This window comes from Acidobacteriota bacterium, assembly GCA_016715115.1.
GTDB lineage: Bacteria > Acidobacteriota > Blastocatellia > Pyrinomonadales > Pyrinomonadaceae > JAFDVJ01.
Window position 1 is genome coordinate 1 of the sequence record JADKBM010000001.1, and the last position, 115343, is coordinate 115343.

Genomic DNA, 115343 nt, shown 5'->3' on the forward strand with positions numbered 1-115343 from the left:
CCCCGGCCGAACGCGCCGACGACCGGATATGATACTTCGTTTGAAAATTCTTCGTGTTGCTTTTTATGAACAGGATCGACGCGAGCGGATCGTACGCTTTCGGAATAACCGCCGTAATTTTCCGTCGCCGAAGAAAGCAGCCGGGACAAAAGAGCGAATGCCACTTCATCAACACTTTGCCCCCGTCGCGGCCGCTGCAGTAGCAGATCTCGCGATCACGGTTTTCGAGTTGCGTGACTTCCGTTGCGCATCCGCAGACGCCTTTCCAACTGTATTTTGCGCCCGCGCCGGCCCAGAGCGATTTAAGACCGTACGGATGGGTCTGATTCTCCATCGCGATCGCCACCGGGAATCGGACGTTATGTCGCCGTTCGATGATTCCGGGGCAATACATTCCGCGCAAAACCGTCTCAGCCGCGCGCCGCCGTTGACGAGCACGAGCGCGTTGAGCGGACGCTCATATCCACGTCGTTGACCCGATTGATGAACCAGGTCGAACTTGCCGCGGCGTAAAGTGGCTGCGTTCGTATTCACATCCAGAGACTGCCGTCGCATTGCCAACGCATCTGCTGATCCGATGGATTTCCGCCACGTGGCGTCCATTTTGTTCAAATAGTAATTTCGATCATCGCCAGCTAAGATTCAAGATATGTCACAATGCCGCAGCGGATCCGGTGGAAGAAGCCGTCGGCATGGTCGTCCGGCGCGATGTAAACCGTTTCTGGGCAATGATCGGTTGCGTCGCGACGTTGATCGCTACAAAAATGCGGCGAAGAGTTTAAAAAATGCCCTTCTACTGGTACGGAACAAGCGGGGAATAACTGATAAACGCGAAAAGCCCCCGGTTTCCGATTTCAACTGAAATTACGTGTTAGCGACTTTTGCTCGCGAATCTTCGCGAATCCGCGCGAAACAGCGTCTGATCCGATGGTATAAAAACCGTCTTTTAACGATTTGTGGGCCAAATTAAAACGCCGTTCACTCGCGTGGCTTTGGACCGGACTTTATTTGGCGCCGATTGGAGAATATTCGCGGGCAAACTCCCATTGCATAATCCGGGTTCAAGGCGAGGTTTTCCGGGTTGCTGCGAACTGATTGGGATTGCGCGGTCGCATCCGCTTGATCAGTCGACCCGGGCAAATCAATCCGCAGCAAACGACTTCTGGGTTCGGGAGATTATGCGATCAACGAATCCATTTGTCGAGTGAAGCTTCGCGGCGGCCGATGCCGACGTTTCGTTGCGCGCGCCGAGTTAATTCGAGATCTTCACCGAGCGTACCGACCTGAACCGCCAACGCGCGCTGGTTTCCTGACGGTTTTTGCCGCCATAGATCGTCCGGATCGACACAAAGAACTCGGCCGTCAAAGTTCGTTCAAATTCTTCTTCGGTGAAAGCAAGCTCGGCGACCGGCGACCGCCCGCGCGGTCGTCTGGAGCAGCTCGTAGGTGATCTTTCGGGTCCGTGTACGCCGTTTTGACGTACTCGCCGACGATCTTGTGAGCGATGCGAAACGGCAGGTTCTTCGCGTGCCGGACGATCGAGTCGGCGGTTCGGTGACGTTGCGAATTCGCCTCGGCCCGTTCACGAAGAACGTCCAGATTGAACCGCCGATTTGAGCGTCGCGGCAAACAGCGAGACCGAACGCACGCATCGCGGAGAGCGTTGTAGATAAGCGGCTGCAGATCATCCTCGACGTCGTTGATGTCGCCAAAGGGCGTGTTGTGAATGCTCGGTCCAGAAACACCGAGGCCTCTGGCCGAGCGCTTGTTTGCGAGCGCGGATACGCCCGGGCGCGACCGGATTCCGCTTCTGCGGCATTATCGACGAGCCTTGGACAAAACCGTCCGGCAGACGCACGACGTTGAACTCCATCATCGCCATCAGCAGGAACTCCTGCGAGAATTTCCCGATATTGACGAGCAGGGCTTTCATTGCGCCGAGCATCTCTATAGAAATAATCCACCAAGCGATCCGAGGCGTAGCGTTGACGGTCGGCGCGGTGAATCCGAGAAGCTCAGAAACGCGGTGGCGGTCGATCGGAAAACCGGTGGTCGTGATCGCGCACGCGCCGAGCGGGCAAAGTTCGCGATTCTCGTACGCGTTCCCGAGGCGCTTGATGTCGCGTCCAAACCTCGGCCACCGCCAGAAGATAGTGCGCGAGCGTCGACGGCTGAGCCGGTTGAAGGTGCGTGTAGGCCGATCAGTGTCTCGTGGTTCGCCGCCGCGAGGTCGAGAAGATTCGTCCGCAGTTCGTTCGCTTCACGGACGAGTTCAGAAAAGCAATTTCGGACGCAGATAGATCCGGTAGATCGTGACGTCGATGTCGTTCCGGCTGCGGGCCGTGTGCAGCTTGCCGGCCGTATCTTCGTCTCGCAGATTGCGGTCATACTCCCACGAAGATAGTAGAAAAGACCTGAACGTGCCGTCATACGTACACCGACCGGCGGATCGCTTCGAAATCCAGGCGCGAAGCGACGTGAGGATCAAACGCTGTGCTTCGGGCGTGATGATTCCCTGTTCGCCGAGCATCACCGCATGCGCAGAATCAACCTCGACGTAGGCGTCGAGGGAATAATCCTTGGCATCGATGAAGCAGTCTTCAAGTACGTTCTTCTTGTAATTTCGGGCCCGGAAACTTTTCTTGCATTTTTTGTTCTTGATTGGAGCCGAACGCGTCCTGCCTGAAGCGGCGCCACGCGCCATGAAACATTTGAATTCAGAGATCGACCTCACCGCACCCGTTCTTGTGAGCACGCTCCAAGGCAAACGGGACTTTGCGCTCGTTCTATTTCTTGACCGCTTTCGGCAGGCTCAGCAGATTCGCGAAAATGCGATATGCGCCGGGATTGCCGACCGGCAATTGGCGGAACCACGAATACGACGTAAACGTATCTGCCCTTCCCGATCTCAGCGTAGAGCATTCCGCCGAGGCTTTCCTTTTCCGCCCTCGTCGTGGGTTTCGAGCAGCGGCGTGGAATTTGTCGTCCCACGCCGTCAAAGATATAAAGATTCCGCTCCTGGACCCAATTGTCGAAATCGCGGTCGGTGATCTTGTTCGGATAGCTTAGGACCGGATTCATCGGTTGGAGCATCTTCACCGGCGCCGTTTCATCGACCGTACGGATGTTCGATTCCATTTTCGCCGGATACGGCGTCAGATTGAGCCGCGCGAATTCCTGTTGCTGATACTGGACGATCATCGTTCCGCCGTTGCGGACGAATTCGATGAGCCTCCCGTTGTTGGCGACATAGTCGGGCCGACCTGCGATGCGCGGATGCCGATGACGATCGTGTCGAACTGCGACAGATCCCCGGTCGAAAGATAGTCTTCGTCGAGAAGTTTGACGTTGAGTCCAAGCCGTTCGATCGCCTGCGGAACTCCTTGACGCCGCTGCCGTTACGTATCCGACGCGAACCGGCGCAACCTTCAGATCGAGGACGTTGACCTTTCGTCGTCGCGCGCGAATAGAGTCGGTGCGTCTGAATATGCGGATACTCGATCGCCTGCATCGTCGGAGTAGACCGCGCCGCCGACCGAGGCCTGGGCGGCGTAGATCTCGAACGATTCGGCAGCTTTCGCCGACGGCATCTCGACGTCAAAGGTGATCGCCGTTTTCTCGCGCGCGCCTTGAGATCAAAGTGGACGAACTTGCGCGTATTTCAGTTCTTTCGATGCATTCGAATTGAGCGCGACCGAGCCCCTTCAAAGGATTCGGCGAATTGTTCGTTACGCCCAGCACGAGCCGCTTCTTCGGCAGTTTCGGCGCTCATCGGAGCGATCAGGATCTTTTGGTCGAGACTGACCGTCACGGCCGGAACGACACTGACGTCGCGCCGGATCTCGCCGCGGATGTCGTCCGAATATCGGAACTGGACGTCACGCTCGATCGCGACCAGCCGCCCGCCGATCTCGCGAGTTTGACCTCGGCCTTCATCAGCGCCGGTTGAAACGGCAGATTCTTCGACGCCGCGTCCTGCCATTCGAGGAAGTTTTGTTGCGCGGATTCTCAAGCCAATACGGTTCGGTCGGTTTCGCGTCTTTCGCCGAAACAACCGTGAAGAACGCCGCGTGCGAAGCCGTCTCGCGCCGCGGACGGAATCCGCTTTCCTGCTGGACCGGTTCCGGCGACGACTCGGCCGACCATCCGCGCGGCGCCTGGAGCGATACGTCTTTGACCTTCACATCGGCGCTTTGCGCGAAGACGCGAACTCCGACGTTGACCGAATCACCGGGCACGATCGTTTCAGAGTTGCTCAGCGCATCGACGACCACGCCGGCGGCCATTTGCAACGCTTTGGCAAATTCGCGTTCCTTTGCCGGATCAGGAATTTCGAGTCCGGGTTGCGCGTCGAGCCTTCGGCCTCAACGGCCTGGGCGTAGCCTTGGGGAAGGATCGAATCAGCTTTTCAGGCGCGTGATGTCATAACTCTGAGCGCGAGTTCGGCGGTCTCCTGAAGTGCCGCAAGTTTCGGGAACAGCGGATCGTATCTGTCGCCGCTGATCGACGGAATTCCCTTGATCGATGTGTCGAGCCCGTCAAACATACTCGTCTCTTTCTCGACCTTGTCGCCGACCGTTTCAAGAAGGCGCATTCCTGACGTGAACTTTCCGCGGAGTTCGAGCATGCCCATTTCCTGCGATTTATGCTGGCTGCGGCCTTCCATCGCGATCTCGAAATAGGAACGGCTGATCAGAGAATATATTCGCCGGTGTTGACGACGAGCGTCGGCGGATTGCTCGGATTGTTGGTAAACGATTGCGAAACATAGAGTTTTTCGCCCGCTACGGTGTCAGGCCTTCGGCGAAATGCTCCGAAAACTGTTTTGGGTCGGCCGCGGCCTTGAAGGCTATCGGCTTCAGGTAACGGCGAGTTGGTGCTGTCCGTGCCCGTCGGCCGGCGTTCCCGCCAATCCGAAACGATGACCATCGGCCGAAACTTCCTGATCGCGCGGACCATATCGCCGAGCGTCAACCGCTCGCCCCAGATGCGCGCCGCTTCTTCACGCTTCTTCGAGAAACCACAGTCCATAACGCGCGCGTGAAGAGCTGTTCGCCGCCGTCGAGCCGGCGCGCTTGAAAGTTCTTCCGAACGAATGACGCCGAGCGGTTCGAACAGTTCCTCACCGATGACGTTCTGCCCGCCGTCGCCGCGGTTGAGCGAGAGATAAACGGTCCGCGCCTGCTGTTTGCAAACGCGTACGCGATCAATCCGGAATCCTCGTCATCCGGATGCGCCGCCGTATGCATAAAGCTCGCCGTCGTCTGCAACCGTTTCAGAATCTGCCCGAGTCCCGAGGCGGCGTTGTCGGAGATCGGCCGCACCTGGCGGGAAGACAAATGGAAAAAGGAAGAAGGAAAGTAACAGAACGTACGAAATAGTGTTTTTTATGGCCTTATGTTTCATTTGTTTTCTACTTTTGCGACCTCCGATACCGTCAGACTGATACAGTCCGGCGCCGACGGTCACCAGACAACCGACGACGCTGTACCAAAGAAATGCGATCTTGAAATAGCCCTTTTTGGGCGATCAGGATTGCGAACCGATAAGGTCCACGATCTCGGCGAAGTTGTGGATCAACGCGATCGAAAGGATCCCGCACAAGAGCCCATAAAACGCCCGCGGGCCTTGGCGCGCGGGAACACGAACGCAAGCGCGAAAACGCCGAGCAGCGAGCCGTAGAAGAACGATCTGAACTTGTTGACGACCTCGATCAGCGATCCGAGATTCGTCGAATAAATGGCTACGATACAGGCAAACACGCCCCAGCCGAGCGTCGAGATCTTGCCTACGAGCAAATACTGTTTGTCGGTCGCGTCCGGATTGATAAGGCGACGGTAGAAATCGATCGTCGTTGCCGTGGCGAGCGCGTTTAGTTCAGCCGAGATCGACGACATCGCCGCCGCGAAGATCGCCGCGATGATGAGTCCGATGACCCCGATCGGCATATAGCTCAGAACAAACGTCGGAAACACGTAGTTGACGTCGTTGAATTTTTCGTCGCTTTCTTCTTGACGAAATCGACCGCGGTCGCCCGCGCGTCGTTGAACCCCTTTGTTCGCCTCGATATACTTCTGCCGCGCTTCCGGGAGAATCAGACGCCAGATACTCGACCGCCGATGCCTTTCTGTTTTCGAAGGCCGCGCCGTATTTCGTCTCGATCGCCTTGAACTCTTCCGGAAGTCGCCGCCTTGGTCGCCTCGATGTTGTTGAAGATCGCCGGAGCGCTGGAATTGGTAGAAGACGAAGACCATAATGCCGATCATCAGAATGAAGAACTGCATCGGAATCTTCAAAAACGCGGACATCAGGAGCGACGTCCGGCCCTGATCGACCGATTTTGCGGTCAAAAGCGTTGGACCTGGCTTTGATCGCATCCAAAATACGGGAGCGCGAGAAAGGTGCCGCCGATCAGCCCCGACCAGAAGGTGTATTGCTCGGTGAAATCGACTTTGAAATCGACCGTGTTGAGCTTTCCGACCGCACCGGCAAGCTGCGGCCCGTCACCGACGCCGACTCCCGTCGGAAAATTACCGACGATTATGACGAGACAAACGCCGAGCCCGAAGAAGATGACGACCATTTGCTTGACGTCCGTCCACGTCACGGCCTGGACGCCGCCGAACATCGTATAGATGGTCGTTGAAAGCCCCATCGCGAAGATCGTGTAAATGAGATTCCAGCCGAGAACGATCGACAGAATGATCGACGGCGCGGCGATGACGACGCCGGCCGCGAGTCCGCGCGAGATCAGGGAAAGAAGCTCGTGAGCGTCCGGACCCGAACGTCGAAGCGCTTCTCGAGATATTCGTAAGCCGTGTAAACATTCGCGTTATGGAAAAACTTGACGACCGTGATGCAGAGGATGATCATCGCGACCGGGAGTCCGAAATAGAACTGGATGAAGCGCATCCCGTCGGAATAGGCTTGACCGGTCGTTCCGACGAGAGTGATCGCCGATAGTTGGGTCGCCATTACAGACAGCCCCACGGCCCACCACGGCAGGCTTTTGTTGGCGAGAAAATAACCCTGCACGCTCTTGCTGTGCTTGGTCATTCTGATCCCGTCAAAGATCATAAACGCCAGATATGCGACAATTATCGCCCAATCAAGCCAAGACATAACGATTTCGGATTTGCGATTTTCGATTTGCGATTCTTCCGCGGCCGCCGGGGATTTGCATCAGCCCAAGACCAGAAATCACAAACCCTCATTCAAGAGAAGTATTTCGAGAAAGACCAAAGCAGCAAAATGACCACGACAAGGGTGAGTATCACGCCTGCGTAGACGGGATACCACCACGAGTCGGGTCTGTCTTTGATTCGTCTTCCATACTAGAAAAATGAATTTGAATCCAACCTGGAACTGACGGCTGTCAAGCGACGTTACCGGACGGTTCTGAACCGTCGGCAAAGCCTGCGTCAGATTTCCGAGCGCGTCGGTCGTTACCGTCAAACTATTGATCTGGAACTTGCTGTTGATATTGAAGACGTTGAGAAACTCGCCAAACGCTTCGAGTTTCAACCTCTCGTTGAAATTGAAAAACCGCGAGTAGCGCAGATCGGTATTGAACTGGTACGGCGTGACGCCGGAATTCCGGCGGATTCCGACCGGGTTGTCCGATCCGGTGAAACCATCCAGATTGATGTCGTTGACCGCAATGATGTTGAACCGCTCGCCGCTGTTCGCCGTCATTATGATCCCGAGCTGGTGTTGTTGACGAGGTAACGCAACGCCTTGTTCGCGAAGTTGAACTGCGGCCGGCCGACAAAGCTCACAACGAACGTATGACGCTGGTCCGCGAGCGACGGCCCCAGATCGCGGCGGCGGCTCGTCGGATCCTGGGTTACAAGGTTTCCGACCTGGGGTCGCGACGAGATTCTGTTCCGGAGCGTCGTCTTCCGATTTCGACAAAGTGTAATTGACGCTGAACTGGTATCCTTCGAAAACCGCTTCGAAAGCTGCAGCGTCATCGCGTTGTAATTTGAATTTCCGACGGACTCGGCCATCAGGATATTGTTGAAACGGGGATCAAGACGGGTCGCCGCACTCACCGTGTTGCTGAAGATCGGACGGCCGTCGGCAAGCGACGACGTCGGATTGATTCGATTGATGTTGCGGTAAAGCGGAATGTGACGGCCGCCCGAACGAATGTAGCCGACAGTGAACGCGAGATCCTTGGTCAGCGCCTGTTCAAGCTGAAAATTCATATGGATCGCATACATATTCTCAAAGTCAGGCGACATCGTCTCGATGCTCTGCACGGGCAAAACCGCTCCGGCGGGCAATGAACCGAGGGTTGTCGGGAACGCCGGCGATCCGGCGGTTGCCGGCGCAAACGTAAAGTTGAACAGGATCGGGCTGCCGTTATTGAGCAACGCGCGCTGGTAAAAATCGAGATAGACCGTATCGTAATAGAGTCCGGCGCTGGCACGGAACACCGTCGGGCGATCCCCCTCGCGGACCGAATAAACAACTCCGAGACGCGGCGCGAAGTTGTTCTTGTCCACCTTGAACGACTGCGATGCCGCAAACGGCGAGTTCGCAAACGCCTCAGGAATATCGTAAAGGTCGTAGCGGAGTCCGTAATTGATCTTCAAACGGCGGGTCGCCTTCCAGTCGTCCTGAGCGAAAAAGTTGTAGAACGTCGATTGATATACGATATCCGGATTGCCGAACGCTTCGACGTAATTGGTATAGCCGCGCGGCGTCAATCCGCTTCTTGCATCGAGATACGACTGCAGCGTCGGGAACGTGTAGCGCGCGAATTGATTCGAACGACGCGTATCGTCGATGCGGTTCAAACCACCGCCGATCTTGATTCCGTGGTCGCCGCGCGTCCACGTCAGGTTGTCCTGAAACTGGTTCGTCACCTGAAGCGGCGCGATCGTGTCGTCGTTTTCCGGGGCGCCGAAATTGGCGACGCCGGTGATGACGACGCTGATTCCGGTGCCCGAATTGCTGTTCGCGATGTTGCGTGAATCGCGTTTCGCGTACTGATAACGAAACTCGTTGATGACCGTCGGGGAGAAGATCGACGCCAGCTGCAGTCCGATCGAATACGATTTGTCGTCAAAGTCGATGCTTCGCTGCAAAGTGTTCAATCCGCCGGCGATGTTGTTCGGCGAAAGATTAGTGAAATAGTTGAACCTGCCCGTCAGACGGTTCGCATCGTTGAGTTGGGCGTCGGTGCGGAAAATGAAAAAGTTGACTTTCTGGGATGCCGGGATAGCCGTCGGAAAAGCATCTGCCGGAACGCCGGCGGCGATCAGCGCGGCCTTATTGGCGTCGGTGATCGTGATCGTCCGCTGCGGTTCGCCGGCGAGATCGCGTTTGACCCATTCGTATCCGGTGTAGAACTGCCAGCGATCCTTGATGATCGGCCCGCCGAGAGCGCCGGTGAAGTTGTCGACCTTGGTTTCAGGCTTGATCGCCGTCGGCGAGATGTTGAACGGCCGCGACGACATCGACGTCCGGCGGAATCGGTAGCTGGCCGAACCGTGGAAACCATTTGTTCCCGAGGGCGTGACGGCGTTCATGATCAGTCCGGGCGTGTTGCCGAATTCAGCCGAAAATCCGTTCGTCACGAGCTGAACTTCGGCGACGAACGTATCCGAGATCGGCATCAGGCGAATCCCGCCGCGGTCGGCCTGGGTGTTGTTGTTGCCGTCGAGCTGATAGTTCGTGCGGCGCGTATAACCATTGGCGTTGATTCGCGGAACTCCGAATTCGACGTTCGGGCGTCCCGTGACGTTGCTCTGCAAGAGCGCGAAGTTGTACGGGTTGCGCGAGACGTTCGGAAGATTCTGAACCTCGCGGGTATTCATCACGCGGCCGAGGTCGATCTTTCCCGGATCGGCGATCGGCGCATCGGACGTGATCGTGATCGTTTCATTAACTCCGCCAGGCGTCAGGGGAGACATTGATCGTCGCGGTTGAACCCGTCGTCAGAGTCACTCCTTCCTGCACGAACTTCTTGAAGTTCGGCGCTTCGACGGTAACGCGGTACTTGCCGAGCGGAAGCAACGGAAGCCGATAACTGCCTTCCGAATCGGTCGTTACGCTGCGTTCGGCGCCGGTATCGAGATTGCGAACCGAAACGGTCGCGCCGGCGACGGCAGCCGAATTGGCGTCCGTCACCGTTCCTTCGATCTGGCCGTTGAGCGCCTGTGATTGAGCCGTCGCCCCGGCGACGGCCAGAACCAGCGTCAGCAGGGTTAATAAGAACAACGTGAATGGTTTACGCGAATAGTTATCCATCGACATCCGGGAAATCTCCTTGTTTGTTTTGAAAAATATGCGGAATAATTCGTTACACGAATATAACATTATTGGTACGAAAGCGTAACCGTGAAGGTTACACTTTGTGCGACAGATCGTTGATCTGTTTCCGAATCTTGCGAGCGGAATCGGGATCAGGATCGATGAAAGCCGCGTTCGATGTCCTTCATCGTGAGACGAAGAATTACCGGCCGGCCGTGCGGGCAGGTCGTCGGCGAAGATGTCAGGAGAAGGCGGTCGATAAGCCATTGCATCTTCTCCATCGTCAACGGCATATTGATCTTGACGGCGGCTTTGCAGGCCAGGCTCGCGGCGATCTCGTCACGCAAGGTCGCGCGCGCACCGCCGCGTTTCTCGGCATCGACCGTGTCAAGCAATTCCGCCAGCAAGTTGCGTGCGTCCTTCGGTGCGACATCCGTCGGAACGGCCTTGATCGCGACCGTCCGTCCGGAAAGCCGCATTACATCAAAACCGCATTCCTCAAGTTCCTTGCTGACGATCTCGAACGCGGCCGCCTGCGCCGGTGTCAGATCGAACGTTTCGGGAATCAGAAGGTTCTGCGACCCAGCCGGCCGATCGGCTTCCTTGCGCCGGAACTTGTCGAAAAGGATCCGCTCATGCGCGACATGTTGATCGACGAGCAGAAGACCTTCATCGTCGACGGCGATGATAAAACTCTCGTGAAGCTGACCGACCGGTCGGATCTTCGAGGCCGAAACCTGTTCGACGTCAACGGCCTTGACGGCCTTGAGCGCGGGATCGGCGAATAGTTTCGGATCCGGGCCGGGCATCTCGGATCCTTCGAGCCGGAAACTTTGATTTCCGGTTTTGAAAACCGCGAGGTCGGAATCCGGCTCTCGGACCTCAGACGGTTTGGTGAAACCACGGAGATCCGGATGATCCGCCGTTGCCGGTCCCGACTCGGGCCCCGGTGGTTCGGATTCGACGGCGACGTCGATCTCAACGGCCGAGATCATCGCTTCGACTTCTGCGCGTTCGGCAGCTTCAGGAATATGAAACTCGATTCTCGACTGCTCCGGACGCGGCCGTTCGTCGCGGATCGGGACGACAGACGGCTCACGCGGTTGCGGAGCGACTCCGACCGATGCAAGCGAACTACGGACGGCTTCGGCGATGACTTCTTTGACCGCTTCCGAACGCCTGAAACGAACTTCGGTCTTCGCCGGATGGACGTTGACGTCGACCTCTTCGAGCGGAATCTCGACAAACAGGAAGGCGACCGGGTAAACGCCGTGCGGCAAAATCGAGCGAAACCCTTCGAGCAATCCGCCGGCGATCACGCGGTCGCGGACAAAACGCCCGTTGATGAAGAAATACTGCGCGTCGCGGGTCGTCCGCCGCTCGCGCGGCGCGGAGACGAATCCCGAAATGGCGGCGACGAACTCGCGCCCGCCCGCGACCGGCAAGAGGCTCTCGACCATCTCGGCGCCAAAGATTTGATAGGCGCGCTCGCGCAGGTCGCGCGCGGGCGCCAGGTTCAGACTTTCCACGACCGTTGCTGACGAGCGCGAAGGCGATCTCGGGATGCGCAAGCGCGTAATGGGTGACGATCGACGTCAGGTGAAAATTCTCGGTCGCCTCGGACCGCATAAACTTGCGCCGCGCCGGCGTGTTGAAAAATAGATCGCGGACGCTGATCGTCGTCCCGGTCGTCCGTGCCGCGTCGCGGACATCGACGAGCCTTCCGCCCTCGATGTCGACGCGGACCGCTGTTTCGGCATCGTCCGTCTTGGTGACGAGTTCGACGCGCGCGACCGAGGCGATCGACGCCAACGCCTCGCCGCGAAATCCGAGCGTCGCAATACGTCCGAGATCCTCGAGCGACGCTATCTTCGAAGTCGCGTGTCGTTCGAACGCGAGCAGCGCGTCATCACGATTCATCCCGACGCCGTCGTCCGTGATCCGCATCAGTCGCCGTCCGCCGAGTTCGATCTCGACCCGTATCCGCGTCGCGCCGGCATCGATGGAGTTTTCGATCAGCTCCTTGACGACAGACGCCGGCCGCTCGACGACTTCGCCGGCCGCAATCTGATTGGCAAGATTGTCGGGGAGGATTCGGATGGTATTCATCGTGGTTCGATGTTAACAAATTCGGGCGGAATCAGCATCAAGTACAGTGCAGAGTGCATAGTGCAGAGTGCATAGTTCCGCGAAGAACATCCCGCGCTATGCACTTTGCACTGTGCACTACTCTGCACTCTGCACTATGCACTAATAACCCGATGGCCCTTGTCGTCGAGATCGGTCGCCTGGTAGATCCAGTCGATGAAGTACGGTCCGTAATGATTCAGAAGCGAGAGGACGTTGAGTGTTCGTTCCTGCAGGTGATCGTGCGGCATCAACGCCGCGTACGCAGTTTCGATTTGGCGCCGGATCGATTCGTCTTTTTGGTATTGCGCGCGATAGAACTTCCGTCGCAGATTTCCGATGTGGTAAATGATCTTTTTGCGGCGCTTCGCAAGTCCATCCGCGAGCGTCGGCTCGACGGTCGCGAGATTCCGGTCGAGCCGGTTAAGTTCGATGTTTATCTTGTCTTCAACCTCGGCGAAAAGCTCCGAAGTGTCCGCGTTCAGAAACCGCTTGACCAACTCGGGAATCAGCGCTTCGCGCCCCTGAAACAGATCTTTCAGCGCGAGTTCGTAGCGGGACAGGGTTTTGCCGTGTTTCGATTCGACGAAAGTGAAACTCTGTCGATGGAGTATCGTCGTGATGGGGCGGTCAAGTATCCTGTAAACTTCCGCGCTTTGAGCAAAATATGCGATCTCGGCCGCGCCGCCGTAATAGCAGACGGTTGGCAGAATATAGTCCTGGACGACCGACCGCAGAACGACGCTCGGACTGAACCGGTGCGGCTCGGCCCTGGCGATCGCCGCGAGTTCCTCACGTGTAAACTCCCGCTCGAGATCCTTCGCCTTGTAGGTTCCTTCAGCAGTTTTCTTGAGCGCGTGGCGCGTCCGGTTCTTGGCTTGCCAGAAAAGCGGAAAATAGTCTTCCTCGATCAGAACCTGCGCGTGATAACCGTTTTGAACGAGCAACGCGCTGCGTTCACGGAGCCGTGCGACGATCTCTTCGGCGTGTTCTATCGCGCCGCTGTAAATGGGCTCGGCGATGCGCTTCAAACGCTCGTCGAGCGGGCACAGCAGGATCAGGCCGTATTTGCCCATTAGGCGTGTCATCAAACGGGCAAAGGCGTCGCCGTAATCGACACCGGAAGCCCAGGTTTCTTCGATCTGCGCGCGAAGTTCGTCGGTGAATTCCGTGTGCGGCAAAAGACGAAACAACTCGTCGATCGTCTGTTTGATCGAACCGTCGAGTTTGACGTAACCGACAGGCAGATTCTCGTAACAACGCTTGGGCTCGTTGCGAACTTCGGCGAGGTCGCCCGATTTATCGATCACAAAGGTGTTCGAGACTTCGAGAAAGTCGTGGTCCTCGGTCGCGATCCAAAAAACCGGAACCGCCTTAAAACCGCGGCCGCGAAGACATTCGGCGTGTTTGACCGCGGAGAGCGCCTTGTAGATAGTATAGAGCGGGCCGGAAAAGAGCCCCGCCTGCTGACCCGAAACGACGGCAACACAGTCGCCATCGCGCAGGAGCGTGATGTTCCGAATCGTTTCATCGCCAGCGCCAGCCGCCCGGTTCGCCTGTTCGAGAACATCGCACACGGCGCTGCGGTCAGCCTTGTAATTGGCGAGCACATCGCCGATACGGGAGGAAATGTCAGTATGGCCAACGATCGCATTCGGGTAAAACTCGCGCAACGCCGCCGGATCCTTTTGATACTCGATAAACAGCTTTGACTGGTGCGGGATCTCTGAGAACGGAACGCTTTCGGTTCCGAGAACAACGTTTCCGGTCGGACAGGGACAGACGATTTCTTGTTTCACCTAACTTAAGCTCCTGTGAAACTTGATTATAGATTTCCGCGTCCGAAGTGCAAAATTCGATTGGGGATTTTCGATTTGCGATTTGCGATTTGCGATTTGCGATTTGCGATTGAACCCAAATTACGTAATAGAAAATTTCTTTCCCGCGAACCACGCCAAAAAAGCGAAAAATGCCATTTTTGATGTTGTTTTTCGCGTTTTCGCGTATTTCGCGGGAAATTGCTTTTAATGAGTAATCTGGGTTGAATGCGGCTTGCCGCCCGGATTTGCGGAATGGCCGCCTTTCCGGCAATGGCCTTCTTGGTAACGCGGCTGCGCCGCGGTCCACCGATTGGCGGCATAGCCGCAGAAAACGTAGAATCAAGCACACGGAAAGGCCGCCTTCCGGCAATTGCATGCTCTCAAAAAGAAACGCGGCCTTCGAAGGCCGCGTCAATCGAAAATCCACAATCCGCAATCCGTGTTCAGTTTCCGGGGACCGAGATTCGCGGTCGCGTGGGTTCGGTCGTCGCCGCAGCCGACGGTGCGCGCTCTATTCGGTACACGCCCGACGAATGAGTTGCAGCGAAGATCCGGTCGGAATTGGTCGGGTCGAAGATCATCGCCCATACCCGGCGGCTCGGAAGTTTCATTTCCTTGGAGTCAACCCGTTTCCAGTCATTTCCTGCATTGGCCGAATAATAGATTCCTCCGTCTATTTCGAGCGAACTCGAAACGAAGATCTCATCGGTGTTCGACGGATTGATCAGAATGCTGGTGTAATTTCCGAGCGGAAGGTTGCCGCCGCGACGCTTCCAGGTGATACCGCCATCGCGGCTGACATAAAACGTCTGCGAAGTTCCGACATAAACGACATCGCCGTTCTTCGGATCCGTCGTGATCGAACTGATCGGCACGTCCGGCGGAATCGTCGCTGTCTTCGTCCAGGTCTTTCCGCTATCCCGGCTGACCAAAACACCCGAACGGTCAGTCCCGACGAAGATCGTTCCCGGCTGCAACGGATTCGCGTGAATCGCAAAAACGTTGATACTCCCCAACTCGCCGAAGCTCAGTTTCTCCCAACCTTTGGTGATATCGTACGTACGAAACAACCCCGAATCGGTGCCGGCAAAGATACCGTTCTTGCCGTCATCGGTATAGGCCAGAACCTTAACTTTCTCTTGAATCACCGGCACGATAACCGGACCGGTCGGCGTCGTTGGTTTTGCCACGACCGTCTTCTTCGCGGGAGCCTTCTTTACCGGCGCTTTGACGGCAGGCTTCTTCACGCCGACCAAACGGGTCCAGTTTCCGCCACGGTCAACCGACTTGAAAACACCCAGATTGGTTCCCATATAGAGAAGATTCGGATTAACCTTATCCTGCAGCATCGCATACGGCGACGTCCGGATGACGTCGTAGTTCTTCGGCTGTTTCCACGAAAGCCCGGCATCGTCGCTAATAAAGACGAACCCGCCGCCCGTCGCGGTGTTGCGCGTCGTCGCGTAGATCCGATTGGGACGTTCGACATCAGCCGTGATCGTGTAGGTGAAGCGACTCGTAAAATTATCGTTGGTCTGCGCGAAATTGCGCCCGCCGTCGGTGGAAACCATCACGCCGTAGTTGTTGGTGCCGATAAAGACCCGGTTGGGATCGTCCGGGTGAACGGCGATGGAATTGATCTCGAGGTCCTTCTGGGTCGTGATCGCCCACGATTTGCCGCCATTGCTGGACATCCAGAATCCTTCGGTAGTCGCGGCGTAAACCACGCCGGGCAGCGTCGGATGCTGAAGGATGTCGCGCGTTCGCCGCGACTGCGACGGGATCCCCTGGATCTTAGCCCATTTCTCGCCCTTGTTGAACGATTCGTAAATGCCGCTGCACGCGGACGCGATGATGTGATTCGGGTCGCGCGGATCGATGTTAATTGCAAAGACATCCGAGTCATCGATCATCCCGTTTTTGATCAGACGCCAATTCTTGCCGCCGTCGGTGGTTTTGTATGCTCGCCACCAGGTCCCCGCGTAGATGATGTTGGTATCGGTCGGGTCGATCGCGAGCGAGTCGATGTTGATCGGATTCGTTTTCGAATCGAGTTTCTTCCAGTCGTCGCCCGAGTTTTCCGATTTCCAGACGCCGTCAACGGTTCCAACAAGAATCAGATTCGGGTCTTTTGACGATTGGACCATCGCGTGAATCGATTCGTTTCGGAGTTCCTTCGATTCCTTCCAACTCTTGCCGCCGTCCGACGACTTAAAAAACCCGCCCGGCATCTTATGCCTGTGGCCCGACGTATAAATTACATTCGAGTCGCGCGAATCGGTCAGGAGTTGGTCGAGCACCAGCAGTGGCTTGTTCAAATTGACCAGCATTTCCCATGATTTGCCGCCGTCCAATGAAAAATGAAGCTGACCGTCGAGGGTGCTGACATAGATCTTTTGTTTGTCCTTCGGGTCGAACGCGACGACGCGAACATCACCGCCGCTTGGTCCGACGATCTGCCACCCACTCAGTTTAATTGGATCGCTCGGCGGCGTAATCGCCGCAATACTAATAATTGATCCAAATACAATCGCCGCAACCGCGGCCATTTTCGAAATCGACATAATGTTTTTCATACGTTCAATCTCCGCCACCTGGAACTCGCCGCGCTCCGCGCTGCGACCAACAGTCAGATGACGGATTTCCGCTCGTTTGTTGCACAAGAAAGCGCCCTTTCTCGGATCTAACACAGATATGAGCAAAGTGCCGGCGCCCGTTATCGAGGCCAACTTCTTACCATTCTAAACAAATCGGTCTTGAAATCACAAAGTGAATTCTCTGGAAAGCTCACAGACTGTCCGGCGGCGGTCACCAAACACGGGAAAAGCGGGCGGAGTTCGTAAGAACTTCGCCCGCTTCTGAAGTTTGCGTTTCGTGCGAAACGCAAGTCTAAGGTTTACGGATTCGGATTGTCAGCACCCGGCGGTACGATCCAGAACTTGGTCCAGACACCCGCACCGTTCGGATTTGCTCCGCCTCTGACGATCGTCACACGGCTGGAATCATACTTACGGAAGGTGATCGCTTTCTGAATTTGTTTTTCACGAGCAGCGACTTCCTTGTCGGTTCCGTAGTTGATGATGTAGCCCTGTGCATTCGGGTTGTTGCCGAGCGCGATATAAAGCGCGTCAACACGAGCCTTGACTTCGTCGTCCGGAAGCTTGCCGAATTCGTCAATAATGAACGGCTTGATAATACCGGCAACGCTACCGTTGTTGGACGCCGTCTTCTGGCACGAAGCACAGAGATTGCTGCCGCTGATCTCAACGGTTGCCGTGATATTCTGACCTTCCATTTCACGCGTCGTCGCAACTCGGATTGCCGGGGTTCCCTGTCCGCCAACGATCGTACCATTCGAAACGGTCCAATTGTAGCTCAGGTCTCCGCTGCCGCCGCCCGCAGTAGCCACGAAGTTCATTTCGTCCCCAGGTCTCACGACGCCGCCGTCGCTCACACTGATCGTCGCGCAGCTGCATTCCGGAACGCAGTCGCACTCAACGACTTCGATCGTTTCCGTAACGGTTTTGCCGCAATAGCCGCAACCGTTGTCGACCGCCGAAGTGATGGTGTAGGTTCCCGGGCGAACGCCGCTAAGGTCCCACGTAACATTCGCGCCCTGACCGACAATGCGTCCCGCCGAAACGGTGTGCTGGTAAGTCAGAACTTCATTACCCGGGTTCTCAACGCTCGTGCCGACCGAAATGTTCGTTCCATCGGGGCAGCTCGTACCTTCGCGCGGTTTGTAGCCCGGTTTACACGGAATGACGATCTTCTTGTTGTTCAGGCTGACTCCCGTAACGTTCGCCACCGGGCGCGGAATATCGCCCTGAAGCTTGTTTCGCCGACCGGCCGTGAACTGGAAGATGAAGCCGTGCGGATCGCTCGACGGAGTGAATCCGGCCGGAACGCCGCGGAAGCTCGTCGAGATCACCGACGGAACACGGCCGACGACATTTACGTTGCCGGTAAAGTCGGTATCAAAGCTGTCTCGATCCTGCTGATTGAAGTGGTGGCGATAGGCCATACCAAGACTCATCCAGCGATACGGGAACCAACGGGCTCCGACAAGTCCTTCGACCGGGCTGTTTTCGAACGCGTTCGGCGTGCGGCCGCCAACGTATTGGAGCGTGCGGAATTCAGCGATCGGCTGGAAATACTTGTTGACCGGGAAGTCAACCGCGAATGACGCCATCAGTTCGTCACCGCGATCAAGCATCGTAAACGAGCCGCCCGGGAAATCTCCCTTGACCTTGCTCGTATATTTGTAGCCAATGTTGGCCGAAACGTTCATCCACTTGCGGACACGTGCGTCCGTAAAGAACACGACGCCGATGTCGCCATTGTTGCCGCCCGGACTTGCTCCGCGCTGCATCTGGTTGAAACCGGTAATGTCGTTGCCCTTATCCGCATACCATTGATAATACGCGATGATTCCGGCACCGATCGGATTGGTCGGTCCCGTCCAACGCCATTTGGCACCCGCTGAAAAAGTGCTGAACGCCGACTCACCGTAACCACGGTTGATGAACGGAGCGTCCGGCAAGTAGGTCGGCGCAATGGTGAACACGGTCGGAGCCGTTCCTGCGGCCGCGCCGGCCTGGTTCGTCAGAGTAACCGTCTGAAGAACGATTCCCGGCAGGATGCTTCCGTAAACCGATCCGATTCCCGGGAAGTTATCGGCACCGTTTCCACCCGCACGCGGCGGGCCGAGCAGAGCGTTCCCCGTTGTCGGGCTCGGAAATCCGAAGATCGGGCCCGAGTAGAACGGCGGCAGAAGGTTGTACGTACCGGCGTTGCCGCCGACGTACGGGAACGGTGTAAATGTCTGATTGCCCTGCGGACGGAAGACCGCCCAACCGGGATATTGGCTGGTTCCTGAGCCTTGCGGCGCCATTACGATCGCCGGCGCGGTCTGCAGCGCGCTTCCGAATCGGAACTGCGAATTCGGAAGGTAGAAACCCGAGAGGTGCCGGGGTGAATTGACTTTCACTCCACGATACATGTCGGTGTTGAAGAACAATTCGAGATAGTCACTCAGACCAATCTGAAAACTCACCGGAACCTCGACAAAATCAGCGTTGCCGGGATCGCGGTCAAAGTTGCTGTAAGCAAGACTTAACGTCCATTCGCCCTTGCGCAGGGTCTGTCCGTCATAGACCGTAAAGAGACCGGTAGGACCGCCAACGGGACCGCCCGTGCCGACAGTCGGGGCGATATTTCTGGGGTCTTTCTCGGATCTCAAAGTTTGGGCCGGCACTGAGATCATCATTGCCAGCATTGTAAGCGTAACTAAGAACGCCCATTTAGCGAGTTTCATCACTTTCCTCCGCCGAAAAAATAAAATTTCAATCTTCAAACGTAACCCGACCGAATAATTGTCCCATGAACAAAGCCGTTCAGGTTACTCAAATTATTGCGTCAGGCAAAAAATCAATGTGCTCAATTTCTTGACCAAAACCAATACAAGTCAAACTATTGTAATAATTTATAAGGGAGAAGCGGCGAAAAGTCAATAAATAAAAACTTAAACGTCCAGCGCTCCCGTTAAGAACGATACTTCAGATTGCTTGGAAAATCAAGTATTTTCAGGTTTTAGCGACAATTTATTTCATTTGCCAGGAGTAAATTCCGCACATTCGCGGATCGCAGGCGAAGCGGTCGGTCGCCCGCGTATATCCCGCAGTTCGTGTATCCACGTTGTATTTTTCCGCGACCTGGTACGCCTCATTGAAAGCCACCGCCATTTTTTCTTCGAGCCTTTGATTGACGTCGTCATCGCACCAGAATTACCAGATTCGGGCCCTGGTCCACTCTAAAGTACGACAAAGTCACGCCCCCCCGGCGTTCGCCGCAATCCGGAATCACGAAGATGCTCTTGTCGAGCAATATCTTATCCGCTTTCGGTGTCGTGGCACAGTTCGCTCCTTCCGCGAGGATCTTGCAGCACGATCAGCACTCTCTGAAGGAATCTGACTCTCGGTCGCGCAAGGTGTTGCATTCGAGCGTTTTGTGTTCGTTCAAATAGCGGAGCAGGTCCGGACCGAACCGAGCAACTTCGCCGTGCGGTCGGACCTTTCGCACAAAAACTCGTACGGACTCTTCTCGACGGTCCCGGCAAAACGCCGCATTCCGCCGGCCATCGGTTCAGCTTTCGCAACGTATATATAATGTAGACTCCCATAAAAACGCCGGAGCAAAAAAGAAGGCCCGCAGATTTCGGGCCTTATTAACTCGTGCCGTTGGCAATCTAACTAATCGATCTATTTTTCAAGCACTTCATTCATCGCGCCGCTCCGGAATCCTCTCAGGTCCAAAGTCACGAATCGGAATCCAAGCTTCGTGAATGCATCCGAAACGGTCGCCGCAAACTCCGGATCAAGCGCCTTCGCAAGTTCAGACGGCGCGATCTCGATACGTGCAAGCTCCGCGTGCACCCGGACGCGGAACTCGCGAAAGCCCAACTCACGCAACATCGCCTCGCCGCGTTCGATCTTCGACAAACGTTCGATTGTCACCGGAACGCCGTACGCGATCCGCGACGACAGGCACGGACTCGCCGGCTTGTCCCATCCGGGCAGTCCGGCCGTTTTGCTCAGTTCGCGAATCTCATCTTTCGTCATTCCAACTTCCCTCAAGGGGCTGACGACTCCCTTTTCAGCCGCCGCCGACATCCCCGGCCGGTAATCGCCCGCGTCATCGGCATTTGAACCGTCGACTACGAAAGCGATCGATTCAGCCTTCGCGATCGCTCCAAGTTTTGAGTAGAGTTCTGATTTGCAGTGAAAGCATCGATCGCTTGGGTTGGCCGTATAGTTCACATCTTCGAGCTCGTCCGTTGCGACAAACCGATGATTGAAACCGAATTTGACGGCGACGGCGTTGGCTTCGTCGCGCTGAACCTGCGGAACGCTCGGCGAGATGCCGGTGATGCAAACTGCGTCCGGTCCGAGTTCGTCGTTGGCGACGTACGCCAGATAGGCGCTGTCGACGCCGCCGGAATAGGCGACCAACACACGTCCATATCCGCGCATCAAACTGCGAAGTTGGAGTTCTTTGCTTTCGTTCGCGGAGATCGCTGAAGCTGTTTGCGGTTCGGCCATTGGTTTGAAAATAGGAATTGTCGAGCGCGGGCCCGAATGAAAAATGTTAGCTCAGCGTTTTGAGGTTGGCAACCGGTTGCGGAAGAAAAGTCCGGAGCCACCGCGAGCGAAAAAAATAGACGCTTCGGCGGACAAATGTTAGAATCCGTATACCCTCGGATATCCTGGCGAAGAGATGTTGAAGTTTGCAAAAATTTTCGGCGCGTTGTTCTTGATTCTGGTTGCGGGAATCGTCTTCGGCGCGCGGGCTCAGGATGATCCGGCCGCCGCGGCGATCGAGTTCTTCAATGCCGGACAGGACGCGCACGAGAGAGGCGACATCAGGAAAGCGATCGAACTATACGGCGCCGCGCTCAAACAACTGCCTGAGTTCCCTGAGGCAGAGTACCAACTCGGAACCGCGTTTCTCGCCCTCGAGCAAAGATCCGAAGCCGAAGATGCCTTTCGTCGGGCGATCAAACTTCGTGAAGACTGGACCCTGCCGATGGCCGCGCTCGGTTCGCTGCTCGTGCAGCGAGCCGAATTCGCCGAAGCTGAGACATTATTGTTGAAAGCGGTCGAGCTCGACCCGCAAAACTCACCGGCATTCACGGCGCTCGCCGATTTGCGATTGCGGACCAGGGCCCGGCCGGAGGTTCTCTCGGATCTGCTGACGAAAATCAGGATTCTGACCGGCAAGGCAAAACCGACCTCGGGGATCTTGATCGCCCAAGCGTCGATCGAGCGCGCCCTGAATGACATCGCCGGCGCAAAGTTGAGCGTCGAACGCGCGCTCTCGATCGAGCCGAACAGTCGGACAGCGCTTGCCGAACGCGCCGAGATCGCGCTCGTGGCGAATGACGCGAAGAGCGCCGTGGTTGACGCACAATCGCTGGTGAGGTCGTCCCCATCGGCGGCGAACAAATTTCTGCTGGCCCGCGCACTCGCGGCGGGCGGCAGTGTTGAAGAGGCGTTGAAACTCATCGACTCGATTCCCGAGAGGACAAAGGAAGTCGAGGCGTTTCGGCAGATACTCGTCGATGCGGCGTCGGTCGACCCGGCCAGCCTCGAGAAGCAACTCGCCGCGGACCCGAAGAATGTTGTCGTCCTCGGACGGCTTTGTTCGCTGTTGCGGACATCTGACCCGCAAAAGGCGCTCGACTACTGTCGCCGGGCGTACGACGAAGATCCGAAGAACATTGATTATGTGATCGGTTTCGGCGCAGCGTTGGTTCAGGCCAAGCAGTACGAAAACGCGATCACTGTCCTGGACAAGGTCTTGAGGGTCGCGCCGGACAACTTCACGGCGCGCGCAAATCTGGCGGTCGCCCTGTTTCAGCTCAAGCGATTCGCCGAGGCGAAGACCGCTTACCGGTGGCTGGCCGACAGACGGCCGGACCTCGCGATCGCGCATTATTTTCTCGGGATCATACACGACCAGCTGCAGGAATATATGGACGCGATGGCGAACTATCAGAGATTTCTTAAACTTGCGGATCCGGAAGCGCAAAGGCTCGAGATCGATAAGGTGAACTTGCGCCTTCCGATCTTGCAGAAACAGATCAAGAAAAAGGTGTGATTCGGGAGGGTTGTCGAGCAATGGCCTGCAATTTGGAGCTTTCGAAGACTCGATCAGACCCGGGCCGATTCGGCCCGACGGTCTTTGCGATTTTATTGGCGGTCTGCGCGGTCGCCGTAGTGCCGCAGATCGCGTTCGCTCAGGATGATGATTTTCCGGAGTTTCGGCCGACCCCAAAGATCGAACTATCCAAGGACGAGAAGACGACACTTGACGGACAGCCGGATGTTAAGAAGTATCTGAGGGCGGCATTGGATCTGATGGACGCGCGCATCAAAGCCGCGGAGGCACAAAACGAGGCCGGCGATTTCGATCAGATGCTGGAGAATCTCGGAGGATTTCACGCGCTGATAGATGCGACGCTGGAGCATTTGAACAAGATCGAAGCGCGCCGCGGAAAAGTGCTCGACACATTCAAGAAGTACGAGATAGCACTTCGCGGATTTACGCCGCGGATCGAGAACATCCGCCGCGAAGCGCCGGACCGATACGGGGCATATGTCTTGAAGCTTCTGAAACGCGTTCGCGATAACCGTTCAAGGGCGATCGAGCCGTTCTTCGGCGATTCTGTGATCACTGAGAGAAAACCGATATGACCATTCGAAGAACTGCCATTTTGACCTTCGCTTTTTTGATCGTTGCGGCGACCGTCGTGAACGTCCAGGCTCAGCGGCGCGACTATATGACGGAGGCCGAGATCGAGCTGATTCGCGACGCGCAGGAGATCGATCTGCGCATTATGGTGTTGACGACCGCCGTTGAACGCCGATTCGTGGTCCTCAATAATCAAACACCCCCCAAGGAGAACGAAAAGTGGGGACCTCTGCCGAAAGGATCGCGGCGCGACCTTATTATGGACATTCAAAAGATCATCCAGAAGGCCGTTGACGATATTGACGACGTTGCGGCGCGCAATATGGAATCGAAGATCTTTCCGAAAGCGATCTGGAAACTCGCCGATTCCTGCACGGCCTACGGACCGAAGTTCAAGACGCTCCTTGACAGCGTCACTGAAGACAAAGAGCGGGGTTCGATTCTCACTTCCCTCGACCTTTGCTCGCAGGTCGCCGAAGCTGCGACGAAGGTTCCCCGGGAGCCCGTGAAAGAAGACAAAAAGAAGAAGAAATCGGACAATTGAAGACTCGGCAGGCATCAGAATGCGTGCCGAAATCAACAGCGATTTCACAGACTGATTTTTTTGACGCTCGCAAATTGTGAGTGTCATTTTTTTGCTTTACACTTCTATTGAATGCTTCTCTTAAATTATTGAATACTTCTATCGAATTATGTCCACAGAATATTTGAAGAAAACTCCGCTAAATGAAGTTCACCGCCGGTCGGGCGGAAAAATGGTCGATTTCGGCGGCTGGGACATGCCGGTGCAATACGAGGCCGGCGTCATCGCCGAACATATGGCAACACGTGAGCGAGCCGGGCTTTTCGACGTCTCGCATATGGGCGAAATATGGGTCGACGGGCCCGACGCGATCCGCTTCGTCAACCATTTGACGACCAACGATGTCGCCAGGCTCGTTGACGGCCAGGCCCATTATTCGGCGCTGACGAATGAGTCCGGCGGCGTTGTCGATGATCTGCTTGTTTACCGCTTTGCCGAAGACCGTTTGTTTCTGGTCGTCAACGCCGGCACTCAGGACAAGGACTGGGCTTGGATCGCGCCGAAAGCCGCCGACTTCGACGTCAAATTGCGGCACGCTTCGGTCGAGTATTGCCAGATCGCGATCCAGGGCCCGAAAGCGCTCGGAATTCTCCAGACCCTGACACCGACGGATCTCTCGTCAATCAAGTATTACCATTTCACGACCGGAACCGTAGACGGCGTCGATTCGATCATCTCGCGCACCGGATATACCGGTGAAGACGGGTTTGAAGTTTACGCCGAAGCGTCGAAAGCGGAACAGCTTTGGAACAAGGTGATGGAGGCGGGCGCCGGTGTTGGAATTCTTCCCTGCGGACTCGCCGCCCGAAATACGCTGCGGCTTGAATCGGCGATGTCGCTTTACGGACACGAACTGAGCGACACGATCTCGCCGCTCGAGGCGAACCTCGGCTGGATCTGCAAACTCGACAAAGGCGACTTCATTGGCCGCGAACCGATGCAAAAACTCAAGGAAGAAGGCCTTAAGCGCAAACTGGTCGGGTTCGAAATGACCGACCGCGGCATTGCCCGCGACGGGTTTGAGGTTTTTATCGGCGACGAGAAGGTTGGCAATGTCACTTCGGCCAGTCCGGCGCCGTTTCTGAAGAAGAATATCGGGCTCGCGTTTCTTCCGACCGAATTTGCAAAAACCGGTCAAGAAATTACAATTGATGTGAGAGGAAAAAAGCTGGCGGCAGTTGTCGTTCCGACGCCGTTTTACAAGAGAGAAAAGTAATTGATCGGAAACGGTTAATGGTTAACTTAAAAGAACCGTTAACGTAGGAATCAATTAACGAATAACAATTGACACTAAAATTATGGCAAACATCCCTGAAAATTTACGTTATTCAAAAGACCACGAATGGGTTTTGGTTGACGGCGACATTGCAACGATCGGCATTACCGATTACGCGCAGCATTCGCTCGGCGACGTCGTTTACGTCGATCTGCCGCGCGCCGGTGACGCTTTTGCGACGCACGAGGCCTTTGGTTCGGTCGAATCGGTGAAGGCCGTTTCCGAGATCTTCACGCCGGTCGCCGGCGAAGTCACCGAAGTCAACGATGGATTGAACGACGCCCCTGAGGGCGTCAACACCGATCCATACGGAGCGGGTTGGATGCTGAAGGTCAAGATGACCAATCCGCACGAAGCCGACGGTATGATGTCGGCCGTCGAATACGAAGAGTACCTTAGCGCGAACGCTTGATTTTGGATTCTTGATTTTGGATTTTGGGTCGCATTGTTCGATTCGAGTTCAGAACCATCTATCCGGGCCGTTCGCCACGATAATCATCGGCGGTTTCTGATTTTGGACCCACGAATCCAAAATCAGAAATCCATAATCCAAAATCGAAATGCGTTATATTCCAAATTCACCTGAAGAACGCGCCGAAATGCTCGAGGTGATCGGCCTCGGATCGGCCGACGATTTGTTTCGGACGATCCCGTCCGACGTCCAGCTGAACCGTTCCTTGAACGTCACGGAACCGCTCGCCGAACCTGAGGTCATCGCGGCAATGGAAGCGATGGCCGCGAGAAATTCGGGCGCCGGCAAACCATCATTTCTGGGCGCGGGCGTTTACTCGCATTACAGCCCGACGGTCGTCGATTATCTGATCCAGCGGAGCGAGTTTTTCACGAGCTACACGCCGTACCAACCCGAAGTTTCGCAGGGCACGCTCCAGTATATCTTCGAATTCCAGACGCTGATCTGCCAACTGACGGGTATGGACGTCGCGAACGCGTCGATGTACGACGGCTCGACGTCGACCGCCGAAGCCGTCCTGATGGCCCAGCGCGTGACGCGCCGCGACAAGGTTCTCGTCGCCGAGACGGTTCATTTCGAATACGAAGAGGTCACGAAAACCTATACCCAGCACGGGGATTCGACGTTCGAAACGGTGGCCTTCGATACCGTGACCGGTCGCGTTTCCGAAGAAGACCTGAGCAAACTCGATGACAAAACGGCGTGTCTCGTCGTTCAGTCTCCGAATTTTTTCGGATGCATCGAGGACCTTGAGCATCTTGCCGAACGGGTTCACGCCGTCGGCGCGCTGCTGATCGTCGTCGTCACCGAGGCGATCTCGTTGGGAATGCTGAAAACACCGGGCCAATGCGGTGCTGACATCGTGGTCGGCGAAGGCCAGTCGTTCGGGATACCGATGAGTTTCGGCGGCCCGCACGTCGGGCTTTTCGCGTGCAAGGAAAAATACGTCAGAAATATGCCGGGACGCCTCGTCGGCATCGCCTACGACAAGAACGGCAACCGCGGTTTCGTGCTGACGCTCGCGACGCGCGAACAGCACATCCGGCGCGAGAAGGCGACCTCGAACATTTGTACGAATCAGGGACTGATCGCGCTCGCCGCAACGATCTATATGGAATCGATGGGACGGAAAGGGTTGCAGGAGGTCGCGATGCAGAACGCCCAGAAGGCGGCTTACGCCCGGAAGCGGATCGCGTCGCTGAGCGGGTATTCGATTCCCTTTTCGACGCCGACTTTCAATGAATTCGTCGTCCGCGGCCCCAAGCCGGCGGACGAAACGCTTGAAGCCGTTCGGGTTAAACACGGGATCGTCGGCGGCCTCGCGTTGTCAAAATACTATCGCAACAATCCGAACGACATTCTGATTTGCGTCACCGAAACGAATTCCAAGGCGCAGATCGACGCGCTCGTCGCGGCGTTGGCCGATGCTTGCGCGTGACCTTGAAGGTTTGATGCTGAGACTCTCCTTTTTCCTGATCTTTGCATTGTCGCTCGCGGCCGTCGACGTTTCCGGCCAAAAACTGCGCGTCGTCTTTTTCGGCGATTCGATAACCGAACTCGGAGTCAAAGAGGGCGGTTATGTTACGAGAATCACGGAAATCGCCAAGAACGAAGGAAAAGGGGAGACCTTCGAGTTTTTCGGTTCCGGAATCGGCGGAAACAAGATCTACGACCTTTTTCTCCGGGCCGAAGAGGACATCGTCAAGAATTCGCCCGATATAGTCGTTATCTACGTCGGCGTGAACGATGTCTGGCACAAGCGTTTGCTCGGAACGGGAACCGATTTTGACAAATTCGGAAAGTTCTACGAGGCGCTCGTCAAGAAACTCGAGGACGGGAAGATCAAGGTGGTCGTCTGTACGCCGGCGGTGATCGGCGAACGGACCGATTTTTCGAACGATTCGGACGGCGATCTGAATCTCTACGCCAAGTGGATCCGCGATTTTGCGGCGCGAAGGAAACTGCCGTTGGTCGATCTGCGAAAGGCGTTTCTCGAGCATAATTTGAAAAGCAACCCGGAGAACAAACCGTCGGGGATTTTGACGACGGATCGGGTCCACCTCAACGCTGCAGGCAACGAACTGGTCGCGCGCGAGATGTGGAAAGTTTTGAAGGCACAGTGATGCGTTTTTTTTGAGTCGGAGGCGAATCGATGAATTTTGAGATGGACGTCAACCGCCGAAAGTTTCTCGGCGCCGTCGGAAAGGGAGTCGGAATGATGGCGATGTCGTCGGGCGTCGTCGCCTCGCTCCTTGAAACGGTCCGCGCCAAGTCGCGCGCGGTTGAACATCTTTCTCCGGAAACGGTCGCCGCTGACGAAGACTTCTGGGCCGTGATCCAGCAATCGTTCTCGGTCACCCGCGGGATCGTCAATCTCAACAACGGCGGCGTCAGTCCGAGTCCGCGCATCGTCACCGAAGCTTTCGTGCGTTACACCTGGCAGCAGGAAGACGCGACTGCCTACACGATGTGGCAGATCCTCGAACCGCAGTCGGAAACGATCCGCGCCGGACTTGCCGAGATATTTGGCTGCGACACGGAGGAGATCGCGATCACGCGCAACGCGAGCGAGTCGCTCGAAACGCTTCTGCTCGGCCTGGATTTCAAGCCCGGTGACGAGATCCTGACAACGACTCAGGACTACGGCCGGATGCTGAATACGCTCAAGCAGCGCGAACTTCGCGAGGGACTGAAGCTGAATCTGATCAAGATCCCGATCGCGCCGACGGACATCAACGATCTCGCGACGCCGTTTGAACGAGCGATCACGCCGAAGACGAAATTGATTATGGTCGCGCATCAGATCAACCTGACAGGTCAGATAATGCCTGTACGGAAAGTCTGCGAGATGGCCCGCGCTCGCGGGATCGAGACGATCGTCGACGGCGCGCACGCGTTCGCGCAGTTCGATTTCAAACGCGACGATCTGCAGTGCGATTATTACGGAACGTCCCTTCATAAATGGCTTTACGCGCCGAAGGGGACCGGGCTTCTGTACGTCAAGAAGGACAAGATCCCGAAGGTTTGGCCGCTGATGGCTTCGGACGAAAAGCAAAAAAGCGACATTCGCAAGTTTGAGGAGATCGGAACGCATTCGGCCGCGATGCGGCTCGCGATCGGCGAGTCGATCGCGTATCACAACGCCATCGGCGGAAAACGCAAAGAAGCCCGGCTGCGGTATCTATCGCGCTACTGGATGAACAAACTCAAGGACGTTCCGAAGATCGGCTTCAACACGTCGTTCGATGAGAATCAGTCCTGCGCGATCGCCAACGTCAAAGTGGACGGCATTGATCCGGTCAAGATCGGAAGCTATCTGATGGCGAAGCACAAGATCTACACGACGCCGATCGTTCACGAGGAATTTACTGGAATCCGGATCACGCCGAATGTCTATACGACGCTCTGGGAACTCGACCGGTTCTGCGCTCTGATGACGCAGATCGCGACGAAGGGACTTCCGGCGTAGACCGATTTCGGATTTTCGATTTGGGAATTCGGATTTTGGATCTTAGATTTGCGATTGAAGAAGGCAATCCGCGATTAGGGACGCGGGAAGTGAGAATTGAGATTGGGTTTTCTGATTGTGGTTTGTGGTTTTTGAATTCTCGTGACCGCGGTCTACCGTCTACCGTCTACCGACTACTTTTAATATGACTATCAAGAAAGTTACACAGCATCCGACACAGAACGAGGCATTGATCTTCGATCGCTCGCAGACCGGTCGCATCGGCTACTCCCTGCCGAAACTCGATGTCGAAGAAACGAACATTGACGATCTGATCCCGGCGGCGCTGCGCCGCTCCGACGATCTCGAAGGGGTTCCGGAGGTTTCAGAAGTTGACGTCATCCGCCATTTTACACGGATGTCAACGTGGAACTTTTCGATCGATCTCGGAATGTATCCGTTAGGCAGCTGCACGATGAAGTACAACTCGCGCCTCAACGAGAAGGTCGCGAGGATCGGCGGATTTGCCGGTCTTCATCCGCTCGCCCCGGAAGAAGAATCGCAGGGCGCGCTCGAACTGATCTGGCGTCTTCAGGAAGACCTGATCGAGATCACCGGTCTTCCCGGCGTTTCGCTGCAGCCGGCGGCCGGCGCTCAGGGCGAGATGACCGGGGTTCTTCTGATTCGCGCCTTTCTCGACAAACGCGACGGCGACGAGGCGCATAACCGGCGTGTGATGCTTATTCCCGACTCGGCCCACGGCACGAATCCGGCGTCGGCGGCGCTCGCGGGATTTTCTGTAAAGACGATTCGATCGACGGAGGAAGGATTGACTGATCTTGGCCATCTGCGCGAACTCTGCGCCGAGGGCGGCGTCGCGGGATTAATGCTGACGAACCCGAACACCGTCGGTATTTTTGAGAAGAACATCAAGGAGATTTGCGACATCATTCACGGGGCCGGCGGCCTGGTCTATATGGACGGCGCGAATATGAACGCGCTCGTCGGCGTCGCGCGTCCGGGCGATATGGGCGTCGATGTCATCCACCTTAACCTGCACAAGACGTTTTCGACGCCTCACGGCGGCGGCGGTCCGGGCTGCGGTCCGTGTTGCTGTTCAGCTGAACTGAAGCCGTTCCTGCCGGTTCCGAGCGTCGAAAAGAACGGCGGTCGTTTTCACTTGAACTACGATCACCCGGAATCGATCGGACGCGTCAAGGCGTTTTTCGGAAATTTCGGAATGATGATCCGCGCGCTCGCCTACGTTTACACGCACGGCGCGAGCGGCTTGCGCGAAGCAACGGAAACGGCGGTTTTGAACGCGCGGTATCTTGCGCATCACCTTGCCGACGATTTCGACAAGCCGTTCGATAGCGACTGTATGCACGAAGTCATCTTTTCGCACAAGAACCAGTCGCGGAAAGGCGTGCACACGCTCGACATCGCCAAGCGCCTGATCGACTACGGATTCCATCCGATGACCATCTACTTCCCGTTAATTGTTGAAGGGGCGATGCTTATCGAACCGACCGAATCAGTCGGCCGGGCCGATCTCGACGCTTTCATCGAAGCGATGAAGGATATCAATGAGGAAGCTCAGACCGATCCGCAACTTGTCATCGACGCACCGCATTCGACCCGCATCGGCCGGCTCGACGAAGCCACTGCGGCCCGTAAACCGGTCCTCAAATGGCAGAAGGATATGGAGTCGATGGGAACGAGCGCTTAGCGAATCAGGCCGGCGCACGAGATTCCGACTGGAGCGCAAGCGTCCCGCTTGCCTTGAGCGCAAAGCGCGAAGAAACCGCTGGTTAGGGTAACGAGAATGCAGTTCCCGAAAATCCGAGTGCCGACTGGCACCCAAACGAATATGTTGAGACAAACGCTTAGCGAACTGTTCACGCGGGACCTGAACGCTCTTAAAGACGAGATCGGCAAATATGAAAACGAGGCCGATATGTGGAAAATAGCCGGCGGGGTAACCAATTCCGCCGGCAACCTGTGCCTTCACTTGATCGGAAACATCAACCACTTTTTTGGAGCGTTGATAGCAAAGAACGGTTTCGTGCGCGATCGCGACGCGGAATTCACGTCGAAAAATGTCCCCCGTGAGCAAATGTCGGAGAGCATTGACCGTGCGATCGAGGTTCTGCGCGAAGCAATCGACGGATTGAGCGACGCTGATCTTGAAACGAACTTCGCAGTCCAACATCGTGACCGCAATGTTTCGACGCTTCAGATGCTTCTTCATCTATCGACGCATCTTAATTACCATCTCGGCCAGATAAATTACCACCGCCGCCTGCTCGGATAGTCAGAAAGGCGGCGGGAATCCGAATCGATTCCACGCCGCCCTTTTTCATTTGTTGAACTAGCAAAGCAAATAAGAGCTATCAACCCATCCAACTGAGACCCAACGCCGCCCGCGCTTGACGCTCACTCGTGCCCAATCGCCCGAGTATTCGTTCACCCAGACAGTCGTCCCGTGCGCGAGTTTTCCGATAACGCGTCCTTCCCAGGTTCTGACGTTCAGGTGGCTTCGCGGATTTGCCAGCGAAACCGTGCAGTATTCGAAAAACGATGCGCCCGATAGAAAAACCGTCTCGGCGGAGCTGTTGTTCACGCTGACCGCCGTGCTGTTGACCCGTTCGCCGGCAAAGATCGTCAAACTGACGAACAACAGGACGTTGATCAGGAGAATCGAAATTACGTGTCGTTTCATATTTGTTCACCTCCTAAGTAAACAAGAATCGCCAACAAGAGCTACCTTCCCTTTTCTCGTAATTCGACTTCAGTCTAGCAGATTTTCCTCAATAATCCGAATTTTAGGCGATCGGCAGGGTTTGCCCTCGTATCACGCGAAAAAACGCTGAAGCCACTACTTTCAGGCACGTTTTCCTGTCGGAAACGGCATTGCCCAGTGCTTCGGGATCGTCCAGTAACTTACGCGGGACCAACTCCCTTATCATTCGCAGAACCGGTAACCCAGCCCGTGTACGGTTTGGATATACTTCGGGTGCTTAGGATTCTCTTCGAGCTTCTGACGAAGCCACGCGATATGAACGTCAACCGTCCGCGTTGACGGCATCGCGTCATACCCCCAAACCGCGTCGAGCAGGTGATCGCGCGAATGGACCGTTCCCGGATTCTCGATGAGGAACTGCAGAAGCTTGAACTCCATCGCCGACAGATCGACAGGCTCGCCACGGCGCGAAATCTCGGCGCGGCGAAAATCGACAGTGACATCCCCGAAAGCAACGCGACCGGCGCTTTTGGCCGTCGACTGCGGCACCCGTCTGAGAAGGGCTTCGATGCGGGCCAGAAGTTCGATTACCTCGAACGGCTTCGTCAGATAATCGTCGGCTCCGAGTTTAAGCCCGAGAACCTTGTCGATGGTCTCGCCCTTCGCGGTCAGCATCAGAATCGGGGTTGAGACGTTCTTTTGCCGGAGGTCCCGGCACACGTCGTAGCCGTTCTTTTTCGGAAGCATTACGTCAAGAATGATCAGGTCAAAGCTCTCGCCGAGCGCCAACGCGAGGCCGGCTTCACCGTCGGTCGCGCTCTTGACGCTGAAACCCTCGCTCACCAATCGGTCGGTCAGCGTCAAAATGAGACCTTGTTCGTCCTCGACAAGAAGTACGTTCATACGATTTCGGAATTGCGATTTCGGATTTTCAGGATTTCCGCGATCACTAATCGCAAAACCCAATTCCTAAACTGTCGGCAGCTGGATCACGAACCGACTTCCCTTGCCGACCTCGCTCTCGACTTCGATCGACCCGCGGTGCGCTTCGACGGTCTCTTTGACCAGGCTCAAACCGAGTCCGTTGCCGTGTATCTGCTCGTCGACAACTGACCTCGCCCGGAAGAACGGTTCAAATATCTGCTTCAGATCGACCGGCGCGATGCCGATTCCCTCGTCCTCAAACTCGATCGACACTTTTCCGTCGTGTCGGACGCATCCGATACGCATCCACTTCGAACCATTCGAGTATTTGACCGAATTCGAGATCAGGTTCTGAAACGCTCCCGTCAGCGCCGCCCTGTCAGCCGACACGATCGCGCTTCCGCAACGCTCGCGCTCGATCGTGAATTTCTCACGGTCGATCAGGGGACGGCTCTCGTCGATCGCATCGTCGATCAGATCATCCAGGTTCAGCTCTTCAAAGTCATATCTGCGCTTCCCGGAACGCGCGCCGGCAAACTCGAGGATCTGTTCGACCATCGCCGATAATTTTCGCCCCTCGTTCTTGATCAGTTCGCCGTATCGCGTGATCTGCCCGGGTTCGCGCGCAACGCCGTCGGCGAGGTTCTCACTTGCCGAATAGATGACCGCGAGCGGCGTCCGAAACTCGTGCGATACGCTCGAAACGAAATCAACCTGCCGCTGCGCCAATGTTCGGGCCCGCTGCGCCGAAAGAAAAATGATCAAAATGCTCGCGCCTATCAGCGACAGAATGCCGAAACTGACACCGAGATTCCGGCGCCGCGTGCTCGTAATGAAATTCTCGATCGAACCCGAACTGTGCTGAACGTTGAGAACCCACGCTGCTTCGCCGCCGTCCCGGGGTTTCGATTCACGGATATCGATTCGCGGCTTGATATCGTCGGTCAGAATATGAAGGTCAATGTTCGAATTGCTGTTCGTTTTGGCCGACTTCGTCTCGATCTTTTGCGTCGTCGCGCTGAAGACCACGCTGCGCGTTACCCCCGTTCGGGGCAGCGTGTCGCGGTTCTGGTAAAAAACGAAATTGTCCATCTGAAGATCCAGCAATTTCGCGGTAGAATCGGACCCGGCGAGCACCGGCGTGTCAAAAACCGGACGGTTTTGCGCGTCGACGATCGCCAGATCGTAGTTCGCTCCGTCGCTTTCGGAAAAGTACTTTTTCGTCAGATCCGCGACAATTCCGTCTTTTACGACGGACTTATCCAATTCAATGACAAGAAAGCCTTTACGGTCCGGCATCTGAGGCTTGATCGGCTCCGGCGGCGAATCCGACGAACGTACGATGATCTTCTTGATCGATTCGTGAACATCATATACCGGCATCAACAATGCCGGGACCTCGCTTGCGACCGCCGGAACTTCACCGCTTTGTTTCAACATTGTCCGTACGCCCGCGACGTTTTCCGGCAACGTCCCCGGCACGAACGACTTTGACGCGGAATCGTAAACCAGGATCGAATCCCGCTTGAGATCGACGAACGAGAAACTCCTGATCAAGTTCGGATACGCCGAACGCCCGCGCCAGAAATCGTAGCGGTCATTGAACTCGGACCAGTCGTTGCTTTCCCAGATGTTGATCGGAAGCTGAAAATTGAAGTACGCGCTCTGCATCTCGCGGTTGAAGTCGTCGGCAAATCGGCGGGTGTCCGATTCCAGCCGCGCTTTGAGCCGTTCGCGTTCGCCGTCGCTGACCTGCCCGAGCCAAACATACTGCAACACGGCCAGAACCGCGAGAAGAGCGATCATCACAACGACAAAAACCAACGAATGCGAAACACGTTTCATATGAGCCAAACGCATTATGCGGTCTGCGAACTTCGATAATCAATGGCTTTACAAAACATTTTACATTCTTAACATTCTCTTTGCGTTCTCTTAACCACTTGCGCCTGATGTTCAGGCAGAATCCAAACTGTCACAGTTCATTGTGTCCGTGACGGCGTACAAAATCAGTGCAATAATCAACCAGCAAGGAGAAAGAAAATGAAAAGATTCATCGGTTCAGTTTTATTCGCAACGCTATTATTCATAGGGGTCGGCGGCCTTATCGAACAGGCCGGAGCGAAATTCAAATCGGACGAACGCGCGCTCGCGTTGCTTCAAAAGGCTCGCCAGGCGATTGGCGGAGAGTCCGAGATCAGTCGCGTCAAGAGTATGACGATCGTCGGAAAGACAACGAAGACGTTTGAAGCCGAAGGTTTCTCGCGCACGGAAGGCGGCGATGTCGAGATCAATTTCGAACTGCCGAACCGGATGAGCAAAATGCTCAAGTTCGGAGCCGGTGAAGGCGGCGACGCGATGGTCGAAAAGAAAGTCGATGTCATCGTGTTGAAAAAAGGCGACGGCGACAACGTGCAGTGGAGAACCCAAAGCAATGAAGATGTCAAAACCGACGGCGTGAAGCGCGTGGTCGTTAAGAAAAAGGACGGAACGGAAGAAGTCGTAACCGAAGACATCAAGCCGATCATCATCCGCAAGGTTGACGGCAACGGCGGCGCGGTCACGACCGATGACAACAAGACGATCGTCATCCGTAAGGGCGACGGCGGTCCGGAGGCGGGCGGACATCACGACACCGAACTCTTCCGCACGACGCTATCGTTGCTTCTTTCGGCGCCCGAAGGCCTCGACGTGAGCTACACATACGCCGGCGAAGGAAACGTTGACGGTGCGGCGGTCGAGATCGTCGACGCGACGATCGGCCAGAGCGGCGTCAAACTCTACTTGGACAAGTCCACGAGCCTTCCGCGGATGATCAGTTTCCGGAACCACAAGCCGATGATGATCTTTATGGCGAGAACGAAAGATCCCAACGCCGATCCGGCAAAAGAAATCAAAGTCTTCGAACGACGTTTGGAAGAACCGCAAATGGCTGAATTCCAGGTCAAGTATTCCGACTTTCGAAGTGTCGGCGGGCTCTTGCTGCCGTTCAAATGGACGCAGACCGTTGACGGCAAGACCGACGAAACAACCGACATCGTGAGCTACGAAGTGAATCCGTCGAACATCGCGGACAAGTTCAAGGAAGCGCCGACGAAGGTCATCGTCAAGGTGAACAAGGACAAGTAACCGGTTTTCCAACCAGGAAAAAGGCTGTCGTTCATCGGCAGCCTTTTTCTTCGTTCGAAAACAACCGGGGCCTCAGGGCAATTTGCCATTGGACAGCGCGACGATCACCGCCCGGATCTCGCCGTAGTTGTAATCGCCGCCGAGTTTCTCAAGGATCGGCGAGAGGCTTTCGTCATCGCCGGCTTCTGCAAGCGCGCGGCGAATCGGCTCGATCTTGTCTTTTTCAACGAGATCCCCGATCTCAACTTCACCCGTCGGCAGATACCGCATCAAGTGGTTTTGGATAGTGCTCAACGTGAACCCTCGTTCGCGGGCGACCTCCGACGGCGTCATTCCGGATTCGAACATCTCGAGCGAGATCTGGTGCGTGTTCTGACCTTTGGCATTTCTTATCGTCCGCGGCTTTCGTGTCCGGCGAACGGACTTCAACATCATCCGCGATGTCAATCCGTTGTCCTCGCAGAATCCACTGACGCAGGCGACAAAATCGGCCCCGTATCGCTCGAGTTTGATCTCGCCGACTCCCGAAATACGTCCAAGATCCTCGAGACTCGTCGGCAGATAGGTCGCCATTTCGACGAGCGCGGCGTCGGAAAACACAATGTATGGCGGTACATTCTCAGCCTGCGCGAGTTTCGACCGAAGGGCGCGAAGTTCCCTGAAAAGTCCGTCGTTGTAGTCGGGAACGCCGGACGCGGCAGCCTTGGACTCTTCGATTTTCGTGATCTTTATCAGTTCAACGGGCGTTGACCCGTCAAGCACGCCGCGGCTCCGTGCGGTCAGTTTCAGCGTCGGAAACTGATCGTCTGTTTTGACCAGATAACCCTGCCCGATCAGTTCGCGGATGTACTCGAACCAGTCGTCCTTTGAAACGTCGGCGCCGACGCCGTAGGTTTTGAGTTCCTTGTGCCGGTCCCAGATCTTTTGCGATTTCGAACCGCGCAAAAAGTCTACGATATAGTTGACGCCCATTCTCTCGCCCGTCCGGGCGACCGCGCTCAGCGCTTTTTGGGCGATCACGGTGCCGTCGAAGCGATCGTAGGCCTTGAGGCAATTGTCGCAGTTTCCGCAGTTCTCGTTTAATTCCTCGCCAAAGTAATTGAGCAGAAAGCGTCGGCGACAGGTCCGCAATTCCCCGAATTCCCCCATCGTCTGCAGCTTGCGAAGCATAATCTCCGACTGCTGCGGATTTCCTTCGACCTCCGCGAAACCGCGAAGTTTGGTGACGTCGCCCCAACCGAAAAACAGAAGCGCATCGCTCGGCAGACCGTCGCGCCCGGCACGCCCTGTTTCCTGGTAATAGCTTTCGATGTTCTTCGGGAGATCGCAATGAACGACGAACCGGACATTCGACTTGTCGATCCCCATCCCGAACGCGATCGTCGCGACGATTATCTTCGTGTCGTCGTTCAGGAAACTCTCCTGGTGCCTGTCGCGCGTCGCCTTATCGTGTCCGGCGTGATAGGCGAGTGCGGAAAAGCCCTCGTCACGCAAGTCGGCGGCCAGCGAATCAACCGCAACTCGGCTCAGGCAGTAAATGATGCCGCTCTCCTCGCGGCGCGATTCCAGATATTCGAGCAACTGATCGAACGAGTTTCGCTTCGGCTCGACGCGATAAAAGATGTTCGGACGGTTGAAACTCGAGATGAACAGTTCGGCCTTCGGAATGTTCAAACGCTCAAAGATGTCCTTGCGAACGAGCTTGTCGGCGGTCGCCGTCAGCGCGATCACCGGAACATTCGGGAAATATGTCTTGAGCTTCCCGAGTTGGATGTACTCGGGCCGAAAGTCGTGCCCCCAACTCGAGATACAATGCGCCTCGTCGATCGCGAAGAGCGAGACTTTGATCTGTTTCAGAAAATCGATGAACAGGTCGCCCGATTGCAGCAAACGCTCCGGAGCAACGTAAAGGATCTTTGTCGTGCCGGCGCGCACCCGCCCGAAAACCTCGGTCTGTTCGCGGCTCGTCTGCGACGAATTAAGGAACTCGGCTTCGACCCCGTTGAGCCGGAGCGAATCGACCTGATCCTTCATCAGCGCGATGAGCGGTGAAACGACGAGCGTCAGGCCGTCGAGCATCAGCGCCGGAATCTGGTAACACAGCGATTTGCCGCCGCCGGTCGGCATCAAGACAACGGAATCGCGCCCGTCGAGAACCGCTTCGATCGCGGCCCTCTGATTCATCCGGAACTCGTCGTATCCGAACTTTGCTTTGAGGATTTCAGAGGCTCTTTCTATATTCATTTCTTCGTTTTGGCGGCGCTCTGCAAAACCTGCATCGCCGGGCTTCCGACTATCGGTGTCGAATCCGCGCTATCCGCTTTCATCTGCGGCCAAACCGATCAATCTGTCTTGAGGCTTTTCGCGATCAACGGGACGATCTTGCGCGGCATCTGGATCGCGCCGGCAATGTGGCGCGCTTCGGTGAAGTGCCCGACGACGTAAACGCCGGAAACGTTGGTCTCAAAAGTCTCCTCGTCATAATCCGGCACATCGCCGTATTTTCCGGCGTGCGTCGTGACGCCGAGATCGGTGAGCAGGCCAAGTTCGGCGTCGGCGCCGATAAGGATAAAGACGACATCATTCGGAAAAGTCTCGACGCGTCCGTCTTCGCTTTCGAGCTCGATCTCATTTTCGCGAATCTCGAGGACGCGTTTGAGGAAATAGACGTTGAGGCAATCCTTCGACAGTTCCTCTTCGAGCGGCTGCTTCACCCAGTATTTGATACATCCTTGCTTTGGATCGTTGTTTTCCCAGTCATCGCGAAAGATCGCAAGGATCGCGTGAGCGCCTTCCTGAGCGAGGAAAAGCGCTGCTTCACCGGCCGAATTCCCGCCGCCGATGACCATCGCGTTTTTTCGCACATAAGGATATGTTTCGCGGAACAGATGGTGAACCTTGGGCAGATCTTCGCCCGGGACATTCAACTTGCGGGTGTATTCCATTGCGCCGATCGCAAAGAGGACCGCGCGCGACTCGTAGACGCCTTTCGAGGTCGAAGTCCGAAAATTCGATTCGGCGAGTTTCTCGACCTTCAAGACCTTTTCCTCGGTTTGAACGTTCAGCCCGTTCTCGAGAACGAATCGCGTGTAGTAGGAAAGAAGTTCCTCGCGCGTCGGCTTTTCGCGCGCCGGTTTGAGCGTTCCTTCGACCATCTCGAGTTCGGGAACCGTCGAAAAGACGGTCAATCCGACCGGATACTGATAGATCGTGCTGCCGATCAGGCTTTTTTCGATGACGAGATAATCGAGCCCGAGTTTTTGCGCCTCGAACGCCGCCGAGATACCGGCCGGACCGGCACCGATGATTAGTAGGTCAAGCATTTAGGTAATTCTAGATTGTTGCCTGAGAATTGTTAATCCGGAATAGTTGGAAATTGACGGTTCACAGTCGATAGTCGGGACTCCGAAACCATCAACTGCCAACTATCAGCTATTCCGGAAATGCCCCGGAATCATCCGGAAGCGCGGTTTTCCTGAATCTCACCGGAATAGTTGAGAACTGATAGTTCATAGTTGATAGTCGGCTACCGAAACCGTCAAATGCCATCTGTCAACTATCCGCTATTCCGAAAATGCCCCGAAATCACCCGGAAGCGCGGTTTTCCAACGCCAACAGTTCTTCTGTGAATTTCTCGATCTGGACCTTTGTATTTTCAAGCGAGCGTTTCGCCTCGAGATACTTTTCCCACTCGTTCGTGTTCGTCAGTGCCTTCGCCACGTCTTCGTCGAGCGCGTGCGCCATCACGGCGAGAAGATCGCTCAGCGCTTCGTGGTTGTCGAGCAGCGACTGAATGATCGTGTACGCGAGTTTTGCATTCGGCAGATCGATGTCGAATGCCTCAGTGTTGATTTGAGATACGTTCATATCGAGTTGATTTTACCAAATCTCCGCCAGATCAAGCACAAAGCCGACCAAAACATCCTCGCCCGAGATCGTCGCCGGTTTTTCGAGGGTCTCGACCGAACCATCGGCCCGGTAAACCTGGACACGCTCGGTTTCGGGGTCGATCAGCCAACCGAGCCGTACGCCGTTGGCGATATACTCGGCCATCTTCCGCTCGAGAATCGGCAACCGATCTGAAACCGAACGAAGTTCGATAACGAAATCCGGTACGATCCGCGCGAATCTTTTCGAACGTTCAGTCTTCGATAGGGCGTAATAGCGATCTTTAAGAATCCACGAGACATCAGGCATTCGTTTTGCGCCATTGGGAAGGGTGAACTTCGCTGACGATTCAAAACACAGCCCGGTTTTGTCTTTTTTCGACCAAGCCATGAGTTGATAGTCAAGTTCTATGTTCTTGCGACTGGTTTCAGGAAATGGTGGAGGCATGAATTCGAGGTCCCCATTTGAGTTTAGTTCGATTCGAAAATCGTCGTTTTCGCGATCGATCCCTTCAAGTTCTTCATCGGTGAAAGAATGGCCCGGAAAACTGACCACGAAAAACAGAGGTTGCGGTAATTTCAACGAAGGCTCCGTGAGTTCCATCGACTTGAGTTTCGCTGAAATCTCTTCTACTGCTTGCATAATCCCAAATTCTAATTCAATTCTTGGATGAAAGGAAGAGTTTTCACGATCATTCGATTCTCGTCGGCAAACAGTTCCGTTCCGTCTGCGAGAAAGTCGTATCGGACATACGCGAGAGCGATCGTTTTCCCGATCTTCGGAGAAAATGTCACTGAAGTTACGCGGCCCGCGTTCTTGCCGTCGCCGGTCCTGACCTCTGATCCCGCTATGATCCCGCCATCGCAAATCAATCCGGTCAGGCGCTTTGCGACATGACCGCGAAAGTGGATCCGCGCGATGATCTCCTGGCCGATGTAGCAGCCTTTGTTGTAGCTGATCAGACCCTCAAGCCCCAGTTCCGGGACGATCGTCGTCTCGTCGCAATCGATTCCGTAAAGCGGGATTCCGCATTCGATGCGAAGCGTTTCCCAGAGTTCGCCGGAGATTCGAACCGCCTGTTGCGACGCGATCGCGGCTTCAAACTCGCTTGCGGCCGACTTCGCGGCGAAGAAATCCCTTCCGGCCAACGACGAAAACGAATGAGCGTTTGAAAATTGGAAATTGAAAGTTGAAAAAAAATCGAGGGATTCAGACAGGTCCTCGACGAAAAAGTCGCCGGCGAACGTGAATCGGTAAAGATTCTGAAACACCTTGTCGCGCGTCGCGGCTTCGGTTTCAAATAAAAACCGATCGCCGTCGCGGCGGACGCGGACGATCGCGAGCAGTCTTCCCTGAGCGTTGGGAAACGCCGCGAGCATCTCGCCGCCGTCTTCAAGGCTGGCGACATCATTGGTGATGAGTCCGTTCAGAAACTGCGTCGATTCCCTGCCCCAAACCGCGATCAGTCCGCGCTCCTGTGGATAAAACGCCGCGGCTCCGTTGCTGATCTTGTTGTATTCGTCAATTTCCATCTAAACGTATTCTGCAAGTTCGATCGCCGATTTCAAAGCGGAGAAATCTTCCAGTTGCTGCGCGATGCTCCTGACGGTGATGACGACCTGCGGACTCGGATGGTAGAGCGGAACGAGTTTCCGGCCGTTCCAGTCGACCGGCTTCGCGGCATCGGTCTTAAGCGCAAGTTGATGCGGCTCAACGATCTTCAGCGCGTCGAGCGCGACCGTTCCGAGCGTTGCGATGACCTTCGGCGCGATCAGTTCGATCTGGCGTTTCAAAAACGCCGAACAGTTACTGATCTCGCGGCGCGAAGGTTTCCGGTTCGCTCCCGTTTCGGAACGCGGGCTGCACATCACGCTGTTGGTGATAAAGATATCCTCACGCGCGAGACCGATCGAATCGAGCAGCACCTGAAAATTGTCGCCCGATCTGTCACCCCAGAATGGTCGCCTCGTCCGGTCGGCACCCTGGCGTCCCGGCGCTTCGGCCAAAAACAGGACCTTTGGGAAGATCGACCCGTTAAGTTCGCTGAGCACTGCGGTTTTGTCCTGCATTTTTTCGCATATACGGCAGCATTTCGCCTCTTCGGCGAGTTCCTGAAATAGTTTCAGTTTCCGGTCTTTGTTCATCGTGCGTCAATTTTAGTAAAATCAATTTTCAATAAATCAGCAAACAAGTTATGAGTAATATTTCCGAAAAGTCAGTATTGGACGCTCTCAGCAACATCACGGATCCGGACCTTCGAAAGGATATTGTGAGTCTCGGATTCGTTAAAGATCTTGTCATCAATGGCGGCGAGGTTTCGTTTCGGCTCGTCTTGACGACGCCGGCCTGCCCGGTCAAGGAGGCTTTCGAGGCCGAGGCCAGATCGCTGGTCGGCGCGATAGAAGGCGTGACCGAGGTCAAAGTGACGATGGATGCCGTCGTTCCGCAAGGTCGCGGAATCGCCGGAAACCAGGCGTTGCCGAACGTCAAGAACATCATCGCCGTGTCATCCGGCAAGGGCGGCGTCGGCAAATCGACGGTCGCCGTCAACCTCGCGGTTTCGCTGGCTCTCGACGGCGCCAAAGTCGGACTGATGGACGCCGACGTTTATGGTCCGAACGTGCCTCTGATGCTCGGCGTCGAGCAGAAACAGCCGGTCGTCGAGAACGGAAAGATCCTGCCGATCCGAGCGCACGGGGTGAAAATGATCTCGATGGCGGTCCTCGCGCCGCCCGACAAACCGATGATCCTCCGCGGGCCGATGCTTCACGGAATCGTGCGCCAGTTTCTGACGGATGTGAATTGGGGAGAACTTGATTATCTGATCGTCGATATGCCTCCCGGAACGGGCGATGTGCAATTGTCGCTCGCGCAGCTTGTACCGGTGCAGGGCGCGGTTTTGGTGACGACGCCGCAGATCGTTTCGCTGGCGGACGTCCGGCGTGCGCTAAAGATGTTCGAAACGGTCGCCGTTCCGGTCATCGGAGTTATCGAGAATATGTCGTATTTCGTGCCGCCGGATATGCCCGAGAAGCGCTACGACATCTTCGGGCGCGGCGGCGGCAGTTCATTCGCGGATGAAATGGGCGTTCCGTTCCTCGGCGAGGTCCCGCTCGGGATCGAGGTTCGCGAAGCCGGCGACAAAGGCACGCCGGTGGTCGTCAGCAACCCGGATTCGCCGCAGGCCAAGGCCTTCCGCAAGACGGCGGAGGAAGTCGCGCGCCAGGTTTCGATCGAAGCGATGAAGCCGGAATTGGTGATCCTTTCGAAAGCGAAGTAATTCGGTCGCCAAGAAAAGTCGTTATTTTTGAAGATCGTTGAAGCGATCGCGGATGCACTTTCTTGCGCGACCGGCGGGATCGCAAACAGCTTGTTCTCCTTTGTTTGAGGACATTTATCTCAGGTTTGAATCTTGAGACTTGTAAAATTTAATTGAGATACGTAAAATTGACATTAAAGTAAAGATTCGTTTGAATCTTGCGAATTCATAAAGAGGAGAAATCATTAGATATTATGTCAGCAGTTGCAGCACCTACGGTTGAAATGAACGTCACGGCGTCGGCGATCGAAGAGATCAAGAAATTCCTTGCGAGCGAAGACGACCTGCCGGAAACGGCCGGACTTCGCGTGCGCGTCGTTCCGGGCGGATGTTCGGGATTTCAATACAGCTTGAATATCGAAGAAGAATCGCGCCAGGGGGATTTCGTGCTCGACAAAGGCGGCGTGAAGATGTTCGTCGATATGTTCTCGGCGCAATACCTGAACGGCATCACGGTCGACTACCAGTCGAATATGATGGGTTCTGGTTTCACCTTCGAGAATCCGAATGCGACCGGCGGCTGCGGCTGCGGCACATCTTTTTCGGCTTAGTTTCGAGCTGATAAATGAAGTTTACAAAGCAAAGATCCGAATGCGTTCGGATCTTTGTTTTTTTGTGGAACGCAATGCCGATTGAGTCTGTCTAATGGCATACGGACAACTTAATAGGACAGCGAAGGCGGAGAAGCGGGGGCGGACGGGGGTCTTCGGTATCGGCGGGAGATCCGCCGATTTTCGGACCGAAGGAACTTTAGCGGCAACCTCACAACGGCGCTTCGGCAACAAATGATCGGTTGCGGCAATGGCCGTTTACCGACATAGATGCTTTTTCCGTTTGCCTTTTTAATTTCAATAAGCGACAATTCGTTTAGCAAACCAAGCACCAAAGCAAAATAACTTTAATAATTTGTTTTCCTGAGAAGCTCTAACGGGCAAAAATCCGCTTACCGCCTTTTCAATTGTTTGGCTCGCGGGCTGAATCAAAACTACGATTCGCCACCTTTCCCACGAAAAAGAATATGGAGTAATTTTTTTGATGAATTTTTTCAAACAACCTGTCGTCGTGGTCTGCTTTCTGTTGCTCGCATTCTCTGCGGTGACGGAGACGATGGCACAGGAACAACGGCCGCGGGTCGTCAAGACGGTTGACAGCCGCCCGACTTCGAATCCATCGGTCAATCGTACGGTCGTCACAACACCGAATTCGAGCCGTCCGACGCTGTCTAACGAAGTCGTCGTGGTCGGTGGCCAGAATAGTCAGCCGCTGGTGAAAAAGACCGGTTCGACGCGTCCGCTGATGGAAGTTCCTTCGAACAAAGCGCCTTACACCGGCAGCATCGTTTCGAATATGCTTCAGTCGATCCGTTCGAAATACGGGATTCCGTATCGTCTCGGAACGACGGGTCCGAACCGTTACGACTGTTCAGGATTTGTCTGGGCCGTTTTCAACGAATCCGGGATCTATTTCGAGCGTTCGAGCGCGCGAAGTTATTGGGCTCAGTTCGAACCTGTTTCGGGCGATGACCGCTACAAATTCGGCACGCTCGTGTTCCTGAACAAACTCGGACACGTCGGCATCGTCGCGGACGAGAAAGGTTTTTATCACGCATCTTCAAGCAAAGGAATCACATATTCGCCTTTTGCCGGTTACTGGGAAAAGCGAATCGTCGGATTCCGTCGTGTTCCTGTCAACTAAAAAGCCAGGTTCGTTCGGCTAATTGCCGCCTGAATCACTTTGTTGACGAAAAAGCCCGAGGCTCTCAAAAAGCTTCGGGCTTTTTCGTGTCTTCGAAGACGGTTCGCGGCTAAACGACGAAGCCGGGCCGCGATGAATTCTCTTTCGCTTCGGTGATCATTGCGATCTTGTCGATTACGACATAGGCGACGCGCTCGTCATCGTCACGCAAAAACAGAACGCCGCGCTTGACGTCGACCACGTCCCCGCGAAAAGCGGCACCCGAGCCACAGGAAACGTCGATGCGCTTCCCCATCAATTGTTTCAAGAATTCTTCCATCACCCTGTATTCCCCTCCAACGGTTACTTCCAACCGATTTTACACAATTACCCGTCAACTCAAAATCCGCTAACAAGATCGGCAGGTGTTTTAGAAAAACCTATTGTATTTCGCACAAACTTGTTGTACATTCTTGAGAGGCGCCTTTTTGGCCGAAATCCTACCTTTGACAGTTCGTCCCCCGAATTATGTACCCGGAGTAAAAAATGAAAAAACTATTGTTATCGATGCTGTTGATTGCATTCGGCGTGTTGTCTCTCGCGACCTCTTTTTCCGCCGTCTCAGCAACGGATTCCAAGTTCGTCAAATCCGCACGTTCCGTACCGCAACGATTCATCGTCGCGCTTGTCAGTGAACCCGGCAGTTTCGCCTTGGAATCAGATATTGAAGTGGAAGCAGAGTCCCTGACATCGTCGTACGGCGGAAAGGTCGACCGCATTTATTCGCGAGCGTTGAAGGGCTTCGCTGTCGAAATGGATATCGAAAGCGCGATCAGCCTCAGCACCGATCCACGGGTCTTCCTTGTCGAACAGGATTCCGAAGTTTCGATTGACGCCACTCAAACTAACGCGACCTGGGGACTCGACCGCGTCGATCAGATGGCACTCCCCTTGAACAACTCCTACAGCTACGACACCGCAGGCAGCGGAGTTCACGTCTATATAATCGACACCGGCATCCGCGTTACCCATTCCGAGTTTGCGGGTCGCGCCGTTTCGAGCTTTGACGCCCTGCTCGACGGTCAAAACGGAAATGATTGCAACGGTCACGGCACACACGTCGCGGGTACCATCGGCGGCGCGACGTATGGCGTCGCAAAGAACGTCAGTTTGCACGGCGTTCGAGTCCTTGGTTGCAACGGCAGCGGACTGGTCTCCGATGTGCTTGCGGGCATCGACTGGGTAACCGCAAACCACTCGATGCCGGCAGTCGCGAATATGAGCATCGGCGGCGGCGCTTCCCCGCTCCTCGACTGGGCGGTTGAAAACTCGATATCTTCCGGAATCACGTATGTCGTGGCGGCCGGAAACGCTTCCTATGATGCCTGCGAGATGTCGCCGGCCCGGACGCCGGGCGCCCTGACGGTCGGCGCGACCGACAACCTGGACAAGCGCGCCGACTTCTCGAACTTCGGCGCCTGCCTCGATCTCTTTGCTCCGGGCGTCAACGTCACATCGGCTTGGATCTTCGGCGATTCAGGCGTCAACACAATCAGCGGAACGTCAATGGCAACGCCCCACGTCTCCGGCGTCGCGGCTCTTTACCTCGGTTCGAATCCGACCGCGTCCGCAAGCCAGGTGGCGACGGAGATCAAATCGAAGGCGACCGCCAACGTCGTGACTAACATCGATTCAACGACTGCGAACCTTCTGCTATACGCCCGGCTGACCCCTCCGCCGTCCGTTTGCGATAGCGGTCGTGTATTCACCGGTACGCTTTTGGCAAATCAATCGGTCTACCAGGCGAACGCACTTGGGTTCTCCGCCAATGCGGGGACCTTCTCCGCGCTCCTCAGATCAACAAGCAAATCCGCGCCGACTTTGAAGTTGGAAAAGAAGGATCGTTCGACCTGGAGGTCGGTCGCCAGCGTGAGGACGTCGAACGGAAATCTGAATTACAATGGGACCGCCGGCACATATCGTTGGAAGGTTCAATCCGCATCGACCGGCGGATCTTACACGCTTTGTTCCGGGACCCCGTAAACAAGACATAACTCTTTTCTTGCCAGGGCCTGTTCGCTGAATGCGGACAGGCCCTTTTTTTGGTATTCGTGACTCATTGGGACTTTTCTCCGATATCGAATAAGTATTCAGCGCCTTGGCGCATAGATTTCGTGGGGAAAATCCCCCGAATGGTCGAACGGTCTGCGTGAATTCACCCGGCCGAAAAGACTGCAGGATGTCACCGTTGGAGCGAAATTTTTTGCGGACGAAGAAAATAAGTTGTTTACATTGAGAAGTTACTATGTTAAACATATACGCAAGTAAACAATTTTCGTTTTGTTAGTGCCCGTTCCGCACCTGATTGCGCGGAAACGACTAATGGCATTATTGAACCCGGCATTCGGGCATGCCGGTGCTTATATTTGAGGAGTTAAGATTATGAAATCCCCCTTGTCGATTAATTTTCCAAGGTTTTTTGGAGAGCTTTTATTGGCATTTTGCACGACCGCGATATTAGCGACGGTGACGTTCGCGCAAGATCTGCCGCCGACCGTGGCCAATCTGCAGTCAATCCCCGCGGGTTCGTATGTGATCCCGATGGACAACACCAACCAGGCGGTTGTTTCACCTTTCAACCTGAAGGCTTATGGATTAGCCAACAGATTGCTGCAAAACGGCATTCCGCTTTTATGGGCAATCAAATCCGGCAAGTCGAAAGACGCGACGGATTTTACGGTCGCTGCAAAACGCATTCAACCGAGCGCGGTTGCTTCGGCGTCGAAGACTTTTTCGGCTGGTCCATTCATCGTCCCGATCGCATATTCGGCCCAGGCACTGCCGATCATAAATGCGTTCGGCAACAATGTCGCGGTCTTTGAAACGACGGCGGCGGCTACGGTCGATATTCGTTATACGTTAACGCACAAGCCACTCATCGCCGTTGGCATCGCAAACTCGGGCAATGCCACTATCCATAAGAACCTTTATGACTTTGCGATGATTCCCAATTACGTCGACGTCGATGATTCGACGGTCAACGCCAACACCTGCGTGACGGTCGTGACGCAGCCGCACGTTGAGGCGACGAACTTTATCAACAACTACAAGACGTTCGTGCAGAGCGGCGGAAACTTGCTTCTGCAATGTCATGCCGTGGAAACGTATGAAAATGCGTCCGCCGGACGATTTCAAACCACGCTCGGCTGGGATCGTGACGACATCAACACGACGTTCACCTATCCAAACGCGGATATGCCGTTCTCGCAATTCATCGGCGCGGTCGATCCGGCACCGAGCGGCTATATGGAAGACTGGCAACTGAGCTCCGGAGCACTCCAGAACGGCACCTTTATCAGCCTTCAAAACAGCGGCGGCGGCAACACGGGGCATTACGCGGCAACCGTCTCGAAGCTCTATAACGGCGGCGCCGGCGGTATGGTCTTTGAATTGGGCGGCCATAATTACGGTGCCGGCGGCTCGACGCTTGCCAGTATCAATGGACAGAGGATGATCCTGAATGCTGTTTTTCAGCCGCCGACCCGCCCGCAGGCCTGCGGAATCCAGCTTGGATTCCCTCTCGTCTACGGATACAAATCGGTGCGGATGACGAACGACGTCAACGGCAACAACCAGATCAACCCGGGCGACCAGATCACGTGGACGGTCAATTATGTTAACATCGGCTCGGTTGGCGTCAGCAACTTCCAGATTGCGGACGTCCTGCCGGCGGGTGTTACATTTGCCGGCCCGCTTTCGGTGTCGTTTGCGGGCGGCGTGACGTCCGCGACGGCCAACGGCTCATACAATGGAGTCGCTCCGAATCAGAACTTGCTTGGCGCCGGAGCGTATCTCGCCCCCAACGGACGGATCACCGTGCAAATTCCGGTTACGATCAACCCGAATCTCGTGGCACCCGCTACGTTGAGCAATCAAACGAACGCTTCGGGAACGGAACTCAATGCGGCGATCATCAATTCGGATAACATCGACAGCACGACTATCGGAACCCAAGGGACGATCATTCCTCCCCCGGCCGGCAGTGTATCGCAGACCCAGGGAGCCGGTATCGATCCGACAACTGTTCCGATCATTGCAGCTCCGACGGCCGCGAACGCAAGCGTGACAGGCTCCGTGCTGTCACCGGGCGGGAACGGCATCAGCCGTGCAACGGTAACGATTTACAACGCTAACACTCTTGAGTCCAGAAGTACGATGACCAACCAGTTCGGTTACTTTACGTTCCCGGATCTGGAAGTTGGAAACTTCTACTACCTGAGCGTTTGGCACAAACGTTATCAGTTCCCGAGCGGAATCGGCTTTAGCCTCGATGAGGATGTCACCGGACTCCAGATCGTAGCGGAACCGGCTCAGTCGATCTGGTCTCCGAGGTCGTCGTCCAAAATTGACGAGCTTCTAATCAAGCCGTGATGACGGACACGAACCAAAACGCCAAAAGGGCGGCCGAATCGGCCGCCCTTTTCTTTCGATCGAAGCTTCGTTGACGGTTCACATTCTCGCCGATAGATTTGAGATCCGACCGGCCAAGGCCCATTTCGAGATCCCGTTGCCTCCGTGATCCGCTTCGACGGCGGCAGCCGGCTTTTTCGTTTGCGCCAAAGCCGCGGCAATCAGCGCCATATCGCGTTCGGTCGTTTCAATCTCGCGCTTCGAATGTCGTTCCTTGAAACGCGGGATAAAACCCGTGTCAAGCGTTCCTGAAATAAACTCCTCGTCCTCGACGACATCCCGGAAAAACGGAAGCGTCGTCTTGATACCCCCGACCTCGTATTCGGCGAGCGCGCGCCGCATTCGATCGATCGCTTCCTCGCGGTTGCGCCCGTGGGTCGCGAATTTCGAAATCATCGGATCGTAATAGATCGATATCTCCTGACCTTCGTAGATCCCGCCGTCGTCGCGAACGCCGCCGCCGTGCGGAAGTTTGAGACGCGTGATCGTTCCAGGCGAGGGCAAAAAGTTGTTATCCGGGTCTTCGGCGTAGACGCGGCATTCGATCGCGTGTCCGTTCATCACGATATCTTCCTGTGAAAACGACAGCTTCTCGCCCCAAGCGACGGTTATCTGTTCCCGTACGAGGTCGATGCCCGTGACCAGTTCGGTGACCGGATGCTCGACCTGGAGACGAGTGTTCATCTCGAGGAAATAGAATGACCGGTCGAGATCGGAAACCAGAAACTCGACCGTTCCGGCGCCGACGTAGTTCACCGCCTTCGAGACCATCACGGCGCACTCGCCCATTTGTTTGCGAAGCTCGGCGGAGTTGATCGGCGACGGGCACTCTTCGATTACCTTTTGGTGGCGGCGCTGGATCGAACACTCGCGCTCGCCGAGGTAAACGTGATTCCCGTGCTTGTCGCTGAAAACCTGAATCTCAATGTGACGCGGGCGAACGACTCCCTTTTCGACGTATACCGAATCATCGCCGAAACTGGCCATTGCTTCGCTTTGGGCCGCGGCGAGCGCGTTCTTGAGGTCCTCTTCGCGATGAACGAGTCGCATTCCCTTGCCTCCGCCGCCCGCCGAGGCTTTGAGCATCACCGGAAATCCGATCTCCCGCGAGACCGCGAGCGCTTCGTCTGCCGAGTTCAGCGGTTCGGTTGTGCCGGGAACGATCGGAACGCCGGCGTCGGTCGCGATCTTACGTGCCGACATCTTTCCGCCCATCGCTTCCATCGCTTCCGGCGAAGGCCCGATGAAAACCAAACCTGAGTCGGTCACCGTCCGTACAAATCCGGCGTTCTCGGACAAGAATCCGTAGCCCGGATGAATCGCTTCGGCACCCGACTTCTTGGCGACTTCGAGAATCTTGTCTCCGCGAAGATAGCTCTCCGACGACGGCGGCGGACCTATGTGGTACGCCTCATCGGCCATTCGAACGTGGAGCGCGTTGCGGTCGGCGTCCGAGTAAACGGCGACGGTCCCGATCTTCATTTCACGACACGCCCTGATAACCCGGCAGGCGATCTCTCCGCGATTTGCAATCAAAATCTTCTTAAACATAATGAATTCCCGACCTTTATTCTAATCTGCGTTTCACTCCTAAACGACGATCGCATTCCCGTGATTCCTGGTGTCGAACCTGATGCTTACCTTCGCGCCCGGCGCATAGCTTACACGATCCAATCGCTGTATCTCGGTCAGCCGATCAGAGGACTCAAAGTCGACACCGTTGATCGTGTAGATAAAGTAGATAACTTCGTCACCGTCACCGTTTATCTCCGAATCGATGATGGTCCCGTCGGTCATCCTGCCGTTCTTGAGCAACGCGCTGCGACGCTCGTCCGCTGTCAAATTCTTGGCACGTCTTTTGAAAATCCCCAGTATTCCCATTTCAATCCATTATCAGCGGCGGCTTGTCATACTTCGCGCGCAGAGCGTTTACCGCGGAGAGAATCGCCGGGCGGCTGATGATTCGCGCCTCGAGCGGACGTTTCCCCGGAATATCGAGCATTATCAAGCCGAGCAGGATCGTCAGAACACCTTGCCCGGGAACTCCCGGAAGCGACAGCACGATCCCCAAAAGAATTAGAAAGACGCCGAGGATGTTTTTCACGATCACCGCGCCCCAGCGCACGAGCCAGCTGCTGTTCGGCAGAAAATCCCTTTGATAGTGAGTGCTGAAATAGTTCTCCGGGATCTTGATCATCACGATGGCGATCGCCCCGAAACTGAGTCCGAGCGAGAGAAGGAAAAGTCCGACACCCAATAGAACCTTGTTCAGCGTGAGGGACGCCCAGATCTCCAAAAACCACTCCATAATTCCCTACCCTTTTTCGTCGAGTTTCCGAAATTCGTTCCAAACAAAGTACATCCGGTGAACGAAAGTCCAAAGCGATCCGATCGCAAGCACCCACAAGACCTGCGGCATGCGGTTGAAAAGGAAAAACTCGGAGTTCCAATCCCAGGTCGAGAGCGCGCCGATGATGAAAAGAACGATTCGCTCCGGCCGCGCCAGAAATCCGACGTTGGCCTTCACGCCAAAAGCTTCCGCACGAGCGGTGGTATAGCTGACCATCACCGAACCGATCCAGCCGACGCCGGCAAGAAAAACGTTCAAGATCGAATGCTGGGGCGTGTTCCCGGCATAGAAGACCATAATGCCGAGGAAGCAAACCATATCCGAAACGCGATCGAGCGATGAATCCAGAAAGCCGCCGAACCGGGTCACATTTCCGGTCAGTCGGGCGACGTTTCCGTCGAGCATATCGAAGAGATTGGCGACGAGCAGCACGATTCCGGCCCAGAAAAACTCGCCAATGCCGAACAGCACTCCGCATCCGGCATTGATCAGAACGCCGATCGCGGTCAGGATGTTCGGATGGACGCCGGCGGACGCAAGGGATCGGACCATCCAGTTGATGATTTTCATCGCCCCTCTTCCAATGCTTGCTCCGAACATAATTCGATTTTGGATTTTGGATTTCGGATTTTAGATTTCGCGTTCGGGATCATAAAGCCGGAACGCTTCGGTGTTTCCAGGTCGGAAACAATCCAAAATCTAAAATCGAAAATCCAAAATCAATTCAGCCGTCGTGGATCGTCGTCAGGCGGACGATCTCGAAATTTCGAAACCCGTTTGGCGTTTTGACCTTAACTTCGTCGCCTTCCCGCTTGCCCATCAAACCTTGTCCGATCGGCGAAACCGTTGAGATCAAACCGTTTTCGGGATCGCTTTCCTCTGACGTCACGAGCTTGTAAGTCACTTTTTCGTCTCGGTCAAGATCGTAAAGAACAACCTTCGAGCCGTACGCGACGCGGTCCGTCGGTATCTTCGTTAGATCGATCGACTCGACCTCGCTCAAACGCTGACGCAGTTGAACGATACGGCTCGAAACAACCGACTGCCGCTCAAGCGCCGCTTTGTATTCCGCATTTTCGCGCAAATCTCCGAACTCCCGAGCCTTCTGGATCTCCTTCGGCAGCTTGAAATGAAGCTCGTCTTCGAGTTCATTGAGTTCGGCCTGTAATTTTTGTCTGACTAATTCCATAAAATACTCTGGCGGTGAGCCGGGAGCGGTGAGCGGTAAGCAGTGAGCGGTAAGCAGTGAGCCGTAAGCGGTCAACGCTTGCGATCTGTCAATCTCCTTTCTTTGCTGCCGTCTGAAAATTGCTCACTGCTTCCTACTTCCTGCTCACCGCTCACCGCTCACCGCTCACCGCTCACCGCTCACTGACAACTGCTTCCTGCTCACCGCTCACCGCTCACTGCTCACCGCTCACTGCTCACCGCTCACTGCTTCCTGCTCACCGCTCACCGCTCACCGCTCACCGCTCACCGCTCACCGCTCACCGCTCACTGACAACTGCTTCCTGCTCACCGCTCACTGCTCACCGCTCACTGCTCACCGCTCACTGCTTCCTGCTCACCGCTCACCGCTCACTGCTCTCCGCTCTCCACTCACCGTTCTAAAGCTTCGACTCATTCGGCGCCGCGAACGATATTCCGATATCCCGCGCCGTTCTCACAAGTTGGCCGTCGATACTGACCCGCTTGATGTTCGCGATCGCTTCGGCGAGCGGGACCGTCGATACCGTTCCGGCCTGGAGCGCGACCATCTTGCCGGTCTGCCCGTTCAGCAGAGCGCGAACCGCGCATGCACCGAAGTTCGTTCCGAGCATCCGATCGAAAGCGTTCGGACTTCCGCCGCGCTGCAAATGTCCAAGAACGACACAGCGCGATTCCTTGCCGGTTTCAGCCTCGATCCGACGCCGAAGATGACTGCCTACTCCGCCTAAACGCAACGCTTCTTTGTCGAGATAGATCGGCGGCGTTCCAACCTCGACCGCGCCTTCGGCGACGACCACAACCGTAAAACGCGAACCGCTCTTTTCCCGGGCTTTGATCTTGGCGACGATCGACTCGAACGCAAAAGGAATCTCCGGGATCAGAATCACGTCCGCACTTCCGGCAAGTCCGGCGTGAAGCGCGATCCAACCCGTGTTCCGCCCCATCACTTCGAGAATCATTACGCGATCGTGCGACGCAGCGGTTGTGTGCAATCGATCAAGCGCTTCCGTTGCGATGTCGATCGCGGTCATAAATCCGAAAGTGAGTTCGGTTGCCGAAAGATCGTTGTCGATGGTTTTCGGAACGCCGATCACCGGAAACCCGTGTTCGTGAAACTGTTCGGCGATGGCGAGTGTGCCTTCGCCGCCGATCACGATCAGCGCCTCGATCTCAAGTTTGTGAAGATTGGCTATTGCTTCGTTGATCGGCATCTCGGGAATAACGACCTTTCCGTCGATGACTTTCATAAAGCTCCCCTTGTTTCGGGTCCCGAGGATCGTTCCGCCCCGGGGCAAGATACCGCTGACCGCCTTCATTCCGAGCCGGATCACCTGCGGTTCGCCGAGAATCCCTTCGAAGCTGTCCTCGATCCCAATACATTTGATCCCAAACTCGCCGTGCGCGGTACGCACAACGGCTCGAATGACGGCGTTTAGCCCGGGCGCATCGCCGCCACCGGTTAAGACTCCAATTTGCTTGTACATAAAGAAACGTGATTCTAATTCACAAAGCAAGTATTTTACATTATGAAGCGGGAAACACTAAAACCGCGAAACGCTTCGGTGTGTTACATCCGCGAAAACTTTCTTGACAAATCAATCCGCCGACCCGATAACTGAACCAACGTGAAAGACACAGTCAAGTTCAGCGATGCACTGAGGTTTTGGCTCCGGCTCGGCCTGATCTCTTTCGGCGGACCGGCCGGGCAGATCGCGATAATGCAGAAGGAACTGGTCGAAACCAGAAAATGGATCGCCCACGACGAGTTTCTTCACGCTTTGAATTTCTGTATGCTGCTGCCCGGTCCGGAAGCACAGCAACTTGCGACCTACATCGGTTGGAAGCTGCATGGTTACCGCGGCGGACTTGCGGCCGGGGCATTGTTCGTGATTCCGTCGATCATCCTTTTACTCGGATTATCATTCGTTTACGCCGCGTTCGGACACATCGCCGAAGTCGGCGCCGTACTGAACGGCTTCAAGGCGGTAGTAGTCGCGATCGTGGTCGAAGCCGTATTCAAGATCGCCGGGCGTTCGCTCAGTTCGGCGCGTCACATTCTGGTTGCGATCACTGCGTTTGCCGCGATCTTCGTCTTCGGAATCCCTTTTCCGCTGATCGTGATCGGTGCCGCGGCGTTCGGGATTTTCGTTCTGCGGACATCGAATCCGATGGTGTCCGAAACGCCGACGGCTCAACCCCGCCGAACATCGCTAATGAAGTTGTTCGTCTTGTTTGCATTCCTTTGGTTTCTCCCGTTTTCAATTTTCATTGCCGTTTTCGGATTCGAGAACCGCGCGACCGAAAGCTATCTGTTCTTCTCGAAAGCCGCGTTCGTCACCTTCGGCGGCGCTTACGCCGTGCTCGCATATGTCAATCAAGCCGTGGTCGCGGCCGGTTGGATAACTTCGACCCAGGCCGTGGACGGTCTGGCTCTGGCCGAAACAACGCCCGGGCCGTTGATTATGGTCCTTCAGTTCATCGGGTTTATGTCCGGTTGGAACGCGGCGGATGAAGAGAACCGGATCGTTTTTGCGATCATCTGCGCGCTGGTGGCGACCTACGCCACATTTCTCCCGTCCTTTTTCTTTATCTTCGCGGGTGCGCCGCACGTTGAGCGATTGCGGACCAACCGACTGATCACATCGGCCCTTTCCGGTGTCTCCGCAGCCATCGTTGGCGTCATCGTCAACCTAGCGCTCGTTTTCGGCGTCGCGGTCTTCTTTCACTCCGGAACGATCGATGCCTTTGCGGTGGCCCTCGCCGCTGCGGCATTCGTGGCACTCAGGATCTTCAAGCTCAATGTCCTATTCATCGTCATTGCCGGCGGCTTGTGCGGTTTTGCGAAACAGCTCCTGGTCGGTTAGATTCATCTCTATGAAAAGAGCGGTTGTCACGAAAAACGGTGCGCGGCGAGTTCGCGGGGGACATCTTTGGATTTACAGAAGCGACGTCAAAAAGGTAACTGCCGATGGCGGCGATCAGGTGACGGTCTTCGATGAATCCGGGAACTTTGTCGGCCAAGCATTCTACAGTGACTCCTCGGAGATCACGTTAAGAATCTTCACAACGTCCGACGAAACGATTGGCGACGATTTCTGGCGCGGACGCATTCGGGCCGCACACGCCCGACGAAACCTGTTGGCGACGAACGCGTTTCGGGTCGTCAACTCCGAAGCCGATCTCGTCCCGTCGCTGATTATCGATAACTACAATGGGGTCTTCGTCATCCAGACACTCACCCAAGGCACTGAAAAACTGAAGGACGTGTTCACGCGCATCATCGTCGAGGAGTTCGCTCCCATTGCCGTCGTTGAAAGAAATGACGCCAAGGTCCGAATGCGGGAGAACCTTCCGCTCGTGAGCGGCGTTCTTTTTGGTGAGGTCCCGGGCGAACTCTTCATCGAACAGGACGGGATCGCCTTTCGAATCGCGCCGCTCGACGGACAGAAGACCGGCTCGTTCCTCGATCAGCGCGAAAATCATCTTGCCGTACGCCGTTTCGCCAAGGGCCGGGCGCTCGATTGTTTCACTTTCAACGGCGGATTCGCGATGAATTTCGCGCGGGTCTGTGACGATGTCCTGGCGATCGACATTTCGGAGGATGCGATCCAACTGGCGAAGGCGAATGCCGCGGCGAACGGGCTATCGAACATCAGGTTCGAGGCGGCGAACGTCTTTGATGCACTTCGCGAACTTGAAAAATCGGGCGAGAAGTTCGACACGATCGTGCTCGACCCGCCGGCGTTCGTCAAAACCAAAGCGGCTTTGAGATCTGCCGTGCGCGGCTACAAGGAAATCAATCTCCGGGCGCTCAAGCTCTTGAATGACGACGGAATTCTGGTCACGTGCAGCTGCTCCTTTCACTTTTCCGAGGCGATCTTTCTCGAAACGCTCGAGTCCGCCGCGCGCGACGCTAAACGCCGGATCCATCTCCTCGAGAAACGGACACAATCTTCCGACCACCCGATCCTGCTCGGCGTTCCCGAGACCTACTATCTGAAGTGTTTGGTTTTGCGTGTATTGCAGCAGTGAGCAGCGAGCGGAGAGCAGTGAGCAGTAGACGGTAGACGGTAGGCGGAAAACCGTAGACGGTAGACGGTAGACGGTAGACGAGTAGACGGTAGACGGTAGGCGGTAGACGGTAGACGGTAGGCGGTAGACGGTAGACGTTAGACGGTAGACGGTAGGCTGTAGACGGTAGACCGTTGACGATACAAACAATGGACAACACTCTGCCCACTACCTCACTGCTTACCGCTCACTGCTAACCGCTCACCGCTCACTGCTAACCGCTCACCGCTCACTGCTCACTGCTCACTGCTCACCGCTCACCGCTTACCGCTCACTGCTCACCGTCTACCGTCTACCGTCTACCGTTTACCCTCTACCACAAGCTTCTTCGCTTCGGCCATCGCTTCGATCGCCTTCAGGACCTGCGGATCGACCTCAAGAAAGACCTGCGTTCCCGCCTCTGACGAATAACTCGCGGTTGCGAGTTCCTGACGCAGACGCGACTTCGCGTATTCGGCTTGACTGTTGATATTCTCGACCGTCAATCCATTCTTCTTGTCCGCCGCGGCGAACGTGCGAAACGCTTCGAAAAGACGCTCGTTAACGGCGAGATCATTCGGAGCGATAACGAGCGCGAAGGTCTGTTTCGGGCGCCGATAATCCTCAAATCCATTCACCTCTCCGGCAACCAACTGCCGCGCAAAATAGAATGCCGCCTCGTTGAGCCGTCCGCGAAGCGCGTTGAAAGCGAGCGGCGTCGCTTTAACGTCGGGTTCGATCCCGCGGCCGCCGTAAAGCGTCCGTCCGTCTGCCGTCGTGACAGGACTCCCGACCGGTTTCGGTTTGCTCTCGTCGCCTGCCTCTCCCTCGCCGTTGTGCGTGTAATAGTCGTAGATCGAACCGTTCGAATAATCGCGCTGGAGAGAACGTCCGAGCGGGGTGTAATACCTCGCCGTCGTCAGTGTCAATCCGGTACCGAACGGAAGCTGAAAGATGCGCTGAACAAGTCCCTTGCCGAAACTGTCGCTGCCGACGATCACGCCGCGGTTATAATCCTGAACCGCGCCGGCGACGATCTCCGAGGCCGAGGCCGAACCGCCGTTGATCATAACCACCAGCGGAAAGTCGTGAATATTGCCGCCTTCCGACAGCAGTTCCTGCGATTTCGCATAGCGCGAGCGGCCCTTTACGGAGACGACCGTTTTGTCTTCGGGCACGAATCGGCTGACGACCTTGATCGCCTGCGGGAGAAGCCCGCCCGGGTTGTTGCGCAGGTCGAGAATGAGGCTCTTCATCCCCTGTTTCGAAAGGTTCCCGATGGCCTCGTCGAGTTCGTCCGCCGTCGTTTCCTGAAATCCGCCGCTCAGCCCGACATAACCGATGCCGTCGCGGAGCATAAAGTAGTTTCTGATCGACGGCAGCGGAACGCCGCCTCGGACGATCTGAAAATCGAGCGGTTTCGAGTTTCCGATGCGTTCGACCTTGACATTGACGCTTGTTCCTTGGATTCCGCGAACGTTCTTGGAAACTTCCTGGCTCGTCCAATCCTTGGCGTCTTTGCCGTCGACTTCCAGAAACCGGTCGCCATACCGAAGCCCTGCCTTGTCGGCGGGGGTGTTCGGAATGATCGACTGGATGTAAACGCCGTCGCGATGCTGCAGAATCGAAACGCCGATTCCGAAAAACTGCGACTGCTGGTCCTCAAACAGTTTCCGAAACTCTTCGGTCGTGAAATACGACGAGTGCGGATCGAGCGACCAGAGCATACTCTGGATAGACTTCTCGGACACCTCTTCGTGGCTGACTTCGCTGACGTAATTGGCGTCGATAACGTCGAGCGCTTCGCGATAGTCGGCCGCGATCGACGCCGCCGAGACCGAATCACCGGCCGTCGAACTGCGTATTTTGCCGAACAGCCCGCCGGCCACGGCGCTCACCGCGATCAGTATCAAGACTCCGAAAACTGCCTTTTTGCTCATCTCAAAAACTCCGAATCAGTAAAAAACTATAGCACATTTGCAGACCGCCAAAACAGGGGACGTCTTTTCCATCCTGCTGAACAGACTGTTAAACGATTGGGCGATGCAAGTCGTTTCAAAATCAACGGTTTTTTGAGTTTCGCCGGCACACGAGATTTACTTTTCGAACGCCAGAACTTAACATCTATTTCTTTGCTGATGAAACCTGAACTCTCCATCGTGATTCCGGCATTCGAAGAGCAGGGCCGGCTCGGCGATTCGGCGCGGACGATTCTCAAATTCATCGCCGACAATCAGCTCGCGGCCGAGCTAATCATCGTCGACGACGGGTCAAACGATTCTACCGCCGAGGTCGCTCGCGCGGTCTGCGGCGAGTTTCCCGAAATCAAATCGCAAGTCATACGCTACGAGCAAAATCGGGGCAAGGGCTACGCGGTCAAAACCGGACTGCTGGCTGCGGAAGGCGACATCGCGCTGTTCAGCGACGCCGATCTCTCGACGCCGATCGGGGAACTCTCCAAACTGGTCGATCCGATCCGCGACGACCGCTTCGATCTGACTTTCGGCTCGCGCGCGCTCGACCGCAGCCTGATCGGAACGCACCAGCCCTGGCGCCGCGAACAGGGCGGAAAGGTCTTCAATCTGATCGTCCGCACCTTGACCGGATTGCCGTTCTGGGACACGCAGTGCGGCTTCAAGGCGTTCAATATGAAGAAGTTCCGGCCGCTTCTCGAAAAGATGACGATCGAGCGATTCGGCTTCGACGTCGAGTTTCTGTTTGTCGCGCAGCTCAAAGGACTGCGCCTCGCCGAAATTCCGGTCCGCTGGGATCACGATGAACGCACAAAGGTCGACGTCTTTCGGGACAGCCGGCGGATGTTCAACGAAGTCCGCGAGATCAGGCGGAATGCGAAACGCGGAGTGTACTGATTTGCGATTCTCGATTTGCGATTTGCGATTAGACCAATTGCGAAATCTGAATCGAAATCCTGATTCACGGGCCACGGGCCGAAAATCGAAAATCGCAAATCGAAAATCGAAAATGAAAAGACTTAACGTAAACATCGACCACGTCGCGACGATCCGCGAGGCGCGCAAGACCATCGAACCGAGCATCATCACCGCGGCGGTGATCTGCGAACAAGCGGGAGCGAACGGCATCACGGTGCATCTGCGCGGAGATCGCCGGCACATTCAGGACCGCGATATAGAACTCCTTCGCGACGTCGTCACGACTTACCTCAACGTCGAGATGGCGGCGACCGATGAGATGGTCGGGATCGCCCTGCGCACCAAGCCCGACGCCGTTTCGCTCGTCCCCGAAAGTCCGAACGAAGTGACCACGGAGGGCGGACTCGATGTCGTTTCGAATTTTGACGTCATAAGATCGGCGATCGAGAAGCTTCGCGATGCGGGGATTTTCGTGAGTATTTTCATCGATCCCGACCGCGATCAGATCGACGCCGCACGGCGCGCAGGCGCGCAACAGGTTGAACTCTGCACCGCCGAATTCGCCGAACTGACGCTTAGTTCCCGAGCCGCGCACGGCGAGGGCCAAGCACGCGCCTCGGCCGAGGTCGAGCGCATCAAACGCGCTTCGGAGTTCGCCGCGGAACTCGGAATGATCGTCGCCGCGGGCCACGGCCTGACTTATCGAAACATCGGATCGCTGGCGAATGTCTCGGAGATCGTCGAGTTCAACATCGGCCACAATATCATTTCAAGAGCGGTTTTCGTCGGATTGAACCAGGCGGTTCGGGAGATGATCGAGGCGATCAGGGCGAGAGCCTAAAGGAATCTCATCTGCGTCAGGCAGGTTTTCGAGATCGTTCAAGTCCTTTGGACGCCCGCTGGCAATTTTATTGGTTCTGAGGTCGGCAAGGCCGATCAGATTCGCTTCGATGCCGTCCAGCGCCGCACAAACACGTCGAATGTAGCAGGAATCGAAGTCAACTCCGTCGACGAAAGTAATGATCTCAAGTTTGAAAGGCGGAACCCCCATTCGCAGAATACTCCGCTTTCCAATAAACAGATCTGCGGTCACTTCCGGTGTTGAAATCCCAAAATCAGAAAGTGCCTTAACAATTCGGCGCGCGTTTTGCGGCGAGTTTGCGATCCAGATATCCATATCGCCGGTCGGCCGCGGATAACCGTAATATCCGACAGCGTATCCGCCAACAATGAGATACTGAACATCATTCGACGATAATGATTTCAAAAACTCTTTGAAGTCGTCGGGAAGTTGAATACTCATAACCGTAAGCGCTTTGCCGCATCAATTCGAGAGCTAGAAGACGTTCATCGGGGCTACGCTCTTGCCAGTAATGCCGATCAGCGTCGTCGGCATCCCTGAACGTCGAGAAAACAGTAACTGCGGTTCGATCAATTTTCACATCCTTTAGCTTCATAGACGCGTTTCAATATTATCATAAGCCCGTTTATCCGAAACCCGGCAACGGGGCAGAAACCCGAAAGCGGCGACTGACCCAAATTCCAAAACTTCAACGGGCCGACTCCGAGACTCCGCGCCTTTGCCCAGATACCAACGCTAACCAACCTGCCACATCGGATCGAAGTTGCAAAAACGGAATTGATCCGATTCACGCGAACGTCCAATCCAAAACTCCGCGGTCTTGGCGAGCTTTGCACGAAACACCGGCGCCTATCATCGCCGATTAGTTGTCTCGGGCGCGGAGATCGCAGGGAGCGCAACGTCTTCGCGTTTCTTTCCCTGGACGCTCAACGCCGTCAGTATTTGCGCTCACAAAACACGCAATTCTTTGACACCAAATCCAAGGCGTAATATCCTCAAGCTTACGTTTCGCGATCAATCCGATTTTCACAATCCAGGGGATTTTCGAATGAACTTTGGTTTCATCATCGACAACCGAAAATGCATCGGTTGCCACGCCTGCACGGTCGCGTGCAAGTCCGAACATCAGGTTCCGGTCGGAGTCAATCGGACTTGGGTAAAATACATAGAAAAAGGCGAGTTTCCCGACACGCGCAGGCTTTTTTCCGTGATGCGCTGCAATCATTGCGCCGACGCGCCGTGCGTCGAGATCTGTCCGGTGACGGCGCTTTACACCCGAGAGGACGGCATCGTCGACTTCGACAATCGCCGATGCATCGGCTGCAAGGCCTGCACGCAGGCGTGTCCGTACGACGCTTTGTTTATGGAACCGTCGAATCACACGGCGTCGAAGTGCAATTACTGCGCGCACCGCGTCGATATCGGTTTGGAACCGGCGTGCGTCGTCGTTTGCCCGGAACACGCCATCATTTCGGGTGATATGGACAATCCCGAAACCGAGATTTCGCGCCTTCTCGCGCGTGAGACGGTTTCGGTCCGAAAACCCGAGAAAGGCACCGACCCGAAGCTCTTTTACATCGACGGCGACCGCGTTTCGCTCAACCCGACTGCGGCGAACACCGAAACGGATTATATGTGGTCGAGCCAGGCGGCGGGCGTCGGCCACTTTGCGAAGTATGCTGAAGAACGCATTGCGAACTCGCCGGTCGTCGAAGCCGAACTCCGCAAATCGGGATTCGTCCAGATCGAAGGCCGGCAGAAGAAAGCGCGGCGGGTTTACGATGCGCCGAACAAAGGCGTGCTCTGGGGCTGGGAAGTCTCGGCGTATGTTTTGACGAAGGCGATCGCGACCGGAGCATTCGTTGTTCCGATAATCGCCTCGTATCTTATGTTCGTCCCGCCCGAGATCAGGCGGATCAGCGCCGCCATCGCATTCTTTTTCCTGTGCGTGACGGGTGTTTTGCTGATCCTTGACCTCGGCCGGCCCGACAGGTTCCTCAACGTTCTTTTTCGCCCGCAATGGCGCTCGTGGTTGTCGCGGGGAGCCTATTTCATAACGATCTACGGCGGTTTGCTGACGGGTTGGCTGGTTGCCGACTGGTTCGAAATGGAACGTTTATTGAAGGTCATCGAACCGCTCGGGATCGTTTTCGCGTTGCTGACCGCGGTTTACACGGCTTTTCTCTTCGCGCAGGCGAAGGGGCGCGATTTTTGGCAGTCGCCGATGCTCGGACTGCATATGATCCTGCACGCGCTGATGGCCGGATTCGCGGTCCTGCTGCTGATCACGTATCTGATGCCGGCGACGGTCGGAATGATGATGATGGTCGGATTTTTCACGATCGCGCTGCTCGCGTTTCATCTGATCACGCTCGCGATCGAATTGACGACGACACATTCGACCGAAGACGCGCACGCGACTGTCAGATCGATCGTCAAGGGTGAATTTGCAAAACAGTTCTGGTTCGGAATGATCGCCGTCGGCAACATTTTGCCTATCGTCGCGATCTTGACCGGACAACCCGTTTTCTACGCGTTCGCCGGCGCGTTCATTCTGATCGGACTTTGGTTCGCCGAAGACATATGGGTCAAAGCCCCGCAACGAATCCCGTTGAGTTAGTGCTTGTTTTTGCCCGCGAATTTACGCGAATATTCGCCAATTAAAGATCTGACTGGCGGACAACCAAGGGCGAAGTACAAATTAACGATTGCTTGTTCATTGAAAAGAAACCGCGGAGCTGATTCTTGGCAAATCTTCAAAATTTGTTTTATTTTGGATTAATCAAAATGATACCCACTATCACAAACGAAAACAGGGGGACAATCTCATGTCAGAAATCATCCTCAAGGAGGAGAGTTATCGAATAATCGGGGCATGTTTCGAGGTCTACAATCAGAAAGGCTTTGGATTCACCGAACCGATTTATCAGGAATGCCTGGCGATCGAACTTGAACTCAAGTCCATCCCATTCGTCGCTCAGCCGAAGCTGGAAATCGATTACAAAGGAAGGATATTAACGAATTTTTTCAAGCCGGACTTTATTTGTTTTGACGAGATCGTCATTGAGATCAAAGCAGCATCGACGATCGCAAAGGAGCACGTGTCGCAAACCCTGAATTACTTGGCAGCAACTCGCTTCAAACTGGCGTGGCTGATCAATGTTGGCAACCCGAACGGGCTCGAGCGCAAGCGCATCGTCAATGAAAGGCCCAAGTCGGGCCGGAAACTTTTGGACTGAAGTTATCGTTGCAGCGGGGCAGCCGCATAACGATAGAGCAACCATCATCGCAGAGTCACATGATCTGTTCACTTCAGGCGAACCGTAATGCATGCGAGAACCAATTAGCGAAAATTAGCGAATATTCGCGGGCAAACAAAAATGCACAAACCTTCATTGATCGAAGCAATTGCCGAGAAACTCGGCCTGATCGAAAACCTTCATTCGTTCGAGGCGGAAGAACTTCCCCGTTTGAACGAGCCTGGCGAATTGACGAATTACCCGCCGCCGGAACAATGGGACGATTGGACCGAGTATGAGGCGACGAGCGGGCACAGGCGTGAACGGCGCAATTATATGATCGTGCCGACGACCTGTTTCAATTGCGAGGCGGGCTGCGGTCTGTTGAGCTACATCGAAAAGGATTCGATGAAGATCCGCAAGTTCGAGGGGAATCCGTATCATCCCGGCTCGCGCGGACGCAACTGCGCGAAGGGCCCGGCGACGATCAACCAGATCAACGACGTCGAACGCATCTTGCATCCGATGAAACGAACGGGAACGCGCGGCGACGGCGCCTGGGAACGCGTTACTTGGGACGAGGCGCTCGACGACATCGCGGGCCGCATCCGCAAGGCTTTGCAGGAAGATGCGCGCAACGAGGTCGTCTATCACGTCGGACGCCCCGGACACGAAGGATTTATGGACCGCATCCTGCAATCCTGGGGAGTCGACGGCCATAATTCGCACACGAACATCTGCTCAGCCGGCGCGCGGCTCGGCTACGCGCTGTGGCAGAATTACGACCGTCCGTCGCCGGACCACGCGAACGCGCAGTTCATCTTGCTGATCTCGTCGCATCTCGAAGCGGGCCATTATTTCAATCCGCACGCGCAGCGGATCATCGAAGGCCTGATGAACGGCGCGAAGATGGCGGTAATGGACCCGCGCCTTTCGAACACGGCGTCGATGGCCGATTACTGGATGCCGACGCATCCCGGCAGCGAGGCCGCCGTTCTGCTCGCGATGGCGAAGATCATCCTCGACGAAGGCCTCTACAACCGCGAATATATCGAAAACTGGGTCAACTGGCGGGAATCGCTGGCGGAACTCCGCGCGGCCAATGACAATTCCAAGGATTCCAAGGATTCCATCGATTCCAAGGATTCCAAGGATTCCAAGGATTCCAGTTCGAGCGTTGACCTGGAATCGTTGGAATCTCTGGAATCGGCCCGGAGGGCCATGGAATCCGTGGAATTGACGTTCGACGACTTCATAAGCGAATTGAAATCGTTGTACAACGACTACACGCCCGAGTTCGCCGAACAGGAGTCAGGCGTCAAGGCGGAAGTCATTAAAGAAGTCGCGCTCAAGGTCGGACAGGCCGGTTCAAAGCTCGCGACGCACAACTGGCGCGCGGCCGGCGCCGGCAATCTCGGCGGCTGGGCCGTCGCGCGGTGCCTGCATTTTCTGAACGTCCTGACCGGATCGGTCGGAACCGTCGGCGGCACGTCGCCGTCAGCGTGGGGCAAATTCAAACCGGCCGGATTCTCGAAGCCACCGGCACAGAAGTTCTGGAACGAACTCCATTTCCCGAAGGAATATCCGCTCTCGCATTACGAAATGAGTTTCCTGCTTCCGCATTTCCTCAAAGAAGGCCGCGGCAAATTGCAGGTTTATTTCACACGCGTTTTCAATCCGGTTTGGACCTATCCCGACGGATTCACCTGGATCGAAGCCTTGTCGGACGAATCGAAGATCGGCCTCCACGTCGCGCTCACGCCGACCTGGAACGAAACGGCGTATTTCGCCGATTACGTCCTGCCGATGGGCCATTCGGGAGAGCGCCACGACCTGACGAGCTACGAAACGCATTCGGGGATGTGGATTTCGTTCCGTCAACCCGTCCTGCGCGAGGCGATGCGGCGGATGGGCAAACCCGTCGAATACACCTATGAGGCGAATGTCGGCGAGGTCTGGGAAGAAGACGAATTCTGGATCGAACTGTCGTGGCGCGTCGATCCCGACGGCAGCCTCGGCATCCGCGAGCATTTCCACTCGCCGTATCGCCCCGGCGAGAAGATCACGATCGACGAATACTATCAGTACATCTTCGAACACACCAAAGGATTGCCCGAAAAGGCGGCCGAAGAGGGCTTGACGGCGCTCGACTATATGCGCAAATACGGCGCGTTCGAAGTTGAGCAAGCCGTTTACAATCAGCATCTTAACGAGATTCCGGCGAGCGATCTCGAAGGCGCCGCGATCGACGAGACGACGGGAGAGGTCCGCAAGGGTGAAAAAGTGATCGGGATCGTCGACGGCGGAAAGGCCCGCGTCGGATTCCCGACCCCGTCGCGCCGGCAGGAGTTTTTCTCGACCACAATGAAGGATTGGGGCTGGCCCGAATATGCCGCGCCGGTTTACATCAAGAGCCATATCCATCCCGAAACGATGGACGCGTCAAAGAACGAACTCGTGCTCGTCCCGACGTTCCGGCTGCCGACGCTCATCCATACGCGGAGCGGCAACGCCAAATGGCTCGCCGAGATCTCGCACCGGAATCCGCTCTGGATGTCGGTCGAAGACGCCAAGCGCTGGGAGATCAAAACCGGCGATCTCGTCCGGATCAACACCGACATCGGCTATTTCGTCAACCGCGCGTGGGTCACCGAAGGGATGAAACCCGGCGTCGTCGCCTGCTCTCACCACATCGGCCGCTGGCGCCGCAAGGAAGACCCTTCGGCGAATCGCTGGTCGACGAATCAGGTAAAGATATTCGAAACCGAAAAAGGCAAATGGAAGATGACGGTCGAAGACGGAATCCGTCCGTACAAATCCGACGACCCCGACACGTCCCGCGTCTTCTGGTCCGACGGCGGCGTCCATCAGAACATCACCTTCCCGGTCCATCCCGACCCGCTTTCGGGAATGCACTGCTGGCACCAAAAGGTCTCGATCGAAAAGGCCCACGATTCAGACCGCTACGGCGACGTCTTCGTCGATACGGAAAAATCATTCGCGATCTACAAAGAATGGCTCAAAATGACCAAACCCGCCCCGGGCCCCGGCGGTTTGCGAAGACCGTTATGGATGGGAAGACCGCTTAGGCCGAGTGAGGAGATGTTTTACGTTTCTGGGTAAGTTAAACAGATTCAGGGCGTTAGGAATTTGTTTGCCGTGGCGACTCCAAAAGCCGATGAGTTAATGAACTAAAACACTGAGCAGCTAATCCCAAAAATCCCAAATTGATCTCTTGATCTTCAGATCATATTTCTCAGCAAGCGAATGTAGTCGGCCTCGATACGTCGGATCTGAACGAAAATCGTCAACAAGCGCCTTGAATCGTTGCGTCAATTCGCCCTTTCGTTGATGGGGATGACGTTTCGAATAATAGAAGTCAAAAACGTCAATTGCCAATTTCTTTTGAGCGATTGATCCATTCATTAAGTTGAAGAATAGATCATTTATTTTGTTGTTTTTGTCGTAATCCTTATCTCGCAAGACAATCAGCACTGTTAAAAGGTTTCTACTAATATCGATATTTGATTCGCTCCGAAGCTCATTGACCGTTGTCATTACGATTTGATCCTTGATATCAGTTGGTAGATCAGTTATTCCACCTGAAACGACTTGAGCAAATAAAGTTCGTTCATCCTCTGTTCCGGAGAAACCAACCGCTAGTTCGTGCAAGAATGATTGAGATCCGCCCTGAGCAGTCGTTATCAGTTCATCAACGATTCGAGGAGCAATTGTAATTCGTACTCGTTTGAGAACCTCCTGATCGTCACTGACAAGCAATTTGCAAACAAGGGCAATCTTCGAATCTGACGTAAGTTCTCCCCATTGCGAAACTAAGACCTTGGATGCTAAATCAAGGTTGGAGCCAGCGTGTTCCGTGAGAAGTCCAACTAGTTCGTTAAGCTGATCTTCGGTGAGCGCCGATCTGGCCGAAAACAGGATATCGATCAATTCTAGTCTACGCGCATCTGAGGCTGCGATTGGAATCATGCCGTAAAGCAGACTCGCTAAATTACTAAGCGGATTATTCGAATGGAACTTACTCCGTATAGACGAAATTGACTCAACGACGTAATCAGTATTCGCCGCGTTCGGATTAGTAGTGAACGGAGAGAGAAGATTTATGTATGACGTTTGCTCTGATTCCGTCAATCGCTCGAAATTATCTCGAAGGAATCCGCTGAATTTGATGCGATCCGAATTTTGGGCCATCGGATGACTTGATGACAACACATTCTGTGGAGTATCCCCTCCAACCATCGCCCCCCAACCAGCATCGGCCAAAGCGACGGAGCATTCGTCGACAAGATGCTTCCAAAACTCAAGTATTTGATCATTTCGCAAAAAATCGAGATCCGAAATTCCACTCGTCAGTTTCTTGATTAATCGCTTCTTGTTTTCGTCATTGAGCAGCATCTGCTCATGAACAATCAGTTTCCGAAGACTAATAGCTTTTTCGAGTTCAGAGTTTGGGTTTAAATTAACGACACAATCTGAAACGAACTTCGACCTCAGGTCAATCGGCAAATGTTCCGCGATCATGGGATATAACACGTTGAAAGAACCAATGGGTTCAGCCGACGTGTGCCCAAATGACGCATCGAAAAGTTCGCTCAATTCGCTCGTGCAGGATTCCACATTCTTCGGGTAAGTTTCAAATCCGTTCACTAACATCCGATTGATTCTCGCTAATAGGTCGACATTACCAATACTGATGATTTCGGTAATCAAACTCCTTGAAATCGTGAGTACTTGGTCTTTTGTTAGTTCAGCGGAAACCTCTTCGATATCGTCAATTACCTGTTCAAAGTACTCATCAGTGGTTGTCAACTTGGAAAGAACGTTCGAATATCGATTTAGATCTGAATCACGTAAACACCCCTTCAAAGCGTCAAAACACTGCTTGCAAGTTCCAAATTTCGCGGGTTCCTCATCAGCAAGTTTATCCGCTTCCAAAAGAGTCTCAACCATAATATCGACATAATTACCCATAAAAAACGCTTCGAGGATTCGCATGTTCAGCTTGTTTTTCACAACCTCATTGCTACAGTAATCCAAGAAAGTCGTTTCCGCGCCTTTTTCAGTTTCGCGTGATTCACTGGAAAGCTTGTCAATAAGTTTACTAATTTCGGACTGTAAGCCTATTCTAAAAATTAGTTCGAAACGTTCAATGGAATTGCTAATGAACTCTCGCACAAAAGGATCATCCGTATCGAGCTTGTCGACACAACTGTTCAGAATGAGCTTGGCATCTGATTCGTCCAAAGCGGAGGCAATCGAGAACACACCGCCAATCGAAAATCCGCTGAGTTCGGAATAACCGACCGCAGATTGGCGGAAATGTCTGAAGAAGCACCTTGAGATCGCGCCCTTGGCCGAATTCGGGCACAAGTCCCAATGTTTCGAAATCATCTGCAGAGCCTTTCTTTTCTCAACTCCCGTCAACCGGGAATCAATCGAGTTCGCCAAATGTTCAAAAAGTGATTCCTTTGTGTCACTATTAGCTTCTCGAAGAATTTTTTCTGTTTTCGATTCTATGCCATTCCTAATCGCATCGTTGAATTCCTGTAGAAATTGATCACCAACCAAATAGCTTGTTGAGTCAAGTCCAAGGTAAAGAAAGGGCGTTAAATCGGTCGCCATGTAAAAGTACTCTTTTGTCGATTCGAGGAATTCTCGAAGTTGTCGCTGATAGACTACGTCCTTTCGACTCAAACCGGGAACAGGAATATGGTTACTACAAATTGACCGCTGCCGTTCTGAAAGTTCCCCTGTCCTGTCTTCGATCACCGCGATGAGCCAATGCAGCAATTCGTTATTTACCAATAGATCCGCAAAAAGCGATGGATATTGAATTCGAGTCGTCGAAACTAATGCCAACAGTGGCAAGTTCTGAGTGACAATTCTATCCGGAAGTTGCGAACGTTTGTCTGATTCTCGTTTTCTTGCAAGAAAGTACAATGCTGCGAATTCGTTGAGAGCTGAGATTGCGTTTCGAGGACTCTTTACGTTCGGATTGATAAGTATGAACAAGATATCGTCAAATCGATCCAACTCAACAAGCTCGTTTTTGTTTCTCTCCAACGAGGTTCGGACAAAACGTCTCATGTCCGGAATCATGAAAGGCGGAATTCGTATTGTGTACTGAAAGAACTTCTCGAGGTATTCGGTTCCTTCGCTTGCGGCGGGCCCATAGAGTTCAAGACTTCTGTTCACTGCTTGTTTAATAATTTCGTCGTCGCAAGCGATGATAAAGATGCAAGTCTCAACATCCAGAAACGTCTTGATCGTCTCAAGTGTCGATAGTACTTTTTCCTTTGAACATCGATCAAGGTCATCGATGAAAATCAACTTTGGCGTCGAATCCCGTTTGACAAGTTCGCAGAAGCGCGTCTCGAACTGTTCCTCGGAATCCAATTTGGGACGCTTGATTTTCGCTTTAGCGCCCTTTATTAGGCTAAATACCCAATTGACGGCAGCCAGATAGAGTGGAACGGCCACCAGCTTCTCGAAGCGCCAGCCCCAAACCGAAAAATCTGATTCGTTTGCAGTTACGAGGAGAACTAGATTGAAAATGACTACGACGGCGAACGAAATGATCAAGAACCAAAGTGCTACGCTCCTGATGTCAAAAATCGTACTAACGATTCCGTGAATGTCAACCAAAGCCGTTTCCGTTTCACGATCAGAATACATTTCGTCAGCAATTGCTGAGAGTTGATTCGTGAATCCCAGTTCGTTCGCTATGCTAATGATGAATTTGCGTCGGAGCGAATTCTCGTCAAACTTCCAAACCTTAATTTCGATGAACTTCACTTTGCTGCCCAAACGCTGCCTTAACAAGTTCACAATCGTAGACTTTCCGACACCCCATTTACCGTAGATCCCGATATTGAATGGGGTTGGTTGGTTCAGCACCAATTGCTCAAGAACACGCGCATAGTCCAAATGCCCAAACGCGTCGAATTCTTCGGACTCTAGGGCTCGATCATCAATAAAAAGAGTCTTCGTTTCGTCTAGTTTTTTCGTCGCTTTCGCCATCGTCCGAACCCGCTTCAATCCCTGATGAATTTGGAGAACATTCAAGACTTGCTGGTAGCCATACAACGCTGGTATGCCGAGAACACCAAGGTCTAATTTAGATCTACACTTTCGCCTTCCTTACGGGCACGTTTTCTTGGCGTTCGCTTCGGTCTAACCGCTTCAGCACCCGGAAAAACAACGGTCGGGAGCATTACCGGCCCAATTCCTGACCGACTACTAACCATCAACAATAACTCGCGCGTCGCAGTAAAAAGAATCGACGGCGCGGTAATTTGGAGCAGCTTTTCTCGAAGTTCCTCCGGACAATCTTCTTTGAGACCAAAGAAACCGAGGAGGGTTATCTTGAACTCGAACGGCAAGGACTTCGATTTCCCGTCAAGTCCGATCGTCAATCGGCACAGTTTCTTCAGAGGATCAGACTTGTTTTGGCCGATCGTTACTTCTGCGTTGAGATCACTTCCCAGCAATTCAACACCGGTTTTGATTCCCTTATTTATCGGCTTGACCCGAAAAGTCAACTCCTCAACGAAATAGTTCTCAAGCTGCAAATTCGCCTGGTTCATAGCATTTCTCCGTCATTATCAAACCGGACATCAGCGAACGATTGAGATTGCCCCAAATAACATCGAAGTCGCGTTGGATGCTAATTTGAAAACGATCCAGATGAACCGTTTCAGTGAGCATATCGTCGTAAACATACTCGGCGTCCAAAACATCGCTCTCATGCGCATCGGTTGAAGCGAATGCGAACGTAAACTCACGATCAAGCGCGAATCCGATTCTGACAAGCGATTCGATCGTCAAATTCGCCGTTCCTTTCAGGATCTTGTTCACGTAGGCGCGGCTCACATCCAATCGCCGGGCGAGTTCGGCTTCGGTGACGCCGGATTCTTCCATCGCATTGTAGATCTGCTCGGAAAGCTCGAGTTTTGCTGCATCGATCTTGAAATCGATCCGGGATTCGGCGGACGCGAGCATTTCTTTGAATTCCTGCGCTGCACTTGGTTTCTTCTTCTCAGCCATTGTCTTGTTTCCTTTCCTTGAAATAGTCATCACGTATTTTGGATGCTTTTTTGAGTTGATTTGCAACGTCCCTTTTCTCGCTTCCGCGTTTCCCTGTGAATCCGTGCGAACAGATAATCAATTTCCCTTCGTCGTAAAAGAACAATATGCGGGACGTTTTTGTTCCCTTCAGTTCGAATATCCCGTCTCCAAGCGGGCGTATGTGATTGATATTCTTAGTTGGACCGTTGTCGCCCGTCCTCTGTATGAGATTCATTAATCGCGAATGGTCCGAATTTTCATCGCGTCGCAACTCGTTCAGAAAATCCATCACAAGACACCGCCCCTCAACGACCCAAGCGCGGATCTCGAATTTGCGGCCTTCGTAAATCGTTTCAACGGGCATATTGTTAACCTATAGGTTGACACACTTAGACAATAGCAATTACCGTGAACCGCGTCAAGAGTGTTTGTTTGGTCCAAGTTCTGCAAGAAGTATCAACCCCAATATGATTGACAATTTGCGGCGAAATCTTACATATTATTTTCCCGCGGGTTGAGTCCACAAATTTCAGATCCGTAACAATCGAAATCTTCGTAGGGCTTACTTGAAGTAGACGGTTGCATAGAGCCGCAGCCTTGTCGGCTAGTGGCTGCGTTGAAAGACCGCCGCGTTCTGCCCTGACGACCCGACAGACAAATTCGGACGCCATGATTTTCGCCAATGTGCCGTCGCTCTGCGACTCGGGTTCAATAATACCGTTTGACCGTGGGCTCACGCCCACGTCTAATGTCTGCCGCCGCTCCGCGGCTCGTTGAAATGCGGACTCGCCGTCGCCAATCGATTTTGAGCCCTCGTAGAGGGCGGCAGCGTGTAGCCACGGGCGCGAGCCCGTGGTGAGTCGCCCGTTCGCTTTTGAGCCCTCGTAGAGGGCGACAGAAGACGGAGTCCCGCAAATTGCGACTCCGGCCCCGGGCTCGCGCGTCCCGAGGCCGCGGAACGGGTGCGACGCCAGCTTTTCTGTGCGACGCCAGCTTTTCTTGACAAAACCCGCCAAAAAACATAAATAAAAAGGCATGAACGACCTGATCGAAGATTGGAAACAAAACGCCGAACGGAAAAGCGACGAAAATTTCGGTTTTCTACATTGGCTCAAGTTCCACAAAGACCCGGATCACGTGGACCGGATCGCCGGAGAGTCGCACGGGGAAGTATTTTCCGAGATCGACTGCACGGACTGCGGCAATTGCTGCAGGGTCATCCGCCCGACGTTCGACAAATCGGACATCGAACGGATTTCATCGCATCTGCAGATTTCCGAAGAAGAATTCGTCGAAACCCACCTGCAGGTCGGCGAAGACAACGAGTATGAAACAAAGACCCTGCCGTGCCCGTTCTTAAAAGAAAAGAAGTGCGGCATCTACGAAATTCGCCCGACAAATTGCCGCGAATACCCGCACACCGACAAGGAAGGGTTCTCTTCCCGGAAGTATCTGCACAGCAGCAACGCCGAAGTTTGCCCCGCGGTTTATCACATTCTGGAAACGATGAAATACCGGTTCAATTGGCGCAGAAGACGTTAGAATTCTGTTGTGAAGCTGTGGGCCCAAACCCTGTTCACGTAGTTTCTTGGTCGCCCTGGCCTTTACCAACGTCGATCACAGACATCTCTGGATCCGGACGTTCCTTCCCTGTTCGAAAACGTACTCTCCGATCGTTTCACCGGATTCGATGAGCGTCATTTTCAGGTTCATCGTTTTCCCCGTGACCGTGCCGGCGAATTTGGCCGCCAGCCGCTGCGGTTCTTCGCCGTCGCGCTGAAATCCCGGACGGCGCCGGATGAATACTCCCGCCGCGCTGAATCTTCCGGCCGAATCGGTCAGAAGCCGCTCGTTGATCTCGCCGCTGCTGCAACCGAATTCGAGCGTCGAAGAATCGCCGCCAACCGTCAGCCGGGCGCCGTCGGCGCCCCAAGTTCCGACCGCTACCGCCGTACGCGTTTCGGGCGTCGGCGTCGGTTCTTCTTTCTTCACGATCATCGGCGATGCATCCTTTGGCTTTTGCTTACGTTTCTTCTTCGGCGTCGGACTCGCGAAACCCGCGCGGCCGCTCCGATTTTCGTCGGCGCTTACAAAGGCCTCGAAGATCGTGCCGAAGGCAAGAACGATCAGGGCCAGCGCCGCGGCGCGACGTCCGCCGCCGACGGATTTCAAGGTCTTCATTCGATTCACCAACTCGTCCAAACCTGCTTACCCTAGCAGACAGTTTCCAATCATACAATCGCGCCCGCCGCGCTTCTGGCTTTGATGGAAATCCGCATCCGTCGGGATGCAGATGAAACTCGTATTCCCGAGACATTTCCCCCTCGAAAACAAACTCGAAAATCGGGCCCCGACGGTGTTGACTTCAATTCAAAGATAACCTAACATCCCTGCGGCATATTCGTTGTCCGGCAGCCGTTGTCGCTTTGCGGAATTAGCTAGTCTTCTCTACTTCGCGCCCCCCTTTCGATGCCCGAGCGGTTCATTATCGCTCCAACGATCAACCCGGAAAAGCAGTTGTACTCCGTTAGCCGCATATGTTGTGTTGCCCGAACCGCGGACATTTTGCCGGATTCGTCAGCCAACCAATTTAGGATTGCACTTCATTAATTAGGAAACTTATATGAAATTGAAAACACGTTGGATATTAATCGTCCTCGCGGCGACGCTGGCGGCAGGAGCTTATCTTTTCCTTCGCGCGCCGTTGCAGCTTCATTCAATCGCCAAGTCGCCCGATGAAGGCGTCGTGCTTCCCGGCACCAATGGCAAAGCCCGTTCCTATCCCAACGGCGTGATCAAGGTCGAGCCGGAGAATTTCGCGGTGACGACCGCGCTTCGCGATCTGCCCGACGCGAAGGACAGCAAGGAACCTTACGTTTCGGTCGAGGAACGCATCGAGGAACAGCGCATCGAGCGCATCCAGAAGGAGCGAATCGCGAAGGGCCTGCCGCGCCTTTCGGAAGAGGATCTCGAGAAGCTTGAGATCAACGAGCAAAACCGGGAACGCGTCAAAAAGGTCCTTCCGGGAGCTGGCGCCGGCGACGGCGAGTTTTCCGATCCGCTTTTACGGAAAGATGCCGACCTCAACGCTCCTTCGGCAATGCCGACACCGAGCCTCACCTTTGACGGCGCGGGAATGGCCGACAATGCGGCCGCCGGAGGCGGAACGGGTTTTACGCCGCCGGATGTTAACGGCGACGTCGGTCCGAATCATTATGTCAGTTCCATCAACGTCGTCCTCAAGGTCTTCAACAAGAACGGAACTCTCGCGGCAGCCGCAAAAAAGACCAGCGATCTTTTCGCTTCGCTGCCGGCCGCAGATCCGTGCCGGACACGGAATGACGGTGATCCGGTCGTTGTTTACGATTCGCTCGCCGATCGTTGGGTGATCACTCAATTCTCGATTCCGGGTCTGAGTTCCGGATCGGGAAACAACTACGAATGCGTCGCCGTTTCCACCACGAGTGATCCGACCGGCACATACTACGTCTGGAGCTACCTTTATCCGGGCGGTATCGGAAACGACTATCCCAAGATCGGCGTCTGGACGGACGCTTATCATATGACTTTCAACCAGTTCAACAACGCCGGCACAACGTTTCTCGGGATGGGATTCCTGAGTCAGGATCGGACCAAAGCGCTTGTCGGCGACCCGACAACTTCGGTCATCTACAAGAACATCGCGCCGATCGACCCGAACGCGGGCGGCGGCTTGCCGGCCGATATCGACGGTCTTGTTCCGCCTCCGGCCGGACTTTCCGAAGTGATCGCTGAATTCCGCTCGGACGAATTCGGCGATCCGCTCGATGCGATCCGCTACTACAAATGGGTTCCCGATTTTACGACCCCGGGAAATACGACGCTGACCGTTCTTCCTGACGTCGCTCTCGCGCCGTTCGACGCGCGTTCGCCGACATCGACGTCGTCGGTGATGGAAGTGTCCGGCGGAGCAACTCTCGACGGTCTGAACGATCGCCTGATGCACCGTTTCGCCTATCGCAACCTCGGCAGTTTCGCAAGCCCGACGAATTCATATACGGGCAATTTCACGGTCAACATCAGCGGTGTCAACCCGACGACCGCCGGAACGTATCAAGGCGGAATTCGTTGGTTTGAGATGCGCCGGAACGCCGACGCTTTCGCGGTCAACGATCAAGGTACGCATTCGACCGGCGCAGTCAGCGGCTCGACCGGTTTGAACAACTGGATGGGCAGCGTCGCGCAGGACAATCAGGGCAACATCGCGCTCGGCTTCAGCCAATCAAGCACGACCCAACGAGCCGACATCAAGATCGCCGGACGCACCGGCGCTCCGAGCGGAACGCTAAACGAGGGGGAAGCTCTGATGTTCGCCTCGCCCGCGGTCCAAACCTCGTCCAACCGTTGGGGCGATTACAGTTCGATGACGGTCGATCCGACGGACGACTGCACGTTCTGGTACACGCAGGAGTATTACGCCGCGAACAGTTCGTCGAACTTCTCGACCCGCGTCGGCAGTTTCAAGTTCCCGGGCTGCGCGCCGGCTCAAAAGGGCACGATAAACGGAACGATCACCTCATGCTCGACCGGCCTTCCGATCAGCGCCGCGTCGGTCGCGGCGACCGGCGGATACAACCGTCTGACAATCGCCAACGGCACCTATTCGATGACCGTTGCGCCGGGCAGTTATACGGTTTCGGCCAGCAAGACCGGAGGCTTTTCAGGCAACTCACAGAATACGTCGGTCACAAACGGGGGGACATCGACCGTCAACGTCTGTCTTAATGCCGTGCCGCAGATCGCCGGCGGAAGCCCGTCGATCGTCGCCGAAGCCTGCGGCCTTCCGAACAACGCTCCGGATCCGGGCGAATTGCTGACCGTCAGGCTGCCGCTCTCGAACACCGGCGCGGCCGATACCGCGAATCTCGTCGCGACGCTTCAGTCGACCGGCGGCGTGGTTGCCGGTTCGGCGCAGAATTACGGCGTTGTGACCGCCGGCGGCGCCGCCGTTTCGCGCGACTTTGCGTTCACCGTGAATCCGGGGGCGCCGTGCGGCAGCAGCATCACGCTGACTTGGGTGATCACGGACGGAGCCGCGAACTTCGGCACCGTCACCAAATCGTACGGCACGGGAGCATCGGTAGTTAATCTCGACCAGAAATTTGACGGCGTGACAGCCCCGGCCCTGCCCGCGGGTTGGACACAGAATCAAACGTCGGGAACCGCGATCAACTGGGTCACGAGCACAACCTCGCCAAACTCGGCGCCGAATACCGCATTTGCGAACGACCCGGCGACGGTTAATGCGACGGCGCTTGAATCGCCCGTATTCGCGGTGTCGGTCGCGAACGCCGGATTGACGTTCCAAAAGGCATTCACGACGGAAAACACGTTCGACGGCGTCGTTCTTGAGATCAAAGTCGGTGCCGGCGCCTGGCAGGATATCGTGACTGCCGGCGGCGTTTTCGTCAGCGGCGGATACAACGGAACGATCAGCACCGGTTTCAGCAGTCCGATCGGCGGCAGACAGGCGTGGACCGGAACCTCGGCGACGTACTCGCAGACGCAGGTCACGCTGCCGGCGTCCGCAAACGGACAGAACGTTCAGCTTCGCTGGCTGATGGCGTCAGACTCGTCGGTCGCTTCGACCGGCTTCCGTCTCGACGACGTTCAGGTGACGGGCGGCGTCCTGTGCAATACCTGCGCCGCATCGGTCAAATCCCGGGGCGACTTCGACGGCGACGGCAAGACTGATCTTTCGGTCTTCCGCGCTTCGGAATCGAACTGGTACCTGAACCGTTCAACTGCCGGATTCACGGTCGTCAACTTCGGTGTTTCGTCCGATACACTGACGCCGGCCGACTGGGACGGTGACGGCAAGGCCGACGTTGCCGTTTTCCGTCCGACACCGACTTCGGGCACGCCCGACTTCTGGATCCTGCGTTCGAGCGATAGCACGCTCGCCGGAGCCGAATGGGGCACGACCGGCGACACGGCGCAAGTGGGCGACTATGACGGCGACGGCAAGGCCGATCCCGCCGTATTCCGGGCAGCGACAAACACCTGGTTCATCGTCAATTCGGGAGGCGGTTCGACGGCCGTTCCGTTCGGATCCGCCGGCGACATTCCGGTCAGGGCCGACTACAACGGCGACGGTAAGACCGATATCGCGATCTTCCGTCCGGCGTCGAATCAATGGTGGATCTCAAACTCCGGCGGCGGCGTTACGGCGCAGACGTTCGGCGCGGCAGGCGACAAACTCGTCCCGGCCGACTACGATGGCGACAACAAGGACGACATCGCGATCTGGCGCCCGTCGACCGGACAATGGTGGGTCATCGCGAGTTCGACGGGCACGCCGTCGGCGACGACATTCGGCATCTCGACCGATATCCCGGTGCCGGGCGATTATGACGGCGACGGCAAAGACGATCTGGCGATCTATCGTGCCGGACAGTGGTGGCTGAACCGTTCGACGGCGGGCGTTGCGGCCATCAATTTCGGAATCGCGAGCGACAACCCAATCCCGACCCGTTACATCCCGTAAACGGGCGATTTACTCCAGGACTTCGGCTGGCGATCATCTCGGTCGCCGGCCGATTTTGTTTCCCGTTGAACCGACGTTTGGGCGTCGCGGGACGCGGCTCCGTTCCGACCTCTGCAAATTCCGCTTGTTTCGGCTAAAATCGATGACGATGATCACTACCCAACAACTTGTTTACAATGATTCTCAAACGGATTTCGTCGGTTCCATTTCGTATGATTCAGCGTCGGCGAAAATGCTCCCCGGGGTTCTGGTGCTTCCGACGTTCAGAGGTTTGACCGATTTCGAGCGCGGCAAGGCATTGGCGCTGGCCGAATTTGGATATGCCGCACTCGCCGTCGATATGTACGGTGACGGAAGATACTCGAACGATCCCGACGAGGCGCGGGCGATGATGAACGAACTGAACGCCGACAGAGATTTGCTGCGGCGGCGGATCGAGGCGGCGCATCAGGCATTGCGAAGCGTGAAAGGTGTCGATCCGGACAGAACGGCCGCGATCGGATTTTGTTTCGGCGGAAAATGCGTTCTCGATCTCGCCCGCGCGGGAGCTGATGTGCGCGGCGTAGTCAGTTTTCACGGCGTTTACGATCCACCGCAAACTGAACAAACAGATGAAATCAGGGCGTCCGTCCTCGTCCTTCACGGTTGGGACGATCCGCTCAATACGCCGCCGCAAACCGTCGCGTTGGCCGAAGAACTCACCCGGCGCAAAGCCGATTGGCAGATCGTCTCATACGGCGCGACGGGCCACGGTTTCACTAACCCCGCCGCCAACTCGCCTGAAAACGGGATGATGTACAACGAACTAACTGATCGACGCTCATGGCGTGCGATGAGAGAATTCTTGAGTGAACGTATCGGTTGAATCGGTAGCTGATTGCACTGATTGCATTAGATCTCGCGTAATTTCTCGTCGTTTGGCGGGCCAAAGGCTGTAACAACCCGACCGCGAACGGACGCAAAATGCTCGAAGTCGCAAACGATTTAGATGACCCTGCAAACATTCACGAAACACGGACCCGATCAGGTCGCCGTCGGGGGCGCGGACGTCAATGTGAATTTGTCGACGATCTCAAGCTTGAAGCCTTCGTCCGTCATGTCCGGAACCGCCTTTTCAAGCCCGATGACATAGGCCGTGAGCTCGGTTTTGGTGATCTTGATACGGACAAGATGCTTGTAATCTTCGATCCTCGCCATACCTCCGGCCTCGTTGTTGTGGCCATTGTAAAGCAGCGTCACCGCGAGATACCATCCGAACCAGACACGGCTCAGCCGATATCCGATGATCGCGATCAGCACGATCGCAACCACGAAGGCGGCGATTCCTTCCGGCGTTAATGCAACGACATTGCCTTCCTTTATTTCTGAATTCGCCTCGGCCAGCGAGAGAACGCTTCGCGCCGCACGTCCGATTTCTTGAACGCCTAACCCGGACAAACGAAAAAGCGATACCGGCTTTTCAAGCAATACATGCGAAGCAATCGGCGCGACCAGCATGATCAGCCCGAGACTGATCCATGCAACGGTCATTCCCGATCGGTTCTTGCGGCTCTTCATCAGCTTTTCGCCGAGCCGAAACCTGAAAAGATCATAGATGCGCGAATTTCGCCTGAAAAGCGACCCGATCCGCATCGCCATCGTCGACGCTCCGTTGGTAAGCAGTATCAAGACATAAAGCCCGAGAAACACCTTCCAGTCCGCGTAATAGAAAACGATCAGCGGCGTCGTGACCTGAAGCAACGCGTGCCAAATTCCGAAGCCCAGAAATGTCAGTTTTCCGCGGGCAGGCAAGTACGCGGCACCGGTTACGGCGGCGAGATACAAAAAGAACCCGATTCCAAATCCGACGGTGAACAAAAAAACGAAATCTGCCGCGATCCATCGCAATGAAGACCCGCCGAAGATGCCGATTCCGAAAACGACCGCGACGACGGCCAGAACCCCGATCACGTTCGCCGCCAGATACTTGTATGAATATCGGCGCGCCAACCGACCCAATTGCCGTTTGATCCAACTGTTCGAAGGCTCGTTCGGATCTTCAAGCTTTTCGGTACAACTCTTCTCCTTGAATCCGCGAGCGATCTTGGCCCGGATCGCGAGCCAGTTCGTATATTCCGCACTGAGCCAGACCAGAATCACGCCAAGCACGAGGTGATGAAGCACGGTCAGATTCGATCCGATTCCGTGAAGACACGAAATCCCGTAGAAGGGCTGGATCACGACGAAAAAGACGTAGAGCACCACCGCGGCGAAGAACGACTCGCTTGTTTTGAGCAACTGCAAAATGCGTCCGTCCCATACCGGATCGAGCTTGTCTTCGTTGTTTCGACGTTTGAGACCGACCACCAGGCTGTGAACGCTGTACGCCGAGTAAAGCAAAAGCGCCATGATCACCGGCAGCATGATCGCGGAGTGCCAGATACCGTTATTTTCGGCGAAAAAGAGATAGATCGAGTACAGAGAATCGATCGGATGCGCGAAAAAACCTTCGATTTTCGCAAGCGTTCCCGAAAAATTCGAGAAATAAATAAGAGAAAAAAGAATGATCGCCGAGCAGATCGCACCCGCATATTGTACATAACCGCCGCGGCTGATGTTTTCGAGATCGAAAAGGCGGGCGGCATGCGCCTGGATCGAAGTCTCCTCGCCGGGAAATATCTGCTGGGGCGGTATTTCGCCCGATACCTTGCGGCCGTTTTCGAGGATCGGATTCCCGAGCTCGTCTTTTGCGAATCCGACGAGCGTCGATGTCGAATCAAAAAACGCGCCGCCGCCGCCGGCGACGACCGATGCATAATTGTCCGACGAGAATCTCGGGTCGCCGAGCCCGCGTGTCTCGGGGCCCCAGTAACGGGCGTAATGGTGCACATCGCCCGAAAGATCGAGCCGGCAGAATTCTCCGGTTTTTTCACCGGCCTTGAGCGGCACGATTTTTCCGTTGTTGAGGAACGGCTGTTCGTAGCCGAGGCCTTCAGTGATCGTTTTGAGATAGACGGCCGTCTTGTCTTCGGGATCGCATTTGCGTCCAAAAACGGTCGTCGGCTCCGGGGTCGCGACGATCAGTTTCTTCGGATTCATCCCGACGACGTTTTTGAAAAATATCTCCTGACGGAAATCCAGCTTTTCGTTCTCCGAATCGACTCCGAAAAACCACCAGTCGAACGGCAGACGGATCGCGACATAGCTCGCTTCCTGTTCGCGCGAAAAGGTCGGGATCCTCAGAAACATCCGGCCGCGCATGCCGTCGTAAATGCGGTTTTCTTCGACCTCGTCGAACGGCGTCCGGCGAAACTGACGGTTGAAACCGTCGATATTGTCGTAGTAGTCGTGATTTGCCGGGATGCCGAAGATCGGCCGCGGCGGCTCCGTATCCCAGTACCGCTTTGCGTCATCGACATCGGTTCTGTGGGTCTGAAGACCGACCGTGCCGTCCCAATCGGGGTGCATTTTTTTCGTATCCGGATCGACGATCGGCATTTCGCTGTCATCCCAGAAACACTTTCCGTTGAAGAGGACGTCTTTCGGGCGTTGGGAGCGGAACATGAAATGACGGATTCCCGTAAACGCCCAGCGAAACGGCAGTTGAAACCGTTCGACAAGCGTCGCGAAATTCGCCGAGTGGTAAGCGGTGTCGCCACCGACAAAAAGGAAATAGCCCCGTGGCAAGACCGAAAACGCTTCGAAATCGACATCAGCCGGCTTGCCGGACTTTGACGGCATAAGTTTGACCTTTGAACCGACACGGCCGTCGCCTTCGACCCAAAGATCGTTGAGCGCAATGCATCCGACATTGTAAACGCCCATCTGCCCGTCGCCGGTGTCGGCCATGAAGTCGAACCAGAATTCGTCAATCGAATCCGGATCGTCACGGAATTGCTTCCCGCGCGGGTGCCTGAGGAACTCGTCCCAAAACTCGAAATTGTCGCCTTTCCACTTCCAATAGTCGGCGATCTTCCGGGCCCATGCGAGCGTTGCAGCCTTCGCCGTTTCGTCGAGGACGTGGTCATCGCTGCGCATGCGATGCTGCGCTTTGGTTTCGACGACCGCGTTCAGTCGCCCGAAATCCTTGCCGGCCTCTCCTTCGGAAGCGTTCACGCCTTCGGCTTTGATGGCGCGCTTGAACTTTTCCTCGTTGAGGATTCGGATCTTCTCATCGACGTTGGGAAAGATGTTCCCCTTCATCCAGGCCCGTGGGTCCATGTTCTCGCCGTAGATCATGTACATGATCATGCCTTTCAGACTGGCGATCATCTCGCGGCCACCGAACCAAGCTACGGCCGTCTTGAACCCCTCGCGCGTTTTGGGTTTCAAAGAATAGAAATTTGGCTTCATCGGATGTCTCCTTTGGATTTGGGATATGGAAACAAACGCCACGCGCCCGACAGGCTTGCATGGAAAACGTGCGCAACGCGGTTACATTCCTCAGACGTTAATGCGCTTTCGGCACTAAATCTTTCACTTGCCAACGTGGATTTTTGAAAGTATAGACGAGAATTCGCGATCTCCGAACCCGGATTCGTGCATTGCCGTCCCGAGCACTTATGTGAGTACGGTTTTCAGCGCCTGGCCGGTGTATGATTTCTTGACGCGCGCGACCTCTTCGGGCGTGCCTTGGGCAACGACGCGGCCGCCCTGTTCGCCGCCTTCGGGGCCGAGGTCGATGACGTAATCCGCGGACTTGATGACGTCGAGGTTATGTTCGATGACGATCACAGTGTTGCCCGTATCAACCAGTTTCTGCAAAACGTCGAGAAGCTTGTGAACGTCGGCGAAGTGGAGTCCGGTCGTCGGTTCGTCGAGGATGTAGATCGTTTTGCCGGTAGCGCGTTTCGAAAGTTCCTTCGAGAGTTTTACACGTTGCGCCTCGCCGCCCGAGATCGTCGTCGCCGACTGGCCGAGCTTGATGTATCCGAGGCCGACATCGAGCAGCGTCTGCAACTTCGTCTTGATCGTCGGAATGTTCTCAAGCAGCGGCAGCGCGTCCTCGATCGTCGTGTCGAGCAGTTCGGCGATCGAGTGTCCTTTGTATTTCACGGAGAGCGTCTCGCGGTTGTAGCGCTTGCCGCGGCAGACGTCGCAGGTCACGTAAACGTCCGGCAGGAAGTTCATCTCGATGCGCTTCATCCCGTCGCCCTCGCAACCCTCGCAGCGGCCGCCTTTGACGTTGAATGAAAACCGACCGGCCTTGTAGCCGCGCTCGCGTGACTCGGGGAGCATCGCGTACAGTTCGCGGATCGGCGTAAAAACCCCGGTGTATGTCGCCGGGTTTGAACGCGGCGTGCGTCCGATCGGCGACTGGTCGATCTCGATGATCTTGTCGACGAGTTCGAGTCCGTCGATCGAGTCGTGCTCGAGCGGCGTCTTCGCCGAATCATAGACGAACTTCGCCAACGCCGGATAGAGAATGTCTCCGACTAGCGTCGATTTCCCGCTGCCCGAAACGCCGGTGACGACCGTCAGAAGCCCGAGCGGAAACTTGACGTCGATGTTTTTGAGATTATGTGCCCGCGCGCCCTTGACCGTGATGTTATGGCCGTTCGCGAGCCTTCGCCATTCCGGAACCTCGATCTTGAGCTTCCCGTTCAAATACTGGCCGGTAATTGAATCGGGCGCGGCCGCAATCTCGTCGGGCGTGCCGACCGCGACGACTTCGCCTCCGTGAGTCCCGGCAAGCGGGCCGAGATCGACGACGTAATCGGCGTGCGCGATCGTCTCCTCGTCGTGTTCGACCACCAGAACCGTATTTCCAAGATCGCGAAGTTGATGAAGCGTTTCGAGCAGTTTCCGGTTGTCGCGCGGGTGGAGTCCGATCGACGGCTCGTCGAGAACGTACAGAACCCCGCGGAGCGACGAACCGATCTGCGTCGCGAGCCGGATCCGTTGGCCCTCGCCACCCGAGAGCGTTCCCGACCCGCGGTCGAGCGTCAGATAACCGAGTCCGACCGAGTTCAGAAAACGCAAACGATCCCTGATCTCGCGTAAGACCAGTCCGGCAATCTTCTCCTCACGCGGCGTCAGCTTGATCTCGCCGAATCTGACGAGCGCTTCGTCGATCGGCAGCGCCGTATAATCTCCGATCCCGAACCCGCCGATCTTGACCGCCAGACTCTCGGGCTGAAGCCGTTTGCCGCCACATTCGGGACACGAGCCCGGCGCGATGAACTCGGCGAGCGCGACCCTGATCTTTTCCGAGGTCGAATTATGCATCCGTTCGCGCAAAAACCTGACGGCGCCTTTCCACTCGGAAGGGTAAAAGCCTTCGCCCCATTTCATCGGGATCTTGCCGTTGACTCCGTTGAAGAACGAATCGCGAATGCCCGCCGAAAGTTCCGAAAAAGCCATCGTCAGCGCCAACGATTCGGAATTCTTTTTCTTGTTTGCTTTTCGAATGATGCCTTCAAGCGCCGTTCTCAAAACCGTCGACGCCATTTTGTCGACGCCGTCGAGAAACGGCAGTTTTTCGACCGCCAGACTCTCGTCCGGGATGAGCCGTTTGGCATCGATCTCGGCGACGATACCGAGTCCCGAGCAGCGTTTGCAGGCGCCGAACGAGGAATTGAACGAGAACGAGCGTGGTTCGAGCGTCGGTATGTTGACGCCGCAAGCGACGCACGCCATTTTTTCCGAATAGAGCTTCTCGTCTCCGTCGACGATCGAGATCAAGACCGCGCCGCCGGTCATTTTCAGTGCCGTTTTGACGGATTCCGTAAGTCGGTCCTTGACGCCGCCCTTTATCAGCAGGCGATCGACGACGACCTCGATCGTGTGGTTCTTCCGCTTATCGAGCACGATCTCTTCATCCAACGCGCGGAGATCGCCGTCGATGCGGGCGCGGATGAAGCCGTCTTTGTGGAGCTTTTCGAGTTCCTTTTTGAATTCGCCTTTGCGTCCGCGAACGATCGGCGCGAGGATCATCACTCGTTCGCCTTCGGGAAGGTCAAGGATATTGGCGACGATCTGTTCGAATGACTGGCGCGTGATCGCTTCGCCGCACTGATGGCAATGGGGTTGGCCGATCGAGGAAAACAGCAACCGAAGGTAGTCGTAGACCTCGGTCACGGTTCCGACGGTCGAGCGTGGCGAACGCGAAACCGTCTTTTGCTCGATCGAGATCGCCGGACTAAGGCCTTCGACGGAATCGACGTCGGGCTTCTCAAGCTGATCGAGAAACTGCCGCGCATAGGCTGAGAGTGATTCGACATAACGGCGCTGGCCTTCTGCATAGATCGTGTCGAACGCGAGCGACGATTTTCCGGAACCGGAGAGGCCCGTGATGACCGTAAACGAGTCGCGCGGAATATCCACGTCGATATTTTTCAGATTATGCTGCCGCGCGCCGCGGACGGTGATCTGCTTGATGCTCATTTACGGTTAAGAATTCCTGACCTGTCGGAAACGAGCATTTTATCAGTTTCGTCGCGGGTGTGTAAAACGGTGGGTTTCGGCCACGAATGACACGAACTTCACGAATTTTCCCTTGGGCGGCCACATTCGTATTAACCCCGCCCGCCGTCGGGCGGCAACAATCGTATTGACCCCGCCCGCCGTCGGGCGGCAACATTGATGTTGAAAAAAAGGAAATTCGTGAAATTCGCGCGATTCGTGGCGACAAGCTTGCTGATCAAAACGATGGATTTCGGCCATGAATGACACGAACTTCACGAATTTTCCCTTACGTTAACCCGCCCGCTTTCTGGCGGCCACTATTGGATTGACCCGCCCGCCGTCGGGCGGCAACATCGATGTTGAAAAAAAGGAAATTCGTGAAATTCGCGCGATTCGTGGCGACAAGCTTGCTGATCAAAACGATGGATTTCGGCCATGAATGACACGAACTTCACGAATTTTCCCTTACGTTAACCCGCCCGCTTTCTGGCGGCCACTATTGGATTGACCCGCCCGCCGTCAGGCGGCAACATTGATGTTGAAAAAAAGGACATTCGTGAAATTCGCGCGATTCGTGGCGACAAGCTGATCAAAACGATGGGTTTCGGCCACGAACGGCACGAACTTCACGAATTTTCCCTTACGTTAACCCGCCCACCGTCGGGCGGCCACATTGATGTTGAAAGAAGCAAATTTGTGAAATTCGCGCGATTCGTGGCACCAACCTACTTCAATATCCCGAAAACTTTTTTCAAAAGCGAGGTCGTCCGGCCCAACGGGTCTTTGCGGATCTTCTTTTCTTCCTCGGCGACCATAAAGAACAGGCCGTCGAGCGCTTTTTGAGTCACATAAGCATCAAGATCCGTAGCGTCCTTGCCGACGAGAAACTTCGCGATTGGCCCGCCCTTCGCGACCATATCCTTGTATTTTTGAGTGACGCCGACCTCTCCGGTGAATTTCTCGACGATCGGCCGAAACTTTTCGCGCAACGTCTCCTCGCTGGTACGGCGAAAAAACTGCGTCGCGGCGTCCTGTTCGCCGCTGAAGAGGATCTTTCGCGCGTCGTCGAACGTCATCTTTTTGATCGAATCGACGAAGACGTCGATCGCGACCGGGACCGCCTTTTCGGCGGCGTGGTTCATCGACGAAACAAACTCGTCGACCGCCTTTCCCTGGCCCGCGATGCGCAGCGCTTTTTCGAGCTTCTGCAACGACTTCGGCAATGGGATCTTGACGCGGACATCATCGAGAAAGCCGTTCTCGCGCCCGAGCGTGTCGACCGCAAACCGGACGCCTTTGGTCAGCGCTTCCTTTAGGCCCGAAGAGATCTCGCCCGTCGTGACGGTCGTTTTCTTAGTCTTTGTTTGTGCCTGGATCGAGACCGTCGCCAGGCTTGCGAGAATTGTCATCAAGACAATTGCAAGACGAATTGTTCTTATCATTTTTTTCTCCCGGGGCAGTTTCATTCAGTATCGGCTCGAAAAATTGCAGGACCCTATCTTGGTAGTCGCGAGCCCGGAACTTCCAGAGATCTTCGTGACCGGCTCCTTCGACGATCCACAGTTGCTTTGGTTCGTTCGCGGCCTCAAAGAGTTGCTTGCTTTCTTCCGCGGTCGTAAACGGATCGATCCCGCCGCCGATCACGAGAACCGGCGCGCTAACGGCCGAAATGCGATCGATCGGGCGCAGATCGTCGACGGAAACGCCGATCCGGGGCGAAAACTGAACCGACAGCAACGGCGTCAAACGGTCGGCGCCGCTGAAAAACCAATTGTTCAAACGGTTTTCGATCGCGGCACGCATCGTCGGGTAAACAAGTTCGAGCGTAACCGCATCGACCGGCGGCATCTCGTTTGAGAGCAAAAACGCGGCGCCGCCCATCGAAATTCCGATGACACCGATCTTTGCGTCGGGCCGGCGGGTGCGAGCGAAGCGGACGGCGGCTTCGGCGTCGAGCCGTTCGCGATACCCGAACGTCAGTTGGTCGCCCGGGCTCTCGCCGCTCCCCTGAAAGTCAAAGGCGAGAACGAAAAACCCTTTGGCACGAAGGAAGCGCATTCGATCGACCAATGCCAGGCGATTCGAACGGAGTCCGTGCATCAGGACGATCGTGCCTTTTCCGGACTGCCCGCGCAAATACCAGCCCTTGAGTTTCGACCCCGATTCGCTCGGGATCTCGACGGATTCGCACGCCAGATCGATCGGGCAATTACCGACGGCGGCCGGCGCCGGCGCGCTCAGTCTGCTCCCGAAAAACCACACGCCGCCAAGGCTCAGCAAGATCAGAAGACCCGGGACGATCAACGCAAATTTCTTCAGTCTTTTGGCGCGCGATTCATCCTTCATCGTTCATTCTTCGATCAAAAGCCACTCTCGGAAGCTCATTTTGCTTTCCCTTGATTCGCGACGGCGTCCTGCGCGGCTTTGATCGCATCGGCGTCGCCAAGATAGTAGCTCCTGATCGGTTTCAGATCGGCGTCGAGTTCATAAACGAGCGGAACGCCCGTCGGGATATTGAGTTTGACGATCTCGTCGTCGGCGATCCCGTCAAGATACTTGACCAAGGCCCGGAGCGAATTGCCGTGAGCGGCGATGATCACTCGTTTGCCGGCCTTTACCTGCGGCGCGATCTCGCCTTCCCAAAACGGAAGAAACCGCGCAACGGTGTCCTTCAAACATTCGGTCAACGGAATCTCGGCGTCCGAAAGATCGGCATAGCGCCGATCGCGGCGGGGATTGCGCTCGTCGTCGGCACTCATCGGCGGCGGCGGAATGTCGTAACTGCGGCGCCAGATCAGAACCTGCTCGTCGCCGAACTTCTGCGCCGTCTCTGCCTTGTTCAAGCCCTGAAGATCTCCATAATGACGCTCGTTGAGGCGCCAGTTCTTGATCACCGGCAACCACGCACAGTCCATCTCATCGAGGACGATATTGAGCGTTCGGATCGCCCGCTTGAGCACCGACGTGTAGGCGATGTCAAACTCGAAACCTTGATCCGTCAACAACTTGCCGCCGGACTTGGCTTCTTCGAGTCCCTTCTCGCTAAGGTCGACGTCCTTCCATCCGGTGAAACGGTTTTCCTTGTTCCAGACACTCTCGCCGTGTCGTATCAACACTAGTTTATGCATAAATGATATTTCTGATCCGATCGACTGGAGCGCAAGCGTCCCCGCTTGCAATGAGCGCGAAGCGCGAACGGCGCCGAGGACAAGTCGCCTCTACCAGCGCGAAACCAACGCTCCAGTCCCAAACTTCCTGAATTTTATCAGACCGTGCCCTTACTTTCGAGTTCGGCGAGCGCTTCGCCGACGAGGTAGAGCGAGCCGGTGACAACGATCGTCTGATCTGCCCCCGCGATCCGCTGCGCCAGTGTGACCGCTTCGGCAACGGTCGATGTCAGATACACTTCTTCGCAAAAGTCGCGGCCGAGCTTCCCGATCTCCGCCGCGTCCATCGAACGCGGGTTGTCGGGCCGCGTCAGGATCAGTTTCCCGGCTTTCGGGAAAAGGGTCGCGGCAATGTTTCCGAGTTCCTTGTCGCGCATCGCGCCGAAGATCATCACGACGGGTTCAGAAATGTTCTCATCCAGAAAAACGTGCACAGCGGCGGCGCCGTTTTCGTTGTGGGCGCCGTCGAAAAGGAATCGGCCGCGGCGTTCCAGTCTCCCGCGATGTCGAGCCGATCCGAGACCGCGGGCGATGTTTTCGGCGCTGATATTGAATCGTTCGCGAAGCTCTTCCGCGAGTCGCACGGCGACCGCCGCATTCTCGATCTGGTGCTCACCCGGAAGGCCGATGCGAACGTTCGGATAACGGCCCGACTCTGTCTGAAAGCCGGTAAGTTCACCGTTCCGCTCGACTCGGACCTCCGACCCGAGTATCGGCACGACCCCGCATTCGCGGCAGCGCGCTTCGATCACGCGCATCGCTTCCGCCGGCTGTTCGCCGACAACGACCGTCGCGTCGGAGCGTATGATCGCCGCCTTTTCGGACGCAATATCGGCGACCGAATTACCGAGGATTCGCTGGTGATCGAGATCGATGCGCGTGATCGCGACGATCTCGGCGCGAGCGGCCGTCGTCGCGTCAAATCGTCCGCCGAGGCCGGTCTCGAGGATCGCGAGTTCGACCTCAGCGTCCGCGAACGCGAGCAGCGCGATCGCCGTCACTTGCTCGAAGTAGGTCGGAACGGTTTCGAGCGATCCGCCTTTGACCAGTTTCTCGCTCGCTTTGCGGATTTTCGTCGCGTATTTCGCGAAATGCTCTTCCGAAATGTCCTGCCCGTCGATCCGGATTCTTTCCGTGACGGAAACGAGATGAGGCGAGGTCGTCGTCCCGACCCGAATTCCCGCATCGAGACAGATTGCTTCAAGAAACGCGCACGTCGACCCCTTGCCGTTCGTTCCGGCGACCTGCACTTTGAAAAACCGGGACTGCGGATCTCCGAACTCAGTCAGGAGCTTGCCGATGTTCTCGAGCCCGAGCTTCATCGCAAGAACCTCGTTCCCGAGGCCGTAAAGATATTTGACCGATTGATCGAAGTTCATCGAGATTGAGTGTAACAGTACCGCTCGCCACGTGAGAAATGGTGTTAACGACCGGATTCGGCAATAACGGAGTCAATAAAATTCCCGCGCGGTCTCGATTCTTTCGTCGGAGGAATCCGCGATTTCATTCAGGAAACTCGCTTCCAATCCCATTGAATCAACCGCTCCACGCGTTCCATTTCCGGCATACCCGTAGAAATTCATCCTCGGAAATGAATTCTCCGAGGTTGGGACAAAAACAGCGCTCGGTCAGCGCGTTCGTCGAACTTAGATGATCGGCGATGAATTACTCCACTTCCGAATGGCACTCCGGCGCGAGTCGGTCCGAATGCCGTTCGGTTCGTAGCGTGCGGCAAGGCGAAAGAAACGAGCGCGGCCCTTGTTGAACAACGCGACATCATGATGCTGCAAGGGTCGAACCGACGATTGAATCAGCCGTTGCTGACGCGACGAAATCCCGACAACCCAATCCCGTGGGTTGAAACCCACGGCTAAGATCGGGATCGCTATGCGATTCGGATTGATTCGAACCCAGTACCGATTTGCAGGTGTGGTATCAGTGCAGTTCCGGGTTCATCATAAAATCGAGCAGTCGAATCACGGCGTCGCGCATTTCGCGGCGGTCAACGACGATGTCGACCATCCCGTGTTCGAGAAGGAATTCCGAGCGCTGAAAGCCTTTCGGGAGTTTCTGGCGGATCGTCTGCTCGATGACGCGCGGGCCGGCGAAACCGATCAGCGCCTTTGGTTCGGCAACGATGACGTCGCCGAGCATCGCGAAACTCGCGGTCACGCCTCCGGTCGTCGGATCGGTGAGAATCGAAATGAATGGCAGGCGCGCTTCGTGGAGTTGCGCGAGCGCGGCCGAGATCTTCGCCATCTGCATCAGCGACAGCGTTCCTTCCTGCATACGCGCGCCGCCCGAAGCGGAAAATATGACAACCGCGCCGTTCGTCTCGAGCGCGCGCTCGATGAGGCGCGTGATCTTTTCACCGACGGCCGAGCCCATCGAACCGCCGATGAACGACATATCCATCGCGCCGACGTAGGCCAGATGTCCGCCGACCATTCCCTTTCCGGAAACGATCGCTTCCGGCAGGCCCGAAGATTTTTTCGCGGCGACGATGCGGTCCTTGTAAGGTTTCGAATCGACGAAATCAAGCGGATCGCCCGATGTTACCTCTTCATCGAGCTTCTCGTAGCGGCCGTCGTCGAACAGAGTGTCGAGTCGCTCGCGCGCGCCCATTCGAAAGTGATAATCGCAATGCGTGCAGACGTGAAAGGACTCGACGAGTTCCCGTTTGTAGAGGGGACTCTCGCACTCCGGGCATTTGACGAAGATCCCCTCGGTGCGAACGGTGCGTTCCTCGTCGTGCGGCGTATCCGCGATCTTCGGTTTGTTTCGGCGAAACCAAGACATAATTGATTTGCGAATTCGGATTTCAGATTTGCGATTGAATTCGTCTGTTAGAGTAGCATAGACGGCACGGGTGAAACACCTCGCAGGTGACAAGATCGATTGTTTTCGGAGTTTTTCTGTGTTAGATTTCATCGAATTCCGAGGTCGTCAATTATGTTTTTGAAAGCGCTTTTTTTCTCAACTGTTTTATTTTGTTCGCTTTCCGTCGAGGCGGCGGTTAGGACGTGGGACGGCGGCGGCACCGACGGCAATTGGACGACGGCCGCGAACTGGTCAACGGACGTTGCGCCGGTGGCCGGCGACGATCTGGTGTTCCCGGCGACGGCGGCGCAGTTCGCCACGAACAACAATTTTTTCGCGCTCACTACATTTGGCTCGCTGACGTTTGAAGGGGGAGCATACACGGTCAGCGGCAACCCCTTTCGGCTGACCGGCGGGATGAATGTAACCGGCGGTTCGCCGACGATCAACGCAGCGCTTTTCCTCAACAACGCGCAAACGTTGAGTGGCGCGGCGGGAGCCGTGTCGACGATCGCCATACTCTCGCTCAACGTCGCAGGGGTCACGATCGATGGCGCCGGAACGTATGCGGTCGGAATCATTTCAGGCCCCGGCTCGGTAACCAAGAACGGTCCCGGCGCCGCGGGCATTCTTGCATCTGCAAGTTTCACGGGCGCGATCAATCTCAATGAAGGAGTTTTTATCTTCGACGCTTCGGCCGGCAACAGCACTGTGACCGTCAATTCCCCCGCAACCGGCGGCGGAATACTCGGCTTCAGCGGTTTCGGCGGAACCGGCACGGTCGGAACCGTGAACTTGGTGCAGGGCACGATCAGCGCCGGAACGCTGACGTCGCCGACCGGAATTCTAAATACCGGAACGCTCAATTTCACGGCCGACGGAAACTACGCCTGCAAGATCGGCGGCCCTCTGCCCGGCGCGAACGGCCACGACCAATTGAACGTCGTCGGCGCCGTCAATCTCAACGGCGCGAGACTCGCCCCGATCCCTTGGGGCACATATCGTCCGGCGATAGGCGACGCGTTCACGATCATCAGGAACGACGGCGCGGATCCGGTTTCGGGGACGTTTTTGAATGCACCGGAGGGCGCAGTCTTTGGCGGAGCGCTCAACACGGCGTTTCGGATCACCTATGTCGGAGGCGACGGCAACGACGTCGTCATTACGCGCGTCAACCGCGCGCCGTTCGATTTTGACGGCGACGGACGATCCGAGGTAGCGTCGTTCCGCCCGTCAAACGGCACCTGGAACGCGACTTTGACCGGTAACGGCGCGACGTTTCTGACGCAGTTCGGCGCCCCGGGCGACAATCTGACACCGGCCGATTTCGACGGCGACAACCGAACCGACGTCGCGATCTTCCGCAACGGCGTGTGGTGGATTCTCAACAGCTCTAACAATTCGGTTTCGGCGACACAGTTCGGGCTCACGGGCGATGTTCCGATCCCGAACGACTTTGACGGCGACGGCCGCGCGGATCTCGCCGTTTTCCGGCCAACCGACGGCGTCTGGTATCAACTGAGGAGTTTGGGAAACCAGTTTTTCGCGCAACAGTTCGGCATCAACGGCGACAAGCCATTGATGGGAGATTTCGACGGAGACGGCATCGGCGACATCGCCGTTTATCGCCCGGCCGACGGCGTCTGGCACCAATGGCTGAGTTCGACGAATTCCTATACCGCGTTCCCGTTCGGCATCGCGACCGACCGCCCGTGCGCCGCCGATTACGACGGCGACGGCAAGACGGACGCCTGCGTGTTTCGCGGCACGACCGATGGCAGCCAGCCCGATTTCTACATCATCAACAGCTCAGACCAGTCGGCAAGCTACGTTTCGTGGGGAATTCCGGACGATCTGCCGATGCTCGGCGATTACGACGGCGACGGCAAAGTCGACATCGGCATTTTCCGCGCCGCGTCGCAGCAATGGTACTGGATCAGAAGTTCGAATGCGACGGTCGGATTCTCATCGTTCGGGCAACCGGGTGATCTGTCGGTGCCGTCGGCGTATGTACCGTAGGCGATTTGGGATTTGGGATTTGGGATTTGCGATTTGCGATTTGGGATTTGGGATTTGGGATTTGCGATTTGCGATTTGGGATTTGCGATTTGCGATTTCAGAGATTCCAGATTCCAGAGATTCCAGATCCGAAATCAAGATTCGAGAATTCCAGGGTTCCAGACTGGGAATCCCGAATCGCGCTGCAATCGCGTCGAGTCGGTACCATCTGCGGTAGCGGATGGTTGGTTGCGGCACTCCCGGACCGAAGTATTGATACCAACCGATCTTCAACCATCCGCTACCGCAGATGGTACTGACCCGTTCCGACCCCGAATACAAAGAACCCGGGGGAAAAGCTCCGGAATCTGGAATATCTGGAATCTGGAATACCTGGAATATCTGGAATCTGGAATCTCTGGAATCTGGAATCTCTGGAATCTCTGGAATCTGGAATCTCTGGAATCTGGAAATCTGGAATCTCTGGAATCTGGAATCTCTGGAATCTCTGGAATCTCTGGAATCTGGAATATCTGGAATCTCTGGAATCTGGAATCTCTGGAATCTGGAATCGCTGGAATCTTGAGCCTTGAATCTCGATTTACTTCAAAACATCGAGCATTTGCGAATGAATCAGTCCGTTCGAAACGCAGATCGGCGGCGCGTAGATGCTGAATCTCGAGCCGTCGTAGTATGAAACTTGCCCGCCGGCTTCTTCGATAAGCAAGACTCCGGCGGCGACGTCCCACGGGCTCAGGCCTTCTTCCCAAAATCCGTCGAATCGCCCGCAGGCGACATAAGCCATATCGATCGCCGCTGATCCGTCGCGCCGGACTCCGCGCGACGTCAGCAAAAACTCGGTCAGGTGCCGCGCGAACTTTTCGCGATGCTTGATATCGTATGGAAATCCGGTAACGATCAGCGCGTCGCCGAGATTCTCCGTCGCCGACGCGCGGATCGGTTTGTTGTTGAGCGACGCGCCTCTGCCGCGCTCGGCGGCGAAAAGTTCGTTTCGCGTCGGGTCGAAGGTGACGCCGACGACGATCTCACCGTTATGCTCGAGCGCGAGCGTCACACACCAGCAAGGATACCCGTGGGCGAAATTCGTCGTCCCGTCGAGCGGATCGATGATCCACTTCCAGGCGCTTTGGCCGTCAAGTACCGCGGCGCCCGATTCTTCGGCAAGGATCGCGTGTTTCGGATAATAGGACTTGATTCGTTCGATGATCAGCCGTTCCGACGCGAGATCGGCTTCGGTGACGAGGTTGATGTCGCCCTTTTTCGTGATGTTCAACTTTCCGCCGAATTTCTCCAGCAGGAGTTGTCCCGCTTCACGCGCGGTTTCGATGGCGAAATTAAGCATACTGTCAGAAGCGGGAGCGGCCGCGTCCAGATCATATCGCTGCGGAAGGCCGATGTCAGCGCCGCGACATCGGCCTTTCACGAGCTTTATCTGAAAAACAGATCGACGTAATCGGCAACCTCATCGCACGGGTTGTCGATGTCCTGCAAACGCCAGTACTTGCGTTTGCCGGTGATCCTGAACGTCATTTCACCGTCACGCGTGCAGGGCTCGCCGTTGTTGATCGTGCTGACCTGCGTGACGACCGTTCCGTCGAACACAAAGCTCTTGGCGTTGACCTCTTTGATAACGCCGTTGATGCGGACGAAATCATTATTGCCGCGGCCTTTTTGCTCGCCTTTCAAATACAACACCCCGCCCTTGTTGGTGACCGTCGCGGTGCCGAAATAGTCCCAGCTGATCCACTGCAGCGACAACTTGTGTTTGCCCAGCAGCATCGTCTTCGCCTTCGCGTCGTTGACGACCGTCTTCCCCTGGCCGAACGCCGAAACACCGAGACCGGCGAACAGCATAATCCCCAAAATAACTAATCGCTTCAACATAATTACCACCTTCAATCGGATTTGAACGAAGCTGAATCGTTCAAATCAATGACCGGATTAGCCCGGCTTTTTTGCCGTCGGAATTTCGGCCTTCGGCAGCATTCGGTCTGCGAGCCGCAAGAACTCCTGCACCTGCAGGTTCCAATAAACCCAGTCGTGCTTGCCCGGCAACTCGCGAAACTCGTGCGGGATCTTCTTTTCGCGCAGGATCTTCGCAAAATCGTGGCTGTTTTCGATGAGGAAATCCTCGGTTCCGCAATCTAGGTAAATGAACGGCAGTTCCTTGGTCTTGTCAGCCGGCCATTCGCGCGCGAGCCGATAAATATCGTTCGCTTTGCGGTTCTCGCTCTCCGCGGCGCCGAAGACGCTCATTATTGACTTCGCGAGCCATTCGCCGATGACCTTGTCCGTCCAGTCCGTCGCCCGCAGAGCGCCGCTGAACGATCCGACCGCCGCGAACTTTTGCGGATACTTCAGCCCGAATTTGAGCGACCCGTAACCGCCCATCGAAAGCCCGGCAATGAACCGATTCTCGCGCGTCGCCAACGTCCGGAACTTCGAATCGATCTCCGGCACGAGTTCCTGCACGATGTAGCTTTCGTATTTGTCGTTTGCGACGCCGGCGCTGTCGGAATACCAACCGTCGCCGCCCTCCGGCGTGACGATGATGAAGTTGTGCTTTTCGGCAAATTCCGCGAGCTTCGTCTTGTCTGTCCAGTTGTCGTAACGTCCCGTCAGTCCGTGAAGCAGATAAACGACCGGGAATCTCGTCCCCGCGGCGATGCCGTAGTTCTTCGGCGTGATGACGCGATAAGGCACGTCGCGCGCCATCAATTTGCTCGCGAGTTTGAATTCGGCGACTTTGGCGCCGGAACCGGTCGAAAGCTTCGCCGTTTGCGCCCCGACCTGAACCGTCAAAACAAGCGCCGCGATCAGCAAAATCAACGGGCGTAATGCATTTCTCATCAAAAAGCTCCTTCTTGCTTACTTGAAAAGACGGCTGAGCCAGCCGCTGCTCTCATTCTTCTCGACGACATGCGCGAATTCGTCGGCGTCGAACCAAACGCCCGAGCACTTGTTGCAGACGTCGATCTTGATATGCTCGTGATCCGTTTCGACGAGCGTCCCGTCACAGCGCGGACACGTCATCTCGGTCTGAACCGATTCGTCGGCCGCGAGGTTCGCTTTCATCTTGGCGATGAGTTCCTGCTCCTTCCGATGGAAATACTCGTTCTCGAGCGACTTCCCGCGATTTTCAAGTTCATTGGCCATAGTCGTTTATCAGCTCCTAAAGGTTTTAGAGAATTATAGTTAACAAGTCCGAAAAGTGGAAAAGCGGGAAAGTGGAAAAGCGGAGAAGACGGAACTCCGAACTTCAGCTTTCGGACTTGTGGATCGACCGAACGCGTTGGCGGGCGCGTTTGGCACGGCGGATCGTGTTTCGCTTTTTGAGATTCGTCTCCGCCCAATCCGAGACCTCCTTCAGCGGGTGCCATTCAAAATCTTCGAGCGGAAGAACCTCGCTCGACGCGTCGCGAAGTTTCAGCGTGCTGAAAGCGATAAAGAGGATGATCAGGTTAAAAAGGCAACCGGCCGTGATCACCAGCCAACCCGGAGCGAGTCCGACCTGAGCACGGTTGACGAAGGTCTCAAGATCGACCGCTGCAACCGGATGGATGTACACTTTGAGCGTCCAGCTCAGAGCCAGCAGGATGAAGATCCAAAGATAGTTGCTCCGCAAACGGCGTCCGACCGCTTCCCACTCGCTGATCGTAAAATGCGGCGACAAGAGGTCCGCAGCGATATGCTCCGCCCATTCCTTGTCCGGCGGGATCGTCCGGTGCGAAAGCATCGGCGCGAAATAGCCCGTCTCGAGCACGCGAACACGGTTCGCCCAAACTTCGTAATGGCGATAACGCCGCGCTTCCATAAAAAGAAAAATGGAGACGAGGATCGTGTTGATCGGGATCGCGAAATGCGGATTGTTCGCCGAACTGAAAACGAACGAAAGCGTCGCGCCGGCGGTGATGACCGCCCAATTGGTGGTCGCGTCGAGGCGGTTGCGCCAAACGTTCGACCGCTGGACCTCGCCGCGATAGAAATGCACCATCGCCGTATTGAATTCAGACGTCGATAGTTTTTGCGGGATCGTCAGCGGCGATGATTTCGGTTTCTGGCTGCGGACGCGCACTTCCTCCGCAAGCGACTTGAACGAAGGCGGAACCCGACTGACGTGAATGTCTTCGTCGGACTGCTTGTCGTCGAACCGGAAATCGTCTTTCATATCTCTTGGCTGATTCCTCCCTCGGCGTTCCCTAAAACTTCTTGATCTTCGAAATCGTCTTTCCGTTGGTGTTTGACGGTTTGTCCATATCATTGACCGCGAAGTCAATCGCGCACCTGATCAGATGTTCGACCTGCGGATTTCGATAATCCTTCTTTTCCGACACCGGAATATGGCGGATCAGATTCCCCGTACCCGACAACAACTTCCCTGGATCGTGAATCAGCGTTCCTTTGTTGAACCCGAGGTTTACGTGATTCGTGTAAATCGGGAGCATACAAAACGCGTCGCCGAGCTTTTCGGAGATCGAAAACACCGATGTCAATGCGTGCGTATGGTAGAGCAATTCGTTGCTCTCCGGGGAGATTTCGAGAACAAACTCGCGAAGATCGATGAACAGATCGACCAGCGGCTTTTCCTTTAGCGTCAACAGCCTCAAGAAGTCGGGATGCACCGGACGAATCATCGGGCACCGCCATCGGCCTGCATCGCGCATAGGAGATTGCCCTCCGTATCGAGAAACTTCGTGATCCATCCGACATAAGGAATCGCCGTTTTGGGCATCAGTATTCTGCCGCCGTTCTTCTCTACGCGCTCAATGACGGCATCGACGCTTTCAACATCGAAGGTGCATTCGAGGCCGATGACTTTGTCCTTGACCGGTGAGTATTTGCGCGACTGAAGCGCGCCGATCAATTCGCCTTTCTCGGACTTGTCGGCCTTGATCTGAAGAAAGTCGGCAGGCCCGTAAGACGCGAATCCCCATTCGAAAACTCCCTCGTAAAACCCTTTCGCCCGTTCCATATCGTCGATGTGAATCGCAAAATGCTTTAGTTTGTTCATATTCCCCGTTTCGGCTTGATCTGCTAACAGCTCAAGTTTAACTAGTATCTTAATCACAACGCAACGCACGGCGAATGTCGGATCTAACTTGACAGGCACGGGTCCAAAACCTATATTTCGTTTTTCTTTGCGATGAACGACGCTGATGAAATCCTGATGCGCGTGGCGATCGACGCCGCGCGTGCGGCCGGCGAACTGGACGAAGTTCCGATCGGCGCGTGCCTGATCGACGCCGACGGCAATCTCGTCGCGACGGCGGGCAACCGCACGATCACCGACACCGATCCGACGGCGCACGCGGAAATCCTCGTCCTGCGCGAAGCGGCGCGCAGGATCGGCAATTACCGGCTTGTCGGGTCAACTATGTATTCGACGATCGAGCCCTGTGCGATGTGCGCCGGCGCGCTCGTCAACGCACGCGTGAAGCGCCTCGTCTACGGCGCCGCTGACGAGCGTTTCGGCGCCGTCGAAACGGTCTTCGAGGTCTGTACGAACGAGCGTTTGAATCATCGGCTCGAGGTCGAATCGGACGTTCTTGCCGACGAATGCCGTTCATTGATGCAGGATTTCTTTCGCAAGAAACGCCTGAGAGCAACATAACTTGATTTCCGACTTGAATTTTTTTCGGTCGGACTATTAGAATGAATGTTCGTCCGCCGCGCGGAGAGGTGCGAGAGTGGTTGAATCGGACGGTCTCGAAAATCGTTGTGCCCTAACGGGCACCGTGGGTTCGAATCCCACCCTCTCCGCCATTTCGATTTTGGATTTGGGATTTTGGATTTTGGATTGATTCGATTTGGGATTCTGGATTGATTCGATTTGGGATTGCGGATTTTGGTCCGCAATTCTTGTTTTTGCAGGGACGAAGACTTTTTTTTCAACCAACGGAAAGGTGCAAGAGTGGTTGAATTGGCAGCATTGGAAATGCTGTGAGCCTTAACGGGTTCCGTGGGTTCGAATCCCACCCTTTCCGCCATTTTGATTTGGGAATTGTGATTTGGGATTTCGGATTGAAGCAAAGTCCAACCCAAAGTTTGCAATCTAAAATCGAGCATTTCGATTTGGGAATTGTGATTTGGGATCGCGGGCTCCGGTTTAATTCCGAAATCGCCAATCACAATTCCCAAATCCATATGGCTTCAGGCTCCGCACAAGGTTTGAGTTGTGAACCCCGCCAGATCCGGAAGGAAGCAACGGTAGCGATTTCAGCCTGTGTTGCGGCTCGGTCTGAAGCCTCCATATTTCGATTTGGGATTTCGGATTTGTGAATTCGGTCTTTTGGTAGTCAAATCCAGCCCGAAATCAGAAATCCGAAATCCCAAATCTGCTTTGCGGGCGTAACTCAATGGTAGAGTGTCAGCTTCCCAAGCTGAAAGTTGCGAGTTCGATCCTCGTCGCCCGCTTTCCAGCTTTCCCCGTATGTTCAGTGTCTCGGCCGTTAAGTCCGTCGTTCAGGTGGTGCGGAACCTCGAAGAATCGCGCGTGATCTACGAATCCGTGCTCGGCCTCGTTCGCGTTCGAACGGCATCGTCCGGCGAATCGCGAACCGAGACCTACGCCCTTCCGGGCGACGATTTCGGGATGATCCGCCTGGTCGAGAATCCGAACGCCTCTGCTCCCGTCCGCGACGTCTCGCGCCCGTTCGATTTCGGAATAATGACACTCAATTTCCGAACCAGCGACATCGACGCCGCTCTCGCACGTCTTCAAGCCGTCGGTTGCCGTCCGATCTCCGGGATCCTCGACTACAACGTCGGAAAGCCGATGCGCGAGGCAATGCTCGCGACGCCGACCGGCGAACGCCTGACGATAATCGAAGTCGGCGGACGCGTCGAAGACGTTCCGGTGTTTTCAGAAGCCATTGCGACCGTCGGACTCGTCGTGCCATCGATGGGCGAGTCGCTGAGATTTTACGAGCGCGGACTCGGCCTGACCAAGGCGATCGCTTTTCAATCGTCCGGTGCGCCGTTCGATTCCCTGCTCGGGGTCGGGCGTTTGGACAAACTCGATTTTGCGACGCTGAATTCGGGAAAGAACTGGACCGGAAAGGTCGAACTTCTCGAACTTGAGACCGACGCGAAACCGATTCAGACCGTGGCAAGCGCCGATCGAACCGGCTATCTGATGGCGGCATTCGAAACCGACGATCTCGATGCGGCGGTGAGCGCCGGAATTGAAAACGGCGGAAAGGTTATCGATAGGAGCGAAGCGGCGGCGGTCATCCGGGCTCCCGGCGGAGAGTTGGTCGAGATCACGCCGGCACTTCGGCAGTGATTGGACTCCGGAATAGCCTTCCAATCGGGTTTCTGCCGAACGGCGCACCGAAGAAACACGAACCAAGCAAGTCCTATTGCTTCAGTCACTTCAAAACGTGTTTCTTGAGAGCTGAAAGTTCGAAGTCGTCAATCCACAGGGGCGGGCGGAACGGAATCATCTACTCATCGTAAATCAATTCAACGTTCCGACCGAACCGTTTCGGTTTTTCTGAAAATGTATTCCTGACCTTTCGGCGCCTTGAGATTGAGCACCGAAATCAGGCTCGCCGCGAAGACCAGAATCCAGATCAGCCAAACCGCCGGCATCGCCTGATTCATTCTCGAACGGATCTCGTTGTTCAACTCCGCGACGTTCTCCGCCCCGGCCTTGATCGCTTTCAGGTTCTTGAGCGCCGTTCCCGAGATCGGCAGCAAATACAACGCATCGACAATGATCAAACCGTAGAGCACGTGCTTCCAGGAAAGCCACGCGGTCGTAAAGATCGGCGTTTCGGTGACGTAACAAAGCACGATCCCGCTCGGCAGCATCAGCAGGAAAATGTAGGCGACGACGGTGTCGATCCCGTGCATCACCCGCGCGCGCTCGAGCCTCTCTTCAATCGGCTGCGAGGCGTCCTTGATCTTGAAGTGCAGCCAGAAAACGATGAAGTCGAACAAAAGCCAGGCGGCCGCCATCAGCGCGTGAACGCCCCGAAAGCTGATATCGACCAGATCTACGCCAAAAATCTCGTTGCTCATTGTTTTTTCGGAAAGAATAGCCGGACAAGTTTCGGAAGCGCAAAAAGCGCGCAACCGCTGTAGATCATCGTGTTCAGCAAGAGTGAAAGCTCGAAACCCGAAAGATACATCTGCCGGCCATAACCGATCCCAAGATAGAATCCGCCAAAAACAATGATCAACCACAGTAACCAGATCAAAAACATACGCTTCGTTGGGAACCGGAACGCGTCCGGCTAATTTGTTATAAGTCGATAACAAATTACAGCACTTTCAGTTGCGCGTCAACGGCCCGATCGCCTCTGCGAATCGACCTCCTGGCCGTTGCCGAAGACGAGCCGTCTCCGCCCGATCCGCGATCGTCGGGCACTCTTTCGCAGACCGCGAAAAGCCGCGGTCTGCGTGACCGGATTTTGCGTCTTTGCGCCTTTGCGGGAACACCTCGAAAACGGCTATTATCTTATCCTTGATTCAACTCAGATTTGCTTTCGGATCTTGGTGCGGCAATCAATCCAAGATCGAAAATTGCAGATCCAAAATCGAACGATGTCTTATCAGGTAATCGCCAGAAAATGGCGGCCGCAGTCATTTGAAGAGGTCACCGGCCAGGAAGCGATCACTCACACGCTTCGCAACGCCATCGAGCACGACCGGCTCCACCACGCATATCTTTTTTCGGGCGCGCGCGGCGTCGGAAAAACGACGACGGCGCGGCTTCTTGCGAAAGCGCTCAACTGTCACAAGACTTCGCAGCCGAATCCCGTTCCCTGTTCGTACAACGATCCGGATTCGTGTCCGTCGTGCCGCGAGATCGCCGAAAGCCGGTCGATCGACGTACTCGAGTTTGACGCCGCCTCGCACACCGGCGTCGATGCCATCCGCGACATCATTCTCGAAGGGATAAATTCCTCGGCGGCGCGCGACCGATTCAAGATCTTCATCATTGACGAAGTTCATATGCTTTCGAATTCGTCGTTCAACGCGCTGCTCAAAACCCTCGAAGAGCCGCCGCCGAACGTCGCGTTCATTATGGCGACGACCGAGCTCCACAAGGTTCCCGACACGATCTCGTCGCGATGTCAGGAATTCGAGTTCCGAACGATCCCGGTCCCGAAAATTTTCGCGCGGCTCAAACTGATCGCCGATGCCGAAAAGATCAAGGTCACCGATGAAGCGCTGCGCGAGATCGCGCGTTCCGGCGAGGGCTCGATGCGCGACGCGCAAAGCAATTTCGATCAGGTCATCAGTTTTTCAGGCGACGCGATCGACGTTCTCGACGTTTCGAAGGCGCTCGGCATCGCCGGCGCCGAGATGCTCACGCGGATCGTGACCGCAATCGCCCATAATCAGCCGGTCGAGGCGATCAACATCGTCGACGACCTCATTTCGCGCGGCCACGATCTGCGCTCGTTCTGCCGCGACCTCCTCAGTTTCGTCCGCGACCTGCTCGTCACGAAGATCGCCGGACATAATGAAGCGTTGCTTGAGACGGCGGCGCTTGGCATCGACGAGCTTCAAAAATTCGCGCAGCATTTTACCGAATCCGACCTCGTAAGGTTTTTCAATTCCCTCGCCGAAACGGAACTCAAACTTCGGGACGCGACCCAATCGCGCTATGTGCTCGAGATCGGACTCGTGAAACTGGTCGAGATGCGCCGCGTCGTCGCTATCGAGGGAATCCTCGAACGATTATCGAGGCTCGAAGCCAAGGCTGCGGCCGGTGCGGCCGGCGAAATCTCTACAGGGGCTCCGGCTCCGGCGGAAAAAAAAACTCTGAAATCTGAGATCACGCCGCCCGCGGACGTCCCGTTCCCGACGAATGCCGAAATTTCCGAGCCGTTGCCGACGATCAGCCGCTTCCGGGAGGCGGCACCGACAATTGCCCGCGAACCCGAGATGCCTCCGCAACCGGATTTCGCGCCGGTCGATCGGCGTGATGAGAAAATCGTTGCCGAACCTTCGCTTCCCGCCATCGGCGAACCGGCGCCGAAAAGGAATTTGATCGCCGAGATGCTCGCATCGATGCCGCTCAAGCTTTTGCCGATCACCTCCGAAGAGCTTGCGCACGTCGACGACAATCGACTCGACGCCGCGTATGAGCATAAACTCCGGCTCAGCGGCGACGATCTGTTTCCAATTCATTCCGCGAACGCGCTCGCCGCGATGCTCACTGCAAAAACCGAACCCGCCGCGGTCGAATCCGGCGGCGGCGCGGGAACCGCGACGCGGCTGAAGCCCGAATTCGCCATTCCTGAGTTTGACAATGACGCGGACGACGCGCCGATCCCGGTGCTTCCGGAAAACCCGACCGAGGCCGACTTGCTGCAGTACGCCGAGCAACATCCAACGGTCCGCCGCGTCGTTCGCGCGTTCCGCGGAAAGATCGTCGAGGTCCGGCCAAAACAATAATTTTCAACCGATTGAAATTTTCGGGAACAAATTCCGGAGGCGCGCGTAATTCACTACGGAGGTGGTTGAGACAATGCGCGAACCTTGGATAGCAGGTATTTTGAGTTTTTTGGTGCCCGGAGTCGGCCAAATTTACAACGGACGGATCATTGTCGGCATTCTGTGGCTGATATTGACCGGAGTTTCGTGGATCGGGTCGGCGGGAACGCTCGGTTGGATCGTTCATCTGATCGCCGCTTGGTGTGCTTACAGCTTTGCCAAAGACAACCCCGTAAGATAAGTCAGAAGTTATTTCATGCAGTCCTCCTTTGTGCCCGGTGATCGAAATCATCGGGCTTTTTTACTTTTTTCGTGCAGTTAACGTAGAATCAACTTTGGTTTTTTTGGCAACAAACTCACGGTCCGTAATTTTTGAGGATTTCGGACGAGTTTCGCGCCGCTTATTATGGTACGTGAAGGGTTTCCGTTTTTGTTCGCCGCCGCGCTTCCCGCGATCGTTTTCGCGGCGCTTTTTTTTGCGCTCGGAGGCATTGTTTTTATCGTCGGCGCGATCGTGTTTCTGGCGCTTGCCGCCTTTATGGCCTATTTTTTTCGTGACCCCGAGCGCCATCCGCCGACCGGCGACGACATCATCGTCTCCGCCGCCGACGGTCGCGTGACACGTGTCGAAGAAAGCGAGAAAGGAGCATTCGTCAGTGTTTTCCTGTCACCGTTTGACGTCCACATCAATCGCTCGCCGATTACCGGGACCGTCACCGAAATCAATTACATCCGGGGCAAGAAAAATCCCGCGACGAGCGACGAAGCGAGTCTCGTCAACGAACGCAATTCGCTGACGATCGAAAACCCGCGGATGACGGTCGTCTGCACGCAGATCGCTGGCATCGTCGCACGCCGGATTGTCTGTCACAGCAAAAAAGGCGATAATCTGAAACTCGGCGAAAAGTTCGGCCTGATCAAATTCAGTTCGAGGACCGACCTGCTGATGCCGAAATCGGTCGAGGTGCTCGTCAAAGTCGGCGACCGCGTCGTCGGCGGCGAAACGATCATCGCCCGTCTGAAGTGACTTGCGAAACTTCAATCGCGAATCGGAAATCGAAATTCGCAAATCGAAAGTATGGAAACCGAAGACAATCTGCCCCCGCATAAGGGACTGAAGAAAGGACTCTATCTAATTCCGACCGCGTTTACGGCAGCGAATGTCGGGATGGGTTTCCTCGCCGTGCTCTATTCGGTGCGCGGCTTTCAGACGGTGACCTCGGATCCGGTGAACGCGGCATCATATTTCAACTATGCCGCGCTGGCGATTGGATTGGCGATTCTTTTCGACACACTCGACGGACGCGTCGCTCGAATGACGCGGACCGCGACCGAGATCGGTGTTCAGCTTGACTCGCTCGCCGACGTCGTGACCTTCGGCATCGCGCCGATCGCGCTTGTTTACGCTTGGGGCATCGCGCCGGTTTTCCCCGAAAAAACGGCGATGCATAATCTCGGCGTGTTCCTGCTGTTTATGTATCTGATGTGCGGGGCATTCCGGCTGGCGCGTTTCAATCTGCAGGCGACGCGTCCGCACGTGCTGATCGAAGGCGCGACCAACGTCGATAAAAAGAATTTCGTCGGACTCCCGATTCCGCCCGCCGCCGGCCTGATGGCGTCGATCATCCATTTCGCCCCGCAGCCTTTGAATTCCTACGTCGGCGACTACGCGCATTTCTACGGCATTATGATCCTGACGCTGCTCGGCGTCCTCGGATTGCTGATGGTGAGCACTATCCGCTATACGAGTTTCAAGACGGTGGCGACGGGCCGGACGAACATCTATATCGTCCTTCTCGTGGCGGCGGTCGCGATGCTGATCTGGTTCTATTCCCAATACGCGCTGCTCATCCTCAGCGGCGTTTACGTCTCGCACGGCGTCATTTGGTACGTCCTTGGACTGCTCAGCCCGCGCCGCAAGCGGGAGGAGATTCGGGAGACGGTCGAATCTTGATTGCCCGCAATTTCCGGCAATCGCAAACGGAGCATTTGGGCCCCGACTTCTTTAATCCCAGATTACTCATCAAAAGCAATTTCCCGCGACAAACAACACCAAAAATGCCGTTTTTCGCGTTTTTGGTGTGTTTCGCGGGAAAGAAATTTTATATTACGTAATTTGGGTTAATCGGAGATTTCCTTTCTTTTCTTGGCTTCGATCGGCGTGACGTTGGCCTTCCGACGTTTTCTTTCGAAAACTCCGTCGTCGTCGGCATAATCAAAACCGCAAGCGACAATCAGTCCAACCAACGTCAAAAACATCAACGTGATCGCTGTGGTGTGCAGGACGAAGTCGAAAATACTGTGGACGAGGATCGCAAAACAGCCGGCAAGCGCGCCGAGAGCGACTCCGCGCCGGTATATGTTTTCCGATTTCGCGCTCCGAAGTCCGGTCCGAAACAGCTTGAAGATGAAATATCCGGCGAGGACCAAACCGACAAGTCCGGCGTCGGCCAGTATCTGCAGATAATCGTTATGCGCCTGCTCGACGCGCCCGAGCCCGTTCATCGTGTCGTACGGCGTGTAGGCCGCCGCGAACGCGCCGATGCCCGCACCGAAAGGAAGGTTGTTCCGGATGACTTGCAGCGTGACGCTCCAGATCTGAAGGCGATTGGCCGAAAAGTCGTCGGAACGCGCGGTTTCGGCGAGGCGCGTCAGGGATGATTCGCCGCCGATGAAGATCGATCCGAAAACGACGACGAGCAGCAAGATCACCGCAAGCGCTGCCTTGACCGCGACTTGATTGCCGCTCTTCGCCTTGCTCGTCAGCAGAACAAGGAAAACGATCGCCGCCAGCAAGGCCACAAGACCGCCGCGCGAACCGCTCATTATCAGGGAAACTCCCATCAAGCCGATTGCGGTCAGCGTGATCAGACGCTTGTCGCGCGGCACCGCGCCGGCGAAAAACATCCCGAGCGGAACGGCCATCGCCATCTCCATAAACGCCGCGAAATTGTGCCGGTTGACGAACGATCCAAATGGCTGAGCGGCGTGCTGCGCCTCGTATATCCCGTAGATCTTCGTCGGGCTCAGAACATATTGAATGATCGCGAAGAACGCGAAAAGAAACCCGAAAACGGTGATCAGCGTCGTCAGGCGGCGGATTCTGGCGGCGCTGTCGAGCACGCCCACAAGCATCGCGAAATAAAGGAACAGCGCCAGGAGATGCAGTGCGAACATCTGCGTCCAGAACGGTTCAAGCGAGATCGTCCGCCTGATTCCCGAAAGTCCGCCGATCTCGGCGATCGACCCGAATGGCACGATCTGTATCAGCGCGTAGACGACCGTCAAAAGGATCGGGACCTGTAGCGCCGTCCGGCTGAACTTGAAAACTCCTGTTCGAAGCGAATCGACGGCCCACAGGATCACCGCGATCGCGACGATCAGATACGCGATCGCGATGATCGGCTGATGCACCGCGCCGTACGCGAGTGTCGTGAAGACGAGCAACGCGCAAAGCAGAAAGAACAACAGCCGGCTAATTGTCGTGGTTTCGATTTTCATCCTGATTAACTGCAACCAAATCAACGGCTTGCGGTGTCCGCCCGCAGTTCGCCACCATCTCCGAACAAGTCGATTCCCCGGCGATCGCCTTGACACCGTTTCGCGACGTTGGCAAGCGCTACGCTCGCGCTCCGATCAGCTCTCGAGTTTGACGTCGTCGATCCAGACCGTTCCGACGATCGGGCACGCGTCGCCGCAATAGGCGCGGTCGAACCGGAGCAGGATTCCCTCGGCATTCGCCGGAGTCGAAAATTCGAGCTTGATCTCGCTCCATTCGTTCGTTTCGGTCGGAAAAGCCGCGCTCGTCGCAATGATCTTGTCGTCGTTTGCGTTGACGACCTCGATCAGCGGAGTTCCGGCGCTCTTCAGATTTTCGGTTCGAACCCAGAATCTCAACCGGTAGCGCTTTGACGATTCGACGGCGACGACCTGCCAGACGTTCTTGATCTCGATGCCTGTGAATCCGTTGAAGCTGATCCGCAAACTGCGTCCGCCCTCACGCTTCTTGAACTGATCGGGCTTCGCTTCGACCTTGTCCAGTTTTACGATCTTCCAGTTGAAATAGACCTTTTGCGCCTCTTCGAGGATCGGCGACTCGAAGCCGCCGTTCTGGACCTCGCCGATCTTCGCCTGCGGTTCGATCGCCAATTGATGGACGAAAGACGCCGCCGAACGAAAATAACGCTTTTCGTAAAGGGCCTGCGTGACGATCCGCGCAATGTCCTGGTGAGCCTGCTTTTCCTCGGGCGTCAGTGAATTCCAAACCCGCAGCGATTCCGGCGCGAGTTCCTTCGCGGCATAGAATTTAGCCAATCCGGCGCGAACCTCGGGCTTCGAACCCGTAAGCTCTTCAAGCCTCTTCGGATCCTTGTCGAAATACTCCCAGGCGATCGACAGAACCTGCTCACGATACTCGCTGCTTGTTTCAGCAGCGACGCGAAACTCGTTTATTGCTTCGGTTTCACGACCCCGACGAAGATAGAAATTTGCCAAGTGCCAGTGCGAATAACTGTAATTCGGGGCAAGTTCGACGGCGCGCCTGAAGGCCTTTTCGGAACGCTCGAACTGCTCCGCCTGTTCGAGGCCGCGTGCCAATTCAACCCACGCACGATGATCGTGCGGCGCGTTGCGCACCATATCTTCAAAACTCGCGACCGAGAGCGCCGCTCCGTCGTTTGTGAAGTCCTCCTTGAAAATGCTCGCCCGCAGCCAATTCGTCATCGGATCATTGGGACTCAAACCGTATGCGAAATCCGCGATCGCGGCCGCATTCGGCGCGTTCGGCTGCGTCAGCGACCCGAGCATATTCCCGATCTGCCAGCGAATGGAGAACCAGCCGAAAAGGAGGGCGACCGCGATTATCGCGGCCATCAGCCCGCGTCCTTTAAGACTTTTGGTTTCAACGACTTTGAAAGGTAAAGACACGATGTATGAAAATTATGCGATTTGCTCTTTTTAATCAAGCGAAAAACTCTGCGATCTTTGCGACGACGTATTCCAGTTGCTCGGGCCGCAATTCCGGAAAGATCGGGATCGCAAGCGTTTCGCGGGACGCCCGCTCGCTTTCCGGAAGATCGCCCTGCCTGCCGCCGAGATACGCGAAACATTCCTGCAGATGAAGCGATACCGGATAATAGATGTCGGTGCCGACTCCGCTTTCCGTCAGAAACGCGCGCAGTTCGTCACGTTTTTCGGGAACACGGATCACGAACTGATTATATATGTGTCGAACATTCTCGCGTTCGAACGGCAAAATGACACGGTCGCCAAGCCCGGTATTCGCGAACAGCTCGCGATAGCGGTCGGCGTTCGCTTTGCGGCGTTGCGACCATTCGTCGAGATGCGGCAGTTTCACACGCAGCACCGCGCCCTGAAAACCGTCAAGACGCGAGTTTAGTCCGACCCATTTGTGATAGTAGCGCTCGAAAGACCCGTGAACGCGAAGCGCATTCAGTTTGTGCGCCAGTTCGTCGTCGTCGGTCGTCATAAAACCGCCATCGCCCATTCCGCCAAGATTCTTCGACGGATAGAAGCTGAAGCAGCCGATCTCGCTCATCGCGCCGGCCCGGACTCCGTTCTCTTCAGCGCCGATGGCCTGCGCCGCATCTTCGACGAGCGGGACACCGTGGCGCGCCGCGATCTTGCGCAGTTCCGTCATTTCGGCGCATTGCCCGTACAGATGGACCGGCTGGATCGCCTTCGTCCGTTCGTTGATCTTCGCTTCGACCTGCGAAACGTCGAGATTGTACGTTTCGGGATCGATATCGACAAAGACCGGAGTCGCGCCGAGCCGGGTGACCGCCGACACGGTCGCAAAGAAACTGTACGCCGTGGTGATGACCTCGTCGCCCGGGCCGATGTCGAAGGCCATCAGCGCGAGAAGAAGCGCGTCCGTCCCCGAGGCACAGGCGATCGCGTGTTTCGTGCCGCAATAGGCCGCGAGTTCCTTTTCGAGCGCCGCGACCTCGGCGCCGAGGATGAAACCATTCGTGTCGAGAACGCGTCCGAGCGCGGCCTCGATCTCGGGCCGCAGTGCGCGATTCTGTTCGGACAGGTCAAGTAAAGGTACTTTCATTGCTATGTCTGGATTTTACCGAAACGGCGTCCGATTTGCATTTTGGTTGATTCTTTTTTAGCCTTAACGACAATGATTCCTGATAAGACCGCGCTCACGGCCGAGATCGTCAAACGGCTCAAGAAAGCCTATCCGGACGCGCACTGCGCGCTCAATCATTCGAATGCGCTCGAACTGCTCGTCGCGACGATTCTTTCGGCCCAGTGCACCGACGACCGGGTCAACATCGTGACGGCCGAGCTTTTCCGAAAATACAGGACGGCGCGAGACTACGCCGGGGTTTCGCAGGAAGATCTTGCCGAAGACATCAAGTCGGTGAACTTTTTCAACAACAAGGCAAAGGCCATCCGCGGCGCGGCGCAAAAACTGGTCGACGATTTCGGCGCCGAGGTCCCGAAAACGATGGACGAACTGCTGACTTTGAACGGCGTCGCCCGCAAAACCGCGAACGTCGTCCTCGGCAACGCTTTCGGCATCGCATCGGGAGTGGTCGTCGACACGCACGTCGCGCGGCTCTCGCAACGGTTGGGTCTGACCGACGAAACGACGCCGGAGAAGATCGAAAAGGAACTCGCCGGGATCGTGCCGAAAAAACACTGGGTTATGTTCCCGCACTGGCTGATCACCCACGGCCGCCAGGTCTGCAAGGCCCGCGGCCCGAAGTGCGACGAATGCGTGCTCAGCGAGATCTGCCCGAAACGACTCTAGATTTTGGATTTTGGATGTTTCAGATTCCAGATTCCAGATTCCAGATATTTTTGGATTTTGGATTTTGGATTTTGGATTTTAGATTTTGGATTGGGTTGCATTTGATCAAGGAATCCCTCGAACGTTTGGAATCCTGGATTCTCTGGAATCCTGGAATCTCTGGAATCTCTGGAATCTCTGGAATCTCTGGAATCCTGGAATCCTGGAATCCTGGAATCTCTGGAATCCTGGAATCTCTGGAATCCTGGAATCCTGGAATCCTGGAATCCTGGAATCCTGGAATCCTGGAATCCTGGAATCCTGGAATCCTGGAATCCTGGAATCCTGGAATCGGGAGCTTTGAAAAACCCACGGGTTCTTTGTATTTCGGGGTCGGGACGAGTCGGTACCATCTGCGGTAGCGGATGGTTGAAGATCGGTTGGTATCAATACTTCGGTCCGGGAGTGCCGCATCCAACCATCCGCTACCGCAGATGGTACCGACTCGACGCGATTGAAACGCGATTCGGGATTCCCGGTCTGGAATCCTCGAATCCTGGAATCCTGGAATCCTGGAATCCCTGGAATCTTGAAATCCTTGGAATCCTGGAATTCTTAGATCCTGGAATCCTGGAATCCTGGAATCTCTGGAATCCCGAAATCTTGAAAGTTATGAATACCGAAGACGTGACGATCGTATTTCACGGGTTTCTGAACCTGACGGGCAAAGAGAAACTGCGGCTGGTCGAGGCGATAAACGAGTATTTCGATTCGAATGAACGCGAGCCGATCCGCGCCGAAAACGAAGTCGAATTCGCCAAGATCGATCTCGCGGGCAAAAAATGCAAATGCTGCGGTCGCTGAATTCGGCGACGGCCCGCTCTCAGTTGCGCTGCAAAAGAAATTGATGAAGATAATCGCGGCAAATGAAGACCACGTCCCGGCGATCGTCGGGATGATGCGCGAGTTCGCGATCTTCGAGAAACTCGAGCAGTTTTTTGAGATCACGGAAGACCGGCTTCGCATCGCGCTTTTCGGCGAGACGAAGATCGCCGAAGCGCTCGTCGCCTTTGACGGCGACACGCCCGCGGCATACGCCGTCTTTTATCCGAACTTCGCGACATTTCGCGGTCAGCGGGGCTTTTATCTCGAGGACGTCTACATTCGCGAAGCGTACCGCGGCCAACGGCTTGGAGAAAGAATCCTCCGCGAGATCGCGCGCCTCGGCCGCGAACGCGGATACGAGAGAATCGATTTTCACGTGCTGAACTGGAACGAACCGGCGATCGGGTTTTACAAAAAACTCGGCGCCAACGACGATCCGGAAGATCTCCATTTTAAGTTTACCGATCAGGCCTTCGAGGCGCTCGCGGAAGGAGGTCCATGGTTGCGCGCACGATCTCCCAAGCGGTAGTGACTCGCCCCCCGATCACATATCGCAGGTGACAAACGCAAATCTCCGCGGTTGCCCGCCCGCTGACGCAGGCGGTACTGACTCGCCTCCGGATCGCAAACTCGGAACTGACCAATCGCTGATCGCAAATCGCAAGTTCAGCAAATCCTCGGAAGCTGTTCGCCGAGCTGCATATCGACGACTCGCGTCGATCCGAAGACCGTCCGGGCAACGACCATTCCCGCGTGATCGTCGACCACTTCCCCGATCACGACCGAGTCCCTTCCAAATTCGTTAAGCCGCATTCTCTCAACGACTTGATCCGCCGATTCGCGCGGGACGATGGCGAGCAATTTCCCTTCGTTCGCAACATAATACGGGTCGAGACCGAGCATCTCGCACGCGCCGCGGACGACCGGCGGAACCGGAATTTTGTCGTCGTAAATGCGAATCCCGACACGTGATGCTTTGGCGATCTCGTTGAGCGCCGACGCGATCCCGCCGCGCGTCGGATCGCGGAGGACCCGGATATTTTTCGTCACTTCAAGCATTTCATCCACAAGAAAGTTGAGGTTCGCGCAGTCGGATAAGACCGGCGCTTCAAATTCGAGTCCCTCGCGCTCGGACATGATCGCGATGCCGTGAAGCCCGATCTCGCCCGAAAGGATCAAGGCGTCGCCCGGACGCGCGAGGTTCGGCGCGATGTTCACGCCCGGCGGAATGATCCCGATACCGCTCGTGTTGATAAAAAGTCCGTCGCCTTTCCCCTTATCGACGACTTTCGTATCGCCGGTGACGATTTGAACGGCGGAGCGCTTCGCCGCCTCTCCCATCGAATTGACGATCCGCCCGAGCGATTCGACCTCCAAACCTTCCTCGATGATGAAACCGGCGCTCAGAAACATAGGTTTCGCGCCGCTCATCGCGACATCGTTGACGGTCCCGCAGACGGCGAGATGCCCGATGTTCCCGCCGCGAAAAAAAAGCGGTTGGACGACGAACGAATCGGTCGAATACGCGAGACGCGCACCGCCCTTGAGCAGTTCAAAAACGTCCAGCTGCGCGGAATCGGAGAGTTTATCGAGGCTTTCGTTCGAGAAGACGGGCAGAAACAGGTTCTCGACGAGTTCGTTCGACAGTTTACCGCCGCCGCCGTGTCCGAGCACGATCTTCGGATAGTCCCGCAAAGGCAACGGGCAGGTCCAGGTGTTGAAGTCAAGTTCACTCATCTGGATTTGGGAATTCCGATTTGTGATTTCGGATTTTGCCGTTTTGCGTTCATTGCCATACAAGTTTCTTCTCTAGATCCGCAAATGCCTCGATCAGTTCGTCCGCACCGGCCGCGATAAGTTCATCCTGTCCGCGAAAGCCGTAAGTACAGCCGATCGTGCGGACGCCGGCGTTTTGTCCGGCCTCGATATCGATACGGCTGTCGCCGATCATAACGCAATCGGTGATCTTGATCCCGAGCGATCGGGCCGTTTCAAGGAGCGGCATCGGATCGGGCTTCCGTTTCGGAAAAGTATCGCCGCCCGCCACGGCCTCAAAGTGGCCTGAGATCCCGAACGCTTCCAGGATCCGGACGCTGAAGTCACGAGGCTTATTCGTGATCACGGCCTTTCGGTAGCCGTCCAACTCACCGAGAATCTCCGCGACACCATCGTAAAGCCGCGTTTTGACCAGACAGTTACGACCGTAGTGGACGCGAAAGATCTCGATCGCTTTTTCAACAAGTCCGTTATCGGCATCCTGCCCGAGGCTCGCGCGTAAAGAACGTGACAGGAGGTTGAAAACACCTTCGCCGATGAACCCGTAAACCGAATCCGTCGGAATCAACTTCAATTCCATTTCCGCGAGTGCAAGATTTACCGAGTCCGCAAGATCGTCGCGGGAGTCAATCAAAGTCCCGTCAAGATCGAAAAACAAAATTCCGCGACTCATTTCCCCTCCAACGCGGTGCCCGAGCTCAGCCTTCGCACGATCCCGCAGCGGCCGCGAACGTATCCTTGAGTTGAGGTCCAGTTCGCTCATTCAAATAGAGTTATTTCGCCACCTTGCGCACCGACTTAAGCTTCGTAACACGCGCCTCAGCCGAGAACATTCCATCGCCAAACGGGCATTGCTGACTCCAGTCGACCTCACCGGTGAATTCGCATAAGTCGCCCGCTTTGCACTTCGCCAAGACAGTTCGGCCGATGTCGGAATCATTCTCGAAACAGAAGCCCGCAAGATCTCCGGACTCCACACCGTAATAGAGAATCGTCGACTCCGCTTCGTTGCTCCGGAGCCGCCCCTTGAAGGTCACCGTATCAACTTCCCTCTTCATTTCGCTCGGCGCTGAAACGGTCTTCGTCGGAGTTTGCCTTGAATCGCCAGTCGCTTTTGCAGCCGGGACTTCTTGTCCTTGATTCCCATTGTTTGTCGTCCTGGCGCCATCAGAACCTGTCCGGCATGAGATCAGTGCCGAAATCAAGACCAGCGCCCATAGTACCTGCAGATTTGCCTTCATAGGGTTTTGCGCGACACCTCTAAAAAAAAACTCGCGCCGAATCATTTTCCGCCCGCCGCAAAGCGCCCGTAATTGTAGTAGGCCGCGCAGGCGCCTTCGCTTGAGACCATCGTAGCGCCGAGGGGTTTGCGCGGCGTGCATTCCTTGCCGAACGCCGGGCATTCGTGCGGTTTGATCGTCCCTTGAAGCACCTCACCGGCGCGGCAGAGCGGCGATTCGACCGTTTTGATC

General features: G+C 55.5%; 106 protein-coding genes, 3 tRNA genes, 1 other RNA gene and 1 pseudogene (1 of these 111 running past the window's edge). 42 read left to right on the forward strand and 69 right to left on the reverse strand.

Going from position 1 to position 115343, the window contains the following annotated elements:
* From IPN69_00005 to IPN69_00030, 6 genes are all read right to left on the reverse strand, one after another.
* The coding region (locus IPN69_00005) for a hypothetical protein (protein ID MBK8809105.1) at positions 1–394 on the reverse strand (394 nt) is incomplete at its 3' end.
* 968 nt (positions 395–1362) lie between these two features.
* Positions 1363–1629 (reverse strand): hypothetical protein, encoded by a 267-nt coding sequence (locus IPN69_00010; protein ID MBK8809106.1) that lies wholly within the window; start codon positions 1627–1629, stop codon positions 1363–1365.
* 55 nt (positions 1630–1684) lie between these two features.
* Positions 1685–2152, reverse strand: a complete 468-nt coding sequence (locus IPN69_00015; GenBank protein ID MBK8809107.1) for a hypothetical protein — start codon at positions 2150–2152, stop codon at positions 1685–1687.
* A gap of 120 nt (positions 2153–2272) precedes the next feature.
* Positions 2273–2704, reverse strand: coding sequence for a hypothetical protein (locus IPN69_00020; GenBank protein ID MBK8809108.1), 432 nt, complete (start codon positions 2702–2704; stop codon positions 2273–2275).
* A gap of 26 nt (positions 2705–2730) precedes the next feature.
* Positions 2731–3201, reverse strand: coding sequence for a hypothetical protein (locus tag IPN69_00025; protein MBK8809109.1), 471 nt, complete (start codon positions 3199–3201; stop codon positions 2731–2733).
* Positions 3202–3428: 227 nt separating this feature from the next.
* Entirely contained in the window at positions 3429–3590 is a 162-nt protein-coding gene (locus IPN69_00030) for a hypothetical protein (protein MBK8809110.1), read from the reverse strand.
* A gap of 131 nt (positions 3591–3721) precedes the next feature.
* Here IPN69_00030 and IPN69_00035 point away from each other — a divergent pair, with 131 nt between their 5' ends.
* The gene (locus IPN69_00035; protein MBK8809111.1) at positions 3722–3949 is read left to right on the forward strand and encodes a hypothetical protein; all 228 of its coding nucleotides are present in this window, start codon (positions 3722–3724) and stop codon (positions 3947–3949) included.
* On the opposite strand, the gene IPN69_00040 is transcribed toward IPN69_00035, so the two are convergent.
* From IPN69_00040 to larE, 16 genes and pseudogenes are all read right to left on the reverse strand, one after another.
* Complete coding sequence (locus IPN69_00040; GenBank protein MBK8809112.1) at positions 3936–4286, reverse strand: hypothetical protein; 351 nt, start codon at positions 4284–4286, stop codon at positions 3936–3938. The two genes, IPN69_00035 and IPN69_00040, sit on opposite strands and share 14 nt — an antisense overlap.
* 122 nt (positions 4287–4408) lie before the next feature.
* Positions 4409–4666 (reverse strand): hypothetical protein, encoded by a 258-nt coding sequence (locus IPN69_00045; GenBank protein MBK8809113.1) that lies wholly within the window; start codon positions 4664–4666, stop codon positions 4409–4411.
* 26 nt (positions 4667–4692) lie between these two features.
* A complete protein-coding gene (locus IPN69_00050; protein ID MBK8809114.1) occupies positions 4693–5031 on the reverse strand; it encodes a hypothetical protein in 339 nt (112 codons plus the stop codon).
* Positions 5032–5576: 545 nt separating this feature from the next.
* On the reverse strand, positions 5577–6350 hold the full coding sequence (locus IPN69_00055; GenBank protein ID MBK8809115.1) for a hypothetical protein: 774 nt from the start codon (positions 6348–6350) through the stop codon (positions 5577–5579).
* On the reverse strand, positions 6347–6808 hold the full coding sequence (locus tag IPN69_00060; protein MBK8809116.1) for a hypothetical protein: 462 nt from the start codon (positions 6806–6808) through the stop codon (positions 6347–6349). The genes IPN69_00055 and IPN69_00060 overlap by 4 nt, the downstream gene beginning before the upstream one ends.
* Positions 6751–7122: a hypothetical protein gene (locus IPN69_00065; GenBank protein ID MBK8809117.1), complete on the reverse strand. Its 372-nt coding sequence runs from the start codon at positions 7120–7122 to the stop codon at positions 6751–6753. The genes IPN69_00060 and IPN69_00065 overlap by 58 nt, the downstream gene beginning before the upstream one ends.
* Positions 7123–7200: 78 nt before the next feature.
* Positions 7201–7695, reverse strand: a complete 495-nt coding sequence (locus tag IPN69_00070; GenBank protein MBK8809118.1) for a hypothetical protein — start codon at positions 7693–7695, stop codon at positions 7201–7203.
* Complete coding sequence (locus IPN69_00075) at positions 7695–9923, reverse strand: TonB-dependent receptor (GenBank protein MBK8809119.1); 2229 nt, start codon at positions 9921–9923, stop codon at positions 7695–7697. Before IPN69_00075 ends, IPN69_00070 begins: the two co-directional genes overlap by 1 nt.
* Positions 9895–10260, reverse strand: coding sequence for a carboxypeptidase regulatory-like domain-containing protein (locus IPN69_00080; protein ID MBK8809120.1), 366 nt, complete (start codon positions 10258–10260; stop codon positions 9895–9897). The genes IPN69_00075 and IPN69_00080 overlap by 29 nt, the downstream gene beginning before the upstream one ends.
* A gap of 155 nt (positions 10261–10415) precedes the next feature.
* Positions 10416–11258, reverse strand: a complete 843-nt coding sequence (locus tag IPN69_00085) for a hypothetical protein (protein MBK8809121.1) — start codon at positions 11256–11258, stop codon at positions 10416–10418.
* Positions 11259–11399: 141 nt separating this feature from the next.
* Positions 11400–12372: pseudogene (gene mutL / locus IPN69_00090) on the reverse strand (DNA mismatch repair endonuclease MutL).
* A 134-nt stretch (positions 12373–12506) separates the two neighbouring features.
* Positions 12507–14189 carry a bacillithiol biosynthesis cysteine-adding enzyme BshC gene (gene bshC / locus IPN69_00095; GenBank protein ID MBK8809122.1) on the reverse strand — a complete coding sequence of 561 codons (1683 nt, stop codon included), beginning with the start codon at positions 14187–14189 and terminating at the stop codon, positions 12507–12509.
* Positions 14190–14653: 464 nt separating this feature from the next.
* On the reverse strand, positions 14654–16786 hold the full coding sequence (locus IPN69_00100) for a hypothetical protein (GenBank protein MBK8809123.1): 2133 nt from the start codon (positions 16784–16786) through the stop codon (positions 14654–14656).
* Between the two features lie 320 nt (positions 16787–17106).
* Positions 17107–19527 carry a hypothetical protein gene (locus IPN69_00105; GenBank protein ID MBK8809124.1) on the reverse strand — a complete coding sequence of 807 codons (2421 nt, stop codon included), beginning with the start codon at positions 19525–19527 and terminating at the stop codon, positions 17107–17109.
* A 455-nt stretch (positions 19528–19982) separates the two neighbouring features.
* On the reverse strand, positions 19983–20147 hold the full coding sequence (locus IPN69_00110; GenBank protein ID MBK8809125.1) for a hypothetical protein: 165 nt from the start codon (positions 20145–20147) through the stop codon (positions 19983–19985).
* Between the two features lie 323 nt (positions 20148–20470).
* Entirely contained in the window at positions 20471–21310 is an 840-nt protein-coding gene (gene larE, locus IPN69_00115) for an ATP-dependent sacrificial sulfur transferase LarE (protein ID MBK8809126.1), read from the reverse strand.
* Positions 21311–21485: 175 nt separating this feature from the next.
* Between larE and IPN69_00120 the strand changes: the two genes are divergently transcribed.
* The 10 genes from IPN69_00120 to IPN69_00165 all read left to right on the forward strand — a co-directional run bounded on the left by IPN69_00120 (position 21486) and on the right by IPN69_00165 (position 31555).
* Positions 21486–22868 (forward strand): tetratricopeptide repeat protein, encoded by a 1383-nt coding sequence (locus tag IPN69_00120; protein MBK8809127.1) that lies wholly within the window; start codon positions 21486–21488, stop codon positions 22866–22868.
* Positions 22869–22888: 20 nt separating this feature from the next.
* Positions 22889–23464, forward strand: a complete 576-nt coding sequence (locus tag IPN69_00125; protein ID MBK8809128.1) for a hypothetical protein — start codon at positions 22889–22891, stop codon at positions 23462–23464.
* Entirely contained in the window at positions 23461–24006 is a 546-nt protein-coding gene (locus IPN69_00130) for a hypothetical protein (GenBank protein MBK8809129.1), read from the forward strand. The genes IPN69_00125 and IPN69_00130 overlap by 4 nt, the downstream gene beginning before the upstream one ends.
* Positions 24007–24154: 148 nt before the next feature.
* Complete coding sequence (gcvT, locus tag IPN69_00135) at positions 24155–25261, forward strand: glycine cleavage system aminomethyltransferase GcvT (GenBank protein ID MBK8809130.1); 1107 nt, start codon at positions 24155–24157, stop codon at positions 25259–25261.
* 82 nt (positions 25262–25343) lie between these two features.
* Positions 25344–25733, forward strand: coding sequence for a glycine cleavage system protein GcvH (gene gcvH, locus IPN69_00140; GenBank protein MBK8809131.1), 390 nt, complete (start codon positions 25344–25346; stop codon positions 25731–25733).
* A gap of 142 nt (positions 25734–25875) precedes the next feature.
* The gene (gene gcvPA, locus IPN69_00145) at positions 25876–27231 is read left to right on the forward strand and encodes an aminomethyl-transferring glycine dehydrogenase subunit GcvPA (protein ID MBK8809132.1); all 1356 of its coding nucleotides are present in this window, start codon (positions 25876–25878) and stop codon (positions 27229–27231) included.
* A 13-nt stretch (positions 27232–27244) separates the two neighbouring features.
* Positions 27245–27916, forward strand: a complete 672-nt coding sequence (locus IPN69_00150) for a G-D-S-L family lipolytic protein (GenBank protein ID MBK8809133.1) — start codon at positions 27245–27247, stop codon at positions 27914–27916.
* 92 nt (positions 27917–28008) lie between these two features.
* On the forward strand, positions 28009–29262 hold the full coding sequence (locus IPN69_00155; GenBank protein ID MBK8809134.1) for an aminotransferase class V-fold PLP-dependent enzyme: 1254 nt from the start codon (positions 28009–28011) through the stop codon (positions 29260–29262).
* A gap of 184 nt (positions 29263–29446) precedes the next feature.
* Positions 29447–30970, forward strand: coding sequence for an aminomethyl-transferring glycine dehydrogenase subunit GcvPB (gene gcvPB / locus IPN69_00160; GenBank protein ID MBK8809135.1), 1524 nt, complete (start codon positions 29447–29449; stop codon positions 30968–30970).
* A 141-nt stretch (positions 30971–31111) separates the two neighbouring features.
* A complete protein-coding gene (locus IPN69_00165; protein ID MBK8809136.1) occupies positions 31112–31555 on the forward strand; it encodes a DUF1572 family protein in 444 nt (147 codons plus the stop codon).
* Positions 31556–31612: 57 nt separating this feature from the next.
* Here IPN69_00165 and IPN69_00170 read toward each other — a convergent pair whose 3' ends face one another.
* From IPN69_00170 to IPN69_00180, 3 genes are all read right to left on the reverse strand, one after another.
* Positions 31613–31963, reverse strand: a complete 351-nt coding sequence (locus IPN69_00170) for an SH3 domain-containing protein (protein MBK8809137.1) — start codon at positions 31961–31963, stop codon at positions 31613–31615.
* 243 nt (positions 31964–32206) lie between these two features.
* On the reverse strand, positions 32207–32887 hold the full coding sequence (locus IPN69_00175) for a response regulator transcription factor (protein MBK8809138.1): 681 nt from the start codon (positions 32885–32887) through the stop codon (positions 32207–32209).
* Between the two features lie 66 nt (positions 32888–32953).
* Positions 32954–34753, reverse strand: coding sequence for a HAMP domain-containing histidine kinase (locus tag IPN69_00180; GenBank protein MBK8809139.1), 1800 nt, complete (start codon positions 34751–34753; stop codon positions 32954–32956).
* Between the two features lie 198 nt (positions 34754–34951).
* Here IPN69_00180 and IPN69_00185 point away from each other — a divergent pair, with 198 nt between their 5' ends.
* Positions 34952–36037: a hypothetical protein gene (locus tag IPN69_00185; GenBank protein ID MBK8809140.1), complete on the forward strand. Its 1086-nt coding sequence runs from the start codon at positions 34952–34954 to the stop codon at positions 36035–36037.
* Between the two features lie 72 nt (positions 36038–36109).
* On the opposite strand, the gene recQ is transcribed toward IPN69_00185, so the two are convergent.
* The 6 genes from recQ to IPN69_00215 form a co-directional block, all read right to left on the reverse strand.
* Positions 36110–38281, reverse strand: a complete 2172-nt coding sequence (gene recQ / locus IPN69_00190) for a DNA helicase RecQ (protein MBK8809141.1) — start codon at positions 38279–38281, stop codon at positions 36110–36112.
* A gap of 98 nt (positions 38282–38379) precedes the next feature.
* Positions 38380–39360 carry an NAD(P)-binding domain-containing protein gene (locus IPN69_00195; protein MBK8809142.1) on the reverse strand — a complete coding sequence of 327 codons (981 nt, stop codon included), beginning with the start codon at positions 39358–39360 and terminating at the stop codon, positions 38380–38382.
* A 262-nt stretch (positions 39361–39622) separates the two neighbouring features.
* The gene (locus tag IPN69_00200; protein ID MBK8809143.1) at positions 39623–39904 is read right to left on the reverse strand and encodes a hypothetical protein; all 282 of its coding nucleotides are present in this window, start codon (positions 39902–39904) and stop codon (positions 39623–39625) included.
* A 12-nt stretch (positions 39905–39916) separates the two neighbouring features.
* Complete coding sequence (locus IPN69_00205; protein ID MBK8809144.1) at positions 39917–40528, reverse strand: Uma2 family endonuclease; 612 nt, start codon at positions 40526–40528, stop codon at positions 39917–39919.
* A 50-nt stretch (positions 40529–40578) separates the two neighbouring features.
* Positions 40579–41457: a folate-binding protein YgfZ gene (locus tag IPN69_00210; GenBank protein ID MBK8809145.1), complete on the reverse strand. Its 879-nt coding sequence runs from the start codon at positions 41455–41457 to the stop codon at positions 40579–40581.
* Complete coding sequence (locus IPN69_00215) at positions 41458–42069, reverse strand: uracil-DNA glycosylase (protein ID MBK8809146.1); 612 nt, start codon at positions 42067–42069, stop codon at positions 41458–41460. It lies immediately after the preceding gene.
* Positions 42070–42119: 50 nt separating this feature from the next.
* On the opposite strand from IPN69_00215, the gene IPN69_00220 reads away from it, so the two are divergent.
* From IPN69_00220 to IPN69_00230, 3 genes are all read left to right on the forward strand, one after another.
* The gene (locus IPN69_00220) at positions 42120–43205 is read left to right on the forward strand and encodes an Mrp/NBP35 family ATP-binding protein (protein MBK8809147.1); all 1086 of its coding nucleotides are present in this window, start codon (positions 42120–42122) and stop codon (positions 43203–43205) included.
* Positions 43206–43468: 263 nt separating this feature from the next.
* Positions 43469–43795, forward strand: a complete 327-nt coding sequence (locus IPN69_00225; protein ID MBK8809148.1) for an iron-sulfur cluster assembly accessory protein — start codon at positions 43469–43471, stop codon at positions 43793–43795.
* Between the two features lie 484 nt (positions 43796–44279).
* The gene (locus IPN69_00230; protein ID MBK8809149.1) at positions 44280–44939 is read left to right on the forward strand and encodes a C40 family peptidase; all 660 of its coding nucleotides are present in this window, start codon (positions 44280–44282) and stop codon (positions 44937–44939) included.
* 109 nt (positions 44940–45048) lie between these two features.
* Here the strand turns inward: IPN69_00230 and IPN69_00235 are convergent, their stop codons facing one another.
* Positions 45049–45258 (reverse strand): hypothetical protein, encoded by a 210-nt coding sequence (locus IPN69_00235; protein ID MBK8809150.1) that lies wholly within the window; start codon positions 45256–45258, stop codon positions 45049–45051.
* Between the two features lie 206 nt (positions 45259–45464).
* Between IPN69_00235 and IPN69_00240 the strand changes: the two genes are divergently transcribed.
* Both IPN69_00240 and IPN69_00245 read left to right on the forward strand, forming a co-directional pair.
* A complete protein-coding gene (locus IPN69_00240; protein ID MBK8809151.1) occupies positions 45465–46961 on the forward strand; it encodes a S8 family peptidase in 1497 nt (498 codons plus the stop codon).
* A 450-nt stretch (positions 46962–47411) separates the two neighbouring features.
* Positions 47412–49349, forward strand: coding sequence for a carboxypeptidase regulatory-like domain-containing protein (locus IPN69_00245; protein MBK8809152.1), 1938 nt, complete (start codon positions 47412–47414; stop codon positions 49347–49349).
* 78 nt (positions 49350–49427) lie between these two features.
* On the opposite strand, the gene accC is transcribed toward IPN69_00245, so the two are convergent.
* The 6 genes from accC to IPN69_00275 all read right to left on the reverse strand — a co-directional run bounded on the left by accC (position 49428) and on the right by IPN69_00275 (position 54431).
* Entirely contained in the window at positions 49428–50939 is a 1512-nt protein-coding gene (gene accC, locus IPN69_00250; GenBank protein ID MBK8809153.1) for an acetyl-CoA carboxylase biotin carboxylase subunit, read from the reverse strand.
* Positions 50940–50978: 39 nt separating this feature from the next.
* Positions 50979–51230, reverse strand: a complete 252-nt coding sequence (locus tag IPN69_00255; GenBank protein MBK8809154.1) for a hypothetical protein — start codon at positions 51228–51230, stop codon at positions 50979–50981.
* Between the two features lie 40 nt (positions 51231–51270).
* The gene (locus IPN69_00260) at positions 51271–51696 is read right to left on the reverse strand and encodes a hypothetical protein (GenBank protein ID MBK8809155.1); all 426 of its coding nucleotides are present in this window, start codon (positions 51694–51696) and stop codon (positions 51271–51273) included.
* A gap of 6 nt (positions 51697–51702) precedes the next feature.
* Positions 51703–52338 (reverse strand): CDP-alcohol phosphatidyltransferase family protein, encoded by a 636-nt coding sequence (locus IPN69_00265; GenBank protein ID MBK8809156.1) that lies wholly within the window; start codon positions 52336–52338, stop codon positions 51703–51705.
* A gap of 124 nt (positions 52339–52462) precedes the next feature.
* Positions 52463–52927, reverse strand: a complete 465-nt coding sequence (locus tag IPN69_00270) for a transcription elongation factor GreA (protein ID MBK8809157.1) — start codon at positions 52925–52927, stop codon at positions 52463–52465.
* Positions 52928–53345: 418 nt separating this feature from the next.
* Positions 53346–54431 (reverse strand): 6-phosphofructokinase, encoded by a 1086-nt coding sequence (locus IPN69_00275; GenBank protein ID MBK8809158.1) that lies wholly within the window; start codon positions 54429–54431, stop codon positions 53346–53348.
* Positions 54432–54572: 141 nt separating this feature from the next.
* On the opposite strand from IPN69_00275, the gene chrA reads away from it, so the two are divergent.
* The gene (gene chrA / locus IPN69_00280) at positions 54573–55811 is read left to right on the forward strand and encodes a chromate efflux transporter (GenBank protein ID MBK8809159.1); all 1239 of its coding nucleotides are present in this window, start codon (positions 54573–54575) and stop codon (positions 55809–55811) included.
* 10 nt (positions 55812–55821) lie between these two features.
* Entirely contained in the window at positions 55822–56979 is a 1158-nt protein-coding gene (locus tag IPN69_00285; protein ID MBK8809160.1) for a class I SAM-dependent rRNA methyltransferase, read from the forward strand.
* A gap of 338 nt (positions 56980–57317) precedes the next feature.
* On the opposite strand, the gene IPN69_00290 is transcribed toward IPN69_00285, so the two are convergent.
* On the reverse strand, positions 57318–58937 hold the full coding sequence (locus IPN69_00290) for a S41 family peptidase (GenBank protein ID MBK8809161.1): 1620 nt from the start codon (positions 58935–58937) through the stop codon (positions 57318–57320).
* Positions 58938–59135: 198 nt separating this feature from the next.
* On the opposite strand from IPN69_00290, the gene IPN69_00295 reads away from it, so the two are divergent.
* A complete protein-coding gene (locus IPN69_00295) occupies positions 59136–59867 on the forward strand; it encodes a glycosyltransferase family 2 protein (protein MBK8809162.1) in 732 nt (243 codons plus the stop codon).
* Between the two features lie 112 nt (positions 59868–59979).
* Positions 59980–60729, forward strand: a complete 750-nt coding sequence (locus IPN69_00300; protein MBK8809163.1) for a pyridoxine 5'-phosphate synthase — start codon at positions 59980–59982, stop codon at positions 60727–60729.
* Here IPN69_00300 and IPN69_00305 read toward each other — a convergent pair.
* Positions 60658–61065, reverse strand: coding sequence for a hypothetical protein (locus tag IPN69_00305; GenBank protein MBK8809164.1), 408 nt, complete (start codon positions 61063–61065; stop codon positions 60658–60660). The two genes, IPN69_00300 and IPN69_00305, sit on opposite strands and share 72 nt — an antisense overlap.
* 733 nt (positions 61066–61798) lie before the next feature.
* Between IPN69_00305 and nrfD the strand changes: the two genes are divergently transcribed.
* The 3 genes from nrfD (at position 61799) to IPN69_00320 (ending at position 67112) form a co-directional block, all read left to right on the forward strand.
* Complete coding sequence (gene nrfD, locus IPN69_00310) at positions 61799–63370, forward strand: polysulfide reductase NrfD (GenBank protein MBK8809165.1); 1572 nt, start codon at positions 61799–61801, stop codon at positions 63368–63370.
* Between the two features lie 208 nt (positions 63371–63578).
* Positions 63579–63989, forward strand: a complete 411-nt coding sequence (locus tag IPN69_00315) for a GxxExxY protein (GenBank protein MBK8809166.1) — start codon at positions 63579–63581, stop codon at positions 63987–63989.
* A gap of 141 nt (positions 63990–64130) precedes the next feature.
* A complete protein-coding gene (locus IPN69_00320; GenBank protein ID MBK8809167.1) occupies positions 64131–67112 on the forward strand; it encodes a molybdopterin-dependent oxidoreductase in 2982 nt (993 codons plus the stop codon).
* 84 nt (positions 67113–67196) lie between these two features.
* On the opposite strand, the gene IPN69_00325 is transcribed toward IPN69_00320, so the two are convergent.
* The 4 genes from IPN69_00325 to IPN69_00340 all read right to left on the reverse strand — a co-directional run bounded on the left by IPN69_00325 (position 67197) and on the right by IPN69_00340 (position 72441).
* On the reverse strand, positions 67197–71030 hold the full coding sequence (locus tag IPN69_00325) for a hypothetical protein (GenBank protein MBK8809168.1): 3834 nt from the start codon (positions 71028–71030) through the stop codon (positions 67197–67199).
* A gap of 92 nt (positions 71031–71122) precedes the next feature.
* Positions 71123–71596: a protein-export chaperone SecB gene (locus IPN69_00330; protein ID MBK8809169.1), complete on the reverse strand. Its 474-nt coding sequence runs from the start codon at positions 71594–71596 to the stop codon at positions 71123–71125.
* A complete protein-coding gene (locus IPN69_00335; GenBank protein ID MBK8809170.1) occupies positions 71571–72056 on the reverse strand; it encodes a helix-turn-helix transcriptional regulator in 486 nt (161 codons plus the stop codon). The genes IPN69_00330 and IPN69_00335 overlap by 26 nt, the downstream gene beginning before the upstream one ends.
* A complete protein-coding gene (locus IPN69_00340) occupies positions 72049–72441 on the reverse strand; it encodes a type II toxin-antitoxin system RelE/ParE family toxin (GenBank protein ID MBK8809171.1) in 393 nt (130 codons plus the stop codon). The genes IPN69_00335 and IPN69_00340 overlap by 8 nt, the downstream gene beginning before the upstream one ends.
* Before the next feature lie 671 nt (positions 72442–73112).
* Between IPN69_00340 and IPN69_00345 the strand changes: the two genes are divergently transcribed.
* The gene (locus IPN69_00345) at positions 73113–73619 is read left to right on the forward strand and encodes a YkgJ family cysteine cluster protein (GenBank protein ID MBK8809172.1); all 507 of its coding nucleotides are present in this window, start codon (positions 73113–73115) and stop codon (positions 73617–73619) included.
* A 75-nt stretch (positions 73620–73694) separates the two neighbouring features.
* On the opposite strand, the gene IPN69_00350 is transcribed toward IPN69_00345, so the two are convergent.
* Positions 73695–74258: a hypothetical protein gene (locus IPN69_00350; GenBank protein ID MBK8809173.1), complete on the reverse strand. Its 564-nt coding sequence runs from the start codon at positions 74256–74258 to the stop codon at positions 73695–73697.
* A gap of 442 nt (positions 74259–74700) precedes the next feature.
* Here IPN69_00350 and IPN69_00355 point away from each other — a divergent pair, with 442 nt between their 5' ends.
* Together IPN69_00355 and IPN69_00360 are read left to right on the forward strand one after the other, a co-directional pair.
* Positions 74701–78603 carry a VCBS repeat-containing protein gene (locus IPN69_00355; GenBank protein MBK8809174.1) on the forward strand — a complete coding sequence of 1301 codons (3903 nt, stop codon included), beginning with the start codon at positions 74701–74703 and terminating at the stop codon, positions 78601–78603.
* A gap of 142 nt (positions 78604–78745) precedes the next feature.
* Positions 78746–79468, forward strand: a complete 723-nt coding sequence (locus IPN69_00360; protein ID MBK8809175.1) for a dienelactone hydrolase family protein — start codon at positions 78746–78748, stop codon at positions 79466–79468.
* Between the two features lie 158 nt (positions 79469–79626).
* On the opposite strand, the gene IPN69_00365 is transcribed toward IPN69_00360, so the two are convergent.
* The 7 genes from IPN69_00365 to IPN69_00395 form a co-directional block, all read right to left on the reverse strand.
* Positions 79627–82935, reverse strand: coding sequence for a hypothetical protein (locus tag IPN69_00365; protein MBK8809176.1), 3309 nt, complete (start codon positions 82933–82935; stop codon positions 79627–79629).
* Between the two features lie 207 nt (positions 82936–83142).
* Complete coding sequence (uvrA, locus tag IPN69_00370; GenBank protein ID MBK8809177.1) at positions 83143–85968, reverse strand: excinuclease ABC subunit UvrA; 2826 nt, start codon at positions 85966–85968, stop codon at positions 83143–83145.
* A 746-nt stretch (positions 85969–86714) separates the two neighbouring features.
* Positions 86715–87398 carry a DUF4197 domain-containing protein gene (locus IPN69_00375; GenBank protein ID MBK8809178.1) on the reverse strand — a complete coding sequence of 228 codons (684 nt, stop codon included), beginning with the start codon at positions 87396–87398 and terminating at the stop codon, positions 86715–86717.
* Positions 87343–88335 carry an alpha/beta fold hydrolase gene (locus IPN69_00380; protein ID MBK8809179.1) on the reverse strand — a complete coding sequence of 331 codons (993 nt, stop codon included), beginning with the start codon at positions 88333–88335 and terminating at the stop codon, positions 87343–87345. Before IPN69_00380 ends, IPN69_00375 begins: the two co-directional genes overlap by 56 nt.
* 35 nt (positions 88336–88370) lie before the next feature.
* Complete coding sequence (gene gpmA / locus IPN69_00385) at positions 88371–89117, reverse strand: 2,3-diphosphoglycerate-dependent phosphoglycerate mutase (GenBank protein ID MBK8809180.1); 747 nt, start codon at positions 89115–89117, stop codon at positions 88371–88373.
* A gap of 137 nt (positions 89118–89254) precedes the next feature.
* Positions 89255–90535, reverse strand: a complete 1281-nt coding sequence (locus tag IPN69_00390; protein MBK8809181.1) for a bifunctional folylpolyglutamate synthase/dihydrofolate synthase — start codon at positions 90533–90535, stop codon at positions 89255–89257.
* 556 nt (positions 90536–91091) lie between these two features.
* On the reverse strand, positions 91092–91955 hold the full coding sequence (locus IPN69_00395; protein MBK8809182.1) for an acetyl-CoA carboxylase carboxyltransferase subunit beta: 864 nt from the start codon (positions 91953–91955) through the stop codon (positions 91092–91094).
* Positions 91956–92114: 159 nt separating this feature from the next.
* Here IPN69_00395 and IPN69_00400 point away from each other — a divergent pair, with 159 nt between their 5' ends.
* The gene (locus IPN69_00400; protein ID MBK8809183.1) at positions 92115–93995 is read left to right on the forward strand and encodes a VCBS repeat-containing protein; all 1881 of its coding nucleotides are present in this window, start codon (positions 92115–92117) and stop codon (positions 93993–93995) included.
* Positions 93996–94056: 61 nt separating this feature from the next.
* A complete protein-coding gene (locus tag IPN69_00405; protein ID MBK8809184.1) occupies positions 94057–94212 on the forward strand; it encodes a hypothetical protein in 156 nt (51 codons plus the stop codon).
* A gap of 363 nt (positions 94213–94575) precedes the next feature.
* Here IPN69_00405 and IPN69_00410 read toward each other — a convergent pair whose 3' ends face one another.
* From IPN69_00410 to IPN69_00440, 7 genes are all read right to left on the reverse strand, one after another.
* Positions 94576–95337: an inositol monophosphatase gene (locus IPN69_00410; protein MBK8809185.1), complete on the reverse strand. Its 762-nt coding sequence runs from the start codon at positions 95335–95337 to the stop codon at positions 94576–94578.
* An 86-nt stretch (positions 95338–95423) separates the two neighbouring features.
* Positions 95424–95879 (reverse strand): hypothetical protein, encoded by a 456-nt coding sequence (locus IPN69_00415; protein MBK8809186.1) that lies wholly within the window; start codon positions 95877–95879, stop codon positions 95424–95426.
* Between the two features lie 57 nt (positions 95880–95936).
* Entirely contained in the window at positions 95937–96845 is a 909-nt protein-coding gene (locus IPN69_00420; GenBank protein ID MBK8809187.1) for an esterase family protein, read from the reverse strand.
* 18 nt (positions 96846–96863) lie between these two features.
* Positions 96864–97151: a zf-TFIIB domain-containing protein gene (locus IPN69_00425; protein MBK8809188.1), complete on the reverse strand. Its 288-nt coding sequence runs from the start codon at positions 97149–97151 to the stop codon at positions 96864–96866.
* 103 nt (positions 97152–97254) lie between these two features.
* Entirely contained in the window at positions 97255–98163 is a 909-nt protein-coding gene (locus IPN69_00430) for a DUF2270 domain-containing protein (protein MBK8809189.1), read from the reverse strand.
* Between the two features lie 31 nt (positions 98164–98194).
* Entirely contained in the window at positions 98195–98629 is a 435-nt protein-coding gene (locus IPN69_00435) for a DUF1801 domain-containing protein (GenBank protein MBK8809190.1), read from the reverse strand.
* Entirely contained in the window at positions 98626–99006 is a 381-nt protein-coding gene (locus IPN69_00440; protein ID MBK8809191.1) for a VOC family protein, read from the reverse strand. The genes IPN69_00435 and IPN69_00440 overlap by 4 nt, the downstream gene beginning before the upstream one ends.
* Positions 99007–99138: 132 nt before the next feature.
* On the opposite strand from IPN69_00440, the gene IPN69_00445 reads away from it, so the two are divergent.
* The 6 genes from IPN69_00445 (at position 99139) to IPN69_00470 (ending at position 101280) form a co-directional block, all read left to right on the forward strand.
* Positions 99139–99606, forward strand: a complete 468-nt coding sequence (locus tag IPN69_00445; GenBank protein MBK8809192.1) for a nucleoside deaminase — start codon at positions 99139–99141, stop codon at positions 99604–99606.
* Between the two features lie 62 nt (positions 99607–99668).
* Positions 99669–99758, forward strand: a tRNA-Ser gene (locus IPN69_00450).
* 134 nt (positions 99759–99892) lie between these two features.
* Positions 99893–99982 (forward strand) — tRNA-Ser (locus IPN69_00455).
* Positions 99983–100143: 161 nt separating this feature from the next.
* An RNA gene (ffs, locus tag IPN69_00460) (signal recognition particle sRNA small type) lies at positions 100144–100242 on the forward strand.
* A gap of 95 nt (positions 100243–100337) precedes the next feature.
* Positions 100338–100409, forward strand: a tRNA-Gly gene (locus tag IPN69_00465).
* 16 nt (positions 100410–100425) lie between these two features.
* A complete protein-coding gene (locus tag IPN69_00470) occupies positions 100426–101280 on the forward strand; it encodes a VOC family protein (protein MBK8809193.1) in 855 nt (284 codons plus the stop codon).
* 179 nt (positions 101281–101459) lie between these two features.
* Here IPN69_00470 and IPN69_00475 read toward each other — a convergent pair whose 3' ends face one another.
* Both IPN69_00475 and IPN69_00480 read right to left on the reverse strand, forming a co-directional pair.
* The gene (locus IPN69_00475) at positions 101460–102020 is read right to left on the reverse strand and encodes a hypothetical protein (protein MBK8809194.1); all 561 of its coding nucleotides are present in this window, start codon (positions 102018–102020) and stop codon (positions 101460–101462) included.
* Positions 102017–102199, reverse strand: a complete 183-nt coding sequence (locus IPN69_00480; protein MBK8809195.1) for a hypothetical protein — start codon at positions 102197–102199, stop codon at positions 102017–102019. The genes IPN69_00475 and IPN69_00480 overlap by 4 nt, the downstream gene beginning before the upstream one ends.
* Before the next feature lie 346 nt (positions 102200–102545).
* Between IPN69_00480 and dnaX the strand changes: the two genes are divergently transcribed.
* The 4 genes from dnaX to IPN69_00500 all read left to right on the forward strand — a co-directional run bounded on the left by dnaX (position 102546) and on the right by IPN69_00500 (position 106401).
* The gene (dnaX, locus tag IPN69_00485; protein MBK8809196.1) at positions 102546–104408 is read left to right on the forward strand and encodes a DNA polymerase III subunit gamma/tau; all 1863 of its coding nucleotides are present in this window, start codon (positions 102546–102548) and stop codon (positions 104406–104408) included.
* Between the two features lie 73 nt (positions 104409–104481).
* The gene (locus IPN69_00490) at positions 104482–104688 is read left to right on the forward strand and encodes a hypothetical protein (protein MBK8809197.1); all 207 of its coding nucleotides are present in this window, start codon (positions 104482–104484) and stop codon (positions 104686–104688) included.
* A gap of 165 nt (positions 104689–104853) precedes the next feature.
* Positions 104854–105474: a phosphatidylserine decarboxylase gene (locus tag IPN69_00495; protein ID MBK8809198.1), complete on the forward strand. Its 621-nt coding sequence runs from the start codon at positions 104854–104856 to the stop codon at positions 105472–105474.
* Between the two features lie 51 nt (positions 105475–105525).
* Entirely contained in the window at positions 105526–106401 is an 876-nt protein-coding gene (locus tag IPN69_00500; GenBank protein ID MBK8809199.1) for a CDP-alcohol phosphatidyltransferase family protein, read from the forward strand.
* A gap of 167 nt (positions 106402–106568) precedes the next feature.
* Here the strand turns inward: IPN69_00500 and IPN69_00505 are convergent, their stop codons facing one another.
* The 3 genes from IPN69_00505 to IPN69_00515 form a co-directional block, all read right to left on the reverse strand.
* Positions 106569–107948, reverse strand: a complete 1380-nt coding sequence (locus IPN69_00505; GenBank protein MBK8809200.1) for an O-antigen ligase family protein — start codon at positions 107946–107948, stop codon at positions 106569–106571.
* Between the two features lie 135 nt (positions 107949–108083).
* Positions 108084–109319, reverse strand: coding sequence for a carbohydrate binding domain-containing protein (locus IPN69_00510; GenBank protein ID MBK8809201.1), 1236 nt, complete (start codon positions 109317–109319; stop codon positions 108084–108086).
* 88 nt (positions 109320–109407) lie between these two features.
* Positions 109408–110523 (reverse strand): DegT/DnrJ/EryC1/StrS family aminotransferase, encoded by a 1116-nt coding sequence (locus IPN69_00515; GenBank protein ID MBK8809202.1) that lies wholly within the window; start codon positions 110521–110523, stop codon positions 109408–109410.
* A 72-nt stretch (positions 110524–110595) separates the two neighbouring features.
* Here IPN69_00515 and nth point away from each other — a divergent pair, with 72 nt between their 5' ends.
* Complete coding sequence (nth, locus tag IPN69_00520; GenBank protein ID MBK8809203.1) at positions 110596–111231, forward strand: endonuclease III; 636 nt, start codon at positions 110596–110598, stop codon at positions 111229–111231.
* Here nth and IPN69_00525 read toward each other — a convergent pair.
* Positions 111228–111623, reverse strand: a complete 396-nt coding sequence (locus IPN69_00525; GenBank protein ID MBK8809204.1) for a hypothetical protein — start codon at positions 111621–111623, stop codon at positions 111228–111230. The genes nth and IPN69_00525 overlap by 4 nt on opposite strands.
* Before the next feature lie 16 nt (positions 111624–111639).
* Here IPN69_00525 and IPN69_00530 point away from each other — a divergent pair, with 16 nt between their 5' ends.
* Together IPN69_00530 and IPN69_00535 are read left to right on the forward strand one after the other, a co-directional pair.
* A complete protein-coding gene (locus tag IPN69_00530) occupies positions 111640–112074 on the forward strand; it encodes a hypothetical protein (GenBank protein ID MBK8809205.1) in 435 nt (144 codons plus the stop codon).
* A gap of 43 nt (positions 112075–112117) precedes the next feature.
* Complete coding sequence (locus IPN69_00535; GenBank protein MBK8809206.1) at positions 112118–112624, forward strand: GNAT family N-acetyltransferase; 507 nt, start codon at positions 112118–112120, stop codon at positions 112622–112624.
* A 137-nt stretch (positions 112625–112761) separates the two neighbouring features.
* Here the strand turns inward: IPN69_00535 and hypE are convergent, their stop codons facing one another.
* From hypE to hypD, 4 genes are all read right to left on the reverse strand, one after another.
* Positions 112762–113832 carry a hydrogenase expression/formation protein HypE gene (hypE, locus tag IPN69_00540; GenBank protein MBK8809207.1) on the reverse strand — a complete coding sequence of 357 codons (1071 nt, stop codon included), beginning with the start codon at positions 113830–113832 and terminating at the stop codon, positions 112762–112764.
* 49 nt (positions 113833–113881) lie between these two features.
* On the reverse strand, positions 113882–114634 hold the full coding sequence (gph, locus tag IPN69_00545) for a phosphoglycolate phosphatase (protein ID MBK8809208.1): 753 nt from the start codon (positions 114632–114634) through the stop codon (positions 113882–113884).
* 10 nt (positions 114635–114644) lie between these two features.
* Positions 114645–114929 carry a hypothetical protein gene (locus IPN69_00550; GenBank protein MBK8809209.1) on the reverse strand — a complete coding sequence of 95 codons (285 nt, stop codon included), beginning with the start codon at positions 114927–114929 and terminating at the stop codon, positions 114645–114647.
* 224 nt (positions 114930–115153) lie between these two features.
* On the reverse strand, positions 115154–115343 hold the end of the coding sequence (hypD, locus tag IPN69_00555) for a hydrogenase formation protein HypD (protein ID MBK8809210.1). 911 nt of this gene lie beyond the right edge of the window; 190 of the gene's 1101 nt are visible here — the last part of the coding sequence; its start codon lies off the right edge, out of view; the stop codon is at positions 115154–115156.

Bases quoted from the DNA above. Each gene is read 5' to 3' on its own strand.
- IPN69_00020 (MBK8809108.1), bottom strand. From the start codon at position 2,704: ATGGCGCGTGGCGCCGCTTCAGGCAGGACGCGTTCGGCTCCAATCAAG.
- IPN69_00025 (MBK8809109.1), bottom strand. From the start codon at position 3,201: ATGATCGTCCAGTATCAGCAACAGGAATTCGCGCGGCTCAATCTGACG.
- IPN69_00030 (MBK8809110.1), bottom strand. From the start codon at position 3,590: ATGCCGTCGGCGAAAGCTGCCGAATCGTTCGAGATCTACGCCGCCCAG.
- IPN69_00040 (MBK8809112.1), bottom strand. From the start codon at position 4,286: ATGGCCGCCGGCGTGGTCGTCGATGCGCTGAGCAACTCTGAAACGATC.
- IPN69_00045 (MBK8809113.1), bottom strand. From the start codon at position 4,666: ATGGAAGGCCGCAGCCAGCATAAATCGCAGGAAATGGGCATGCTCGAA.
- IPN69_00050 (MBK8809114.1), bottom strand. From the start codon at position 5,031: ATGGACTGTGGTTTCTCGAAGAAGCGTGAAGAAGCGGCGCGCATCTGG.
- IPN69_00065 (MBK8809117.1), bottom strand. From the start codon at position 7,122: ATGTCTTGGCTTGATTGGGCGATAATTGTCGCATATCTGGCGTTTATG.
- IPN69_00070 (MBK8809118.1), bottom strand. From the start codon at position 7,695: ATGACGGCGAACAGCGGCGAGCGGTTCAACATCATTGCGGTCAACGAC.
- IPN69_00075 (MBK8809119.1), bottom strand. From the start codon at position 9,923: ATGTCTCCCCTGACGCCTGGCGGAGTTAATGAAACGATCACGATCACG.
- IPN69_00080 (MBK8809120.1), bottom strand. From the start codon at position 10,260: ATGGATAACTATTCGCGTAAACCATTCACGTTGTTCTTATTAACCCTG.
- IPN69_00085 (MBK8809121.1), bottom strand. From the start codon at position 11,258: ATGATCTCGGCCGTTGAGATCGACGTCGCCGTCGAATCCGAACCACCG.
- IPN69_00100 (MBK8809123.1), bottom strand. From the start codon at position 16,786: ATGAAAAACATTATGTCGATTTCGAAAATGGCCGCGGTTGCGGCGATT.
- IPN69_00105 (MBK8809124.1), bottom strand. From the start codon at position 19,527: ATGAAACTCGCTAAATGGGCGTTCTTAGTTACGCTTACAATGCTGGCA.
- larE (MBK8809126.1), bottom strand. From the start codon at position 21,310: ATGGCCGAACCGCAAACAGCTTCAGCGATCTCCGCGAACGAAAGCAAA.
- IPN69_00120 (MBK8809127.1), top strand. From the start codon at position 21,486: ATGTTGAAGTTTGCAAAAATTTTCGGCGCGTTGTTCTTGATTCTGGTT.
- IPN69_00125 (MBK8809128.1), top strand. From the start codon at position 22,889: ATGGCCTGCAATTTGGAGCTTTCGAAGACTCGATCAGACCCGGGCCGA.
- IPN69_00130 (MBK8809129.1), top strand. From the start codon at position 23,461: ATGACCATTCGAAGAACTGCCATTTTGACCTTCGCTTTTTTGATCGTT.
- gcvT (MBK8809130.1), top strand. From the start codon at position 24,155: ATGTCCACAGAATATTTGAAGAAAACTCCGCTAAATGAAGTTCACCGC.
- gcvH (MBK8809131.1), top strand. From the start codon at position 25,344: ATGGCAAACATCCCTGAAAATTTACGTTATTCAAAAGACCACGAATGG.
- IPN69_00150 (MBK8809133.1), top strand. From the start codon at position 27,245: ATGCTGAGACTCTCCTTTTTCCTGATCTTTGCATTGTCGCTCGCGGCC.
- IPN69_00155 (MBK8809134.1), top strand. From the start codon at position 28,009: ATGATGGCGATGTCGTCGGGCGTCGTCGCCTCGCTCCTTGAAACGGTC.
- gcvPB (MBK8809135.1), top strand. From the start codon at position 29,447: ATGACTATCAAGAAAGTTACACAGCATCCGACACAGAACGAGGCATTG.
- IPN69_00165 (MBK8809136.1), top strand. From the start codon at position 31,112: ATGTTGAGACAAACGCTTAGCGAACTGTTCACGCGGGACCTGAACGCT.
- IPN69_00170 (MBK8809137.1), bottom strand. From the start codon at position 31,963: ATGAAACGACACGTAATTTCGATTCTCCTGATCAACGTCCTGTTGTTC.
- IPN69_00175 (MBK8809138.1), bottom strand. From the start codon at position 32,887: ATGAACGTACTTCTTGTCGAGGACGAACAAGGTCTCATTTTGACGCTG.
- IPN69_00180 (MBK8809139.1), bottom strand. From the start codon at position 34,753: ATGAAACGTGTTTCGCATTCGTTGGTTTTTGTCGTTGTGATGATCGCT.
- IPN69_00185 (MBK8809140.1), top strand. From the start codon at position 34,952: ATGAAAAGATTCATCGGTTCAGTTTTATTCGCAACGCTATTATTCATA.
- recQ (MBK8809141.1), bottom strand. From the start codon at position 38,281: ATGAATATAGAAAGAGCCTCTGAAATCCTCAAAGCAAAGTTCGGATAC.
- IPN69_00195 (MBK8809142.1), bottom strand. From the start codon at position 39,360: ATGCTTGACCTACTAATCATCGGTGCCGGTCCGGCCGGTATCTCGGCG.
- IPN69_00200 (MBK8809143.1), bottom strand. From the start codon at position 39,904: ATGAACGTATCTCAAATCAACACTGAGGCATTCGACATCGATCTGCCG.
- IPN69_00205 (MBK8809144.1), bottom strand. From the start codon at position 40,528: ATGGAACTCACGGAGCCTTCGTTGAAATTACCGCAACCTCTGTTTTTC.
- IPN69_00210 (MBK8809145.1), bottom strand. From the start codon at position 41,457: ATGGAAATTGACGAATACAACAAGATCAGCAACGGAGCCGCGGCGTTT.
- IPN69_00215 (MBK8809146.1), bottom strand. From the start codon at position 42,069: ATGAACAAAGACCGGAAACTGAAACTATTTCAGGAACTCGCCGAAGAG.
- IPN69_00220 (MBK8809147.1), top strand. From the start codon at position 42,120: ATGAGTAATATTTCCGAAAAGTCAGTATTGGACGCTCTCAGCAACATC.
- IPN69_00225 (MBK8809148.1), top strand. From the start codon at position 43,469: ATGAACGTCACGGCGTCGGCGATCGAAGAGATCAAGAAATTCCTTGCG.
- IPN69_00230 (MBK8809149.1), top strand. From the start codon at position 44,280: ATGAATTTTTTCAAACAACCTGTCGTCGTGGTCTGCTTTCTGTTGCTC.
- IPN69_00235 (MBK8809150.1), bottom strand. From the start codon at position 45,258: ATGGAAGAATTCTTGAAACAATTGATGGGGAAGCGCATCGACGTTTCC.
- IPN69_00240 (MBK8809151.1), top strand. From the start codon at position 45,465: ATGAAAAAACTATTGTTATCGATGCTGTTGATTGCATTCGGCGTGTTG.
- accC (MBK8809153.1), bottom strand. From the start codon at position 50,939: ATGTTTAAGAAGATTTTGATTGCAAATCGCGGAGAGATCGCCTGCCGG.
- IPN69_00260 (MBK8809155.1), bottom strand. From the start codon at position 51,696: ATGGAGTGGTTTTTGGAGATCTGGGCGTCCCTCACGCTGAACAAGGTT.
- IPN69_00265 (MBK8809156.1), bottom strand. From the start codon at position 52,338: ATGTTCGGAGCAAGCATTGGAAGAGGGGCGATGAAAATCATCAACTGG.
- IPN69_00270 (MBK8809157.1), bottom strand. From the start codon at position 52,927: ATGGAATTAGTCAGACAAAAATTACAGGCCGAACTCAATGAACTCGAA.
- IPN69_00275 (MBK8809158.1), bottom strand. From the start codon at position 54,431: ATGTACAAGCAAATTGGAGTCTTAACCGGTGGCGGCGATGCGCCCGGG.
- IPN69_00285 (MBK8809160.1), top strand. From the start codon at position 55,822: ATGAAAAGAGCGGTTGTCACGAAAAACGGTGCGCGGCGAGTTCGCGGG.
- IPN69_00290 (MBK8809161.1), bottom strand. From the start codon at position 58,937: ATGAGCAAAAAGGCAGTTTTCGGAGTCTTGATACTGATCGCGGTGAGC.
- IPN69_00295 (MBK8809162.1), top strand. From the start codon at position 59,136: ATGAAACCTGAACTCTCCATCGTGATTCCGGCATTCGAAGAGCAGGGC.
- IPN69_00300 (MBK8809163.1), top strand. From the start codon at position 59,980: ATGAAAAGACTTAACGTAAACATCGACCACGTCGCGACGATCCGCGAG.
- IPN69_00305 (MBK8809164.1), bottom strand. From the start codon at position 61,065: ATGGATATCTGGATCGCAAACTCGCCGCAAAACGCGCGCCGAATTGTT.
- nrfD (MBK8809165.1), top strand. From the start codon at position 61,799: ATGAACTTTGGTTTCATCATCGACAACCGAAAATGCATCGGTTGCCAC.
- IPN69_00315 (MBK8809166.1), top strand. From the start codon at position 63,579: ATGTCAGAAATCATCCTCAAGGAGGAGAGTTATCGAATAATCGGGGCA.
- IPN69_00320 (MBK8809167.1), top strand. From the start codon at position 64,131: ATGCACAAACCTTCATTGATCGAAGCAATTGCCGAGAAACTCGGCCTG.
- IPN69_00325 (MBK8809168.1), bottom strand. From the start codon at position 71,030: ATGGCGAAAGCGACGAAAAAACTAGACGAAACGAAGACTCTTTTTATT.
- IPN69_00330 (MBK8809169.1), bottom strand. From the start codon at position 71,596: ATGAACCAGGCGAATTTGCAGCTTGAGAACTATTTCGTTGAGGAGTTG.
- IPN69_00335 (MBK8809170.1), bottom strand. From the start codon at position 72,056: ATGGCTGAGAAGAAGAAACCAAGTGCAGCGCAGGAATTCAAAGAAATG.
- IPN69_00340 (MBK8809171.1), bottom strand. From the start codon at position 72,441: ATGCCCGTTGAAACGATTTACGAAGGCCGCAAATTCGAGATCCGCGCT.
- IPN69_00345 (MBK8809172.1), top strand. From the start codon at position 73,113: ATGAACGACCTGATCGAAGATTGGAAACAAAACGCCGAACGGAAAAGC.
- IPN69_00350 (MBK8809173.1), bottom strand. From the start codon at position 74,258: ATGAAGACCTTGAAATCCGTCGGCGGCGGACGTCGCGCCGCGGCGCTG.
- IPN69_00355 (MBK8809174.1), top strand. From the start codon at position 74,701: ATGAAATTGAAAACACGTTGGATATTAATCGTCCTCGCGGCGACGCTG.
- IPN69_00360 (MBK8809175.1), top strand. From the start codon at position 78,746: ATGACGATGATCACTACCCAACAACTTGTTTACAATGATTCTCAAACG.
- IPN69_00365 (MBK8809176.1), bottom strand. From the start codon at position 82,935: ATGAAGCCAAATTTCTATTCTTTGAAACCCAAAACGCGCGAGGGGTTC.
- uvrA (MBK8809177.1), bottom strand. From the start codon at position 85,968: ATGAGCATCAAGCAGATCACCGTCCGCGGCGCGCGGCAGCATAATCTG.
- IPN69_00375 (MBK8809178.1), bottom strand. From the start codon at position 87,398: ATGACAATTCTCGCAAGCCTGGCGACGGTCTCGATCCAGGCACAAACA.
- IPN69_00380 (MBK8809179.1), bottom strand. From the start codon at position 88,335: ATGAAGGATGAATCGCGCGCCAAAAGACTGAAGAAATTTGCGTTGATC.
- gpmA (MBK8809180.1), bottom strand. From the start codon at position 89,117: ATGCATAAACTAGTGTTGATACGACACGGCGAGAGTGTCTGGAACAAG.
- IPN69_00390 (MBK8809181.1), bottom strand. From the start codon at position 90,535: ATGAACTTCGATCAATCGGTCAAATATCTTTACGGCCTCGGGAACGAG.
- IPN69_00395 (MBK8809182.1), bottom strand. From the start codon at position 91,955: ATGTCTTGGTTTCGCCGAAACAAACCGAAGATCGCGGATACGCCGCAC.
- IPN69_00410 (MBK8809185.1), bottom strand. From the start codon at position 95,337: ATGCTTAATTTCGCCATCGAAACCGCGCGTGAAGCGGGACAACTCCTG.
- IPN69_00415 (MBK8809186.1), bottom strand. From the start codon at position 95,879: ATGTTGAAGCGATTAGTTATTTTGGGGATTATGCTGTTCGCCGGTCTC.
- IPN69_00420 (MBK8809187.1), bottom strand. From the start codon at position 96,845: ATGAGAAATGCATTACGCCCGTTGATTTTGCTGATCGCGGCGCTTGTT.
- IPN69_00425 (MBK8809188.1), bottom strand. From the start codon at position 97,151: ATGGCCAATGAACTTGAAAATCGCGGGAAGTCGCTCGAGAACGAGTAT.
- IPN69_00430 (MBK8809189.1), bottom strand. From the start codon at position 98,163: ATGAAAGACGATTTCCGGTTCGACGACAAGCAGTCCGACGAAGACATT.
- IPN69_00435 (MBK8809190.1), bottom strand. From the start codon at position 98,629: ATGATTCGTCCGGTGCATCCCGACTTCTTGAGGCTGTTGACGCTAAAG.
- IPN69_00440 (MBK8809191.1), bottom strand. From the start codon at position 99,006: ATGAACAAACTAAAGCATTTTGCGATTCACATCGACGATATGGAACGG.
- IPN69_00445 (MBK8809192.1), top strand. From the start codon at position 99,139: ATGAACGACGCTGATGAAATCCTGATGCGCGTGGCGATCGACGCCGCG.
- IPN69_00470 (MBK8809193.1), top strand. From the start codon at position 100,426: ATGTTCAGTGTCTCGGCCGTTAAGTCCGTCGTTCAGGTGGTGCGGAAC.
- IPN69_00475 (MBK8809194.1), bottom strand. From the start codon at position 102,020: ATGAGCAACGAGATTTTTGGCGTAGATCTGGTCGATATCAGCTTTCGG.
- dnaX (MBK8809196.1), top strand. From the start codon at position 102,546: ATGTCTTATCAGGTAATCGCCAGAAAATGGCGGCCGCAGTCATTTGAA.
- IPN69_00490 (MBK8809197.1), top strand. From the start codon at position 104,482: ATGCGCGAACCTTGGATAGCAGGTATTTTGAGTTTTTTGGTGCCCGGA.
- IPN69_00495 (MBK8809198.1), top strand. From the start codon at position 104,854: ATGGTACGTGAAGGGTTTCCGTTTTTGTTCGCCGCCGCGCTTCCCGCG.
- IPN69_00500 (MBK8809199.1), top strand. From the start codon at position 105,526: ATGGAAACCGAAGACAATCTGCCCCCGCATAAGGGACTGAAGAAAGGA.
- IPN69_00505 (MBK8809200.1), bottom strand. From the start codon at position 107,948: ATGAAAATCGAAACCACGACAATTAGCCGGCTGTTGTTCTTTCTGCTT.
- IPN69_00510 (MBK8809201.1), bottom strand. From the start codon at position 109,319: ATGGCCGCGATAATCGCGGTCGCCCTCCTTTTCGGCTGGTTCTCCATT.
- IPN69_00515 (MBK8809202.1), bottom strand. From the start codon at position 110,523: ATGAAAGTACCTTTACTTGACCTGTCCGAACAGAATCGCGCACTGCGG.
- nth (MBK8809203.1), top strand. From the start codon at position 110,596: ATGATTCCTGATAAGACCGCGCTCACGGCCGAGATCGTCAAACGGCTC.
- IPN69_00525 (MBK8809204.1), bottom strand. From the start codon at position 111,623: ATGGTACCGACTCGTCCCGACCCCGAAATACAAAGAACCCGTGGGTTT.
- IPN69_00535 (MBK8809206.1), top strand. From the start codon at position 112,118: ATGAAGATAATCGCGGCAAATGAAGACCACGTCCCGGCGATCGTCGGG.
- hypE (MBK8809207.1), bottom strand. From the start codon at position 113,832: ATGAGTGAACTTGACTTCAACACCTGGACCTGCCCGTTGCCTTTGCGG.
- gph (MBK8809208.1), bottom strand. From the start codon at position 114,634: ATGAGCGAACTGGACCTCAACTCAAGGATACGTTCGCGGCCGCTGCGG.
- IPN69_00550 (MBK8809209.1), bottom strand. From the start codon at position 114,929: ATGAAGAGGGAAGTTGATACGGTGACCTTCAAGGGGCGGCTCCGGAGC.